Source organism: Candidatus Kinetoplastibacterium desouzaii TCC079E (assembly GCF_000340795.1).
GTDB classification, from domain to species: domain Bacteria; phylum Pseudomonadota; class Gammaproteobacteria; order Burkholderiales; family Burkholderiaceae_B; genus Kinetoplastidibacterium; species Kinetoplastidibacterium desouzai.
On sequence record NC_020294.1, the window covers coordinates 230,687 to 346,029 of the forward strand.

At 29.9% G+C, this 115,343-nt stretch carries 107 protein-coding genes, 6 tRNA genes and 3 rRNA genes (2 of these 116 running past the window's edge); 78 read left to right on the plus strand and 38 right to left on the minus strand.

Annotated features, from left to right (window positions below; genetic code table 11):
• From CDSE_RS01070 to rrf, 5 genes are all read left to right on the plus strand, one after another.
• Window positions 1–1,235, plus strand: a 16S ribosomal RNA gene (locus tag CDSE_RS01070) (it extends 296 nt beyond the left edge of the window).
• Window positions 1,236–1,365: 130 nt separating this feature from the next.
• Window positions 1,366–1,442 (plus strand) — tRNA-Ile (locus CDSE_RS01075).
• Window positions 1,443–1,470: 28 nt separating this feature from the next.
• Window positions 1,471–1,546 (plus strand) — tRNA-Ala (locus CDSE_RS01080).
• 233 nt (window positions 1,547–1,779) lie between these two features.
• Window positions 1,780–4,659, plus strand: a 23S ribosomal RNA gene (locus CDSE_RS01085).
• Between the two features lie 142 nt (window positions 4,660–4,801).
• Window positions 4,802–4,915: ribosomal RNA gene (gene rrf, locus CDSE_RS01090) — 5S ribosomal RNA — on the plus strand.
• Together the 16S, 23S and 5S rRNA genes with 2 tRNA genes alongside form the textbook arrangement of a ribosomal RNA operon.
• 70 nt (window positions 4,916–4,985) lie before the next feature.
• On the opposite strand, the gene rlmH is transcribed toward rrf, so the two are convergent.
• The 6 genes from rlmH to CDSE_RS01120 all read right to left on the minus strand — a co-directional run bounded on the left by rlmH (window position 4,986) and on the right by CDSE_RS01120 (window position 9,455).
• A complete protein-coding gene (gene rlmH / locus CDSE_RS01095; protein WP_015396166.1) occupies window positions 4,986–5,450 on the minus strand; it encodes a 23S rRNA (pseudouridine(1915)-N(3))-methyltransferase RlmH in 465 nt (154 codons plus the stop codon).
• A 12-nt stretch (window positions 5,451–5,462) separates the two neighbouring features.
• The gene (gene rsfS, locus CDSE_RS01100; RefSeq protein ID WP_015396167.1) at window positions 5,463–5,801 is read right to left on the minus strand and encodes a ribosome silencing factor; all 339 of its coding nucleotides are present in this window, start codon (window positions 5,799–5,801) and stop codon (window positions 5,463–5,465) included.
• 22 nt (window positions 5,802–5,823) lie between these two features.
• The gene (gene nadD, locus CDSE_RS01105; RefSeq protein WP_041186198.1) at window positions 5,824–6,411 is read right to left on the minus strand and encodes a nicotinate (nicotinamide) nucleotide adenylyltransferase; all 588 of its coding nucleotides are present in this window, start codon (window positions 6,409–6,411) and stop codon (window positions 5,824–5,826) included.
• Entirely contained in the window at window positions 6,408–7,310 is a 903-nt protein-coding gene (gene hemF, locus CDSE_RS01110; RefSeq protein WP_015396169.1) for an oxygen-dependent coproporphyrinogen oxidase, read from the minus strand. The genes nadD and hemF overlap by 4 nt, the downstream gene beginning before the upstream one ends.
• Before the next feature lie 40 nt (window positions 7,311–7,350).
• The gene (gene purD, locus CDSE_RS01115) at window positions 7,351–8,616 is read right to left on the minus strand and encodes a phosphoribosylamine--glycine ligase (protein ID WP_015396170.1); all 1,266 of its coding nucleotides are present in this window, start codon (window positions 8,614–8,616) and stop codon (window positions 7,351–7,353) included.
• Window positions 8,617–8,720: 104 nt separating this feature from the next.
• A complete protein-coding gene (locus tag CDSE_RS01120) occupies window positions 8,721–9,455 on the minus strand; it encodes a YebC/PmpR family DNA-binding transcriptional regulator (protein ID WP_015396171.1) in 735 nt (244 codons plus the stop codon).
• A gap of 292 nt (window positions 9,456–9,747) precedes the next feature.
• On the opposite strand from CDSE_RS01120, the gene CDSE_RS01125 reads away from it, so the two are divergent.
• From CDSE_RS01125 to ppa, 11 genes are all read left to right on the plus strand, one after another.
• Window positions 9,748–9,821 (plus strand) — tRNA-Met (locus CDSE_RS01125).
• Between the two features lie 192 nt (window positions 9,822–10,013).
• The gene (locus CDSE_RS01130; RefSeq protein WP_015396172.1) at window positions 10,014–11,285 is read left to right on the plus strand and encodes an aspartate carbamoyltransferase; all 1,272 of its coding nucleotides are present in this window, start codon (window positions 10,014–10,016) and stop codon (window positions 11,283–11,285) included.
• A gap of 120 nt (window positions 11,286–11,405) precedes the next feature.
• Entirely contained in the window at window positions 11,406–12,473 is a 1,068-nt protein-coding gene (gene recA / locus CDSE_RS01135) for a recombinase RecA (protein WP_015396173.1), read from the plus strand.
• Window positions 12,474–12,510: 37 nt separating this feature from the next.
• Window positions 12,511–12,951: a regulatory protein RecX gene (locus CDSE_RS01140; RefSeq protein ID WP_015396174.1), complete on the plus strand. Its 441-nt coding sequence runs from the start codon at window positions 12,511–12,513 to the stop codon at window positions 12,949–12,951.
• Between the two features lie 246 nt (window positions 12,952–13,197).
• Entirely contained in the window at window positions 13,198–14,358 is a 1,161-nt protein-coding gene (gene sucC / locus CDSE_RS01145) for an ADP-forming succinate--CoA ligase subunit beta (RefSeq protein WP_015396175.1), read from the plus strand.
• Window positions 14,359–14,379: 21 nt separating this feature from the next.
• Entirely contained in the window at window positions 14,380–15,261 is an 882-nt protein-coding gene (gene sucD / locus CDSE_RS01150; RefSeq protein ID WP_015396176.1) for a succinate--CoA ligase subunit alpha, read from the plus strand.
• 211 nt (window positions 15,262–15,472) lie between these two features.
• The gene (gene hemC, locus CDSE_RS01155; RefSeq protein WP_015396177.1) at window positions 15,473–16,399 is read left to right on the plus strand and encodes a hydroxymethylbilane synthase; all 927 of its coding nucleotides are present in this window, start codon (window positions 15,473–15,475) and stop codon (window positions 16,397–16,399) included.
• A gap of 35 nt (window positions 16,400–16,434) precedes the next feature.
• Window positions 16,435–17,229 (plus strand): uroporphyrinogen-III synthase, encoded by a 795-nt coding sequence (locus CDSE_RS03950; protein WP_015396178.1) that lies wholly within the window; start codon window positions 16,435–16,437, stop codon window positions 17,227–17,229.
• A gap of 35 nt (window positions 17,230–17,264) precedes the next feature.
• Window positions 17,265–18,257, plus strand: coding sequence for a uroporphyrinogen-III C-methyltransferase (locus CDSE_RS01165; protein ID WP_041186200.1), 993 nt, complete (start codon window positions 17,265–17,267; stop codon window positions 18,255–18,257).
• A 13-nt stretch (window positions 18,258–18,270) separates the two neighbouring features.
• On the plus strand, window positions 18,271–19,674 hold the full coding sequence (locus tag CDSE_RS01170; protein WP_015396180.1) for a heme biosynthesis protein HemY: 1,404 nt from the start codon (window positions 18,271–18,273) through the stop codon (window positions 19,672–19,674).
• A 27-nt stretch (window positions 19,675–19,701) separates the two neighbouring features.
• The gene (ppa, locus tag CDSE_RS01175; RefSeq protein WP_015396181.1) at window positions 19,702–20,235 is read left to right on the plus strand and encodes an inorganic diphosphatase; all 534 of its coding nucleotides are present in this window, start codon (window positions 19,702–19,704) and stop codon (window positions 20,233–20,235) included.
• 2 nt (window positions 20,236–20,237) lie between these two features.
• Here ppa and CDSE_RS01180 read toward each other — a convergent pair whose 3' ends face one another.
• A complete protein-coding gene (locus CDSE_RS01180; protein ID WP_015396182.1) occupies window positions 20,238–20,996 on the minus strand; it encodes a hypothetical protein in 759 nt (252 codons plus the stop codon).
• A 172-nt stretch (window positions 20,997–21,168) separates the two neighbouring features.
• On the opposite strand from CDSE_RS01180, the gene dusA reads away from it, so the two are divergent.
• The 13 genes from dusA to CDSE_RS01245 all read left to right on the plus strand — a co-directional run bounded on the left by dusA (window position 21,169) and on the right by CDSE_RS01245 (window position 33,590).
• The gene (gene dusA, locus CDSE_RS01185) at window positions 21,169–22,176 is read left to right on the plus strand and encodes a tRNA dihydrouridine(20/20a) synthase DusA (RefSeq protein ID WP_015396183.1); all 1,008 of its coding nucleotides are present in this window, start codon (window positions 21,169–21,171) and stop codon (window positions 22,174–22,176) included.
• 117 nt (window positions 22,177–22,293) lie between these two features.
• Window positions 22,294–23,364 (plus strand): chorismate synthase, encoded by a 1,071-nt coding sequence (gene aroC / locus CDSE_RS01190; protein ID WP_015396184.1) that lies wholly within the window; start codon window positions 22,294–22,296, stop codon window positions 23,362–23,364.
• A 75-nt stretch (window positions 23,365–23,439) separates the two neighbouring features.
• Window positions 23,440–24,843 carry a 3-isopropylmalate dehydratase large subunit gene (gene leuC / locus CDSE_RS01195; RefSeq protein ID WP_015396185.1) on the plus strand — a complete coding sequence of 468 codons (1,404 nt, stop codon included), beginning with the start codon at window positions 23,440–23,442 and terminating at the stop codon, window positions 24,841–24,843.
• An 11-nt stretch (window positions 24,844–24,854) separates the two neighbouring features.
• On the plus strand, window positions 24,855–25,496 hold the full coding sequence (leuD, locus tag CDSE_RS01200; protein ID WP_015396186.1) for a 3-isopropylmalate dehydratase small subunit: 642 nt from the start codon (window positions 24,855–24,857) through the stop codon (window positions 25,494–25,496).
• Window positions 25,497–25,538: 42 nt separating this feature from the next.
• Window positions 25,539–26,624, plus strand: coding sequence for a 3-isopropylmalate dehydrogenase (leuB, locus tag CDSE_RS01205; protein ID WP_015396187.1), 1,086 nt, complete (start codon window positions 25,539–25,541; stop codon window positions 26,622–26,624).
• Between the two features lie 41 nt (window positions 26,625–26,665).
• Window positions 26,666–27,793: an aspartate-semialdehyde dehydrogenase gene (gene asd / locus CDSE_RS01210; RefSeq protein ID WP_015396188.1), complete on the plus strand. Its 1,128-nt coding sequence runs from the start codon at window positions 26,666–26,668 to the stop codon at window positions 27,791–27,793.
• A 73-nt stretch (window positions 27,794–27,866) separates the two neighbouring features.
• Window positions 27,867–28,667 (plus strand): tRNA pseudouridine(38-40) synthase TruA, encoded by an 801-nt coding sequence (gene truA / locus CDSE_RS01215; RefSeq protein WP_015396189.1) that lies wholly within the window; start codon window positions 27,867–27,869, stop codon window positions 28,665–28,667.
• A 32-nt stretch (window positions 28,668–28,699) separates the two neighbouring features.
• Window positions 28,700–29,377: a phosphoribosylanthranilate isomerase gene (locus tag CDSE_RS01220; protein ID WP_015396190.1), complete on the plus strand. Its 678-nt coding sequence runs from the start codon at window positions 28,700–28,702 to the stop codon at window positions 29,375–29,377.
• 70 nt (window positions 29,378–29,447) lie between these two features.
• Window positions 29,448–29,524, plus strand: a tRNA-Val gene (locus tag CDSE_RS01225).
• Window positions 29,525–29,747: 223 nt separating this feature from the next.
• Window positions 29,748–31,679: a threonine--tRNA ligase gene (thrS, locus tag CDSE_RS01230; RefSeq protein ID WP_015396191.1), complete on the plus strand. Its 1,932-nt coding sequence runs from the start codon at window positions 29,748–29,750 to the stop codon at window positions 31,677–31,679.
• Between the two features lie 31 nt (window positions 31,680–31,710).
• Complete coding sequence (gene infC / locus CDSE_RS01235) at window positions 31,711–32,235, plus strand: translation initiation factor IF-3 (protein WP_015396192.1); 525 nt, start codon at window positions 31,711–31,713, stop codon at window positions 32,233–32,235.
• Between the two features lie 81 nt (window positions 32,236–32,316).
• The gene (gene gshB / locus CDSE_RS01240; protein ID WP_015396193.1) at window positions 32,317–33,282 is read left to right on the plus strand and encodes a glutathione synthase; all 966 of its coding nucleotides are present in this window, start codon (window positions 32,317–32,319) and stop codon (window positions 33,280–33,282) included.
• Between the two features lie 56 nt (window positions 33,283–33,338).
• Window positions 33,339–33,590 (plus strand): HPr family phosphocarrier protein, encoded by a 252-nt coding sequence (locus CDSE_RS01245; protein ID WP_015396194.1) that lies wholly within the window; start codon window positions 33,339–33,341, stop codon window positions 33,588–33,590.
• A 10-nt stretch (window positions 33,591–33,600) separates the two neighbouring features.
• Here CDSE_RS01245 and dut read toward each other — a convergent pair whose 3' ends face one another.
• From dut to CDSE_RS01270, 5 genes are read right to left on the minus strand one after another with little or no spacing between them, the layout of a single operon-like run.
• Window positions 33,601–34,110: a dUTP diphosphatase gene (gene dut, locus CDSE_RS01250; protein WP_015396195.1), complete on the minus strand. Its 510-nt coding sequence runs from the start codon at window positions 34,108–34,110 to the stop codon at window positions 33,601–33,603.
• A 30-nt stretch (window positions 34,111–34,140) separates the two neighbouring features.
• Window positions 34,141–35,334, minus strand: coding sequence for a bifunctional phosphopantothenoylcysteine decarboxylase/phosphopantothenate--cysteine ligase CoaBC (coaBC, locus tag CDSE_RS01255; RefSeq protein WP_015396196.1), 1,194 nt, complete (start codon window positions 35,332–35,334; stop codon window positions 34,141–34,143).
• 49 nt (window positions 35,335–35,383) lie between these two features.
• Window positions 35,384–35,884: a signal peptidase II gene (gene lspA / locus CDSE_RS01260; protein ID WP_015396197.1), complete on the minus strand. Its 501-nt coding sequence runs from the start codon at window positions 35,882–35,884 to the stop codon at window positions 35,384–35,386.
• A gap of 3 nt (window positions 35,885–35,887) precedes the next feature.
• Window positions 35,888–38,752, minus strand: a complete 2,865-nt coding sequence (gene ileS / locus CDSE_RS01265) for an isoleucine--tRNA ligase (protein WP_015396198.1) — start codon at window positions 38,750–38,752, stop codon at window positions 35,888–35,890.
• On the minus strand, window positions 38,742–39,692 hold the full coding sequence (locus tag CDSE_RS01270; RefSeq protein WP_015396199.1) for a bifunctional riboflavin kinase/FAD synthetase: 951 nt from the start codon (window positions 39,690–39,692) through the stop codon (window positions 38,742–38,744). The genes ileS and CDSE_RS01270 overlap by 11 nt, the downstream gene beginning before the upstream one ends.
• A gap of 68 nt (window positions 39,693–39,760) precedes the next feature.
• On the opposite strand from CDSE_RS01270, the gene purN reads away from it, so the two are divergent.
• The 3 genes from purN (at window position 39,761) to CDSE_RS01285 (ending at window position 44,078) form a co-directional block, all read left to right on the plus strand.
• The gene (gene purN, locus CDSE_RS01275) at window positions 39,761–40,435 is read left to right on the plus strand and encodes a phosphoribosylglycinamide formyltransferase (protein WP_015396200.1); all 675 of its coding nucleotides are present in this window, start codon (window positions 39,761–39,763) and stop codon (window positions 40,433–40,435) included.
• 218 nt (window positions 40,436–40,653) lie between these two features.
• A complete protein-coding gene (locus CDSE_RS01280; RefSeq protein WP_015396201.1) occupies window positions 40,654–41,844 on the plus strand; it encodes a DesA family fatty acid desaturase in 1,191 nt (396 codons plus the stop codon).
• A complete protein-coding gene (locus CDSE_RS01285) occupies window positions 41,841–44,078 on the plus strand; it encodes a UvrD-helicase domain-containing protein (protein WP_015396202.1) in 2,238 nt (745 codons plus the stop codon). The genes CDSE_RS01280 and CDSE_RS01285 overlap by 4 nt, the downstream gene beginning before the upstream one ends.
• A 4-nt stretch (window positions 44,079–44,082) precedes the next feature.
• On the opposite strand, the gene prmB is transcribed toward CDSE_RS01285, so the two are convergent.
• From prmB to dapC, 4 genes are read right to left on the minus strand one after another with little or no spacing between them, the layout of a single operon-like run.
• Window positions 44,083–44,979: a 50S ribosomal protein L3 N(5)-glutamine methyltransferase gene (gene prmB, locus CDSE_RS01290; protein ID WP_015396203.1), complete on the minus strand. Its 897-nt coding sequence runs from the start codon at window positions 44,977–44,979 to the stop codon at window positions 44,083–44,085.
• Between the two features lie 16 nt (window positions 44,980–44,995).
• Window positions 44,996–46,135 carry a succinyl-diaminopimelate desuccinylase gene (dapE, locus tag CDSE_RS01295; protein WP_015396204.1) on the minus strand — a complete coding sequence of 380 codons (1,140 nt, stop codon included), beginning with the start codon at window positions 46,133–46,135 and terminating at the stop codon, window positions 44,996–44,998.
• A complete protein-coding gene (gene dapD, locus CDSE_RS01300) occupies window positions 46,135–46,956 on the minus strand; it encodes a 2,3,4,5-tetrahydropyridine-2,6-dicarboxylate N-succinyltransferase (RefSeq protein WP_015396205.1) in 822 nt (273 codons plus the stop codon). The genes dapE and dapD overlap by 1 nt, the downstream gene beginning before the upstream one ends.
• A gap of 23 nt (window positions 46,957–46,979) precedes the next feature.
• Entirely contained in the window at window positions 46,980–48,179 is a 1,200-nt protein-coding gene (gene dapC, locus CDSE_RS01305; protein ID WP_015396206.1) for a succinyldiaminopimelate transaminase, read from the minus strand.
• Between the two features lie 40 nt (window positions 48,180–48,219).
• On the opposite strand from dapC, the gene CDSE_RS01310 reads away from it, so the two are divergent.
• From CDSE_RS01310 to lon, 6 genes are all read left to right on the plus strand, one after another.
• Window positions 48,220–48,304 (plus strand) — tRNA-Leu (locus CDSE_RS01310).
• A 457-nt stretch (window positions 48,305–48,761) separates the two neighbouring features.
• Complete coding sequence (locus tag CDSE_RS01315; protein ID WP_235043917.1) at window positions 48,762–48,968, plus strand: cold-shock protein; 207 nt, start codon at window positions 48,762–48,764, stop codon at window positions 48,966–48,968.
• Window positions 48,969–49,226: 258 nt separating this feature from the next.
• Entirely contained in the window at window positions 49,227–50,537 is a 1,311-nt protein-coding gene (gene tig, locus CDSE_RS01320; protein WP_015396208.1) for a trigger factor, read from the plus strand.
• The gene (clpP, locus tag CDSE_RS01325; RefSeq protein WP_015396209.1) at window positions 50,534–51,181 is read left to right on the plus strand and encodes an ATP-dependent Clp endopeptidase proteolytic subunit ClpP; all 648 of its coding nucleotides are present in this window, start codon (window positions 50,534–50,536) and stop codon (window positions 51,179–51,181) included. Before tig ends, clpP begins: the two co-directional genes overlap by 4 nt.
• Before the next feature lie 77 nt (window positions 51,182–51,258).
• Window positions 51,259–52,536, plus strand: a complete 1,278-nt coding sequence (clpX, locus tag CDSE_RS01330) for an ATP-dependent Clp protease ATP-binding subunit ClpX (RefSeq protein WP_015396210.1) — start codon at window positions 51,259–51,261, stop codon at window positions 52,534–52,536.
• 142 nt (window positions 52,537–52,678) lie between these two features.
• Window positions 52,679–55,099: an endopeptidase La gene (lon, locus tag CDSE_RS01335; RefSeq protein WP_015396211.1), complete on the plus strand. Its 2,421-nt coding sequence runs from the start codon at window positions 52,679–52,681 to the stop codon at window positions 55,097–55,099.
• A gap of 69 nt (window positions 55,100–55,168) precedes the next feature.
• Here the strand turns inward: lon and CDSE_RS01340 are convergent, their stop codons facing one another.
• A complete protein-coding gene (locus tag CDSE_RS01340) occupies window positions 55,169–56,374 on the minus strand; it encodes an amino acid aminotransferase (RefSeq protein ID WP_015396212.1) in 1,206 nt (401 codons plus the stop codon).
• A gap of 75 nt (window positions 56,375–56,449) precedes the next feature.
• On the opposite strand from CDSE_RS01340, the gene uvrB reads away from it, so the two are divergent.
• The 9 genes from uvrB to fdx all read left to right on the plus strand — a co-directional run bounded on the left by uvrB (window position 56,450) and on the right by fdx (window position 64,281).
• Complete coding sequence (gene uvrB, locus CDSE_RS01345; RefSeq protein WP_015396213.1) at window positions 56,450–58,468, plus strand: excinuclease ABC subunit UvrB; 2,019 nt, start codon at window positions 56,450–56,452, stop codon at window positions 58,466–58,468.
• 18 nt (window positions 58,469–58,486) lie between these two features.
• Window positions 58,487–58,978, plus strand: a complete 492-nt coding sequence (locus tag CDSE_RS01350) for a low molecular weight protein-tyrosine-phosphatase (protein ID WP_015396214.1) — start codon at window positions 58,487–58,489, stop codon at window positions 58,976–58,978.
• Between the two features lie 94 nt (window positions 58,979–59,072).
• Complete coding sequence (locus CDSE_RS01355) at window positions 59,073–59,573, plus strand: Rrf2 family transcriptional regulator (RefSeq protein ID WP_015396215.1); 501 nt, start codon at window positions 59,073–59,075, stop codon at window positions 59,571–59,573.
• Window positions 59,574–59,585: 12 nt separating this feature from the next.
• Window positions 59,586–60,809 (plus strand): IscS subfamily cysteine desulfurase, encoded by a 1,224-nt coding sequence (locus CDSE_RS01360; RefSeq protein WP_041186202.1) that lies wholly within the window; start codon window positions 59,586–59,588, stop codon window positions 60,807–60,809.
• A gap of 20 nt (window positions 60,810–60,829) precedes the next feature.
• On the plus strand, window positions 60,830–61,222 hold the full coding sequence (iscU, locus tag CDSE_RS01365; RefSeq protein WP_015396217.1) for a Fe-S cluster assembly scaffold IscU: 393 nt from the start codon (window positions 60,830–60,832) through the stop codon (window positions 61,220–61,222).
• A gap of 9 nt (window positions 61,223–61,231) precedes the next feature.
• Window positions 61,232–61,555, plus strand: coding sequence for a HesB/IscA family protein (locus tag CDSE_RS01370; RefSeq protein WP_041186203.1), 324 nt, complete (start codon window positions 61,232–61,234; stop codon window positions 61,553–61,555).
• A 2-nt stretch (window positions 61,556–61,557) separates the two neighbouring features.
• Window positions 61,558–62,076, plus strand: coding sequence for a Fe-S protein assembly co-chaperone HscB (hscB, locus tag CDSE_RS01375; protein WP_015396219.1), 519 nt, complete (start codon window positions 61,558–61,560; stop codon window positions 62,074–62,076).
• A gap of 22 nt (window positions 62,077–62,098) precedes the next feature.
• Entirely contained in the window at window positions 62,099–63,931 is a 1,833-nt protein-coding gene (gene hscA / locus CDSE_RS01380; protein ID WP_015396220.1) for a Fe-S protein assembly chaperone HscA, read from the plus strand.
• A gap of 14 nt (window positions 63,932–63,945) precedes the next feature.
• Entirely contained in the window at window positions 63,946–64,281 is a 336-nt protein-coding gene (gene fdx, locus CDSE_RS01385; protein ID WP_015396221.1) for an ISC system 2Fe-2S type ferredoxin, read from the plus strand.
• Window positions 64,282–64,318: 37 nt separating this feature from the next.
• Here fdx and lysS read toward each other — a convergent pair whose 3' ends face one another.
• The 3 genes from lysS to CDSE_RS01400 form a co-directional block, all read right to left on the minus strand.
• Window positions 64,319–65,839 (minus strand): lysine--tRNA ligase, encoded by a 1,521-nt coding sequence (gene lysS, locus CDSE_RS01390; RefSeq protein ID WP_015396222.1) that lies wholly within the window; start codon window positions 65,837–65,839, stop codon window positions 64,319–64,321.
• A 79-nt stretch (window positions 65,840–65,918) separates the two neighbouring features.
• Window positions 65,919–67,022, minus strand: a complete 1,104-nt coding sequence (gene prfB, locus CDSE_RS01395) for a peptide chain release factor 2 (RefSeq protein ID WP_015396223.1) — start codon at window positions 67,020–67,022, stop codon at window positions 65,919–65,921.
• Window positions 67,023–67,043: 21 nt separating this feature from the next.
• A complete protein-coding gene (locus CDSE_RS01400) occupies window positions 67,044–67,514 on the minus strand; it encodes a GatB/YqeY domain-containing protein (protein ID WP_015396224.1) in 471 nt (156 codons plus the stop codon).
• Between the two features lie 141 nt (window positions 67,515–67,655).
• Here CDSE_RS01400 and queE point away from each other — a divergent pair, with 141 nt between their 5' ends.
• From queE to CDSE_RS01420, 4 genes are read left to right on the plus strand one after another with little or no spacing between them, the layout of a single operon-like run.
• The gene (gene queE, locus CDSE_RS01405; RefSeq protein ID WP_015396225.1) at window positions 67,656–68,288 is read left to right on the plus strand and encodes a 7-carboxy-7-deazaguanine synthase; all 633 of its coding nucleotides are present in this window, start codon (window positions 67,656–67,658) and stop codon (window positions 68,286–68,288) included.
• Window positions 68,285–68,731, plus strand: a complete 447-nt coding sequence (locus CDSE_RS01410; RefSeq protein ID WP_015396226.1) for a 6-pyruvoyl trahydropterin synthase family protein — start codon at window positions 68,285–68,287, stop codon at window positions 68,729–68,731. The genes queE and CDSE_RS01410 overlap by 4 nt, the downstream gene beginning before the upstream one ends.
• A gap of 24 nt (window positions 68,732–68,755) precedes the next feature.
• Window positions 68,756–69,220, plus strand: coding sequence for a nucleoside deaminase (locus CDSE_RS01415; RefSeq protein ID WP_015396227.1), 465 nt, complete (start codon window positions 68,756–68,758; stop codon window positions 69,218–69,220).
• Between the two features lie 45 nt (window positions 69,221–69,265).
• Complete coding sequence (locus CDSE_RS01420) at window positions 69,266–69,847, plus strand: IMPACT family protein (protein ID WP_015396228.1); 582 nt, start codon at window positions 69,266–69,268, stop codon at window positions 69,845–69,847.
• A 25-nt stretch (window positions 69,848–69,872) separates the two neighbouring features.
• On the opposite strand, the gene trxA is transcribed toward CDSE_RS01420, so the two are convergent.
• Window positions 69,873–70,187: a thioredoxin gene (gene trxA / locus CDSE_RS01425; protein WP_015396229.1), complete on the minus strand. Its 315-nt coding sequence runs from the start codon at window positions 70,185–70,187 to the stop codon at window positions 69,873–69,875.
• A 166-nt stretch (window positions 70,188–70,353) separates the two neighbouring features.
• Between trxA and tsaD the strand changes: the two genes are divergently transcribed.
• Window positions 70,354–71,397 carry a tRNA (adenosine(37)-N6)-threonylcarbamoyltransferase complex transferase subunit TsaD gene (tsaD, locus tag CDSE_RS01430; RefSeq protein WP_015396230.1) on the plus strand — a complete coding sequence of 348 codons (1,044 nt, stop codon included), beginning with the start codon at window positions 70,354–70,356 and terminating at the stop codon, window positions 71,395–71,397.
• A gap of 2 nt (window positions 71,398–71,399) precedes the next feature.
• Here the strand turns inward: tsaD and plsY are convergent, their stop codons facing one another.
• The gene (plsY, locus tag CDSE_RS01435; protein WP_015396231.1) at window positions 71,400–72,026 is read right to left on the minus strand and encodes a glycerol-3-phosphate 1-O-acyltransferase PlsY; all 627 of its coding nucleotides are present in this window, start codon (window positions 72,024–72,026) and stop codon (window positions 71,400–71,402) included.
• Between the two features lie 68 nt (window positions 72,027–72,094).
• Between plsY and surE the strand changes: the two genes are divergently transcribed.
• From surE to CDSE_RS01460, 5 genes are all read left to right on the plus strand, one after another.
• A complete protein-coding gene (surE, locus tag CDSE_RS01440) occupies window positions 72,095–72,853 on the plus strand; it encodes a 5'/3'-nucleotidase SurE (RefSeq protein ID WP_015396232.1) in 759 nt (252 codons plus the stop codon).
• A 123-nt stretch (window positions 72,854–72,976) separates the two neighbouring features.
• Window positions 72,977–73,696, plus strand: a complete 720-nt coding sequence (locus CDSE_RS01445) for a peptidoglycan DD-metalloendopeptidase family protein (RefSeq protein ID WP_015396233.1) — start codon at window positions 72,977–72,979, stop codon at window positions 73,694–73,696.
• Window positions 73,693–74,472 (plus strand): 3'-5' exonuclease, encoded by a 780-nt coding sequence (locus tag CDSE_RS01450; protein ID WP_015396234.1) that lies wholly within the window; start codon window positions 73,693–73,695, stop codon window positions 74,470–74,472. Before CDSE_RS01445 ends, CDSE_RS01450 begins: the two co-directional genes overlap by 4 nt.
• A gap of 71 nt (window positions 74,473–74,543) precedes the next feature.
• Window positions 74,544–75,857 carry a 23S rRNA (uracil(1939)-C(5))-methyltransferase RlmD gene (gene rlmD, locus CDSE_RS01455; RefSeq protein WP_015396235.1) on the plus strand — a complete coding sequence of 438 codons (1,314 nt, stop codon included), beginning with the start codon at window positions 74,544–74,546 and terminating at the stop codon, window positions 75,855–75,857.
• A gap of 29 nt (window positions 75,858–75,886) precedes the next feature.
• Window positions 75,887–77,821 carry a peptidylprolyl isomerase gene (locus tag CDSE_RS01460; protein ID WP_015396236.1) on the plus strand — a complete coding sequence of 645 codons (1,935 nt, stop codon included), beginning with the start codon at window positions 75,887–75,889 and terminating at the stop codon, window positions 77,819–77,821.
• Here the strand turns inward: CDSE_RS01460 and rsmD are convergent.
• A complete protein-coding gene (rsmD, locus tag CDSE_RS01465) occupies window positions 77,808–78,380 on the minus strand; it encodes a 16S rRNA (guanine(966)-N(2))-methyltransferase RsmD (RefSeq protein ID WP_235043914.1) in 573 nt (190 codons plus the stop codon). The genes CDSE_RS01460 and rsmD overlap by 14 nt on opposite strands.
• A 1-nt stretch (window position 78,381) precedes the next feature.
• On the opposite strand from rsmD, the gene ftsY reads away from it, so the two are divergent.
• From ftsY to CDSE_RS01495, 6 genes are all read left to right on the plus strand, one after another.
• The gene (gene ftsY, locus CDSE_RS01470) at window positions 78,382–79,413 is read left to right on the plus strand and encodes a signal recognition particle-docking protein FtsY (RefSeq protein WP_015396238.1); all 1,032 of its coding nucleotides are present in this window, start codon (window positions 78,382–78,384) and stop codon (window positions 79,411–79,413) included.
• Between the two features lie 77 nt (window positions 79,414–79,490).
• Window positions 79,491–80,612, plus strand: coding sequence for a 3,4-dihydroxy-2-butanone-4-phosphate synthase (ribB, locus tag CDSE_RS01475; RefSeq protein WP_015396239.1), 1,122 nt, complete (start codon window positions 79,491–79,493; stop codon window positions 80,610–80,612).
• A 47-nt stretch (window positions 80,613–80,659) separates the two neighbouring features.
• Window positions 80,660–81,121, plus strand: a complete 462-nt coding sequence (gene ribH, locus CDSE_RS01480; RefSeq protein WP_015396240.1) for a 6,7-dimethyl-8-ribityllumazine synthase — start codon at window positions 80,660–80,662, stop codon at window positions 81,119–81,121.
• A 32-nt stretch (window positions 81,122–81,153) separates the two neighbouring features.
• Window positions 81,154–81,603: a transcription antitermination factor NusB gene (gene nusB / locus CDSE_RS01485; RefSeq protein ID WP_015396241.1), complete on the plus strand. Its 450-nt coding sequence runs from the start codon at window positions 81,154–81,156 to the stop codon at window positions 81,601–81,603.
• Between the two features lie 42 nt (window positions 81,604–81,645).
• Window positions 81,646–82,602 carry a thiamine-phosphate kinase gene (gene thiL / locus CDSE_RS01490; protein WP_015396242.1) on the plus strand — a complete coding sequence of 319 codons (957 nt, stop codon included), beginning with the start codon at window positions 81,646–81,648 and terminating at the stop codon, window positions 82,600–82,602.
• 28 nt (window positions 82,603–82,630) lie between these two features.
• Window positions 82,631–83,131, plus strand: a complete 501-nt coding sequence (locus CDSE_RS01495) for a phosphatidylglycerophosphatase A family protein (RefSeq protein WP_015396243.1) — start codon at window positions 82,631–82,633, stop codon at window positions 83,129–83,131.
• Here the strand turns inward: CDSE_RS01495 and pyrF are convergent.
• From pyrF to gmk, 4 genes are read right to left on the minus strand one after another with little or no spacing between them, the layout of a single operon-like run.
• Window positions 83,124–83,966, minus strand: a complete 843-nt coding sequence (pyrF, locus tag CDSE_RS01500; RefSeq protein WP_015396244.1) for an orotidine-5'-phosphate decarboxylase — start codon at window positions 83,964–83,966, stop codon at window positions 83,124–83,126. The two genes, CDSE_RS01495 and pyrF, sit on opposite strands and share 8 nt — an antisense overlap.
• A gap of 35 nt (window positions 83,967–84,001) precedes the next feature.
• Window positions 84,002–86,260 (minus strand): RelA/SpoT family protein, encoded by a 2,259-nt coding sequence (locus tag CDSE_RS01505; RefSeq protein WP_015396245.1) that lies wholly within the window; start codon window positions 86,258–86,260, stop codon window positions 84,002–84,004.
• 53 nt (window positions 86,261–86,313) lie between these two features.
• Window positions 86,314–86,517: a DNA-directed RNA polymerase subunit omega gene (gene rpoZ, locus CDSE_RS01510; protein WP_015396246.1), complete on the minus strand. Its 204-nt coding sequence runs from the start codon at window positions 86,515–86,517 to the stop codon at window positions 86,314–86,316.
• A gap of 26 nt (window positions 86,518–86,543) precedes the next feature.
• Window positions 86,544–87,191 (minus strand): guanylate kinase, encoded by a 648-nt coding sequence (gene gmk / locus CDSE_RS01515; protein WP_015396247.1) that lies wholly within the window; start codon window positions 87,189–87,191, stop codon window positions 86,544–86,546.
• Window positions 87,192–87,415: 224 nt separating this feature from the next.
• Between gmk and CDSE_RS01520 the strand changes: the two genes are divergently transcribed.
• Window positions 87,416–88,924 carry an AMP nucleosidase gene (locus CDSE_RS01520; protein WP_015396248.1) on the plus strand — a complete coding sequence of 503 codons (1,509 nt, stop codon included), beginning with the start codon at window positions 87,416–87,418 and terminating at the stop codon, window positions 88,922–88,924.
• Between the two features lie 6 nt (window positions 88,925–88,930).
• Here the strand turns inward: CDSE_RS01520 and CDSE_RS01525 are convergent.
• From CDSE_RS01525 to lpxK, 7 genes are all read right to left on the minus strand, one after another.
• Window positions 88,931–89,006, minus strand: a tRNA-Ala gene (locus CDSE_RS01525).
• A gap of 39 nt (window positions 89,007–89,045) precedes the next feature.
• The gene (gene xth / locus CDSE_RS01530) at window positions 89,046–89,825 is read right to left on the minus strand and encodes an exodeoxyribonuclease III (RefSeq protein ID WP_015396249.1); all 780 of its coding nucleotides are present in this window, start codon (window positions 89,823–89,825) and stop codon (window positions 89,046–89,048) included.
• A gap of 93 nt (window positions 89,826–89,918) precedes the next feature.
• Window positions 89,919–90,179, minus strand: coding sequence for a 30S ribosomal protein S20 (gene rpsT / locus CDSE_RS01535; protein ID WP_015396250.1), 261 nt, complete (start codon window positions 90,177–90,179; stop codon window positions 89,919–89,921).
• A gap of 168 nt (window positions 90,180–90,347) precedes the next feature.
• Window positions 90,348–91,931, minus strand: a complete 1,584-nt coding sequence (murJ, locus tag CDSE_RS01540) for a murein biosynthesis integral membrane protein MurJ (protein ID WP_015396251.1) — start codon at window positions 91,929–91,931, stop codon at window positions 90,348–90,350.
• An 80-nt stretch (window positions 91,932–92,011) separates the two neighbouring features.
• Entirely contained in the window at window positions 92,012–92,668 is a 657-nt protein-coding gene (gene adk / locus CDSE_RS01545; protein WP_015396252.1) for an adenylate kinase, read from the minus strand.
• 20 nt (window positions 92,669–92,688) lie between these two features.
• Window positions 92,689–93,306 carry a hypothetical protein gene (locus CDSE_RS01550; RefSeq protein ID WP_015396253.1) on the minus strand — a complete coding sequence of 206 codons (618 nt, stop codon included), beginning with the start codon at window positions 93,304–93,306 and terminating at the stop codon, window positions 92,689–92,691.
• A 327-nt stretch (window positions 93,307–93,633) separates the two neighbouring features.
• The gene (lpxK, locus tag CDSE_RS01555) at window positions 93,634–94,677 is read right to left on the minus strand and encodes a tetraacyldisaccharide 4'-kinase (RefSeq protein WP_015396254.1); all 1,044 of its coding nucleotides are present in this window, start codon (window positions 94,675–94,677) and stop codon (window positions 93,634–93,636) included.
• 346 nt (window positions 94,678–95,023) lie between these two features.
• Here lpxK and xseA point away from each other — a divergent pair, with 346 nt between their 5' ends.
• Together xseA and CDSE_RS01565 are read left to right on the plus strand one after the other, a co-directional pair.
• Window positions 95,024–96,385, plus strand: coding sequence for an exodeoxyribonuclease VII large subunit (gene xseA, locus CDSE_RS01560; RefSeq protein WP_015396255.1), 1,362 nt, complete (start codon window positions 95,024–95,026; stop codon window positions 96,383–96,385).
• A 43-nt stretch (window positions 96,386–96,428) separates the two neighbouring features.
• On the plus strand, window positions 96,429–97,004 hold the full coding sequence (locus tag CDSE_RS01565) for a superoxide dismutase (protein WP_015396256.1): 576 nt from the start codon (window positions 96,429–96,431) through the stop codon (window positions 97,002–97,004).
• Between the two features lie 186 nt (window positions 97,005–97,190).
• Here the strand turns inward: CDSE_RS01565 and CDSE_RS01570 are convergent, their stop codons facing one another.
• Window positions 97,191–97,436, minus strand: coding sequence for a cold-shock protein (locus CDSE_RS01570; RefSeq protein ID WP_015396257.1), 246 nt, complete (start codon window positions 97,434–97,436; stop codon window positions 97,191–97,193).
• 559 nt (window positions 97,437–97,995) lie between these two features.
• Between CDSE_RS01570 and rpmI the strand changes: the two genes are divergently transcribed.
• The 7 genes from rpmI (at window position 97,996) to CDSE_RS01605 (ending at window position 103,340) form a co-directional block, all read left to right on the plus strand.
• Window positions 97,996–98,193, plus strand: coding sequence for a 50S ribosomal protein L35 (rpmI, locus tag CDSE_RS01575; RefSeq protein ID WP_041186206.1), 198 nt, complete (start codon window positions 97,996–97,998; stop codon window positions 98,191–98,193).
• 24 nt (window positions 98,194–98,217) lie between these two features.
• Entirely contained in the window at window positions 98,218–98,571 is a 354-nt protein-coding gene (gene rplT, locus CDSE_RS01580) for a 50S ribosomal protein L20 (protein ID WP_015396259.1), read from the plus strand.
• A 65-nt stretch (window positions 98,572–98,636) separates the two neighbouring features.
• A complete protein-coding gene (gene pheS / locus CDSE_RS01585; RefSeq protein WP_041186207.1) occupies window positions 98,637–99,662 on the plus strand; it encodes a phenylalanine--tRNA ligase subunit alpha in 1,026 nt (341 codons plus the stop codon).
• Between the two features lie 15 nt (window positions 99,663–99,677).
• Window positions 99,678–102,101, plus strand: coding sequence for a phenylalanine--tRNA ligase subunit beta (gene pheT / locus CDSE_RS01590; protein WP_015396261.1), 2,424 nt, complete (start codon window positions 99,678–99,680; stop codon window positions 102,099–102,101).
• A gap of 28 nt (window positions 102,102–102,129) precedes the next feature.
• On the plus strand, window positions 102,130–102,420 hold the full coding sequence (locus CDSE_RS01595) for an integration host factor subunit alpha (protein ID WP_015396262.1): 291 nt from the start codon (window positions 102,130–102,132) through the stop codon (window positions 102,418–102,420).
• A 59-nt stretch (window positions 102,421–102,479) separates the two neighbouring features.
• Window positions 102,480–102,863 carry a MerR family transcriptional regulator gene (locus CDSE_RS01600; protein ID WP_015396263.1) on the plus strand — a complete coding sequence of 128 codons (384 nt, stop codon included), beginning with the start codon at window positions 102,480–102,482 and terminating at the stop codon, window positions 102,861–102,863.
• A gap of 264 nt (window positions 102,864–103,127) precedes the next feature.
• Window positions 103,128–103,340 carry a hypothetical protein gene (locus CDSE_RS01605; protein ID WP_041186209.1) on the plus strand — a complete coding sequence of 71 codons (213 nt, stop codon included), beginning with the start codon at window positions 103,128–103,130 and terminating at the stop codon, window positions 103,338–103,340.
• Between the two features lie 215 nt (window positions 103,341–103,555).
• On the opposite strand, the gene folD is transcribed toward CDSE_RS01605, so the two are convergent.
• The gene (gene folD, locus CDSE_RS01610) at window positions 103,556–104,410 is read right to left on the minus strand and encodes a bifunctional methylenetetrahydrofolate dehydrogenase/methenyltetrahydrofolate cyclohydrolase FolD (RefSeq protein ID WP_015396265.1); all 855 of its coding nucleotides are present in this window, start codon (window positions 104,408–104,410) and stop codon (window positions 103,556–103,558) included.
• A gap of 266 nt (window positions 104,411–104,676) precedes the next feature.
• On the opposite strand from folD, the gene aceE reads away from it, so the two are divergent.
• From aceE to CDSE_RS01635, 5 genes are read left to right on the plus strand one after another with little or no spacing between them, the layout of a single operon-like run.
• On the plus strand, window positions 104,677–107,388 hold the full coding sequence (gene aceE / locus CDSE_RS01615; protein ID WP_015396266.1) for a pyruvate dehydrogenase (acetyl-transferring), homodimeric type: 2,712 nt from the start codon (window positions 104,677–104,679) through the stop codon (window positions 107,386–107,388).
• A gap of 11 nt (window positions 107,389–107,399) precedes the next feature.
• The gene (locus CDSE_RS01620) at window positions 107,400–108,749 is read left to right on the plus strand and encodes a 2-oxo acid dehydrogenase subunit E2 (RefSeq protein WP_015396267.1); all 1,350 of its coding nucleotides are present in this window, start codon (window positions 107,400–107,402) and stop codon (window positions 108,747–108,749) included.
• Window positions 108,750–108,758: 9 nt separating this feature from the next.
• On the plus strand, window positions 108,759–110,462 hold the full coding sequence (gene lpdA, locus CDSE_RS01625; RefSeq protein ID WP_015396268.1) for a dihydrolipoyl dehydrogenase: 1,704 nt from the start codon (window positions 108,759–108,761) through the stop codon (window positions 110,460–110,462).
• 48 nt (window positions 110,463–110,510) lie between these two features.
• Window positions 110,511–111,686, plus strand: coding sequence for a mechanosensitive ion channel family protein (locus CDSE_RS01630; protein WP_015396269.1), 1,176 nt, complete (start codon window positions 110,511–110,513; stop codon window positions 111,684–111,686).
• 43 nt (window positions 111,687–111,729) lie between these two features.
• A complete protein-coding gene (locus tag CDSE_RS01635) occupies window positions 111,730–113,355 on the plus strand; it encodes an NAD+ synthase (RefSeq protein WP_015396270.1) in 1,626 nt (541 codons plus the stop codon).
• On the opposite strand, the gene recJ is transcribed toward CDSE_RS01635, so the two are convergent.
• Both recJ and CDSE_RS01645 read right to left on the minus strand, forming a co-directional pair.
• Entirely contained in the window at window positions 113,352–115,070 is a 1,719-nt protein-coding gene (recJ, locus tag CDSE_RS01640) for a single-stranded-DNA-specific exonuclease RecJ (RefSeq protein ID WP_015396271.1), read from the minus strand. The genes CDSE_RS01635 and recJ overlap by 4 nt on opposite strands.
• Window positions 115,049–115,343: the 3' end of a hypothetical protein gene (locus tag CDSE_RS01645; RefSeq protein ID WP_235043915.1), read on the minus strand. 539 nt of this gene lie beyond the right edge of the window; the window shows 295 of its 834 coding nt (coding positions 540–834); the start codon falls outside the window, past its right edge — the gene reads right to left on this strand; its stop codon occupies window positions 115,049–115,051. The genes recJ and CDSE_RS01645 overlap by 22 nt, the downstream gene beginning before the upstream one ends.

Genomic DNA, 115,343 nt, shown 5'->3' on the forward strand with positions numbered 1-115,343 from the left:
ACGACCAGCCACACTGGGACTGAGACACGGCCCAGACTCCTACGGGAGGCAGCAGTGGGGAATTTTGGACAATGGGGGAAACCCTGATCCAGCCATTCCGCGTGTGCGATGAAGGCCTTAGGGTTGTAAAGCACTTTTGGCAGGGAAGAAACAGCATTAGTTAATACCTAATGTGAATGACGGTACCTGCAGAATAAGCACCGGCTAACTACGTGCCAGCAGCCGCGGTAATACGTAGGGTGCAAGCGTTAATCGGAATTACTGGGCGTAAAGAGTGCGCAGGCGGTTCGGAAAGAAAGATGTGAAATCCCAGGGCTTAACCTTGGAACTGCATTTTTGACTACCGAACTAGAGTGTACCAGAGGGAGGTAGAATTCCGCATGTAGCAGTGAAATGCGTAGATATGCGGAGGAACACCAATGGCGAAGGCAGCCTCCTGGGGTAACACTGACGCTCATGCACGAAAGCGTGGGGAGCAAACAGGATTAGATACCCTGGTAGTCCACGCCCTAAACGATGTCAACTAGCTGTTGGGGTCTTCGGATCTTAGTAGCGCAGCTAACGCGTGAAGTTGACCGCCTGGGGAGTACGGTCGCAAGATTAAAACTCAAAGGAATTGACGGGGACCCGCACAAGCGGTGGATGATGTGGATTAATTCGATGCAACGCGAAAAACCTTACCTACCCTTGACATGTCTAGAATCCCGAAGAGATTTGGGAGTGCTTGCAAAAGAACTAGAACACAGGTGCTGCATGGCTGTCGTCAGCTCGTGTCGTGAGATGTTGGGTTAAGTCCCGCAACGAGCGCAACCCTTGTCATTAGTTGCTACGAAAGGGCACTCTAATGAGACTGCCGGTGACAAACCGGAGGAAGGTGGGGATGACGTCAAGTCCTCATGGCCCTTATGGGTAGGGCTTCACACGTCATACAATGGTCGGGACAGAGGGTTGCCAACCCGCGAGGGGGAGCTAATCCCACAAACCCGATCGTAGTCCGGATCGTAGTCTGCAACTCGACTACGTGAAGTCGGAATCGCTAGTAATCGCGGATCAGAATGTCGCGGTGAATACGTTCTCGGGTCTTGTACACACCGCCCGTCACACCATGGGAGTGGGTTTTACCAGAAGTAGTTAGCCTAACCGTAAGGAGGGCGATTACCACGGTAGGATTCATGACTGGGGTGAAGTCGTAACAAGGTAGCCGTATCGGAAGGTGCGGCTGGATCACCTCCTTTAAGAGCTAAAGCTATGTATTAAGTGCTCACAATTATCGGTTGTTATTTAGCTGAGATTGGTAGTAAACAGGATTTGCAACAGATTCTCCATTGTAATTTGTGCTTTAAGGTGCTAATTTAATATATGTATGGGTCTGTAGCTCAGCTGGTTAGAGCACCGTCTTGATAAGGCGGGGGTCGTTGGTTCAAGTCCAACCAGACCCACCATTTCTTTGAGCAAGACCTTTAATAAATTGGGGGTGTAGCTCAGTTGGGAGAGCGCCTGCTTTGCAAGCAGGAGGTCATCGGTTCGATCCCGTTCACCTCCACCAAAATCAAGTTAGAGTTTAATTTTTAGGCTTATTTTAAGCTTAAAAATTAAGCTTTATAAGCTAATTGTTCTTTAAAAATCTAGAAGAGACGCAACGAAATATTAACTATAGTTGTTTTTTGTAACTATAGTATTAGGGTTTTGATTGCATTATATTTTAAAGAGTAAAATCTTTGGAATACTTATGAACAGCACAAACATATGTCAATATTTTTATAGCCTTTAGTGTTATAGGATCAAGTGACTAAGTGCATATGGTGGATGCCTTGGCGATCACAGGCGATGAAGGACGTAGTATCCTGCGAAAAGCTGCGGGGAGCTGGAAAACAAGCTTCGATCCGCAGATGTCCGAATGGGGAAACCCACTCCTTATTGGAGTATCTCTGATTGAATACATAGATCAGTAGAAGCGAACCGGGTGAACTGAAACATCTAAGTAACTCGAGGAAAAGAAATCAACCGAGATTCCGAAAGTAGTGGCGAGCGAAATCGGATCAGCCTTTACGTTTTAGCGTTATTGATAGTCGAAAGAGATGGAAATCTCTGCCATAGTAGGTGATAGCCCTGTAGACGAAATCTTTGATGTGGAACTAAGCGTAAGAAAAGTAGGGCGGGACACGTGAAATCCTGTTTGAATATGGGGGGACCATCCTCCAAGGCTAAATACTCGTGATCGACCGATAGTGAACCAGTACCGTGAGGGAAAGGCGAAAAGAACCCCGGGAGGGGAGTGAAATAGATCCTGAAACCGTATGCATACAAACAGTAGGAGCGGATTTATTCCGTGACTGCGTACCTTTTGTATAATGGGTCAGCGACTTACATTCAGTGGCAAGCTTAACCAAATAGGGGAGGCGTAGCGAAAGCGAGTCCGAATAGGGCGACATAGTCGCTGGGTGTAGACCCGAAACCAGATGATCTATCCATGGCCAGGTTGAAGGCACGGTAACACGTGCTGGAGGACCGAACCCACTAATGTTGAAAAATTAGGGGATGAGCTGTGGATAGGGGTGAAAGGCCAAACAAATCTGGAAATAGCTGGTTCTCTCCGAAAACTATTTAGGTAGTGCCTCACGTATTACTGTATGGGGTAGAGCACTGTTATAGCTAGGGGGTCATGGCGACTTACCAAACTATGGCAAACTCCGAATACGTACAAGTACAGCGTGGGAGACAGAGCACCGGGTGCTAACGTCCGGACTCGAAAGGGAAACAACCCAGACCGCCAGCTAAGGTCCCAAATTATCGCTAAGTGGTAAACGAAGTGGGAAGGCATAGACAGTCAGGAGGTTGGCTTAGAAGCAGCCATCCTTTAAAGAAAGCGTAATAGCTCACTGATCGAGTCGTCCTGCGCGGAAGATGTAACGGGGCTAAGCGATAAACCGAAGCTGCGGGCGTGTTTTATACACGCGGTAGGAGAGCGTTCTGTAAGCCTGCGAAGGTGGCCTGTAAGGGCTGCTGGAGGTATCAGAAGTGCGAATGCTGACATGAGTAGCGATAAAGGAGGTGAAAAGCCTCCTCGCCGTAAGTCCAAGGTTTCCTGCGCAACGTTCATCGGCGCAGGGTGAGTCGGCCCCTAAGGCGAGGCAGAGATGCGTAGCTGATGGGAAGCTGGTTAATATTCCAGCACCATTGTACAGTGCGATGGGGGGACGAATTGTGGAAAATCATCAGGGTGTTGGAAATCCCTGTTGCTGCATTATAGAAGGTGATTAGGAAAATCCGGTCACATTATTCGAGGGTGCGGCACGAGCGAATATATTTCGTGAAGTGATTGGAAGTGGTTCCAAGAAAAGCCTCTAAGCTTCAGCTGTACAAGACCGTACCGCAAACCGACACAGGTGGACGGGATGAATATTCTAAGGCGCTTGAGAGAACTCAGGAGAAGGAACTCGGCAAATTGATACCGTAACTTCGGGAGAAGGTATGCCTCATTAGTGTGATGAGCTCGCGCTTATAGCATGAAGAGGCCGCAGATAATCGGTGGCTGCGACTGTTTATTAAAAACATAGCACTCTGCAAAGACGAAAGTCGACGTATAGGGTGTGACGCCTGCCCGGTGCCGGAAGGTTAAGTGATGGGGTGCAAGCTCTTGATCGAAGCCCCGGTAAACGGCGGCCGTAACTATAACGGTCCTAAGGTAGCGAAATTCCTTGTCGGGTAAGTTCCGACCTGCACGAATGGCGTAACGATGGCCACACTGTCTCCTCCTGAGACTCAGCGAAGTTGAAATGTTTGTGATGATGCAATCTACCCGCGGCTAGACGGAAAGACCCCATGAACCTTTACTGTAGCTTTGCATTGGATTGTGAATAATCTTGTGTAGGATAGGTGGGAGGCTTTGAAGCATGACTGCTAGGTTATGTGGAGCCATCCTTGAAATACCACCCTGGATTCTTTACGATTCTAACCTTGATCCGTTATCCGGATTTGGGACAGTGCATGGTGGGCAGTTTGACTGGGGCGGTCTCCTCCTAAAGAGTAACGGAGGAGTTCTAAGGTACGCTAGGTACGGTCGGAAATCGTGCTTTTAGTGCAATGGCATAAGCGTGCTTAACTGTGAGACTGACACGTCGAACAGATGCGAAAGCAGGACATAGTGATCCGGTGGTTCTGAATGGAAGGGCCATCGCTCAACGGATAAAAGGTACTCTGGGGATAACAGGCTGATACCGCCCAAGAGTTCATATCGACGGCGGTGTTTGGCACCTCGATGTCGGCTCATCTCATCCTGGGGCTGTAGTCGGTCCCAAGGGTATGGCTGTTCGCCATTTAAAGAGGTACGTGAGCTGGGTTTAAAACGTCGTGAGACAGTTTGGTCCCTATCTGCCGTGGGCGTTGGATACTTGACAGAGCCTGCTCCTAGTACGAGAGGACCGGAGTGGACGTACCTCTGGTGTACCGGTTGTCATGCCAATGGCATAGCCGGGTAGCTACGTACGGAAGAGATAACCGCTGAAGGCATCTAAGCGGGAAACTCGTCTGAAGATAAGGTATCCCGGGGACTAGATCCCCCTAAAGGGTCGTTCAAGACCAGGACGTTGATAGGTCGGATGTGTAAGTACAGTAATGTATTAAGCTAACCGATACTAATTGCCCGTGAGGCTTGATCCTATAACTCTACAGGTTATTAATCTGAGTGTATGTTATTAAGCTGTTCATGTTTTTAAGATTCTGAAAAGTATTTTTGAGTGTTTCTTCTATGATTATTTTATATTTGTTTATTTTATGATGATCAAATATAATACAGGTTATGCCTGATGACTATAGCAAGGTGGACCCACTCCTTCCCATCCCGAACAGGACAGTTAAACGCCTTTGCGCCGATGATATTAGACATCTCGTCTGTGAAAGTAGGTTATCGTCAGGCTCTTATATAATCCCCTACAGATTATTATTTGTAGGGGATTCTCTCTATATAAATCTATAAAAAATCAATATTATATTCTATGATATGGGTGTTTGTTAATTATACTCCAACATCTATATATTTGTTCAATTAGTAAAATTCTTACTATATGATGTGGAAATGTTAGAGATGATAGTTTTATCATTTTATGACATGTTTTTCTTATACTATCATCTAGTCCATCAGCACCACCTATAATAAAAGTTATAGGATATTCAGAAGATTTGATAATAAATTCTGTTAATTTTTGAGTGCTAAAATCTTCTCCATGTTCATCAAGAGCTATTATTAAAGAATTTTTTGGTATAGCTAAAGATATTTTTTTTGCTTCATTTAAAATTATTTTTTTTATATTTTGATTGCTTTTTCTATCTTCAGATTTAATTTCTTTTAGATCTATTTTGTAATTTTTTTGCAATCGTTTGGCGTAATCATGCCAAACGTTATCTACCCAAATTGGTATATTACTACCTACAGCTATAATAGTTATTTTCATAAATAATTTGTTTTATAAAACATCATTATTTTCCCAAATATTTTCTATATCATAAAAATCTCTAATATCTTTTTGCATGATATGAACTATTATATAGTTCATATCAACAATAACCCATTCTGCATTACTAATTCCTTCAATGTTTCTAGATGGTATAGAAGCAAAATCTTTTCTTATTTTAAATATTTTTTGTGCTATAGATCTAGCGTGTGTAGTAGACGTGGCTGTACTTATAATTATTTTGTCAAATATGGCTGTTAATCCTGAAGTATTTATTGTTTTTATATTTTGTGCTTTTGAATCATCTAATGTTTTAATAATTTTATTTTCTAATATGTTGATAATATTCATAATGTAATTGAAAAGAATTTATTTAATATATATTTTTTTGTTTTATGTATTCCAAAACATCTGGGTTTAAAAATCTATTTACAGGGATTGATTTTTTGATACATTCTCTTATATAAGAAGATGATACATGTATTTTCTTTAATGGTAATACATGTATATGTTTATTAGTTTTTTTAATTCGTTTAATAATTCTTTTGATAAGCAAAAAAGGATTATTATCTCTTTTTGCTATAGCTAAATCTACTTTTTTTATTATTTCTTTCCAATTATGCCAGCTATGAAAATTATTTATTTGATCAGATCCTAGTATTAATATGTACTTATTAGTATCTGATATGGCGTTTATTGTGTCTATTGTGTAACTATTATTATCATTTCTTTCTATTTCAATGTTGTTGATTTTTATATTTTCATAATCTTTAATGGCTAATGAAATCATATCAATTCTTTCAGAAGATGATGCATGTAATTTACCTTTTTGCCAAGGATTACCTGCAGGTATTAATTGTACTTCATCTAAGAATAGAAATTTTAAAGCAGTGATAGCTAAATTCACATGAGCAATGTGAATCGGGTCGAAGCTACCACCTAATAACCCGATTTTTTTCACAACCAATCTCTTGGCTGTAGATATTGGCTTAGTAAAGACTCTGGACTATTTTCAGAAGGTTTATAGTTAAATTTCCATTTTACTTCTGGTGGCATTGATAATAATATTGATTCACTTCTACCGCCTGATTGTAAACCAAAAGAAGTTCCTCTATCATATATTAGATTAAACTCTACATATCTACTTCTTCTATATAATTGAAATTCTTTTTCTAATTCTCCATATTTGACATTACAGCGTTTTTCTACTATTGGTATGTAGGCTTCTGTAAAAGAATTTCCTACAGATTGAGTTACAAGAAAAGATGAATCAAAATTTGGTTCGCTTAGGTCATCGAAAAAAATGCCGCCTATGCCTCTATGTTCGTTTCTATGTTTTATAAAAAAATAATTATCACACCATGTTTTATATTTTTGATAATAATCATTACCAAAAGGTTTGAGAGAATCAAAACATATTTTATGAAAATGTTTAGCATCATCTTCAAAAACATAGTATGGAGTTAGATCCATGCCGCCACCAAACCAAAAAACGTTATTTCCTTTTTGATTAAAGGTTCTAATTAATCTAACATTCATATGTGTTGTAGGAACATAAGGATTTCTAGGATGTATCACTAAAGATACACCCATTGCATTCCAAGGCATACCATTTACATCTGGTCTTTTGTTGCTTGCTGATGGAGGTAATTTTTCACCAGTAACACTGCTAAAAAGTACAGCTGCTCTTTCAAAAATATTGCCACCCTCTATTACTCGTGACAGTCCACCACCACCTTGGTTATGAGTCCATGAGTCAGATAAAAATTCTTTACCTTCTATTTTTTCCAGTATATTAACAATATTTTTTTGAAGATTGACAAAATAATTTTGTATTTCTATATCTGGATTTTTATTCATAAAATATTCCTTAATAAATTATTAATAACAAATTGATTGTTTATTTTAAAGATCTCCAACCTATATCAGATCTATATTGCATTCCATTAAAATGAATATTCGATATTGTTTTATATGCTTTTTCTCTTGCTATTCTTACTGAGTCTCCTAGCGTGGTTACACACAAAATTCTTCCACCGTCAGTTTTATATTTGCCGTCAGATATCTTTGTCGCAGCATGAAATACTACGCAATCTTCTTTTTCATTAGGTATTCCATTGATAGTATCATCAGTTATAGGGTTGTCTGGATAGTTATCAGCAGCCAGTACAACTCCTAAAGCAACTCTTCTATCCCATATTATCTCTGTTTTATCTAAAGTTCCATGTAAAGCATTATCAATAATTTCAACGAAATCACTTTTCATACGCATCATTATTGGTTGTGTTTCAGGGTCACCCAATCTACAATTGAACTCTAATGTTTTTATAGATCTTTCAGCATCACTTCCTGGTGATATCATTACGCCAGCATATAAAAACCCCATGAAAGGTATGCCATCTTTAGCCATTCCTTGTATTGTTGGTATAATAATTTCTTTCATTATTCTATTATGAAGATCTGGTGTAACTATACTTGCCGGTGAATATGCTCCCATTCCACCTGTATTTGGTCCATTATCACCATCTTTTAGTCTCTTATGATCTTGACTGGTAGCCAATGGCATTATATTTATTCCATCTGACATTACAATAAAAGAAGCTTCTTCTCCTGTTAGACATTCCTCTATAATGATTTTATCAAGTTTTTTTATGTCTAACATTTCTATTACTGCATCTTCAGCTTCTTTTATTGTAGAGGCAACTACTACTCCTTTGCCTGAAGCTAAGCCATCTGCTTTTATTACAATGGGGGCACCTTCTTTTCTTAAATATGATAAAGCTTCCTCTGTTTTAGAAAAAGTAGAGTATTTTGCAGTAGGTATTCCATGTCGAGACATAAAATCTTTAGCAAATTTTTTTGAACTTTCTAATCTAGCCGCAGATTTTGTCGGTCCAAATATTCTTAAATCTCTATTCTGAAATTTATCCACTATTCCTTCGGCTAATGGAGCTTCTGGTCCTACTATAGTTATATTGATATTTTCTTCTTCAGCAAAATTAGCTAATTCATCAATATTTGTTATAGGAATATTTTTTATATTATTAGAGTTAGATGTTCCTCCATTTCCTGGTGCTACATATACTTGGGTTATTTTGGTAGATTGAGCAAGTTTCCATGCAATTGCATGTTCGCGTCCACCAGAACCAATTACTAATATTTTCATTTTTAATTCACTTTATATGTATTATTTGACTGGTTATATGTCTTATTCTCTGATTGTTACTTTATTACTTAGAATATCAATTCTATACTAACTTTATTATAACGTTATATTTTTTCAACTAAAACGGCATTAGTATGTACAGATTGCACATCTTCTAGATTTTCTAGTTCTAAAAGAAGTTTATGCATTTTTAATGACTCTTCTGGATTTAGTTTAATGAAATTTATTGGTTTGATTACGATATCACTATTAAATTTTATTTCTGTTAATTCATTTTTAAATTTGTCATATAAATCAAAATAATCATTTACATGACATAGCACTTCTGTTGATTTGTTATCTGTTGTTTCTATTTCTTCTATATCAAATTGTAGAGCAATTTCCATTATTTTTTCTATTGAAGCATCCACAGGAAATACAAATTGTCCTAGTTTTTTAAATAAGAATGATACGGATCCATTTTGTCCAAGATTACCTCCATTTTTTGTAAAAACATGTCTTACTTCTGAAACTGTTTTTACTTTATTATCTGTCATTGTATATACGATTATTGCTGATCCATTTATACCGTAACCTTCATAATTTATTTCTTCATAGTTTACAGAATCAGATTCTTTTGATCCTCTATGTATTGCTCTATTTATATTATCTTTTGGTATATTGGCATCAGAAGCTTTTTCTAAAGCAGCTCTTAGTTGTGCATTAGATTCTGGATCAGGACCTCCATTCTTTGCTGATACTGTTATTTCTCTTATAATTTTTGTCCATAGTCGTCCTTTTTTTTCATCCTGACGATTCTTGCGATGTTGAATATTAGCCCATTTACTATGACCAGCCATAGAGCACCTGTGAAATAGTTTTCAATCAATATTTTTCAATTAATAAATAAAAAATATTTATGTGTTTTGAGTTTAAGGTTGTTTAATGTAAATACAATTTATCAAAAATAGTATATTATTTTTTTCCGTAAGTTATATATAAATAAATTAGTATTTGGAATAAAATGATTCTTTTAAATTAGATTTAATTTTACTAAAAAAACTATTTGTTGTAAAAAAATATAATCGTAAGAATAATATTTCATATTATACTTGTATATAATGTATTAGTATAATACAATTAAAAATCTGAAGCGGGGTGGAGCAGTCTGGAAGCTCGTCGGGCTCATAACCCGAAGGTCGTAGGTTCAAATCCTACCCCCGCAACCGTTTTATACAATGGTTTATTCTATTTTCAATAAAATGTATTGAGATATACATTTTCTGTTTATCACATTTATTTTCTCCGCTAATTTTAATATAAAATTATTTTATAATGGCACTATTAAGTGTTATATATATTTTTATATTTATATGTTTTGTTTCTAGTGTTTTAAATATAAGCGGAGTTGTGTTCAAATGTTTATTTCTCAGCAAGTTATGTTGCAAAAAATGATGGAAACCTTCGGTTTTACTCGAGATGTTTTAGCTTCTCATTTGGGTGTTCAGAAAAAGCATATTGATTCTTGGTTATTATCAGAGTCTGATTTAGGCTATGTTGTAATGCCTAATGTGATTGGTGTTTATATAGACAACTTTTTAAGGCAACATGAGATTGGTGTTAGTTCTTTTTCTTTGCGTGATCGTATTTCCTATAAAGGGAGTAATCATTTGCTTTCCGTGGAACAATTTAATAGAGACTCAATAGAAGATCTTTTTAATATTGTGGATATGATGATGCCAATTGCTCGTCGTCAAAAGATTTCTAGAGTTCTTGAAGGTGCTGTATTGGGTAATTTGTTCTTTGAGGCCAGCACACGAACTAGAGTAAGTTTTGGGGCTGCATTTTGTCGTTTAGGTGGATCTGTATGTGATACAACTGGTTTTACTTTTTCATCTATGGCAAAAGGAGAATCAATTTATGATACAAGTAGAGTGATTGGAGGTTATGTTGACATAATGGTAGTTAGACATCCTGATCGTGGTTCTGTAGCAGAATTTGCTAAAGCTACTAATGTCCCTGTTGTAAACGGTGGTGATGGACCTGGAGAACATCCTAGTCAAGCTTTATTGGATTTATATACTATAAAAAATGAGTTTAAAAGACTAGGAAAATCTTTGGATGGTTCATGTGTGTTGTTGGTTGGAGATTTAAAGTATGGAAGAACTGTTCATTCTTTAATAAAATTATTAGCTTTGTATAAGAATATAAAAATTTCTTTAGTATCTCCTAGAGGTTTGGAAATGCCAGAAGAAATTGTACATTACGCATCTAGGAATAACAATGTTATAGAGATCAAGTCTTCTGTAGAAGAAGGTTTACATGGAGCAGATGTTGTTTATGCTACTCGTGTTCAAAAAGAAAGGTTTAGTGAGATTGATGAATATAGGTATGAGCATAATTTTCAAATTAATTTGGATAAAATAAACTCTTGTTGTAGTAGTGATGCAGTTATAATGCATCCTTTGCCAAGAGATAGTCGTCCAGGTGCTAATGATTTAAGTGTGGATTTGAATAATGATAGTCGTTTAGCAATTTTTAGACAGGCTGATAATGGCATTCCAGTTAGAATGGCTATTTTTGCTACCTTGTTGGGTGTTGAGGATATGATTCAGAAATCATTGCGTGATGTGAAGTGGAGTAGGCCTATTTATATTAGCCCTAATGACTCTGTGTTTCATAATTTGTAAAGTTTTATTATTTGTTAATTATTTTAATAAAATAATAAGATTTCTAGTTTAATTGTTCTGTATGTTATAGATTGCGTATGTTATAGAATATATAAAATTAATGTGTTAATAGGATAAGTGATGAGTGATAAAAACAATAAAATTGATAAAACCGACAGAGAGAAGGCTTTATCAGCTGCAATTTCTCAGATTGAGAAACAATTTGGGAAAGGTTCAGTCATGCGTTATGGAGATAATGATGTTAGGAATGATATTCAAGTAATATCTACTGGTTCATTGGGTCTTGATATAGCATTAGGTGTTGGTGGTCTTCCAAGAGGTCGTGTAATAGAGATTTATGGTCCGGAGTCTTCTGGTAAAACAACACTTACATTACAAGTTATTGCAGAAATGCAAAAGAATGGAGGTGTATGTGCATTTATTGATGCCGAACATGCTTTAGATGTTCAGTATGCTTCTCGTCTAGGTATAGTATTACCAGATTTATTAATTTCTCAGCCTGACACAGGAGAACAAGCATTAGAAATAGCAGATGCTTTGGTGCGTTCAGGTTCTGTTGATTTGATTGTTATTGACTCTGTAGCTGCTTTAGTGCCTAAGGCTGAAATAGAAGGAGATATGGGTGATTCTTTACCAGGGTTGCAGGCAAGATTAATGAGTCAGGCTCTTAGAAAATTGACATCTACAATAAAGAAAACTAATTGTATGATTATATTCATTAACCAAATTAGAATGAAGATAGGTGTAATGTTTGGTAGTCCTGAAACTACTACAGGTGGTAATGCTTTAAAATTTTATGCTTCTGTCCGTCTTGATATAAGACGTATAGGGTCCATAAAAAAAGGAGATGAGGTAGTAGGAAGTGAGACCAGAGTTAAGGTAGTTAAAAATAAAGTAGCTCCACCTTTTAAGCAAGCTGAATTTGACATAATGTATGGTTCTGGTATATCAAGAGAGGGAGAAATAATTGATTTGGGTGTTTTAAGTGGAGCGATTGAAAAATCAGGTTCGTGGTATAGTTATAAGGGTAATAAGATAGGACAAGGTAAAGATAATGTTCGTGAATTTTTGCGTAACAATCAAGAAATCTTTCAAGAGATAGAAAAAAATATTAGAGATACTTTTGTTCCTGCTAAAAATTCTACTGTTCTTTTTGAAAATGAATCAGTAGGAGAATATGTTGACTAAATTGGTTATTAAGAACTAAAAACAAAGAGAAATTTATTTGAGTAAATCATTATTTGCTGTTGCTTTAAGGCTTTTATCTAGAAAAAATTATTCTAGCAAAGAGCTTTCTGAGAAATTATTACTTTTTTGCAAAAATAAAGAAGAAATCAAAAGTGTTATTGAATCTCTAAAAGAAAAAAAAATAATTTCTGATAATTTGTTTTCTGATCGTTTAGTGGAAAAACTTTTATTAAACTATGGTAGTAAGTTTATTGAAAGAAAATTATATTCTTGTGGAATAGATCCAGATATTATAAATAGTTATATGTTTTCTATTAGACAAACTGATTTTGAGAGAGCTGTTTTGTTATGTGATAGAAAATTTAAGAATCATTTATCTGATGATAAATTATATAGTAAAAAAGCTAGGTTTTTAACTTCTCATGGTTTTCCTAGTGATGTTGTTTATAAGATTTTGAGATTTGATATGGATGATTAGTAAACCTTTTATCATATTGTGTTTGTTTTTTTTAAGAAATTAGGAATGTTATAGGTATATATTTATTGTATAATTGTCAATTGTAGTTCTTAATATTTTATCTTTATTTGGTTGTCATAATATTTGTAAGTATTTAGAACTATTGTTTTTGTTAATGTTTTTTTAAATTTCAGCAGTGTTTGCTATCTATTGTCGTTATGTTTAGCATCAGTGTTTTTTTATTCAATAAGTTCAGACAGGTAATACATGAAGATTCACGAGTATCAAGGTAAAGAATTGCTTAGGCAGTTTAATGTAACTGTACCACGTGGTATTCCAGCTTTTTCTGTTGATGAGGCGGTATCTGCGGCTGAGAAATTAGGCGGTCCAGTTTGGGTTGTTAAAGCTCAAATACATGCAGGAGGTAGAGGAAAGGGAGGTGGTGTTAAACTAGCTCGTTCTTTAGATGAAGTAAGGAAATTATCATCAGAGATATTAGGGATGCAACTTGTAACTCATCAAACAGGGCCTATTGGTCAGAAGGTACGTCGTTTGTTGATTGAAGAAGGGGCAGATATAAAAAAAGAGTATTATTTTGGCATAGTTACTGATAGGGGAACACAAAAAATTTGCGTTATGGCTTCTAGTGAAGGTGGAATGGATATAGAGGAAGTTGCCGCAAAAAGCCCAGAAAAAATATTAAAGGTTTTTGTTGATCCGTCAATTGGTCTTACTGAGATTGATGCCAGTAATTTAGCTAAAGGTATAGGAATTCCTGCTACCTCTATTAAGAAAGCTTCTTCTGAATTTATAAAGTTATATAAGGCTTATTGGGATACTGATGCTTCATTGGTAGAGGTTAATCCAATGATTTTAACTGGTGATGGTAATATTATTTCCTTAGATGCTAAATTTAATTTTGACTCTAATGCTCTTTTTCGCCATCCTGATATTGTTGCATATCGAGATTTGGATGAGGAAGATCCAGCTGAGGTTGAGGCTAGTAAGTTTGATTTGGCATACATTCAATTAGACGGTAATATAGGTTGTTTGGTTAATGGTGCAGGATTGGCTATGGCAACTATGGATACTATTAAGTTATTTGGTGGTGAGCCAGCTAATTTCCTTGATGTGGGTGGTGGAGCTACAGCATCGAAAGTTACAGAAGCTTTTAAAATAATGCTAAAAAACAAAGAAGTGAAAGCTATTTTAGTAAATATTTTTGGTGGCATTATGAGATGTGATGTTATAGCTGAAGGTGTAATTTTAGCCTGTAAAGCTGTTGATCTTAAAGTGCCTTTAGTAGTTCGGATGAAAGGAACTAATGAGGAATTAGGTAAAAAAATGTTGTCCGAATCAGGGTTGCCAATTATAAGTGCTGATACAATGGCTGAAGCTGCTACTAAGGTTGTTGCTGCCGTTAAATAAGAATTGCAAAGGGATTCATAAATGTCAATTTTGATAAATAAAGATACTAAAGTCATAACTCAAGGTATTACAGGTAAAACTGGTCAGTTTCATACTCGTATGTGTAGAGATTATGCTAATGGGAAGGCTGCTTTTGTAGCAGGTGTTAATCCTAAAAAAGCTGGAGAAGATTTTGAAGGCATCCCAATATTTTCATCTGTAAAAGATGCTAAGAAAAATACTGGTGCTACTGTTTCTGTTATTTATGTCCCTCCTGCTGGTGCAGCTTCTGCTATATTAGAGGCTGTTGATGCTGAGCTGGATTTGGTGATTTGTATTACAGAAGGTATTCCTGTAAAGGACATGTTGGAAGTTAAAAATAAAATGCTTGCTAAAAACAGCAAAACTTTGCTTCTTGGTCCTAATTGTCCTGGTTTAATTACTCCTGATGAAATAAAAATAGGTATTATGCCTGGACATATACATCGTAAGGGACGTATTGGAATAGTTAGTAGATCAGGCACCTTAACATATGAAGCTGTTGGTCAAGTAACAGAGCTTGGTTTAGGTCAATCAGGAGCTGTTGGTATTGGTGGTGATCCAATAAATGGATTAAAGCATATAGATATCTTGAAGTTGTTTAATGATGATAAAGATACTGATGCTGTAATAATGATTGGGGAAATAGGTGGTCCGGATGAGGTTAATGCTGCATTATGGGCTAAAGACCACATGAAAAAACCTGTTGTTGGTTTTATTGCTGGAGTTACAGCTCCTGCTGGTAAACGTATGGGACATGCTGGAGCATTGATTTCAGGTGGGGCAGACACTGCTGATGCAAAACTAGAGATTATGGAAAGTTGTGGCATACGTACTACTAGGGATCCTTCTGAGATGGGTAAACTTTTGAAATCTGTGCTTTAATTTCTATGGCTAAAACTTAGTGTAAACTAGTTTTAGCCTGATTGGTATTTTTGCTTGAAGGTTTTTCTATGAATAAAACAAAATTTCATTGTCCTAAAAAAATCCGTTGTACTCGTTCTTTACTTGGAGGGCTTCTAATTTTAGGAGTTATTGGTATAACTGTTAAAATTTTTTTGACTGTCTTCTGTAAGTAGATTATAAATTATAGATTATGATACCTAGAAAATTGGTTATAGCAACAAGAGCAAGTAGTCTTGCTGTTAAACAATCTGAGTATGTTCGTGAAAGGCTTTTAAATATTTATCCCGATTTAATAATAAACATATTGACTGTTGTTACGAAAGGGGATCGTATTCTTGACAGGGCTCTTTCTAAAGTTGGAGGTAAAGGTCTTTTTGTCAAAGAAATAGAGTTAGCTATAAGAAGTGGTCAAGCTGACTTTGCTGTTCACTCTATGAAAGATATTCCAGCTGAAACAGATGATGATTTGGATGTTTGTTCTATTTTAGAGAGAGAAAATCCAAGTGATGTTTTCGTTTCTAATAATTTTAAATCTATAGAAGATCTTAATCATAATTGTATAATTGGTACGTCGAGTTTACGCAGAGAAGCTCAAATAAAATCTTTTTCTTCAAATCTTGTTGTGCAATCTTTAAGAGGTAATATTAATACTCGTTTAGATAAGTTAGATGCTGGTCATTATGATGCTATTATTTTGGCAGCTGCAGGATTAAAGAGGTTGAATCTTGATAGTAGGATAAGACAATATATTGATTATGATATTGTTTTGCCAGCAGTTGCACAAGGGGCTTTAGGCTTGCAAATTATGAAACATAGAGATGATCTGCGTATTTTGTTGTCTCATTTATCTTGTAGGAATACTACAATATGTGTTTCTGCAGAGAGAGCAGTTCTGAGGATCTTGGGAGGTTCATGTCAAATTCCTATAGCATCTAATGCTAAAATAGTAGCTGATAAGATTTTTTTAAGATCTTTAGTATCTTCTGTTGATGGTAAACATATTGTTAGAGCTGAAGGTAGCGCATGTCTAAGTGAAGCAATTTCCTTAGGTGAGAATCTGGCAGAACAATTATTATTAAAAGGGGCTGATAAAATACTGTCATCATTTGTTAAATAAATTGAGTTATTTGTTTTTTATTTATAAAGTTTTTTATGAGTTTCCCCCAAACTGTTGTTCTTACAAGACCAGAAAATTATTCTTTATATAACAAGTTAAAAAACATTGGAATAGATGTTTATAGTATGCCGTTGTTGTTAGTTGAACCAATAAAATCATCTGACATCAAAATGCCCAATAATTATGATTTTGTTGTTTTTGTTAGTGGTAATGCTATTAAATTTTACTTAAAGAAAATTTATAATAACATTGGTATGTTTTCCTGGCCTTCTTCCACTTTTGTAGCTACAGTTGGACCATCTTCTGCTAAGACTTTTAGATGTTCTAAGTATTTATATAATAAAGAAAATATTGTTATGTTATATCCAGATCAGGCTGATTCTACTTATGATTCTGAGTCTTTATATTGTTTTCTAAATAATAAATTTTTTTTAAGCGGTAGGCGTTTTCTTATTGTTAGAGGTTTGAGTGGTCGCAATTGGTTAATAGAAAAATTAAGAGAAAATAATTTTGTTGATGTATGTCATGTTTACAATAGGAAAAGTGTTTTTTTGTCGAGTGTTTATTTGAACTTAATTCATAAATGGATTAAACAGAAAAAAAATATTGTTTGGGTTTTTACAAGCCAAGAAATTGTTTCTTCATTTTTTAGTAATTTGAAATCTATCGATTGTATTGATTGGTTAACTAATTGTTTTTTTTTGGTTACACATAAAAAAATTATGAGTGCATTGAGTAGTCAATTGTTAAGCATAAAAGTTTATACTCAAAATATAAGAATATGTGATCCTATCGAAGATTCTATTCTTGATATGCTTGCTAATAATTAGTTTTAACAACCTAAAAGGCTAGTAAGATATAAAATATGCGTTACTTCAAATTGTTTTTACATATTACAAAGATGTTATTTGTGTCCGCTATATTATTCTTTGGATATAAATATATAAATTATTTATCTTCCTTTGAAAATAAGGTTTTACAAAGATTAGAATTAATAGAGTCAAGAAATAAAATTGTTAATACTAACTTAAACAAATTATCTAATGATTATAATAATATTGAACAACGATATAGTTCAATATTTAAAATGATGAGTTCATCAGAAAAGGACTTCATTATTAATGATATTGATAATTTATTGAATATAGCTAATCAATGTTTGTTAGTTACAAGAGATGTTAATAGATCTATTATCTTACTTGAAAGAGCTCTTTTTTGTTTGAATAGTTTTTCTTCTGATGCTCGTAGTGTTTTGTTGAGGGATAGCATTTGTAAGAATATTGAAAATTTACAAAACATAAAAGTCATAGACAATCATAGATATCTAGATTATATAGACAGATTATATGAATTTTGTCATGGTTATGAAACTGCTCATGCTGATATCAAATCAAGTTCTCTTTCTTATGGTAATATTTCCAACATTGAAATAAATGATGTTGATACTAATATAGCTTATAATCAAGTCAAGAATTTTTACAATATTTTTATTCAAAATTTATGTAAGTTTCATCGTTACGTTTTTCAAGGTTTTAGTAAGTTGATTACTATAGATAAAGTAAATGATGGATTATTATCAGATAATCATTTTTTGATTTATATGCTTCAACAACAATTATGTACTGCTAGATTTGCGCTTGTAACTTTTCAGCCTGATTTGTGGGATTCTAGTGTTAAATTTATACAAGATATATTTAACAATTATTTTGATAAAGAAGATTATTCTGTAAGAGATTATATAAAACTATCTTCTCTATTGAACGGTGCAGTTTTTGATAAAAACATGTTTGATATTTCAGACAGTTTATCTTATATGAAGGATTTTCGGTCTGTAATTTCTGAAGAAAACATTAACTAGGAATATTTTAAATATGCGTTACTATTTTCGTGTATTTCTTATAGCTTTTTTTGCTATTATTACTGCAATTTTTTTACAAAAGTACGACAAACATTCTATATTGTTTATAGTAGATTCTTGGCGAATAAAAATGTCTGTTGCTACTGCTGTATTTGTTCTTTTAGTTTTATTCTTTATTTTGCTTTTTATATTTAAATTTATATTATTTTTATGCTCTCTAAGTACTAGAATTACTAATTGGATTCATCGTTTAAAATCAAAAAAATATGATAAACAGTTAAATAAAGGGTTGATATTCTTTCTAGAGGATAAACATAAGGAATCTAATCAGATATTTTCTAAATTAGGTTCTAATTTATTTGATAATAAAGATAAGCTTTTATCTTTTTTGTTTTATTCAAAATCTAGTTTTCTTATTGGTGATTATGATAAGTGCTTAGAGAATTTGGATTATGCATTACTTTATATTAATGATAATCCTGTATTTATAGAGGCTATTCTTATTATTAAAACCAAAGCCTTGTTAGCTAAAAATCTTCCAAATGAGGCATCAGTTGTTTTATTGGATCTTAATAAATTAGTTGGAGAGAATGATTTAAATGCTTTACATATTTCTTTAAATATAGAAATTGCATTGAAAAACAATAAAAAGGTTATAGAAATTGCTAGATTTTTATTAAATGCTAATTATTTAACTGCTGCTTATCTTACTGAAATAATCGATGAAGTTGGTTCGCAGTTGATAAAAGATAATGTAAATAATCATGATTTATGCCATGATTTGTGGAAATTCTTTAAACCTCAGGAACGATTGCTTTCTAAAATTTCTTTAGCTTTTTCTAATTTTCTTATTTCTTTACATGATTATGAAGAGGCGGATAAAATATTATATAAATCTATGCAGAATTCTTTGCAGGTAGAGTTATTACATCAATATGTTAATAGTTGTGATTATCAACACATTCCATTAAAAATTAAGAAAATGGAAATGTTGTTAGAAAGAAATAAAGAAAATACTGATTTGCTTAACTCATTAGGGATATTATGTTTGAGATATAAGTTATGGGGGCAGGCGGAGTTTTATTTCTTAAAGAGTATTAATATTAAAAATACTTCTTATATTAATTTATTAATTGGTAATTTGTATTATCATCTATCTAGAATAGAAGAAGCTATTGAGTATTGGAACAAAGCTATTGAGGTCTGTGGCTATAGGGTTTCTTTTATGGAACAAGAATTCTCGAGACATTCGGAAAACATGAACATTAAAGATAGTGATTTAATGTTCAAAGAAAATAATCTAACCAAGATTTTTCAAGAGGAATATTTTGATAGTGCACCATTCCCTGATTATGTCTTTGATGATACTTTAGAACAAGTTGAGTTAGATTCAAAAAATGAAAACAAAAATCAATGAAAATTTTTATAGGTGATTGAAATTATTATGAGTTTAAATGGTGTTGATTCAGGTATAAATAATCCAGAAGAATTTAATGTTGTTATAGAAATTTCTATGAATTCTATGCCTATTAAATACGAAGTTGATAAAGATACCGGGGTTGTTTTTGTCGATCGATTTGTTATGACTTCTATGAATTATCCATGTAATTATGGCTATGTTCCTAGAACTTTATCTAGCGATGGAGATCCTTCAGATGTTTTGGTTATTACTCCATTTCCAGTTCAAATTGGTACCGTTATTAAATGTAGAGCTATAGGTATATTGGAAATGGAAGATGAATCCGGTTTGGATGCTAAAATACTTTCTTTACCTTTAACTAAGATTTATCCTGCTTATAAAAACATACTATCTTATAAAGATTTGCCAGTTGAAGATTTAAATCGCATTAAACATTTTTTTGAGCATTATAAAGATTTAGAAGATGGCAAATGGGTAAAAGTCTTAGGTTGGAAAGGTGTTAGCGATGCTCACAATGAATTAATTAATGCTTTAGATTTATATAAACGGAGTAAATAGAATTATTTTCTTATTACATCTAAGTAAACTGGATATAAACTACTGTAAAAAAAAGAATCTTTTATAATTTGTGCTGTAAAACTTACAATAAAGTAATCCAGTTTATTTAAAAATGTTTGATATGTAAAAATAGTTAATATTTCTATTAGAATATAGATTGACGACCATAATAATATATATACAAGAAAAGCCTTTTTGTTAGACCATACTAATATTGATGATAAAATCATAGATTTTAATAAATTATTTTTGTATAAAACAGCAATTGAGGTAGAGAAAATTAGCAAAACACCAAATATTAATATAGAAATAGTTGTTGTCATTATTGGTATTATTAGATAATTTGCAAAATTGTTTATTGATTCTTGATTTAATCCAATAGATTTTATTTCTCCAATAAAATTATTGATTTCTTTTGATAAAGTTATTGTTGACAATATAGTTATTGTCAAGCAAATGCCCATATAGAGCAATCCAATTTTTATTCCTTTTTTTATAGAATATACGTTAATAGTTTGCTTTATATAGTTTATATCATTATTTGCTATCGATTGTCCGCATACTATCCCTATAAAACAAAATAATGGCGTTAATATTATTTTAAGAATAATTCCTATTGTTAATAATTTTAATGAAAGTATAGTAAATATATTTATAATTAAGCTAAATTTTATAAAAACAGTTGGATTCTTTCTAAAGATTTCTAATCCTTTCTTTATCCAGTGAAGTCCACTTATAGCTGGTATTTTTTGTGTTGTCATTTTTTTGTTTTAATTGGTAAATTTATTGGTATTTTTATATGTGTTTACTATCTAAAACTTTAATGTATGATAAGTCAATCAATAGTCGATGATTTTAACATGTTTGCAGTAAACTATATTAAAGATTACTGTTAATAAATAGGAAATAATAATCCATAATTTAAATTATAAAATGTCTACTAATCATTATCAAAAAAATTTATGGAAATTTTGTGTTGCTCCCATGTTGGGAGTAACAGATCGTCATTGTCTTTTTTTTTATAGTTTATTATCTTCAAATGTACGTTTATATACTGAAATGATAGTAACTTCTACTATTATTAATAATCTTGATAATGTACATAAGTATCTATATTTTGATAAAAAAATTAACAATCATATTGCATTACAACTTGGAGGGAATAATCCAGTTGATTTAGCAAAATCTGCTGTTTTAGGAGAAAAGTTTGGATATAATGAAATTAATCTAAATTGTGGATGTCCATCTGATAGGGTATTAAGTGGAGCTTTTGGGGCTTCTTTAATGTTAGATCCAATGTTGGTTGCAAGTTGCGTTAAGTCTATCAAAGAAAGTGTTTCTATACCGATATCTATAAAGCATAGACTTGGTTTAAATAATAACTCTTCCTATTCATTTGTTCGTGATTTTGTTGGTATGGTACATGAAGCTGGGTGCGAAATTTTCATAGTGCATGCTCGTAATGCTATGCTAGGCAAGATGTCTCCAAAAAAGAATCGAAGTATACCTCCTTTAAATTATGAGTATGTTTATCAATTAAAAAAAGATTTTCCTAATGCTATTTTTATTTTAAATGGTGGCCTTTCTGATATTCCTTCCATTGAAATTGTTTTAAAGGAATTAGATGGAGTAATGCTAGGAAGAAAAGTAATGAACAACCCTTTATTTATATCTGACTTGTCAGGTTTTTTATGGCCTAATTCATATATGTGTAATGTGGATCATTGTATTAAAGCAATGGTGGATTATGCAAAAAAAGAGGTGTACGATAATAATACTCCTTTATGGTTTGTTTTAAAGCCAATGTTAAATATGTTTAATGGCCATTATTGTGCTAAGAAATGGCGTAAGAACATTGCGGATCAAGTTGTTATTAATAAAGGTGACCCGGATATGATTTGGGTAGTTTGGGAAGAGTTTAAAAAAACCATTAAGAAGTAAAACTTTTCCTTAATTTGTTCTTTGAATGTTAATTCATATAATTTATTATCATGGTGTGTTAAAATACAGGTTTTATAAATTTTTTATCATTTAAACTTAATTTATGTGGCTTTATATATGGCTGGTAATTCTTTAGGTAAATTTTTTTGTGTTACTAATTTTGGTGAGTCTCATGGGCCAGCAATTGGTTGTATAGTAGACGGATGTCCTCCAGGAATGGATTTGGATAAAAATGATATCCAAATCGAGTTAAATAGAAGAAAACCAGGTACTTCTCGTCACGTTACACAACGGCAAGAGAAAGATGAAGTGGAAATATTGTCTGGGATTTATGAAGGAAAAACTACTGGAGCTCCTATTGCTTTGCTTATTCGTAATATCGATGCTCGTAGTCACGACTATTCAAATATATCTGAGTCATTCCGTCCAGGGCATGCTGATTATTCTTATTGGTATAAGTATGGAATTAGAGATCCTAGAGGAGGAGGAAGGTCATCAGCTCGTTTGACAGCTCCTACTGTTGCTGCTGGTGCTATAGCTAAGAAATGGCTTAGCCAATATTCTAATATTAAAATTAGAGCCTATATGAGTCAGCTTGGTAATATTGCTATTCCTTTTGTTTCGTGGGATTTTATTGAAGAAAATGCTTTTTTCTCTCCTAATATGCTTATTGTTTCTCAGTTAGAAACTTACATGGATGATTTAAGACGTTCTGGAGATTCAATAGGTGCACGTATTGAAGTTCAAGCTGATAATGTTCCTTGTGGTCTTGGTGAGCCAATATATGATAGATTAGATGCTGATATTGCTCATGTTATGATGGGTTTAAATGCAGTAAAAGGAGTCTCTATTGGGGCTGGGTTTGATTCTATCACTCAATTAGGTTCTGAGCATGGTGATGAAATTTCTCCTAATGGTTTTAGAAGCAATAATTCTGGAGGCGTGTTGGGTGGTATATCTACTGGTCAATCTATTTGTGTTTCTTTAGCTATTAAACCAACTTCAAGTATAAGAGTAGAAAGAAATTCTGTTAATCAAAAAAATGAGGCTGTTGTCGTTCAAACTTTTGGTAGACATGATCCTTGTGTTGGTATTAGAGCTGTTCCTGTTGCTGAATCTATGTTGGCTATAGTTATTATGGATCATGTTCTAAGGCATAGAGGTCAATGTGGTGAAATTAATAAGTAGTAGTTATTGTATTTATGATTGGGTGTCTACTTTTGTTTAGTAGATTAATTTTAAATCTATTTTAAAGAGTTTCTTATGGCAAAAACACTATATGACAAACTTTGGGAGGCTCATGTTGTACGTCAGGAATCAGATGGAACATGTTTGATTTATATAGATCGTCATTTGCTTCATGAGGTAACCAGTCCTCAAGCTTTTGAGGGTTTGTCTTTGGCTAATCGCAAGCCATGGCGTATAGGTGCTAATTTGGCAGTAGCTGATCATAATGTTCCTACGTTAAATAGGTTAAATGGCATTGATGATCCTATATCTAAACTTCAAGTTGATACTCTTGATTCTAATTGTTCTAGATATGGAATTCAAGAGTTTCGTATGGATGATATTAGACAAGGTATCGTTCATGTTGTAGGACCTGAGCAAGGTGCTACTTTACCTGGAATGACTGTAGTTTGTGGTGACTCACATACAAGTACACATGGTGCTATAGGGGCTTTATCATTTGGAATAGGTACTTCTGAAGTTGAGCATGTTCTTGCTACTCAAACATTATTAATGAAAAAAAGCAAGAATATGTTAATAAATGTAGAAGGATCTTTATCTTTAGGATGTACAGCTAAAGATATTGTTTTGCATATTATCGGTCAGCTTGGAACTGCAGGTGGTACTGGTTATGCTATAGAGTTTGCAGGAAGTACTATTCGTGATCTTTCAGTAGAATCTAGAATGACAATATGTAATATGGCAATAGAAGCTGGAGCTAGATCTGGACTCGTTGCTGTTGATGATAAAACTATAGAATATTTCAATGGTAAACCTTTTGCTCCTAAGGGTGATGTATGGAACAAAGCAAAAGAATATTGGCGTACTCTTCATAGTGATAGTGGTGCTGTTTTTGATAAGATTGTGAATATTAGAACTTCTGATATACAACCTCAAGTTACTTGGGGAACTTCTCCAGAAATGGTTTTACCTATTACATCCTGTGTTCCTGATCCTTCAAAAGAAGTAGATTCTGTTAAACGCAATAGTATAGAAACAGCTTTGTCTTATATGGGTTTAAAGCCTAATACTCCTTTGACAGACATTTCTTTGGATAAAATATTTATTGGTTCTTGTACTAATTCTAGAATTGAAGATTTGCGTGATGCTGCTAAAATTTTAAAAGGTAAACATATTGCCTCTAATATAATTCAAGCAATGGTTGTTCCTGGCTCAGGATTAGTAAAACAACAAGCTGAGGAAGAAGGTCTTGATCGAATATTTATTGAAGCTGGATATGAATGGAGAGAACCAGGTTGTTCTATGTGTTTGGCTATGAATGCAGATAGATTAGAGCCTAAAGAAAGATGTGCTTCTACATCAAACCGTAATTTTGAAGGTCGTCAAGGTCAGGGTGGAAGAACTCATTTGGTTAGTCCTGCAATGGCAGCAGCAGCTTCTATAGCTGGCCATTTTGTAGATATTAGAGATTTTAATTGAGTGATTTAAATATGCAGCCATTTACTATTCATGAAGGTTTAGTTGTTCCATTAGATAGAGAAAATGTTGACACAGATCTTATAATACCTAAGCAATTTCTTAAATCTATTAAGAAAACTGGGTTTGGTCCAAATTTGTTTGACGAATTACGATATTTGGATCATGGTGAACCAGGTGTTGATAATAGCAAGAGACCTATAAATCCTAATTTTGTTCTTAATCAGAAAAGATATGCAGGAGCTTCTATTTTATTGGCTCGTAAAAATTTTGGATGTGGTTCTAGTAGAGAACATGCTCCTTGGGCTTTGACTCAGTATGGTTTTAGATCTATTATAGCCCCATCTTTTGCTGATATATTTTTTAATAATAGTTTCAAAAATGGTTTGTTGCCTATAGTATTGTCTGATGCTAACATTTCAAAATTATTTGATGTTGTTCAAGAGAAACCTGGATATAAAATTACAATTGATCTATACAAGCAAAAAATTACTACGGATGATAATTTTGTTATAGAGTTTGAAATTGAGTCATTTAGAAAGCATTGTCTGTTGAATGGTTTTGATGATATTAGTTTAACATTACAACATTCTGATCAAATAAAAAAATTTGAAGCTGAACGTTTAAATAGTAATCCTTGGTTAGAATCGATATAAATTTATTGGTTTTTTTTATAATTAGATTTGTTAGGTAAATAAATGGCTAATATTATTGCTGTTTTGGCTGGAGATGGTATAGGTCCAGAGATTGTAGATCAAGCTGTCAGGGTTATAGAATCTTTGTGTTTAGATATAAAGATAGAATATGCTTTGGTTGGTGGGGCTGCTTTTGATAAGTTCGGTCACCCTTTGCCTCAAGAAACTCTTGATTTAGCAAAAAGATCTGACGCAATATTGTTTGGAGCTGTTGGTGATTGGAAGTATGATTCATTGCCTAGAGAATTGCGTCCAGAGCAGTCTATTTTAGGATTGCGTAAGTCATTGGGGTTGTTTGCTAATTTACGTCCAGCTTTTTTATATAATGAACTTATAAATTCATCTTCTTTAAAGCCAGAAGTTGTGTCTGGTTTAGATTTATTAATAGTTAGAGAATTGACAGGTGATGTTTATTTTGGACAACCTCGTGGTGTTAGAACTTCTATAGATGGGAATTTTATAGGAGAAAAAGAAGGGTTTGATACTATGCGTTATTCTGAGACAGAAGTTACAAGAATAGCTCATGTTGCGTTTCAATCTGCTCAAAAACGACGTAAAAAGCTTTGTAGTGTTGATAAAGCAAATGTTCTTGAAACATCACAATTTTGGAGAGATATTGTTTTAAAGGTCTCGAAAGATTATAGAGATGTTTCTTTAACTCACATGTATATAGATAATGCAGCAATGCAGTTAATCAAAGACCCTTGTCAATTTGATGTTGTAGTTACGGGGAATCTGTTTGGTGATATTTTATCAGATGAAGCTGCTATGTTGACTGGTTCTATTGGCATGTTACCTTCGGCCTCTTTGAACGCTAATAATCAAGGTTTATATGAACCAAGTCATGGTTCTGCTCCAGATATAGCAGGTAAAAACATTGCTAATCCTTTAGCTACCATTTTGTCAGCATCAATGTTATTAAGATATTCATTGAATATGCCTAAAGAGGCAGATAGAATAAATTTGGCAGTAAAAAATGTATTATCTAAAGGTTTTCGTACTTCAGATATTTTTGCAAAAGGAAACATTAAAGTTACTACATCTGAAATGGGTGATGAAGTTTTAAAAGAACTTGCTAGTCAAAAGTAATTTTATTGTTTGTTCAAACTAATTTCTAAGTGAAGTGAAATATGATTCAGTCAGTTGGTTTGGTTGGATGGAGAGGGATGGTTGGCTCTGTCTTGATGAAGAGAATGCGCGAAGAGAATGATTTTTCTTTTATAAATCCTGTTTTTTTTTCTACTAGTAATATTGGCGGACTAGCTCCAGATTGGGCAGATGGGGCAGATAAATTAAAAGATTCTTATGATATTAAAGAATTGAAAAAATTGCCTATTATTCTGACAGCGCAAGGTGGAGATTATACTACAGAAGTTCATTCTCAACTTAGGAAAGAAGGTTGGGATGGTATATGGATAGATGCAGCTAGTTCTTTAAGAATGAAAGATGATTCTATCATTGTTCTAGATCCAGTTAATCGTTCAGTTATAGATGCTGCTTTGAATAAAGGAGTTCGTGATTTTATAGGTGGTAATTGTACAGTTAGCTGTATGTTGATGGGTTTGGCTGGGTTATTTAATGCTGATTTAGTGGAATGGGCCACATCTATGACGTATCAAGCAGCTTCTGGTGGAGGTGCTCAGCATATGCGTGAGCTTTTAACTCAGTTTGGGTTAATAAATAGTTCTATTAAAAATCTTTTGGATGATCCATCTTCTGCTATCCTTGATATAGATAGAGGGGTGTTAAATCTCCAAAAAGATTCAAACATGCCTAAGCAGCACTTTGGTGTGCCTTTAGCGGGAAGTTTAATTCCATGGATTGATAAAGATTTAGGTAATGGAATGTCTCGTGAAGAATGGAAAGCTGAAGCAGAAACAAATAAGATTCTTGGTCGAAAAAAAGAAGACAATAACCTTGTTAATATAGATGGTATATGTGTTAGGATAGGTGCTATGAGATGCCATAGTCAAGCTATAACTATTAAATTAAAGAAAGATATACCAATAAATGAGATAGAGGATATTATTAAGTCTGGTACTAATTGGGCTAAAGTTATACCTAATAATAAAGAAGATAGTGTTGATAGGTTAACTCCTATTGCAGTCACTGGTACTTTAGATATTCCTGTTGGCCGCTTGCGTAAAATGTCAATGGGTCCTAAATATTTGAGTGCTTTTACTGTTGGTGATCAATTATTATGGGGCGCTGCTGAACCTTTGCGTCGTATGCTAAGAATAGCACTAGGTGAAGCATAATTCTGACAATTAGAAGGATATTGTTAACTATTAGATTTACAGTATCCTTCTATCAACCTTTATGTTTTTTTCAATGAAAAGAATTGCTATAGGATTATCCTATAATGGTGTTTTTTTTAATGGATGGCAATCTCAATTAGATGTTGATTCTGTGCAAGACTCTCTAGAAAAAGCAATATTAAGATTTACAGCTAATAATAAAAGAATTAGAGTTACATGTGCAGGTCGTACAGATAAAGGAGTACATGCAACTTTGCAGGTTGTGCATTTTGACACTGATGTTAATAGAAAAATGTCTTCTTGGGTGAGAGGTATAAATACTTTTCTACCATCAAGTGTTTCTGTTCATTGGGCAAAAGAAGTAACTGAAGATTTTCATGCTCGTTTTAGTGCTATTTCTAGAACATATACTTATGTTTTGTATTGTGGAAGAATCAGACCTTCTATATATAAAGATTTAGTAGGTTGGTGTATTTATGATCTTAATTTAGAAAATATGTTAATGGCTTCAGAATATTTAATTGGTTTACATGATTTTAGTAGTTTTCGTGCGTCTGGATGCCAATCAAATAATCCTGTGAGATTTGTTCACTATATAGAAATTAAAAGAAATGGTCATTTTATATTTTTTAAAATAAAAGCAAATGCTTTTTTATATCATATGGTTCGTAACATAATTGGTTCTTTGATCGAAGTAGGTAAGTCTATTAAAAGTGTATATTGGATAAAAGAATTGTTGGAATCTAAAAATAGATCTTTGAGTGCTCCAACTTTTTCTCCTTCTGGTTTATACTTGTCGTATATTTCTTATCCAGATAAATTTAATTTGTTTCAACATACGAATGATGAAGATATTGCTATTCCATTTTTATAAGATTTTTATTTGATTTTAGATAATTTATTTATATGACTTACAGGCATACTAGAATAAAAGTTTGTGGTTTTACTAAAGAGGAAGATGTTATTTCTGCTATTGATTGTGGTGTTAATGCAATTGGGATAGTTTTTTACAAAAATAGTAAACGTTCTATTTCTATAAATCAAGCAATATCTATAAAGAAAGAAATTCCTCCTTTTGTTGATTTGGTTGCTTTATTTGTCAATCCTTCTAGATTAGAAGTGAATAAAGTACAGGATGCAATTTCTCCAGATTTGATTCAATTTCATGGTGATGAAAGTCCAGATTTTTGTTCAAGTTTTAATCAAAAGTTTTTAAAAGCTTTTAGAGTAGGAGCTCCAGATTTAAAGAATTCAGATAATTTAAAAAATGCTTGTTTAAATTATTATAATGCTCATGGTTGGTTGTTTGATAGTTATAGTAGTGGATATGGAGGGAGTGGTATTTCTTTTGATCATAAATTATTAAAACCACTATTTGAAAGCACTCAAAAAAAACGCATTATATTATCAGGAGGTATTAACGAAGATAATATAATTAGTATATTAAGTAAAATACAACCATACTCAATAGATGTAAGTAGTGGTGTTGAAATTTCTCCTGGAGTAAAATCTTCAGAAAAAATATTTAGATTAATTAATTTAATCAGAATGTCAGAAAAATGTATGCCTATTAGCACAATATAAACATTATATTTTCTTAAAAGATAATTTTTGTTTGCGAGTTTGTTAAATACATTATAAAATTAACAATTATAGGCGGTTAGCTCAGATGGTTAGAGCGCTACGTTGACATCGTAGAGGTCGTTGGTTCGATCCCAATACCGCCTACCATATATAAATATAATAATATGATTATGGTTTCTTGTTTTTTGTAAGATGTATGCATATCCTTGTTAATCTATAGTAGTAGATTTCTGTAAATTCTATATAATTATCTTTGTTGATAATTTTTTCTTTTAAGTCCAGTTAGTAACTTATATTTAGAAAGTATTTTATTTATATATAAATATATTTGTATTTATATATTTTGATTTTATGATTTAAGGAATGTTTAATGATATTAGTGACATTGCCAGATGGCTTGCAACTTAGATATGATCAGGCAGTTAATATTTCTACAGTTGTCACGGATATTGGTTTGAATAGCATAGCTGTTGCAGGATCTATAAGTTTTAATGGTGTGGATTTTAAATTAGTTGATTTGAGTTTCCAAATAATTAAAAATGCAACAGTTAAAATTATCACTATAAAAGAAAGTGAAGGTTTGGAAATAATTCGTCATTCTACAGCACATTTACTAGCCTATGCTATTAAAGAATTATTTCCAGAAGCAAAAATTGCTATAGGTCCAGTTATTGATAATGGTTTTTATTATGATATTAGTTGTAAACACTCTATAACTTTAGATGATCTAAATATTATAGAAAAGAAAATGCATGAATTATCATTGAAAAATGAATTAATTATAAGAGAATCTTCTAGTAGAAATAATGCATTAAATTTTTTTAAAGAAATAGGTGAAAGCTATAAAGTAGAAATAATTTCTCAAATACCAGAATCTGATGATCTCTCATTGTATAGAGAGGGTAATTTTGTTGATTTATGTAAAGGTCCTCATGTTCCTTCTAATGGTTTTTTAAAATATTTTAAATTATTAAAAATATCTGGAGCATATTGGCGAGGAGATAGCAATAATGAAATGTTACAAAGGATATATGGTACAGCCTGGGCTACTAAAGATCAGTTAAATAGTTATTTAAAAATGCTAGAAGAGGCAGCAAAAAGAGACCACAGGAAAATATCTAAAGATTTAGATTTATTTCATATTCAAGAAGAAGGGCCTGGATTAATTTTTTGGCACCCAAAAGGTTGGATTATATGGCAACAAATAGAAAATTATATGAGGAATGTGTATGTTAATAATGGTTATAAGGAAATTAAGAGTCCTCAATTATTAGATATATCTTTGTGGAAAAAAACAGGTCATTGGGATAATTATCGTGAGAATATGTTCATTACTCATTCAGAGAATCGTGATTATGCTCTAAAACCTATGAATTGCCCAGGACATATACAGGTTTTTAATTCAAGTTTACGTTCATATAAAGAACTACCTATAAGATATGGTGAGTTTGGACAGTGCCATCGCAATGAAACATCTGGTTCTTTACATGGTCTTATGAGATTGCGAGGATTTACTCAAGATGATGGTCATATATTTTGTGCTGAAGAACATTTAGAGAAAGAATGTATTTGTTTTACAAAATTACTGCAAAAAGTATATAATGATTTTGGTTTTAAAGATATTACATATAGAGTATCTACTCGACCTAAGAAGAGGATAGGTAGTGATGATTTATGGGATCAGGCCGAGAATGCTTTAATTAATAGTCTTAGTCAAATGGGTTGTGAATTTGATATTAGTGCAGGAGAAGGTGCTTTTTACGGTCCTAAGATAGAATATGTTTTAAAAGATGCAATAGGAAGAAATTGGCAATGTGGCACTATTCAGGTTGATTTTTCTATGCCTGTAAGATTAAAAGCTGAATATGTAGATGCACATGATCAAAGGTGTAATCCAGTAATGCTTCATAGAGCTATTCTAGGTTCTATAGAGCGTTTTGTAGGTGTTTTGATTGAGCATCATGCTGGTTCTATGCCTCTTTGGTTAGCTCCAGTACAGATTGTAATTTGTTGCATTTCTGAACAGTATGCAGATTATGCTAATATTGTTATGCGAGATTTAAGAAAAAATGGTTTTCGTGTTGAGGTTGATTTGAGGAATGAAAAAATTAATCGTAAAATTCGAGAACATTCTTTGCAGAAAGTACCATATATTTTAGTTGTTGGTGAGAAAGAAAAAAATGATGCTACTTTATCAATACGTACTAGAGGATCTAAAAATTCTTTTATTATGAATAGTAATGAATTTATAAAACTTCTAACTGATGATATATGTACACTTAATCATAGTTTTTCTAGTTAATTTTCTTTTTAATTTTTGAGGAGTTGTTAATATCGCTACCGAAAAGACTAGTCGTATAAATGGTGAAATCCGTGTTCCTGAAATACGTTTGATAGGTATTGATGGTGAACAGTTGGGAATAAAGAAGATTGCTGAGGCTTTGCAATTATCAGAAGATCTTGGTATTGATCTTGTTGAGATAGCTCCTAATGCGATTCCTCCTGTTTGTCGTTTGATGGATTATGGTAAATTTAAATATAAAGAACAAAAAAGATTAGCTGAAGCTAAGTCTAAACAAAAGACAATTCAAGTAAAGGAAATTAAGTTTCGGCCATCTACAGATGATGGAGATTATAATGTTAAATTAAGAAATTTACGTAGGTTTTTAGAAGAAGGTGATAAGGCTAAGGTTTCTTTACGTTTTCGTGGAAGAGAAATGGCTCATCAAGAAATAGGTATGGTTCTTCTAGAAAGAATACGCTCTGATTTAGTCGATTATGCTCTTGTAGAGTCAATGCCTAAATTAGAGGGTAGACAGATGGTTATGATGTTAGCACCAAAGAAAAAAACTGTGTAAATAGTTATTTAAAAACGCTACATTCTTACTTAATTAATAGCTTGCGTAATTGTTTTACGCAAGCATTTGTTTGATAATTTTATGCATGTATTATTTATAATAGATCCAATAGAAACTCTTTTTGCTTATAAAGATACTTCTGTGGATATAATGATTACTTTAATTGAAAGAAATAATGTAATTAGTATAGCCAATCAAAAAGATTTATTTATTGAAGATGGTAAGGTAAAGGTTAAATCTCAAAGAATTTATTTACAAACAAATATTAATTTACATAAAAATGAATGGTTTTATACAAACTCTTCTTCAAATATAGAGGAAATTAGTTTGTTTGATGTTGTGTTGGTTAGGAAAGATCCTCCATTTGACATGGAGTATCTTTATATGACTCATATACTTGAATATGCAAAAAAAAGTGGTGTTAATATTATAAATAACCCAGCGTCAATTCGTAATTATCCTGAGAAATTATCAATTTTGAATTTTCCCGAACTTATAGCTCCGACTATAGTTTCTAGTAGTATTTTTGAATTACAAAAATTCTGTTGTAAACATCAAGATGTGATTGTGAAACCGTTAGATGGTATGGGTGGAACTGGTATATTTAGACTGAAGAATAATGACTATAATTTAAATGTTATTTTAGAAACAGTTACAAATAATAATAGTTCTACAGTTATGGTGCAAAAATACATTCCAGAAATATTAAATGGAGATAAAAGGGTAATCTTAATAAATAACAAGATCGTTCCTTTTTGTTTAGCTAGAATTCCAAAAGAAGGAGAGACAAGGGGCAATTTAGCAGTAGGAGGAAGAGGTGTTGCTCAGACTCTTTCTAAAAATGATATAAGAATAGCAGAAATAGTTAGTGATTTTTTTATTGATAAAGGCCTTGCCATAATAGGTTTGGATATTATAGGAGATTATTTAACTGAAATCAATATAACTAGTCCTACTTGTTTTGTAGAGATTAAAAAACAAACTCAATTTAATGTATCAGGAATGTTTGTTGACTATTTAGAAACATTGTTATTAAATAAAACTTAAAGAGTTTTTTATATTTTATAACATTATGATTAATCAAATAATTTTTCTTCTTTTATATGATTTTAGCTAAAAATGTAATTCTTAATAAAGAATGTGGTTTGAATGCTGTTGAGTCATCTAAACTTACTAAAATTGCAGGTAAATTTAGATGTGAGATTTTTATATCATGTGATGCTAGACGAGTCAATGCGAAAAGTATTATGGGTATAATGATGTTGGCCGCAGGAAAAGGTAAACTTATTAAAATAGAAGCATCTGGTATAGATGCTGAAGAGGCTATAAATTCTTTAGAATGCTTTTTTTCTTAGATTTGTATTTTTATTTTCCTGTTGAACCAAAACCACTATTCCCTCTTGGATTATTTTCTGAAAAATTTTCTACCAGATCAAATATAGGCTTGATTATTGGTAGAAATATCATTTGTGCTATTCTTTCTCCTGGGTTAATAAAAATGGACATGTTAGAATCTTTATGATTTCTATTCCATGCGCTGATGAAAATAGTACCTGAATAATCTGCGTCAATTACTCCAGCAGTATTTCCAAGTATTAGTCCTTTTTTATGCCCAAGTCCAGATCTTGGTAGTATGATTGCCATCATGTTAGATTTATTCATATGTATAGCTATACCAGTTGATATTAATGCAGGTATAGCTCCTGGTTTTATCTCAATTGTTTCTTCTACACAAGCATATAAATCAATACCTGCAGCAAGTTCGCTTTGATATTTAGGTAGTTCGCCATTTTTTTTTAAGAAATCATTAGTGATTTTAATCTCAATTTTTGGTGATAACAATTTGTCAATTAAATTTTCTGATTCATGTTTCATATTTATATTAATGTAGTTTGTTTTGAGTGTCTATTGTTTAAGTTTTTTGGATATCTCTTTCATTACCTGTCTAGCAGCTTCTATTTTATTAGAATTAGGCAAATCTAAAATTTCTGACGAGTCTATTAACATAAGTTTTGCCTTGTCAGAATTCATTACGTCAGTTGCAATATTAGCTATGATAAGATCAATATTTTTTTGAATAAGTTTTTTATATGCATAATCTTTTAGGTTTTCAGTTTCAGCTGCAAAACCAACGCAGAATGGTTTGTTTTTAATTTTAGCTACTTCATATAAAATATCAGGATTGTAATCTAAAATTATTTTCGGAATATTATTAGTATTATTTTTTTTGATTTTATTGTTTTGGTAGTTTAATACCTTCCAATCTGAAACAGCAGCGACTGATATAAAAACATCTATATCAGCTATATTTCTCATAACAGATTGATACATATCAACAGCTGTTACAACATTATAAGTTTTAATGTTTGTTGGAATTTTTAAATTTGTTGGTCCAGTTACAAGAGTGACATCTGCACCAAATTCATAAGCTGCTTTTGCTATAGAATAACCCATTTTACCAGATGATTTATTACTTATGAATCGTATTGGGTCTATTGGTTCTATAGTAGGTCCTGCTGTTATAAGTATTTTTTTGTTTTTTAATAGTTTGGGTTGGAAGAATGATATTATTTCATCTGATATTTCTTCTATTTCTGCCAGTTTTCCATATCCAATTTCTCCACAGGCTTGTTTGCCGTATGAAGGCCCAATGATTTTAATGTTATCAAGTATTAATTGTTTAATATTACGTTGTGTGCTGGGATTATTCCACATTTCTTTATTCATTGCTGGTGCAATGAATAGTTGACAATTTCTTGCTAAACACATAGTGGATAAGAAATCATCAGCTATTCCATTTGATATTTTTGCTATAAAATTTGCAGTTGATGGAACTATAATTATTAAGTCTGCTTTTCTGGTTAAATTTATATGATTTATTCCATTATCGGAAATGTTCCATGACTCATCATCAATGACATCTTTACCAGAAAGAGTTTCCATAGTAGTCTTGGTAATAAAATTTTTAGATGACTTAGTCATTACGATAGTTACTATCGCTTCTTTTTCTATTAAGATTTTAATTAAATCTGCTACTTTGTAACAAGCAATACTACCTGTCATTCCTATAATGATATTTTTTTTATAAAGATCAGACATTTTTATAATTGAATACCTCAACCCATTTTTAATATTAATAAATATAAAGCTATCTTTTTTTGTTCACTACTTCAGATAAAATAAGTAAAATCGTACCAAAGCTTATATAAACATCAGCAAAGTTAAACGCAGGGAAGAAAAAATCATTGTAATAGAACAATAAAAAGTCTATTACATACCCATTAATAATCCTATCTATCATATTGCCTATAGTACCAGCCAAAATAGTAGTTAAAGAAAGAAATAGTATTATATTTGTTGCTTGTTTATATATGAACTGTTTTAGTATTACCAAGCAAACAAAACAGCCTATAACTATAAAAAAATATCTTTCCCAACCATTCTGATTAGATAATATACTAAAAGCTGCTCCCCAATTGTATATAATAGTTAGATCAAAGAATGAGTATATATTTATTCTTTCTGCGTATTTTATTGTTTGATCTAAATATGATTTAGTATATTGATCTACAATAATTAGAATAAATGCTATAAACAAACAATATTTTCTAAGATAATTACCTCTAGGGTTATATAATTTTTTTACCATAAGTTAAGCTTTACTGCGATTTTCACCATTTTTAAATAAATTTTCTATACATCTTTTACAAATATTTTCATATTCATTATATGTACATAGATCATCTCTCCAATGCCAACAACGCTGACATTTTTTATTATTAGATGACTTAACAATTACTTCTGTTTCTTGAGTCTTGGAATCGAAAATTGTGCATTTTGAAACAATAAGAACGAAATGCAAATCATTTTTTATGCTATCTAATATTTTTCTATCATGATTATTTGCATATATTTCTACTTCTGCTTGTAGAGATGATCCTATTTCATTATTTTTTCTTGTTTCTTCTAATTTTTTTTGAGTTAAATCCTTAATTGTTCTTATTTGGAGCCATTTTTCACATAAATAATTATCTGATTCTAATGTTTTTATTTCATGAAATAATTCTGTAAAAATAGTTTTTTTAAAAGAATTTTCTTTCAAGTCAATATTATTTGAATTTAACAATTCACGCCATGCTTCTTCTGCTGTAAATGATAAAATAGGTGCTATTATTTTTAATAAAGTTTGTGTGATCTCTAACAAAGCTGTTTGAGCTGATCTTCTAGCTAAGCTGTTAATAGCTGTGGTGTACAAACGATCTTTTAAAATATCTAAATAGAAAGCTCCTAAATCTTCTGAGCAAAATTTTTGTATTTTTGATATAGCTTTATGGAATTCATATTTTTCATAATAAACTCTAATTTCTTTTTGAAAATTATTAGTCATTATTAATGCATATTTATCGATTTCAAAAAGATTAGAATAGTCAACATGATTATTAAGATTAAAGTCACTTATATTAGATAATAGAAATCTTATTGTATTTCGTATACGTCGATAACTTTCTACAACTCTATCAAGTATTTCTTTAGAAATTGATAATTCTCCAGAATAGTCAGTGTTAGCAACCCAAAGCCTTAGTATCTCTGCTCCTAGTGAATCACATATTTTCTGAGGAGAAATTACATTGCCTAAAGATTTGCTCATCTTTTTACCTTCTCCATCTACTACAAAACCATGGGTTAATAGTGATTTATAAGGAGCTTTACCATAAAGCATACAACTAGTAAGTAAAGATGAATGAAACCATCCTCTATGCTGATCAGATCCTTCTAAATATAAATCAACTGGCCAAGATAGTTCGTTTAAATGAGTGCCATTTATATCTTTTGATTTTCCACCAATAACTGTTGCATGTGTCGATCCTGAATCGAACCATACATCTAATGTATCACTATTTTTTTCATAGAATTTTGATTCTTCTTCTGTTAGGAAATCATTAACAGTTATATTTTGCCATTCTTCAATACCACCTTTTTCTATTCTATTAGCTATTAATTCCATAAAATATATGGTATTTGGATGTAGTTCTTTAGTTTCTTTATGCAGAAAGAATGGCATTGGTACACCCCATTGTCTTTGACGTGATAAAGTCCAATCAGGTCTGTTAGATATCATTGATTTTAATCTATCTTTTCCCCAAGAAGGATAAAAGATTGTTTCATCTATGCTTGATAAAGCAGTTTCTCTAACGGTTGTATTATTTTCTGATTTTATGTCCATGCCAGCAAACCATTGGTAAGCTGTTCTTAAAATTATCGGAGTTTTATGTCTCCAACAGTGCATATAACTATGGTTATAAGATTCCGATTTTAATAAATTATTAACGCTTAGTAATATTTCAATAATATTTTTATTTGCTTCCCAAATAGACAATCCTTTGAATAGTGGTACACAATCTAAGAAATAACCTTCTTCGTTAATTAAATTTAGAATCTCTGAATCATGGAAGCCATTTTCTTTAAAAGTATTAAAATCCTCAATTCCATGAGCAGGAGCTGAATGAACAACACCAGTACCTGATTCTAAAGTAACATAGTCAGCCAGTAGAACTGGAGTTTTACGATTGTAGAAATTATTTAATTCTGCCAAGGGATGAAGAAACACTTGGTTTTTAAGATTTTTCCCTTGAGTCGTAGATAAGATGTTTCCATTTAGATTTGTCTCTTTTAAAAAACTCGAGACTCTATCTTTAGCTATTATTATCATAGCTTGAGATGCTACTTTGGAATTGGTGCAAACTAAAGCATACTCTATCTCTGGATGTATATTAATGCATTGATTAGAAGGTATCGTCCATGGTGTAGTGGTCCAAATAACTATTGACCCTTTTTCTATACCACTAACGTTAAAAATATTTTCTAATTCTATTTTATTTATAAAGTTAAATGACACATATATAGCTGTATCATTTTTATCGTAATATTCTATTTCAGCATCTGCTAATGTTGATTTACAATCAAAACACCAATTTACAGGTTTCAATCCTCTAAAAACAAATCCATGTTCAATAATTCTTTTTAAAACACGTATTTCATTGGCTTCATTTTTAAAATCCATAGTTAGATAAGGATTATTCCAATTAGCAATAATTCCTAGACGTTTAAATCCTTGTTTTTGATTCTCAATTTGAATCTTAGCATAAGATCTGGATTTATTTTGAAGCTCTCTTGTGGAAAGATTTTTTCCATATTTTTTTTCTATCTGTATTTCTATAGGCATACCATGGCAATCCCATCCAGGGATATAGTTTGCATCATACCCTGACATAGTTTTGCTTTTTATTATTATGTCTTTTAGAATTTTATTAACAGAATGTCCCAAGTGAATGCTTCCATTAGCATATGGTGGACCATCATGCAGAGTAAATTTAGGTCTTCCTTCACAAGACTTTCTTATGATTTCATATATGTGATTTTCTTCCCATTCTTTAATCCAAAGTGGTTCTCTTTGAGGTAAGTTAGCACGCATTGGGAATGAGGTATCTAGTAAATTCAGTGTATTTTTATAGTCCATGGGTATTAAAGTAAGAACGTGCGTTTTTTATGTCAGTAGAAATTGCATGTATTAGTGATTCTATGTCAGGAAACTTCTCTTCATTGCGTAATTTTTTTATAAATTCAATATGTATAAGTTTACCATATGCTGTTATATTAACATCAATGAGAGATATTTCTAACAATAATATACCATTTTTTTCTAGAGTTTCTCTTGTTCCTAGACTAGCTACTCCAGGTATTTTTTTATTTTCTAGTCCATATACATATACTAGATATACTCCTTTGCTTAGAGCATAATTCTGTGGAACACTTATGTTCATAGTTGGGTAACCTAGTTTTCTGCCTATTTTATTACCATGAATTACATGTCCTGTTATACCAAAATTCCTGCCTAAAAGGCTATTTGCTAAAGTGATATTAGATAATTTTAAAGCCTCTCGTATTTGTGAGCTAGATATTCGATTATTGTGATTATCTATGACTCTTTTTATTGTTTGAACTTCAAAATTATATTTTAGAGATGCTTTTTGCAATGTTTCTAAATTACCTTGACGTTTATATCCAAATTGAAAGTTTTCTCCAATGAGTAAGTATTTAACATTTAGATTTCTTACTAAGAATTCTTCAATGAATGTATTAGCTGTTATTTGTGATATTTCACTATTAAATTTAGATATAAATATTTGATCGATAGAATATTTTGATATATTTTCAATTTTGTCTCTTGTTTTGTAAATTCGTGTTGGTAAGTTTTGTAATAAATTATTGTTTTTTTGAAAAAACTCACGTGAATGAGGATGGAAGGTCAACACAGAAGGTGTTATTCTTCTAGCTGTTGCTTCCTCTACGAGTTTTGTTAATATTTTTTGATGCCCTATATGTACGCCATCGAAATTACCAATTGTAAGAGCGCATGATTGCTTCAAGGGATTGTTTATGTTTTTGTAAATATGCAATTTTTGTTTCCAAATAAAAACTAATGAATATATTTTAATAACTTTATTAATTCGGAGAACATATTATTTTGAAAAATCATCATAAAAATTGTCGCTTTGTTATATTAATTTCAGGTCGTGGTAGCAATATGCAAAAAATAGTAGAGTCATCTATATATGGAAAATGGCCAGCAACTATTTGTGCTGTTATATCTAATGATCCTAGTTCTCTAGGTTTACAATGGGCTAAAGACAGAAATATTCCTACGGATTCATTAGATCATAAGAATTATGCAAATAGAGACCTTTTTGATCAAGCACTTAAGAAAAAAATAGACGAATATTTTCCTGATTATGTTTTATTAGCTGGTTTTATGCGTATTCTATCAAAAGATTTTGTTGATCATTATAAACATAGGTTAATAAATATACATCCTTCTTTGCTACCATCTTTTCCAGGATTGAATACTCATTATAAAGCAATTGAAAAGGGTGTTAAAATTCATGGTTGCACTATTCATTTTGTGAATTCAGAATTAGACGATGGTCCTATAATAATACAGGGTTGTTTATCAGTTAAATCTAATGATGATTCTGCTAGTTTAGCAGAAAGAGTTTTAAAGATAGAGCATAAGATTTTTCCATTAGTTTGTAAATGGTTGTCTCTTGGTAAGATTGTAATTAATCAAGAAAATAAAGTGGAAGTTAAAGGAGAAAATAATTTGTTATTTTATGATGATGTTGATCATATGCAATTATTCTGAAAAACACAGTTGTTTATTTGCAACTAAGAATATTTTGAGTTAGAACTAACTTGTGAGATTTTTTGATTGGTTTTTAATGCAATTATATATTATAGGTACCTATAATATATTTCATATTTATTGCTTTTATTGCGTGAAATATGAATCTTTTTAATTTTTTCTTATGTATAGGGTATATCATAAGTAACTTCTCTATATATTTTTATAAGTAACCAAATATGGATAAAATTATTTCTTTTATAACTGGTGGTTTCACACAAGCTTCGTCTTTGCAGATTTTCTTATTTACTCTTTTGGTAACTCACATCACTATACTCGGGGTTACAATTTTTCTTCATAGAAGTCAAGCTCATAGAGCTTTAGATTTACATCCTTTTGTTATGCATTTTTTTCGTTTTTGGTTATGGATGACAACCGGCATGGTAACAAAGGAGTGGGTTGCTATACATCGTAAGCATCATGCTAAATGTGAGAGAGAAGGCGATCCTCATTCTCCTATGATTTTTGGAATATGGAAAGTTTTTTTTGGTGGAGCTGAGCTTTATCGTGAGGAAGCTGCTAATCAAGAAACATTATTAAGATTTGGTAAAGGGACGCCTGATGATTGGTTAGAGCAAAATCTTTATTCAAAACATAGTAGTTTGGGAATAATGATTACTCTAGTCATAGATATAGCTCTTTTTGGTATTGTAGGACTAACAGTTTGGGCTATTCAGATGGCTTGGATACCTTTTTGGGCTGCTGGTGTTGTTAATGGGGCAGGTCATTATTGGGGTTATCGAAATTATAATAGTCCAGATACTAGCACTAATTTGTTTCCTATAGGCTTGATAATAGGAGGAGAGGAGTTGCATAACAATCACCATGCTTTTGCTACTTCAGCAAAGTTTTCTTCTACTTGGTATGAATTTGATTTGGGATGGTGTTATATAAGATTATTATCATTTTTAGGTTTGGCTAAAATAAAAAAAATAGCCCCTAGACTTATTTTGAGTGATTCTAATAGAAATATTGATCTGATAACATTAAATGGGATTATTACTCATAGATATGAAATAATGGCAAGATATGCTGATATTATTAAGAAAGTTATGAACCATGAATTAAAAACACTTAGAAATTCTCATGATTGTTATATTAGATTAAAAAAAGTAAATGCTGACTTATATAAGCATGAATCAATAATTAATCCAGAAAAATTAGCAGAAGTTGATAAGGCAATATCTAGTAGCAAGTCTTTATCAATTCTTATAGAAATGCGTCGTGACCTTGCTCATGTTTGGGATAGTTCTAATCTTACTAGTGAGCAACTTCTTTCTTACTTAAAAACTTGGTGTAAACGAGCACAAATGAGTGGCATTTGTGATTTAGAGAAGTTTGCATTTAGCCTAAAACGTTATGTCGTATGAATTTAAATGATTTAAATGCAGAGCAGGAGAAAGCTGTAACTACTGGGTCTTCTCATACTTTGGTTTTAGCTGGAGCTGGAAGTGGTAAAACCAAAGTTCTTTCTTCTAGAATGGCTTGGTTACTTAACACAAAACAGGCTACTACTTATGATATTTTGGCTGTTACTTTTACCAATAAAGCAGCAAAAGAAATGATATCTAGGGTATCTAGCATGTTAACTACAGACATAAAAGGATTATGGATAGGAACTTTTCATGGTTTATGCCATAAAATGCTTAGAATTCATTGGAGAGAATCTAATTTGTTGCAGTCATTTCAGATAATAGATATGTCTGATCAGTTGTCTTTAATAAAACGTATTATAAAATCTAATGATGTTAATGAATCTAAGAATCAAGCAAGAGATTTGCAAAAATTTATAAATTATCACAAAGAGTATGGTATTAGATCATCTAAGGTAGAGGTCTATGATTCTTATAGTAAAAAATTAACAGAACTTTATCAAGAGTATGAGATTCAATGTTCTCGTGAGGGTCTTGTTGATTTTTCTGAGTTATTGTTAAAGTCTTATGAGCTTTTGAAATCAGATGATAATATTAGAAATTATTATCAAGATAGATTTCGCTTTATTTTAGTTGATGAGTTTCAAGATACTAATAATCTACAATATGAATGGTTGCGTTTATTAATAGGAAAGTCAACATCAGTGTTTGCAGTAGGAGATGATGATCAATCTATTTATGCATTTAGAGGTGCTAATGTAGGTAATATATCTTTATTTGATAAATATTATGCTAAAGGCAATATAATTAGATTAGAGCAAAATTATCGTTCTTTAGGTCACATATTAGGAGCAGCTAATTCTTTAATTAAGAATAATACTGGGCGTTTAGGTAAAAAATTATGGACTCAGAGTGGTGATGGCGATAAAGTTTCTGTTGTAGAAACATTTAATGATTCTATGGAATCTCAATGGGTAGTTGATGAGATCAAAAAACTTGTTAAAAATAACAAGGTTAATCCAGATGAAATAGCTATTTTGTATAGAAGTAATGCTCAATCAAGAGTATTAGAGCATGCTTTTTTCTCAAGAGGAGTTTCTTATAAGGTTTATGGTGGTCTTAGATTTTTTGAACGACAAGAAATAAAACATGCTTTGGCTTATTTACGTCTTATTGTTAATAGTAATGATAATAATTCATGGATAAGAGTAGTAAATTTCCCAATTCGAGGTATAGGTCCTCGCACTTTAGATTCTCTTTGGGCTATATCAAGAGAGTATGATGTCAGTTTATACGATGCAGTTAAGTACTATCAAGGGAAAAGCAGAGCTAATTTAGTTGCTTTTAATAATATAATTAACTCACTAAAAGAATTATCAAATAAACTTACTTTGTCTAGTCTTGTTGAATATCTTTTAGATTTTACTGGTATTAATTCTTATTATCAAAATAGCAAAGAAGAATCAGATAAGGATCGTTTAGAGAATTTAAAAGAATTAGTTACTGCGGCAATGGTTTTTTCCACTGAAGATGGTTATATTGATATTCCTGCTTCTTCTTTATTAAATTCTTCTTTACAAGATAGTAATGTTTTTATAGAAGAAAAAATGACTCCTTTGTTATCTTTTTTATCTCATGCTTCTTTGGAAGCTGGGGATGGTCAAATAGATGACAATCAACCATCTGTTCAGTTAATGACAGTTCATGCTGCCAAAGGACTTGAATTCAGGGTGGTTTTTATTACTGGGGTTGAGGAGGGTCTATTTCCTCATGAAAATAGTGTTGTCGATTCTTCTAGTGTTGAAGAAGAAAGACGTTTGATGTATGTTGCTATTACTAGAGCTAAAGAGAAATTATATATTACGATGGCTAATAGTAGAATGTTAAGGGGTCAGACAAGATATTCTTCTAGGTCTCGTTTTATTCAAGAAATAGATAATGACCACATAAATTTTATAAAGAAGCAAAACATTAATAATGTAAATGTTATTAATAAGAAGTATGTTTATACAGATACGTTAAGAGCTAATAGCAATAATTTTAAATCAGTTGCAAGTGAAGTTAGTGTTAATAATAATAAATTTTATATTGGGCAACATGTAAGACATAAGAGTTTTGGTGATGGTGTTATAGTTAAGTTAATAGGTAGCGGAGATGATTGTCAGGCACAAATAAACTTTACTAACTCAGGAGTCAAGACCATAATGCTTCGTATCGCAAAATTTGAATAATTAGTTATAGATCTTCTTTCCTTAGAAGAAGGACACTTTTCTCAGTATTTGTTGTTGTTAACCAAGTTGGTTTGAGATTTGGGAATGATCTTTGAAAATTTTCGTATTCATTTCCTATCTCTAGAATTAATAAACCTTCCTTGTTTAAATAGAATGCTGCTTTTTCTATAATTTTTCTTATAATATCCATTCCGTCAATTCCTCCATCTAATGCTGTTTTAGGCTCATGAGTGTATTCAATAGGTAGTGATTGCATAGATTTATTGTTTACATATGGAGGATTACATAAGATTATATCATATGGATATTCTTTAATATCTTCAAAAACATTACTGTTTTTTGTAGTGATTATATCTTCTAATGCATAGTTGAAAATGTTTTTTTTCGCTACATTTAAGGCCTCGTTTGAAACGTCAGTTGCCATTATTTTTGCATTAGGAAAGCTAAAAGATGCCATTATGGCTAAACATCCAGAACCAGTACATAAATCTAATATGTTTCTTACAGATTTAGGATTTTTTATCCATGGGTTTAAATCTTTTATTAATAGTTCAGATATAAATGATCGTGGAATTATTACTCTCTCATCTACATAAAATTTATATCCCTGCAACCAAGCTTCATTGGTTAAATATCCTATCGGAATACGTTTTTTAATTCTTTTATTAATTAAATTTATAATATTATTACGTTCTTCAAAGGTAACTGAGGCATCCATAAAAAGATCTATTATATCGTTTGATGGAATGTTTATTGCATAGGAAACTAAATATATAGCTTCATCGAAAGAGTTATCATTTCCATGCCCAAAGAACAAATTTTCTTTATTAAAATTACTTATGGCATATCTAATTAGATCTCTTACTGATCTAAGTTCATTGAAATTGTTATTTGTAAACATTGATTCTTTGATTTTTCTAAATTAATAATTTAGCTAATGTTTTTTTATATATGTTTTTTAACATATCAAGATCTGAAATTTTAACATGTTCATTAACTTTGTGTATTGTAGCATTACAAGGACCAAATTCTATTATTTCTTTACTGATTTTAGTTATAAATCTACCATCTGATGTTCCTCCTGAAGTAGACATATTACCTATTATGCCAAGTTCTTCATATATTGATTCAGATATTGCTTTGGTTAATTTACCACTTTTTGTTAAGAATGGATTTCCATTTAATAACCAATTGATATTATATTTTAAATGATGTTTATCCAATATAGAGTTTATTCTTTTTTGTAAAAGTTCTGGAGTGCTTTCAGTTGAGAATCTAAAGTTAAACTCTATATTTATTTCTCCTGGGATTATATTAGTGGCTCCGTTACCTGCATGTATATTGGAAATTTGGAATGTGGTTTTAGGAAAATATTCATTACCGTTGTCCCAATTTGTATTAGTTATTTCTAATAAAGCAGGGGCAATAGAGTGTATAGGATTATTAGCCAGGTGAGGATAAGCCACATGACCTTGTATTCCTTTTACAGTAAGATTCCCAGATAAAGATCCGCGACGTCCATTTTTATAGGTATCTCCTAATATTTTTTCTGATGTTGGTTCTCCTACTATACAATAATCAAGAAATATATTTTTCTTTTCAAGAAATTCACAAATGAGTTTAGTTCCATCGTTAGCTGGACCTTCTTCATCGGAGGTTATTATTAGTGCTATTGATCCATTGTGATCGGGATTGTCTTTTATGAATTCTATAATTGCAACTAGAAAAGCAGCTATAGATCCTTTCATATCAGCTGTTCCTCTACCATAGAGAAAACCATTATCTTCCGTAGGAGTAAAAGGATCCGTTGCCCATTCACTAATATTTCCTGTTGGGACAACATCAGTGTGTCCTGCAAAAGCAAATAATGGGGGGCTTAAGCCCCTAATAGCCCATAAGTTAGTTACTCCATTTTTACAAATAACTTCAAATTTAAAATTAAGTTTTTTTAAAATTTCAATTATTAATGATTGGCATCCAGCATCATTAGGAGTAATAGATTTAAGTTTAACTAATTCTTTTGTTATTTGTAATGTTGATAGATCATTTTTTTTCATTATGATCTCAATAAATCATTTATACTTGTTTTAGCTCTTGTTTTAGCGTCAACTCTTTTAACAATAACAGCACAAGCTAGGCTATATGTACCGTCAGAAGAAGGAATTGACCCAGGAACGACTACTGAGCCTGATGGGATTCTTCCATATGTAACTTTATTAGTAGATCTATCTAATATCTTTGTGCTTTGAGATAGGAAGACACCCATTGCTAAAACAGAATTTTCTTCTACCACTACTCCTTCTACTACTTCTGATCTTGCTCCTATAAAGCAATTATCTTCTATAATTGTTGGATTAGCTTGCAATGGTTCTAGAACACCACCTATTCCCACTCCGCCAGATAAATGTACATTTTTTCCTATTTGAGCACATGATCCAACAGTTGCCCATGTATCAACCATTGTTCCTTCACCTATATATGCTCCTATATTAACGTAAGAGGGCATAAGTACCACATTGTTTCCTATGAATGCTCCTTTTCTAGCTATTGCATTAGGAACAACTCTATATCCTCCATTTTTAAATTGGTTATCATCAAACTCGTTAAACTTTAAAGGTACTTTATCGTAAAATATTAATGGAGATTTACCAATTGTTTGATTTTCTTTAATTCTAAAAGATAGTAAAACAGCTTTCTTTATCCATTGGTGTGTGATCCACTCACCATCTATTTTTTCTGCTACTCTAATAGAGCCAGAGTCTAATAAATTTATAACCTTTTCAATGGTTTCTTTAACTTCTTTTGATACGCTAGAAGGTGAAATATTATTTCTATTTTCCCAGGAATCTTCTATTTTGTGTTGTATATCTAAGTTCATGTTATTTCTTTATTTAAGATTAGTTAATAATTGTTTTTTATAAATTCAGCAATTTTGTTAGCAGCTTCAGTACATTCTTTTAAAGACGAAACTAATGCTATTCTTATCATATTATCTCCAGGATTTATGCCCATGGATTTACGCGCTAGAAAACTTCCAGGAAGAACTGTTATTAAAGTATCCTCGAATAACTTGCGTGTGAATTCTTCATCTGAAACAGGAGTTTTTGCCCATAAATAAAAAGATGCTTGAGGTTTATCTATATGCATTACCTTTTTAAGTATAGGAAACACACTTTCTATTTTATCATTATACAATTTACGATTTTCTTGTACATGTTTTTCATCCGACCATGCTGCTATGCTAGCTGCTGTTACCAAAGGACTCATAGCGCTTCCGTTGTAAGTCCTATAAAGAAGAAATTTGTTAATTATTTTAGCATCGCCAGCTACAAAGCCAGATCTTAATCCTGGCACATTTGATCTTTTGGATAAACTTGAAAATACAACTAAATTATTATAGTCCGTTAAATTTAGTAAATTTGCTGCTTCTAGTGCTCCTAGAGGAGGGTGTGATTCATCATAATATATTTCTGAATAACATTCATCTGAGGCTATTACAAAGTTGTATTTATTAGACAGATCAAAAATTTCTTTCCACTCTTGTAGGTTTAGTACATTTCCTGCAGGATTTCCTGGTGAGCATACATATAACAATTGGGTTTTATTCCATACTTGTTCTGGGACATCGTTCCATTTATAAGAAAAATTATTTTTTTGGTCTAAATTTACATAATAAGGTTCAGCTCCAGCTAATAGAGAAGCTCCTTCATAAATTTGATAAAAAGGATTAGGGCAAATAACAACAGGATTAATTATAGAATTATTTATAACAATTTGTGCAAAAGAAAATAATGCTTCTCTTGAGCCAATGACAGGTAATATTTCGCTATCAGGATTAACTTTAGTTTTGTTATATCGTTTTTCTATCCAATTAGCTATAGTTTCTCTTAATTTTTGATCTCCTTTTGTGGTAGGGTAATTTGATATACCAGATATATTATTAACAATTGCATTTTTAATTGTGTCTGGAGCTGGGTGTTTTGGTTCTCCAATTGATAGATTTATTGGTATGTGTTTGTTGTTTTTATTGTCAATATTAGATAGCAAAACACGAAGTTTTTCGAATGGATATGGATTTAATTTATTTAATTTTAGATTCATAGTTTTTTTTGTGAGCAAAATGATATAATATACACATGTTGCGAAGGTGGCGAAATTGGTAGACGCACCAGGTTTAGGTCCTGGCGCCGAAAGGTGTATGGGTTCGAGTCCCCTCCTTCGCACCATTAAGCGATTTGTTTGTCTTAATTCTTTATTGTAAACATAATTTATTTTATCGTACAGCTTATATTTATTAGTTTTTTTATAAAGATAATTTCTGTATAATGATTGATAGATTTTGAGCTTATGTAATCTGAATTTATCATTTTGCTTTGAGAAATTATTTAAAGATTACATAGACTTTCAGGTCGTTTTTATTTTTTATTTTTTATTTTTTTTGGCTTTTAGTTATTATGTTAACATTCTGTTTTTTTATCTAAGTTTAGTTAATTGTTGTTTTATAGATACTAAATTTTAAGTATAGAAAATTTCAGTTTTTGTTAACACACGATCTCGTCTCAGGTGTTGAGATTTATCGTTCAGTACTTTGTGTCTTTTGGGCTATAGTTATTGTTCTATTATTCTCTCCTTGGTTGGTTGTGTATCGGCTATATGCCTATATCTCAAGGGAAATGCAATATGTTGGAAACTGGTGTTGTTAAGTGGTTTAATACTGAAAAGGGATATGGTTTTATTTCACCTGAGTCTGGTGGAAAAGATCTTTTTGTACATTTTTCAGAAATTCAAGGTACAGGTTTTAAGTCACTTGAGGAAAATCAGAGAGTAAGTTTTGTTGTAACTACAGGTCCAAAAGGTCTACAAGCTACAAAAATTCAAATTCTGCAATAGTTTTTGTCTTTTATAAGAACCACTCTTTAATTTAAGGGAGTGGTTTTTTATTTTTTATTTATGTTTTTGTAAAATATTGGTGAAAATTATTTTCATCATACAAAAAGAATAATTTAATACATTATCAGGTCTTGATTAGCAAGATTATTTTTTAAATATAAAGTTCTTGTTTAGTCTAGTCTTATTAAAATGATGGTATTTGGTTTTGAGGTTTGTAAAATATTATTTTTTTAACTATTATTTAGATAGGTTTCTTACATGCATCCTGTTATTGAATCTCTTACTGGTGTAAAGCGCCGTGCTGTTCTAAAAGTGTCTGTTTCAGATGTTGACAATGAACTTAATAAAGAACTATTAAATTTATCTCGAACTACTAAAATATCTGGTTTTAGACCTGGTAAGGCTCCTCTAGATATTGTAAAACGTACATATGGAGCTAATGTTCGTCAAGATGTTATTAGTCGTCTAATAGGTGGTTCATTTGAGAAACTTTTAAAGGAAAATGATTTATCTATAGTGGGTTTTCCTAGTATTACTCCAGAAAAGATTGAAGATAATCAATTTTTATCATTTGTAGCTGATTTTGAGGTTTATCCAAATATTTCTATTCCTGATTTTAGTTCTTTGAATATTAAAAAATACACAAGTAGTATTACTGATGATGATGTAAATAAAACATTAGATTTTCTGAGAAAACAAAAAGCTAGATTTGAGAAAAAAGATAATTATTGTGCATCTAATGGAGATAAGGTTACTCTTAAATTTATTGGTACTATAGATGGAGAACCATTTAACGGTGGTAGCTCAGATTCATTTTCTTTTGTTTTGGGTAATAATCAATTGTTATCTGATTTTGAGAATGCTGTTATTGGTATGAAATCAGGAGATAAAAAGATATTTAACCTTACATTCCCAGAGAATTATCATGATAATAAGGTTGCTGGTAAAACAGCAGAATTTTCTATAGAGATAATAGAAGTTCTAGAGAGTATTTTGCCAGATTTAAATGACGATTTTGCTAAATTATTTAGTAATGAAGATGGTTTTAATTTAGATAAATTAAAACTCAGTGTTCAATCAAGTATAGAAAGAGAAGTTGATATTCGTTTAAAAAATCGTAATAAAAGTAGTGTTATGAATGTTCTGTTAGAGAACATAGAATTTGAAGTGCCAGAATCATTAGTTAGTGCTGAGGTTCAAAATAGATTGAACATTTTGGGGCAGAAATTAAAGTCTCAGGGTAAAAATATAGAGGATTTAAAAGATTTATCATATGATAAGATTTCGGAAGAATCAGCTAAAATGGTAAGATTTGGTCTTCTTATTTCAGATATAGCAAAGAAGAATAATCTTTATGCCAATGATGAACAAATATTTAATTATGTGAATGATTTTGCTAAAAATTATGAAAATCAAGAGCAGTTTATTAATAATTTCTTATCAGACAAGAATAAAAAGTCAGAAATTGAAGCCTTAGTTATTGAGAACAACGTGGTTGATCATGTATTGAGTTTAGCGGATGTTACTGAAGAAAATATAAGTTTTGAAACTTTGATGGGATTAGAATGATCAATAAGAGAGTATTTACAGACTATAGCAATTATTACAATAATAATAATTATAATATATCTTCTGGATATGTGCCTATGGTTGTTGAAAGTTCGGGTAGAGGAGAAAGAGCTTATGATATATATTCTAGATTATTAAAAGAAAGAATTATTTTTTTAGTTGGTCCTATTGATGACAATATTGCTAATTTAGTCGTTGCTCAAATGCTTTTCCTGGAATCTGAAGATCCCAATAAAGATATTAATATATATATTAATTCTCCAGGTGGTTCTATATATGCTGGAATGGCTATTTTTGATACTATGATGTTTGTAAAGCCAGATGTGTCTACTATATGTATAGGACTAGCTGCTAGCATGGGAGCCTTTTTGTTATCTGCTGGTAAGAAGGGTAAGCGTTTTAGTTTACCTAATTCTTCAATAATGATACATCAGCCATCTGGAGGAGCTAATGGTCAGGCTACTGACATACAGATTCACGCTAAAGAAATTCTAAGACTTAAAAATAGATTAAATTTTATTATGTCAGAAAATACAGGTAAAAGCATAGAAGAAATATCTGAAGATACAGATCGTGATAACTTTATGTCTGCTGAAGAGGCTTTGTCTTATGGGTTAATAGATATGGTTGTGGCTTCTCGTTGAGTCTCATCTTAGTTTGTTTGTTTTTGTAAATAAAAACATTTTTAAAATTTTAATAAAACTCTTAGAGATATATTCTTATGTCAGGAAATAATAATTCATATAATTCAGATAATGAGTTTTGTTCTTTTTGTGGTAGAAATAAAAGAGAAGTTGGCAGGCTTTTGTTAGGGCCATCTTCGTTATTTATTTGTAATGAATGTGTAGATGAATGTAGTAAACTTATATTAGAAGATCATGGTAATTATAATAAATCTTCAGAATCAAAAGAATTTTTTAAGAATATTTCCACTCCAAGTAAGATTAAAGAATTTTTAGATAGTTATATTATAGGTCAAGAAGTTCCTAAACGTATTTTATCTGTTGCTGTATATAATCACTATAAACGTCTTGCTTATTCTTTTGAAAATGATAATAAAGATGATATTGAATTAGTAAAAAGTAATGTTTTATTAATAGGACCTACTGGATCTGGGAAGACTTTATTAGGGCAGGTTTTGTCTCGTTTTTTAGATGTTCCTTTTGTAATTGCTGATGCTACTACATTAACAGAAGCTGGTTATGTTGGAGATGATGTAGAAAATATCTTGCATAAATTACTTCAAAGTTGTGATTTTAATATAGAAAAAGCTGAGAGAGGTATTGTTTTTATTGACGAAATAGATAAAATATCTCGCAAATCAGAAAATGTTTCTATTACTAGAGATGTTTCTGGAGAGGGTGTTCAACAGGCTTTATTGAAAATTATTGAGGGTACAACAGCATCTGTTCCTGCTAAAGGTGGTAGAAAGAATCCTAACCAAGATTTTATACATATTAATACAAGTAATATATTATTTATAGTAGGTGGTGCTTTTGATGGTATTAAAAAGATTATTCTAGATAGAAAAGATAAATCGAGAATTGGTTTTCATGTGTCTATTTTTGATCATGATATTAAATCAAGTAATTGTTTATTTGAGGATATCGAGCCAGATGATCTTATAAAATTTGGTTTGATACCAGAGCTTGTAGGTAGATTGCCTATCATATCTTCATTAAAAGATTTAGATGAAAATGATTTGGTAAGAGTTTTAAAAGAACCAAAAAATGCTTTAATAAAGCAATACCAGAAAATATTTTCTATGGATGGTGTTGATCTTGAATTTACAGATAAATCGCTAATTGCTATTGCTAGAAAGTCTTTAGAACGTAAAACTGGTGCTCGTGGGTTGAGATCTGTTATTGAAAATGTTTTATTTGATACAATGTACAGTATTCCAGATAATCATAATGTATCTAAAGTTATTGTGGACACTATAGAAGCCTCTGATGAGGTAAAGGTCATTGTTTTAGATAAAGATAACGATAGTAGATAGTTATATAATATTGTAGTATAAATCTAGTAGACGGAAATTTCTTTTTATAATGATATTGAATTGTTAATTATTGATACCAAATAGTATCTATCTTCTTAGATATTATTTTAACGATTATTCCTATTAAATAGAGGATTTGCTTATGTCTGCAAGCCAGACTGTTCTTTCTGAATCAGTTTATTTACCTTTGTTACCGCTTAGAGATGTGGTTGTTTTTCCTTATATGACCATTCCCTTATTTGTTGGTAGATCTCGCTCTATCCGTGCTCTTGAGATAGCAATGGAAAGTGATAAAAATGTTGTCCTTGTTGCTCAGAAATCAGCTGGTAAAGATGATCCTAATTCTAGCGATTTATACGATGTTGGTTGTGTAGCAAATGTTTTACAGATGTTAAAATTACCAGATGGAACTGTGAAAGTTCTAGTTGAAGGTGTAAGAAGAGTTATCATTAATTCTGTAGAGGAAACTGATACACATTTTATGTGTAACATAAATTATATAGAGAATGCTTGCAGTGCTTCTAATATTGAAATTGAAGCTTTAAGACGTGCTCTTATGGATCAGTTTGATCAATATATAAAACTCAATAAAAAAATTCCAGCAGAAATCATAACTTCAATATCAGAAATAAGTGATATTTATCGTTTTGTCGATACTCTTTCATCTCATCTTCCTATTAAACTAGAATACAAACAACGTATTTTAGAAATGAGCTCATTAATTGAGAGGATAGAATTCTTATTGTCCCAAATAGATAATGAGATTGAAATTCTACAAGTAGAAAAGAAAATCAAAACTCGCATCAAAAAACAAATGGAAAAAAGCCAAAAGGATTATTATCTTAATGAGCAATTTAAAGCCATTCAAAAAGAGCTTGGTGAGGGAGATGATATTTCTGGTTTGGAAGAACTAGAAAAAAAGATTATTTCTAGTCATATATCTAAAGAAGCACGTAAGAAAGTAGAAGCAGAATTTTCTAAATTAAAAATGATGTCCCCAATGTCAGCAGAGGCAAATGTAGTAAGAAATTATATTGAGACTGTTGTTAATTTACCTTGGAAAAAGAAGAGTAAAATAAATCTTGACATAAGGCATGCTGAAAATTCTTTAGATTGTGATCATTACGGTTTAGATAAGGTAAAAGAGCGTATTTTAGAATATTTAGCTGTTCAAAAAAGGGTTCATAAAATAAAGGCTCCTATTTTGTGTTTAGTAGGTCCTCCAGGTGTAGGGAAAACTTCATTAGGTCAATCTATAGCTAAAGCAACTAATCGCAAATTTGTTAGAATGGCTTTAGGAGGAGTAAGAGATGAAGCCGAGATTAGAGGTCACCGTCGTACTTACATAGGATCTATGCCAGGTAAAATATTACAAAGTTTATCTAAGTCTGGTGTTCGTAATCCTTTATTTTTACTTGATGAAATTGATAAGATAGGTATGGATTTTAGAGGAGATCCGGCTTCAGCTTTGTTGGAAGTTTTAGATCCAGAGCAAAATAATACTTTTCAAGATCACTATATTGAGATAGATTTTGATCTTTCAGATGTTATGTTTGTTGCTACAAGTAATACAATGAATATACCACCTGCTTTATTAGATCGTATGGAGGTTATAAATTTATCTGGATATACTGAATATGAAAAATTATATATAGCTAAGAATCATTTAATTCCTAAGCTTTTTAAAAGCAATGGTTTATCTCTAGAAGAGTTGGAAATAAAAGATTCTGCTTTAACAGACATAATACGTTACTATACTAGAGAAGCTGGTGTTAGATCATTAGAAAGGGAAATTAGTAAAATTTGTAGAAAGATAGTTAAATTATTTTTACAACAAGAAGAAAGTGGTAGTTATTCTAAATCTATTTTAGTAGTTAATTCTGAGAATTTAGATAAATATCTTGGAGTTCGTCGTTATGATTTTGGTTTAACGCAAAAAGAGAATAGAATAGGACAAGTTACTGGATTAGCTTGGACACAAGTTGGTGGTGATTTGTTAACCATTGAAGTTGTTGATTTATATGGCAAAGGTGGTATATTACGTACTGGTTCTTTAGGTGATGTTATGAAAGAATCTGTAGATACTGCACGTACTGTAGTTAAAGCTAGATTAGGTTCTCTGGGGCTTTCTGAAGATTTTTTTGATAAAAGAGATATACACGTACATTTTCCTGAAGGGGCTACTCCCAAAGATGGTCCATCAGCTGGTATAGCAATAGTGACTGCTATGGCTTCTTCTCTATCTAATATTCCTGTAAGATCAGATGTTGCTATGACAGGAGAGATCACTTTACGTGGAGAAGTCCTAGCTATAGGTGGATTAAAAGAAAAATTATTAGCTGCTCATTCTGGTGGAGTTAAAGTTGTTATTATTCCAGAAGATAATGTTAGAGATTTAACTGATATTCCAGATATTGTGAAAGAAAATCTTGAAATAGTTCCAGTTAGATGGATAGATAAAGTTCTGGATATTGCTTTGGAAAAAAAACCCAGAGCGTTATCAAAAATAAAATCATCTAAAAGAATCAATGACTCTAAAGATGGAATTAGCTTGAAACATTAATTTATTTATTCAGTCTTTAATTATTAGTGTTATAAATACTAATTTATAAAGACTGAATATTTTAATATTTTAGCTATTTAAAACTTTTGCAATGCTCGAAGCAACTATATCAATATTATTATTGTTGAGTGCGGCAACACATATTCTTCCGCTAGAAACTGCATATACAGCAAATTTGTTTCTTAAATCATCAACTTGTTTTGTTGTGAGTCCTGAATAAGAAAACATTCCTTTTTGATTAAGTACGAAATTAAAATCTTGTTTAGCCCCATGTTCTTTAATTTTATTTACTAATTGTTTTCTCATGCTTTTTATTCTGGTGCGCATGTCAGATAATTCTGTTTCCCATAATTGAAATAATTCACTTGAGTTAAGTATTGAGCTTACAATAGTAGCTCCGTGGGTTGGGGGATTAGAATATATGGTTCTAATTATTCTCTTAATTTGGCTTAATACATTAGATGTTTCATTCTTATTGTTGGTTATAATTGTAAGAGCTCCTACTCTTTCTCCATACAGAGAGAAAGATTTCGAAAAAGAAGAACTAATAAAGCAGTTAATACCCATTGTAGCAAACATTCTTACTACGTTTGAATCGGTCTCTAAATCTTCTCCAAATCCTTGATATGCAATATCAAGAAATGGAATTAGATTTCGAGCTTGGATTGTTTTAGCAATTTCTTCCCATTGATGTGTAGTTGGATCTACTCCAGTTGGATTATGACAACATGCATGTAGTACTACTATTGTGTTATCTTTAGCATTTCTTAATGTTTCTAGCATTTCTTCGAATGCTATTCCACGGGTAAGAGGGTTATAATAAGGATAGTATTCAACTTCAAATTCAGCTCTTTCAAAAAGTGCTTTGTGGTTTTCCCAGCTTGGATTGCTAATAAGAACTTTTGAATTAGGAAACAATTGTTTAAGAAAATCAGCACCAATTTTAAGAGCTCCTGTTCCTCCAAGTGTTTGTACTGTTAGTGCTCTGTCTTCTTCTATGATGCTAGAGTTTTGTCCTAGTAGTAAATTCATTGCCCCTTTATTGTAAGAGGCTATACCATCTATTGGTAAGTATCCTTTAGGAGTAGATTTTTCAATATGTGATAGTTCTGATTTGTATACTGCTTTCATCAGAGGTATTTTACCATTATCATCATAGTATACACCAACACCAAGATTAACTTTCCCTGGTCTGTTATCAGAGTTAAATTGCTCATTAAGACCGAGTATTGGGTCGCGAGGAGCCAATTGGACAGATTGAAATATATCATTCATAATTTAAAATCACTAAAAAATATTAATAGATGCCAATTAAATACCTAAAAAGTATTTCACCATATAGAGTTTAGCATGACATTTTCCGAATTTGTAAGTTTCTCCAATAGTCCTTTTAATATTTCTCAACCTTACCCGCCAGCTGGTGACCAGCCAGAAGCTATTGATAGTTTGTTAAGAGGTGTATATGAAGGATCTAAATATCAAACCCTTTTAGGAGTTACTGGGTCGGGTAAAACATATACCATGGCTAATATTATAGCTCGTTCAGGTAAACAATCTCTTATTTTAGCACCTAATAAAACATTAGCTGCTCAGTTGTATGCAGAAATGAGAGATTTTTTTCCAAATAATGCAGTAGAATATTTCGTTTCTTATTATGATTACTATCAACCAGAAGCGTATGTTCCTTCACGTAATATGTTTATTGAGAAAGATGCTCAAATTAATTCACATATAGAACAAATGCGTTTGTCAGCTACTAAAAGCTTATTAGAAAGGAAAGATACAATAATAGTTAGTACTGTTTCATGTATTTATGGTATTGGAGATGTATCTTGTTATAATTCTATTGCTTTAACATTAAGGATTGGTAATTTTTTATTAAGAAATAGTATTTTTGAGCAGCTTGTTTTAATGCAATATAAAAGAAATGATTTAGATTTTAGTAGAGGTTCTTTCAGGGTAAGAGGTGAATATATTGATGTTTTTCCAGCGGAGAATTTTGATCTTGCTCTAAGAATAGGATTATTTGATGATAGGATAGAGTCTCTGGAAATTTTTGATCCATTAACTGGTGCTATTGTTGATAGAATATCACGATTCTCTGTTTACCCTGTTACTCACTATGCAGTTCCAAGATCTAAAGTAGAACAGGCTATAGAGTCAATCAAAGAAGAATTGTCTCAACAATTGGTTGTTTTAGCAAGAGAAAATAAACAATTAGAGTTACAGCGTTTGGAACAGCGTACTTTGTTTGATTTGGAAATGTTGCAAGAAACTGGTTTTTGTAAAGGTATAGAGAATTATAGTAGGCATTTGAGTGGAGGTATGCCTGGAGAACCACCTAGTACATTAATCGATTATTTACCTGAAGATTCATTAATTTTTATTGATGAAAGTCATGTTACTCTTGGTCAAATATCAGGAATGTACCATGGAGATAGATCTCGCAAAGAGAATCTAGTTATGTATGGTTTTCGTCTACCTTCTGCTTTAGATAATAGACCTTTGAAATTTTGTGAATTTGAAAAAAGAGTTAGGCAGTGTATTTTTATTTCGGCAACTCCTTCTGATTATGAGATAACTCATTCTAAATATATTGTTGAGCAGTTAGTGAGACCAACAGGATTGGTTGACCCTGAAGTAGAAATAAGGCCAGCTAAAACACAAGTTGATGATTTATTGTTTCAGATAAAGGAACGAATTTCAAAGAAAGAAAGAGTTTTAGTAACTACCTTAACTAAACGCATGTCAGAGAATCTAACTGATTTCTTAAATGATAATGGGATAAAAGTTAGATATTTGCATTCTGATATAGATACAGTTGAACGAGCAGATATATTAAGAGATTTACGTTTGGGTGTTTTTGATGTTTTGGTGGGAATAAATTTATTAAGAGAGGGTTTGGATATTCCTGAGGTTTCACTAGTGGCCATATTAGATGCTGATAAGGAAGGATTTCTAAGATCTGAACGTAGTTTAATTCAAACTATAGGTAGGGCAGCAAGACATTTAAATGGTCATGCGATTCTTTATGCTGATATTGTTACTAAATCTATGAAAAAAGCTATTGATGAAACTTCTAGAAGGAGAGAAAAACAATTAAGTTTTAATAGGATTAATGGTATTGAACCTAAAGGTATAAAGAAAGAAATTCGTTATTTAATAGATGGTCTTATAAATAATAATACTATAAAACCAAGTATTAATTATGATAAGAGTTTATTTAAAAATGAAAAAAAATTATCTAAAGAAATAAAAAGATTAGAGAAGCTTATGGTTAATTATGCTAATAAATTGGAGTTTGAAAAGGCTTCTTCTACTAGAGATTCTTTAAATGAATTAAAAAAAATGTTTCTTTTTAATTCTTAATATAGAACAGAGGTGTCTATGTCGATAAAAATATTATTTGTTTGTATGGGAAATATTTGCAGATCTCCAACTGCAGAAGTTATTTTTAACGCTATTTTAATAAAAAAAGGTTTCAGTAATCAAATTTCTACTGACTCTGCTGGAACACATGCTTTTAATATTGGTAGAAATCCAGATATTAGAGCCATAGAAGAGGCAAAGAATAGAGGTTATGATATGTCTTCTCATAAATCTCGTCAAATTAATCATGATGATTTTATAAACTTTGATTTGATTATTGGAATGGATTTTGAAAATATGAGTTTCTTACGGAAAAAATGTCCTTTTAAAGAACTTTATAAATTAAGTTTACTAATGAGATACTCTAGTCAATATAATTTAGATGTAGTTCCTGATCCTTATTATGATGAACTAGATGGATTTAGTAAGGTGTTTGATTATATTGAAGATGCTTGTCAAGGGTTATTTGAATTTGTATATAAAAATTACTCTAGTAAATTAGTAACTTGATGATTACATATTATTTTTTAACATAATTTCCTATTAAATTAGTAGGGAATTATGTTAATATAATAATATAAATATATTGAAGTGGAGAAGGCAAGTGCGACTAACAACTAGAAGTCGATTCGCTGTGACGGCTATGCTTGAATTGGCTATTAGTCAAAAAGGTGTAGTAAGTTTAAGTGTTATTAGTGAGCGTCATAATCTTTCAGTTTCTTATTTAGAACAATTATTTTTAAAGTTAAGAAAGAGATCTTTGGTTAGTGGTGTGCGTGGTCCTAGTGGTGGGTATTATCTTTTAAAACCTGCAGATCAGATAACTATAGCAGACATTATTTCTGCTGTAGATGAGGTTTTAGATGCTACGAATTGTAAAGGGAATATAAATTGTAATAAAAATATAAATGGCAAACCTGTCAAATGTATAACACATGATTTATGGTCTTCATTTAATTATAAAATGTTTGAGTATTTAAATTCAATTTCTTTACAGAATTTATTAGATTGCAATAATAAAGTTTTTCAAAATAAAAAATCTAATTTATCTAACTATGTTAAAAATAGTTTAAGTACTGTAGATGATATTGTCTTCATAAGATAAGGATATAAATGTATGTTAGGTAAATTAGATCAAGTTTATATGGATTATTCAGCAACTACTCCTGTAGATCCAAGAGTTGTGGATAAAATGGTTTTGTGGTTATATGAAAATCCTGGTAATCCAGCTTCTCGTAGTCATGCTTTTGGATGGAAAGCTGAAGAAGCAGTAGAAAACGCTAGAAAAGAAGTTGCAAAGCTTGTTAATGCTGATTATCGTGAGATTATTTGGACATCTGGTGCTACAGAGTCCAATAATTTAGCGATTAAAGGGGCTGCTAATTTTTACTCTCAAAAAGGGAAGCATATTATCACAGTTAAAACTGAGCATAAGGCAGTTTTAGATACTTGTCGTGAGTTAGAGCGCAAGGGATTTGAGGTAACATATTTAGATGTAAGAGAAGATGGGTTACTAGATATAGATCTTTTAAAATCAGCGATGAGGAATGATACTGTTTTAGTAACAGTTATGATGGTAAATAATGAAATAGGTGTTATTCAGGATATTGAATCTATAGGAAATTTATGTAGATCAAAAGGAGTAATTTTTCATGTTGATGCAGCTCAGGCAACTGGAAAAGTTGAAATTAACTTAGAAAATTTATCTGTTGATCTTATGTCATTCTCTGCTCATAAGACTTATGGCCCTAAAGGGATAGGTGCACTTTACGTTCGTAGAAAACCCAGAGTAAGAATTGAAGCTCAGATGCATGGAGGAGGTCATGAAAGAGGTCTTAGATCTGGAACATTGGCTACTCATCAAATTGTTGGTATGGGTGAGGCATTTCGTATAGCTGGTGAAGAGTTTTTGCAGGAAAATGAACGTATAAAAATGTTAAGAGATAGATTGTGGAAAGGTATATCAAATATAGAAGAAATATACATTAATGGTAGTACTGAACATAGAGTTTCTCATAATTTAAATGTAAGTTTTAATTATGTTGAGGGTGAATCTTTGATGATGGCTTTGAATAAATTGGCTGTTTCTAGTGGTTCTGCTTGTACATCAGCTAGTTTAGAGCCTTCTTATGTTTTAAGAGCTCTTGGTCGTAGCGATGAGTTGGCTCATAGTTCTATACGTTTTACATTAGGTAGATTTTCTACTATCGAAGAAGTTGATTATACTATTAATTTATTGATAGATAAGGTTAGTAAATTAAGAGAATTATCACCTTTATGGGAAATGTCAAAAGATAATATTGATCTTAATACTTTTCAGTGGTCTAACAATAATCATTAAAATATAAATAAAGGGAATTTATGGCTTATAGTTCTAAGGTTTTGGATCATTATGAGAATCCTCGTAATGTTGGTTCATTGGATAAAACTGATTCTTCTGTTGGTACTGGTATGGTAGGAGCGCCAGCTTGTGGTGATGTAATGAAATTACAAATTAAAGTTAATGATGATGGTTTTATAGAGGATGCAAAGTTTAAGACATATGGTTGTGGATCTGCTATTGCTTCAAGTTCTTTAGTGACTGAGTGGGTAAAAGGGAAATCTATAGATCAAGCTTTGAGTATACGTAATGTTGATATAGCTGAAGAACTTGCTTTACCTCCTGTAAAAATACACTGTTCTATTCTTGCTGAAGATGCAATCAAATCAGCTATTGAAGATTATAGAATAAAAAATAAAAATAATACTATTTAGGATAAAGTTGTGTCTGTGAATCTTACTGAAAAAGCGGCGTTAAGAGTATCTGAATTTTTAGATAAGCGGAAAGCAGGTATAGGATTGAGAATTAGAATTAAGACTACTGGTTGTTCAGGGTTGTCTTATAAGCTTGAGTATGCTGATGCTTTTGATAAAAACAATGTTATGTTTGAGAGTTTTGGTGTAAAAGTTTTTATAGATAAGAATGATTTGATTTATTTAGATGGTACTAAAATTGATTATGTGAAAGAAGGTTTAAAAGAAGGTTTTAAATTTATTAATCCTAATGAAAAAGCTAAGTGTGGCTGTGGCGAGTCTTTTACAGTATAAAAATGATAAACTATTCTAATTATTTTAAGTTGTTTGGTTTGGATTTTGCTTTTGAGATAGAAGAAGAAAAACTTGATAAGGCTTGGAGAAAAATATCTAATTTTGTTCATCCTGATAGACATAGAATCTCAAGTTCAATGGATCAAATGGCAGCCATTAAATTATCTTCTTTTGTTAATAATGCTTATTCTATATTAAGCAATCCAATAAAAAGAGCACAGTATATTTGCGAGTATAATGGTATTAATTTTAATAATAATATAGATATTAGTAAAGACTTTCTTTCTAAACAATTAGAATGGAGGGAATCATTAGAGTTGATATTTAATCAGAAAGATTTGAGCATTTTAAATGAGTTTATAAGTAGTCTTTCTAAAGAAATGAGAGAGCGTTTTGAAATATTGTGTGAATTGCTAGATAATAATATTGATTATAAAAAAGCCAGCTTAATTATTAAAGAACTTATGTTTATTGATAAAATAATGCAAGAAGCTATTTCTTATAAAAAAATTAATTTTTAAATGCTTTAGGAAAATTTTATAGATGACATTACTACAAATATCTGAGCCTGAGGAAGAAACTATTTTATCAAATAGAAGAATAGCAATTGGTATAGATTTGGGAACAACAAACTCTTTAGTCTCATTTATTAATGAATTAGGTGAACCAGAAATTATTTGTGATGATAATGGTAATTCATTATTTCCTTCAATTGTGAGTTATAGAAATGATAATTCAGTTCTTATGGCTTATGACGCTATAGAGTTCTTAGGTGACTTAAATACTATTTCTTCATTTAAAAGATTTATTGGTAAGACATTTAAAGATATAAATGTTGATGATATACCTTATGAGTTTGTTAACAATGATAATTTTTTAAAAATAAAAACTGTGGCTGGAGATATAACTCCAGTTGAGATTTCTGCTCATATGATCTTATTCTTGAAAAGATTAGCAGAAAAGAAATTAAAAAAAGAAATTAATGATGTTGTTATAACCGTTCCAGCTTATTTTAATGAAAGTCAACGTCAATCAACCTGTGATGCTGCAAATTTAGCTGGTTTAAATATTCTACGTTTATTAAATGAACCTACTTCTGCCGCTATTGCTTATGGTTTAGAGAATACTGCTGAAGGTGTTCATATAGTATTTGATTTAGGAGGTGGAACTTTTGATGTTTCTATTCTTAAAATAAATGCTGGATTATTTGAAGTGATAGCAACATCAGGTGATACCTCTTTAGGAGGTAATGATTTTGACAGAGTTATAGTAGATTATATTTGTAATTCATTCATAGATGAGATAATTTCTTTAGAAGATAGATTAAAACTATTTCATAGAGCTAAAGAAATACGTGAATATTTATCTGATAATGATAGTTATATTTTTTCTATAGAATTAGATAATGGACGGATAGTAGAAGGTTTTATTACAAGAGATATTTTTGAGAATTTATCTAATAAATTATTAGAAAGAATAAAAACTTGTCTTAATAAAGCAATGCTAGACTCAAGGTTAGAAATACGAGATATATTTGATATTGTTATGGTTGGTGGTGCAACTAGAATGCCTGTCATTAGAAAGTTAGTTAATAACTTCTTTGCTAAAGAACCATTATGTAGTATAGATCCTGATAAAGTAGTAGCAATAGGAGCTTCGTTTCAAGCTGATCGCTTAGTAAATAATCTTGATAATGATTGGTTATTGTTAGATGTTACTCCTTTATCATTAGGAATTGAGACTATGGGAGGTTTTTTTGAAAAAATTATATTTCGTAATACAAAAATTCCAACAATAGCAAAACAGGAATTTACAACCATAAAAGATTTTCAGAAAGCAATTAGTATTCATGTTCTTCAAGGAGAAAGTAATTTAGCCTCAGAATGTAGATCTCTTTCTTATTTTGAACTTAATGATATTCCATTAATGAAAGCTGGTATTCCTCGCATTGAAGTCCTTTTCCAAATAGATGCTGATGGTTTATTAAAAGTATTTGCGAAAGATATTAATACGAATATAGAAGCTAGTGTTATTGTAAAACCATCTAATGGTTTGACTAGTGATATTATTAAAAATATGATATATCAATATAACTGTAATCAGAATGTTGAGAATTCTAAACGCAAATTATCAGAGGCTAAGTTGTATTTACAAAAACTAATAGAAACAGTTAAAGATGCAATAGATAAAGATAAAGATTTATTGAGCACTCAAGAATTAGAAAAGATAAATATTCTTCTTTTGAAAGCTAACAAAAATATAGATAGTAGTGATATAAGTTTGATAAAAAAAATTACAAATGAATTGTCCAAATCAACAGAAGATTTTGCTATCTTAAGAATGAATAATGCAATAAAAAAACTTTTTTATAATTAATATTATGTATAACTATGCCTAAAATAACAGTACTTCCTCACACAGAAATTTGTCCTAATGGAAAGATTATAAAAGATGCTCCTGAAGGATTATCTATATGTAAAATATTATTAGCTAATAATATAGCTATTGAACATGCTTGCGAACTTGTTTGTGCTTGTACAACATGTCATATTATTGTAAAAGAAGGATATGATTCTTTAAATGATATTGATGATATGGAAGAAGATATGTTAGATAAAGCCTGGGGTCTATCACATAATTCTCGTTTGTCTTGTCAATCAATACTTGGTAGTGTTGATTTGGTAATTGAAATACCCAAATATACCATAAATCATGCAAAGGAATAAGATAGTGCTAGATATTTTATATGCTAGCACTATTTTTTTATTCTGGTCTCATATGAGGAAATAGAATAATATCTCTTATATTAGATTTATTTGTTAGTATCATTAATAATCTATCTATTCCTATTCCACATCCTCCAGTTGGAGGCATGCCGTATTCCAATGATTTCACATAATCCAAATCAAAGAAAAGATTTTCTTCATCTGGTGAAATATTTTTCTTATTAACTTGATCGGATAGCCTTTTAAATTGTTCTTCTGGATCATTTAATTCAGAGAATCCATTGGCAATTTCGCGTCCAGCAATAAAAAGTTCAAATCTTTCTGCTATTTCTGGTTCTTGGTCTTTTGTTCTTGCTAAAGGAGATGTTTCTTTAGGATAATTTATTATGTATGTTGGATTCCATATTTTTTCTTCAGTTGTTTCTTCAAATAAATAAAGTTGTAGTTGTCCTATAGATGAATCTTTGATGTTTTCTAATTTTAATTTATTGTTTATTTTTATAACTTCATTACATAAGAAATTATGATCATTAAGTTTGCTTTTATCATATATGTGATTATATTTGCAAATGGCATCACACATATCTAATTGCTCAAATTTTTTTGAGAAATCTAAATATTGATTTTGAAATGGTATAATGTCTTTTTTATGAGTTATAGATACTGTTTCTTTTATAAGTTTTTCTGTAAATGTCATTAACCAATTATAATCAGTATAAGCAGCGTAAAACTCCATCATTGTAAATTCAGGATTATGTTTTGGGCTAACTCCCTCATTTCTAAAGTTACGATTTAATTCAAAAACTCTTTCAAATCCACCAACTATTAATCTTTTTAAATATAACTCCGGGGCTATTCTTAGATACATATCCATATTTAAAGCATTATGGTGAGTAACAAATGGTTTTGCTGCTGCTCCTCCTGGTATTGGATGTAACATCGGAGTTTCAACTTCCATAAAATTTGAATCAGACATATAATTTCTAATATAACTAATTATTTTACTTCTTGTTTGAAAGGTATCTCTTGTTTCTTTAGACATTATAATATCAAGATATCTTTGTCGATATTTTATATTATGATCAGAAATTCCATGAAATTTATCAGGAAGAGGTCTTATGGATTTTGATAGAAGATTTATTGATGATGCGTATATTGATAGTTCTTCTTTATTGGTTTTAAAAATAGTACCTTCTATTGCAACTATATCACCTATATCAAATTGTTTGAAATTATCATACATAATAACATCTAGCTTTTTTTTATCTAAATATACTTGTATTCTATCTGTATCATCTTGTATGTTTATAAAACTAGCTGAACCCATAATTCTTTTTAACATTACTCTACCAGCTATTCTTACAAAACTATTGTGAGTTTTTAATTCTTCTTTACTTAATTTATTATATTTCTTAATTAAATCTATATTTTTATCAGTAGGAATAAAATTATTTGGATAATTAAATCCTTTTTCTCTGGTTTTTTGTAGTTTTACTCTTCTTTCTTCTGTGATTTTATTATCTATATTTTCAAAAGTGTTACAGGAATTTTTATTCATAATTTTATAAATGTTTTGTTTTATAGGATTTATTTTTGTGCTAAGAAATATGATCAAGATAGAATCTTATTCTATATTTTTATATGCCTTGTTTGAGACTGTTGTTAATAAAAATATCTAAGTCTCCATCTAATACTTTTTGTGTGTTAGATACTTCAATATTTGTTCTAAGATCTTTGATCCTACTCTGATCTAATACATAAGATCTTATTTGATGTCCCCATCCGACATCAGTTTTAGAATCTTCTAATATTTGTTGTTCATTTAAGCGATTTCTTTTTTCTAAATCGTATAACTTTGATTTTAATATTTGTAAAGCTTCTGCTTTATTTCTATGTTGAGATCTATCACTTTGACATTGTACCACTATTCCTGTTGGTTGATGTGTAATCCTAACCGCAGAGTCTGTTTTGTTTATATGTTGTCCACCAGCTCCACTAGCTCTATATGTATCAATTCTTAAGTCTGAAGGATTTATTTCTATTTCAAATGATTCATCTATTTCGGGATAAACGAATATACTTGCAAATGATGTATGTCTACCATTAGAAGAATCAAAGGGGCTTTTTCTTACTAATCTATGTATACCTGTTTCTGTACGTAAATACCCAAATGCGTAATTTCCAATAATTTTTAAGGTTGCTGATTTTATTCCAGCAACATCACCTATTGATTCTTCTATTAATTCAGTTTGAAATCCTTTTTTTTCTGAGTATTTTACATACTGTCTTAATAACATAGAAGCCCAATCTTGAGCTTCTGTTCCACCTGCTCCAGCCTGAATATCTAAGAAACAATTTAGAGGATCAGTTTCATTATGAAACATTCTTTTGAATTCTAAAGTTTCAATTTTTTCTTTAATGAAATTTGTATTTTCGTTTAAATTTTTTATAGTTTTATGATCTTCATCATTTTGCGCTAGATAAAATATTTCTATTGAATCTTGAATTTCTTCATATATGCTATCAATATCATGTAATATTTCTTCTATAGTTCTTTTTTCTTTGCTAATTAGTTGAGCATTATGTGGATTATCCCATAAATGTGGATCTTCTAATTCTGAATCAATAATTTTCAATCTTTCAATTTTTTTATCATATTCAAGATACCTCCGAAGATCAATTATTCTTGTTAAGAGATCTTTAAGATTAACTAATATATTATTTTGACCTTCTATATTCATAATTTTTTATATATTCTAAAATTAATTATTTTTGATGTTTAAACGTTTGTGAACTTCTTGTGAAATAAAAGACATATCAGCTCTACCAAAAAAATTCTTTTTTAATTCTTTTAAAATCTTTCCAATTAATGATTTATCCATAACATCTGTTTTAATAGATAATATAGTCTTGTCTATTGCTTCTAATATTTCTTCAATTGATGCTTGGTTAGGTAATAATTCTTTTAGAATTATAATTTCTTCTCTTTCTTGTTCAGCTTTTTCTTGTCTGTTGGCTGCTTCGAATGCTTTAATCGATTCTAGTCTTTGTTTAATTTGTGTTTGTATTATAGAGATAATTTCTACGTCACTTAAATCTGCTTGTTTGTTTATTTCTTTTTCCTTTATTGATGCTAATAATAGTCTTAATGTGCTTAAACGTATTGTTTGTTTTTGTTTCAATGCTTCTTTTATGTAAGAAGTTATATTGTTCTTAATATTACTTGAGTCCATATGTTTTATAGAAAATTTAATTATAATTACTAATATAAAGTTGTTTGTTATAAATTCTATAGTATATTACATTCTTTTTAAGGTAAATTTAATTAATTTAATTGACCTTCATATAATAATTTTATTATAAAATATACAGATATGTCTTATTCAGTAAAAGAAATTTTTAAAAGTTTACAGGGTGAAGGTTTTCATACTGGTCGTGTTGCCATTTTTTGTAGATTTTCTGGTTGTAATTTATGGAACGGAAAAGAATATAGTAAGTCTAGTGCGTTGTGTAAATTTTGTGATACAGATTTTGTTGGCACAGATGGTATTAATGGTGGGAAATTTAAGAGTGCAGATTCATTAGCGCAAAAAATTTTAGAAGAGTGGGGTGATGGTAGAGATAATCGTTATGTTATATTAACAGGTGGAGAACCTTTGCTTCAGGTAGATATTTTCTTAATAGAAGCTTTGCATAAAATTAATTTTACTGTTGCAATTGAAACTAACGGTACCATTGTACCTCCTAATGGAATAGATTGGGTATGTGTTAGCCCTAAAGGTTCAAGTAATATAATTTTAAAAGAAGGTAATGAACTTAAATTAGTTTATCCTCAATTAGAAATTGATCCTTCAATTTTTTTAAGATGGAATTTTCAGTATTTCTTTTTGCAGCCTTTGGATGATTATAATGTTAAGTTTAATACTAAATTAACTGTTGATTATTGTATAAATAATCCTAAATGGCGTTTGAGTCTCCAAACGCATAAATACATAGGAATTCCATGATTTCAATTACTAGAAAATTAGAGTTTGACGCTGGTCATAGAATCCCTAATCATAAAGGGGAATGTAAAAATATACATGGTCATAGGTATTTATTAGAAATAACTTTGGAGGGTGATTTATCAGAATATAGAGATAAATCTGACGATGGTATGGTTATGGACTTTTCAGATATAAAAAAAATAGCTATAAAGAATCTTGTATCAATTTGGGATCATTCATTTTTTAGTTTTTATAAAGATAAACAAATATTAGATTTTTTGAATAGTTTACCAAATCATAAAACTGTAGTTTTAGATAAAATCCCCACAGTAGAAAATCTTGCATTAATCGCCTATAACACTTTATTTCCTTTTTATAATAAAATTTATAATAAAAATCTTGTTTTAAAAAAAATATGTATTTATGAAACTCCTAATTGTTGGGCTGAGTACACCTGTAATTAATTATTAAATAAATTCTGATTGATAATGAGTTTTGATACTTTTATGCTAAAACTAGCTTTAGAGGAAGCTAAGAATGCTTATAATATAGATGAAGTTCCTGTAGGAGCAGTTGTAGTTGATAGGTTTGGTGATGTTATTGGATATGGATATAATCGAACTATAGTTGACTGTGATCCTACAGCTCATGCAGAGATAGTAGCAATTAGATCAGCATCTAAGAGTAGTAATAATCATAGGCTGTTTGGTGCCAATATTTATGTTACATTGGAACCATGTTTAATGTGTCTGGGTGCTATTTTTCATTCTCGTATAGAGAATGTTATTTATGGAGCAAAGGATAAAAAATTTGGTTTTTCTGAAAATATTTTTAATATTTCAGATTTAAAAAAAATTAATCACCATGCTAATGTCTCTCAGTCTAAAGATAATATTGTGTTTGAATGTGGGAATATATTAAGTATGTTCTTTGAAGGAAAACGTAATAAATAATCAGGTTAAAGATGAGTTTTTTATATATTTAAAAATGTTTTATTCATGAGAACATTGAAAGAGTTTTGTAGATATGAATTCACTATTAAGAATAGTATATTTATATCTTATGCATTGCATGTTAGTAATGTTCAAGAAATAGAAGAGTTTTTTGACAATAAAACATCTAAGACTGCAACACATAATTGTTGGGCATTTAAGATTGGAGGATTATGTCGATTCAATGATGATAATGAACCTAGTGGCACTGCTGGTAAATCTATTTTACAAGCTATAGAGTTATGTAATATTGATCAAGTAGCTGTATTAGTTTCACGTTGGTTTGGTGGTATCAAGTTAGGGGCTGGTGTTTTAACTCGTGTATATAGAACTTGTGCTTCTAATTGTATTAATTCAGGTGTTTTTGTTGAATTAATAGATTTCATTTATTTAAAATGTAAGTTGGAAATTTCGTTTTTATCTTTATTAAGGGATAGGTTAAAGAGAAACGAGTTATACATATATTCAGAGAAATTTGAAGGTAACAGTGTATTTCTTATGTTAAAAGTACCCAATGAAAAGATTAGTTTAACAAAAAAAATAGTAAACGATATTACTAGGGGTGGTGTATATTGGTATGATATCTAGTAACATCGTTAAATTACATTTGAATTTATTTGTAACTATTAATAAGTTCGTCTAGTTTTTGAATAGATAATGACCCTGGTTTAGAGTAAACAATTTCTTGTTGTTTGTATATTACAATAGTTGGTATTGATTTAATTTTTAATGATGATGCTAGTTCTGGTTCCATATCTATATTTATTTTTGCAAAAACAATATCTTTATTCTTATTTGCAGCTTCTTCAAAAATTGGAGCAAAGTTACGGCAAGGTCCACACCATGGAGCCCAGAAATCTATAATTACAATTTCATTTTCTTTTGTAATTGAATCAAAAGTGTTTTTATCTAGTTCTATTAAATTCATATCTTTCTCATTTTAATATTGTTTATTAATATATAATTTTATGTAAGAATTCCTTCGTTATTATAAGTTATTTATAATTTTTTATGGTGGTAAATGAAAATTTATTTTTATGTGCGTATAATTTTACTACCATAAGTTAATACATGTAACTAATTGAGATTTATTAATGATTTTTCTTGGATTTGAAACATCTTGTGATGATACTAGTGTATCTTTATATTGTACTAATAGAGGTATTATTGCTAATTTAGTGAATAATCAATTTAATATTCATAATCATTATGGTGGGGTTGTACCAGAACTTGCTTCACGTGATCATTTGAATAAAATTTCTGATTTAACTAAAAGAGTTTTTGAAGACAGTGGTCTGAGTTTATCTGATATAGATGCCATAGCATATACATTAGGACCTGGTTTAAATGGATCTTTGTTAATAGGTAGTACTTTTGCTCAATCTCTTGCTTGGTCTATGGATTTGCCAGCTATACCAATACATCATTTGGAAGGGCATTTATTATCACCTCTTATTTTTCAGAAAAAGTTTAATTTCCCATTTATTGCTTTATTAGTTTCAGGCGGTCATACTCAGTTAATTGTAGTTAAAGAGATTGGTAGTTATAATATAATTGCTGATACATTAGATGATGCAGCAGGAGAGGCTTTTGATAAGACTGCAAAATTAATGGGATTGGAATATTGTAATGGACTTGAAATATCTAGACTGGCAATGTTAGGTGATCATACTATTTTTAATTTGCCAAAACCTATGTTTAATAGTGATAGTTTAGACTTTAGTTTTAGTGGTTTGAAAACTTCAGTTATGCTGAAAATCAAAGAATTAAAAGCACACAATAAGTTTGATAATTTAACAAAATGTCATATGTCATCTTCTATTCAGAAATCTATTATTGATATTCTTGTTCGTAAAAGTTATTTAGCTATAAAAAAGACAGGGATAACTAATTTAGTTGTTGCTGGAGGAGTTAGTGCCAATAATTTATTACGATCTAGAATGTCTGAGATGATAGAATCTGTTTCGGGAGATATTTATTTCCCACCAATAAATTTGTGTACAGATAATGCGGCTATGATTGCTTTTGCTGCATCTTTAAGAGTGCAGCATAATTTAATAGATTTAAAGAATTTAAAATATAATTTATCAACCAAAGCTCGATGGGACTTAAGATCCGTAAATGATATTTATATTTAGTATCAAATACTTATCTTATCTTCTACTTTTTTTAGTAGATTGTAAATATTATTTTTGTGACGACACACTATTATTATAGATATAATTACAAGAGAAATAAAAATAGATTTTTCCACATAAGTGAAATTTTTATTAAAAGCTAGGTAATATACAGGAGTAATTGTAACAGTTATTATTGATGCTAATGATGAATATCCAGATATTTTAGCTGATATTATCCATGTTATAATTGCTGTTATGGCTAGACATGGATTTATGTTTAGAAGAACACCTAAAAATGTTGCTACTCCTTTACCTCCTATAAATTTTGTAAATATTGGGTATATATGTCCTAATATAACAGCAATAGATATTATTCCTAATACTGAAGTTGAATTATCTTCAATAAACATTCTTGTTATTTGTAATGAAATATAACCTTTGGATATATCTGCAATAAGTGTTAGTGCTGCTGATGTTTTATTGGCAATTCTTAGCATATTGGTAGTACCAGGGTTATTTGATCCAAATTTCCTTGGGTCTTTTGTTTTCATAACCTTGCTAATTAGTATAGCTGATGGTATTGATCCTATTAAGTAAGAAATTAATATTAATAATAAGTAATTTATATTTAAAAAATTTATATGCATTTTATTTCTCCATTATAGTATTAATTTGTTTTTCATTATTTAAGTAGTTTAATTTATTTGGGGTTGTAATGCGTGTTCTTTTATCTAATGATGATGGATATACTGCTAAAGGCTTGAGAATATTGGCAGAATCTTTAAAAAAAATAGTAGATTTACAAGTTGTTGTTCCTGAGTCTAATTGTAGTGGAGTATCAAATTCTTTAACTCTTAACAGACCTTTGAATGTTAATGTTGATTGTAATGGTTTTTTTATAGTAAACGGAACTCCAACTGACTGTGTTCATTTATCATTAACTGGTTTATTGGATAAGAAGCCAAATATAGTAATTGCTGGTATAAATAATGGTGCTAATATGGGTAATGATATACTATATTCAGGGACTGTTGCAGCTGCAAGAGAAGCTTGTGTGTTTGGTATTCCATCTATGGCATTTTCATTGACAGGTAAGGGTTGGGAACATATAGATACAGCAGTGAAATTTGCCATTGTTTTAATAAAGAACTATATAAAAAATCCTATTAATGGTAAATTCTTGCTAAATATAAATATTCCTAATGTTCCTTCGAGTCAAATAAACGGAATTGTGATTACAAAATTGGGTAAGAGAGATCATTCTAAGGACTTAATTAGAGCTTCTAATCCTTATGGGGAAACAGTTTACTGGATTGGAGCTGTAGGATCTCCGATTGAGTGTATTGAGGGAACTGATTTTTATGTAACGTCTAGAAATTTTATATCTGTTACTCCTCTTCTTACTGGTGTAGATTCATCTGTTGTAGATGATAAGTCTATTTTTAACGAGTGGCTTTCTAATATTAAAATTTGAAATGCTTTTGTATTCTATTTTGCTGATTTATAATGTTTATTGATTTTATCATTATAAGTTATGTTGAAATATCTATACTAAATTTTACTAATTGTAATAAATATTCTTTTAATAGTTTGGGAAATGTTTAGAATCATTGTTTTTATTTCTTTTTTCTTATCTTTACCTTTCTTTTTATCTGGTTGTGTGAATCAAGATAAAAGAATAGCTAGAATTATAGAAGTATCTTTAGTCTCTTCTAGAGACATTTCTTTTTCTAATATTTACATAGTTGAGTATGGGGATAGTTTATTTAAAATTGCTAAACAACATGGCGTTTCATTAGATTCAATAAAAAATATTAATAATATTGTAGGTTCAAATATTAGAGAGGGTGAAGTAATATACATACCATCATTAAATTATAGTAATCCAATTAGAACAAATCGAATAAAACCCATAAAGAAAGACTCAAAGAATTTAGATAAGAGAATTGTTAACAAGATATCATGGTCATGGCCTTATGATGGTTGTATTTTAGAAAATTTTAGTGTTTATAATAGAGGTATAGATATTTCTGGAAATTTTGGAGATTATGTTAGAGCTGCGGCTGATGGGACAGTAGCATATAGCGGAAATGGAGTTAAGGGTTTGGGTAATTTGTTGATTATTAGTCATGATGATGGTTTTATAACTGCTTATGCTCACAACAGCAAATTGTTAGTCAGTGTTGGTGATACTGTAAAAGAAAATATGAATATAGCTAAGATTGGTAATAGTGGTACTGATTCTTGTAAATTGCATTTTGAAATTAGAAAGAATGGTTCTCCTATAGATCCATTAATATATCTTCCATTGAAATGAAAAACATATTAGTTTTTGATATTGAAACAATTCCAGATATTGATGGTTTGAAGAAAATAAGAAATTTTGATGATGGGCTTTCTGAATCAGAAATTTTTAATATGATTAGATTGGAACGTTTAGAAAAATTTGGTCATGACTTTTTACCATTGCATCTACATAAAATTATAGCTATTAGTTGTTTGTTTAGATATAAAAATGATTTAAAAATTAAAACATTAGGTAATATTTATGATAATGAAGAGAAAATTATATCATTATTTTTTAAAATCATAGATAGATATAACTCACAAATAGTCACTTGGAATGGATCTGGTTTTGACTTGCCTGTTATACATTATCGTAGTTTAATACACGGGATTTCTTCTGCTAGATATTGGGATACTGGTCATCATAATAAAGATGCCAAATTTAATAATTATATAAATCGATATCATAATAAGCATTTAGATCTTATGGATGTTTTAGCTAAATATAATGCTAGATCTAATGTGCCTATGGATGAAATAGCAAAGCTATGTGGTTTCCCAGGTAAAATAGGTATGGATGGTAGTATGGTTTGGGATTATTGGTGTAATGGTCAGGTAGATACTATTCGTGCATATTGCGAAACAGATGTTGTAAATACTTGGTTGCTATATTGTAGGTTTTTAATGTTAAAAGAAGATATAGATTTATTATCTTATAATAGAGAACTTATCTTATTAAGGGAAGAAATATCTAATCTTAGAGGAGAACATTGGGCAAATTTTATTAATTCTTGGGATACAATTTGAATGTTATTGTTTATCAGTAGTAGTTGTTTTATTTACATTTTATATTAAATATTAGTTTTGGAATTCATAAAGTGAGTGATATTTTAGAAGTAGAATCTATGGATTTAGAAGCTAGAGGAATATCACATAATAATGGCAAGGTAGTCTTTATTAATGGTGCTTTAACTGGTGAGAAGGTTGTAGTTGATATATTAAAATCAAAAAAATCTTATGATGTAGCAAAAGTAAGGGATATTTTAGTTAAATCTATATATAGAGTAGATCCTCCTTGTAAGTATTTTGGAGTTTGTGGTGCTTGTAGTATGCAACATCTTGATTATAAGACACAAATTGCTATAAAACAGCGTGTATTAGAGGATAGTATTTTACATATAGGAAAAACGAGACCTGATTTTATTTCTTATTCTATTCACGGTTATATATTGAAATATAGATATAGAGCAAGGTTTTCTATTAAATTTTTAATAGAAAACTATTCTGTTTTTATTGGTTTTAATGAACTGAATAGTAATAATATTGCTGACATCAATTCATGTTTAGTGTTACATGACAAGATAAGTGAATTAATAGTATTTTTGCGTGAACTAATTTCTAGTTTATCTATTGTTAGTAACGTGTTAAATATAGAAGTGTCTATGGGTGATAATTTGATTGTCCATTTGATTATTAGCTATTTAGGAGTTTTGAGTAATAATGATAAGATTTTATTGCAATTTTTTGAAAAGAAACATAATGTTAAATGGTGGTTGCGACAAAATTCTTCTCATGCTATTTGTCAATTGAATGAAACTAATGAAGTTGAATTATATTATTCGATACCTGAATTTAATTTGTTAATCAATTATCATCCTAGTGATTTCACACAAGTTAATCATGATATTAATAGGATTATGATTTCAAAAGTTGTTTCTTTGTTAGATGTTAAACCATTTGATAAAGTTCTAGATTTATTTTGTGGCTTAGGGAATTTCACTTTGCCCTTAGCAAGGGTATCTTCTAAGGTGTTAGGAGTTGATGTAAACCATTTATTAATTTCTAGAGCCTGTAAGATGTCTGTGTATTTTAAGTTAAATAATGTGGTTAGTTTTATGACTGCTAATTTATTTAATATAAATGTGAGTTGGTTTCTTAGAATAGGTTTTTTTGATCTTGTCGTTTTAGATCCTCCTAGGGATGGAGCATTTGCTGTATCTAAGGCTTTGTCATTGCTTCCTAAAAAACAATCACCAAGGAGAATTATATATGTATCTTGTAATCCGGCTACTCTTGCTAGAGATGTTAATGTTTTAGTATCAAATGGTAAATATACTATTAGGAGTTCAGGTATTATAAATATGTTTTCTCATACTAGTCATATTGAGTCGATAACAGTATTAGAATTATAATTTTAAATTGATATAAATTATTGGATATTATGTTTGATTTTTTTAGAGATAAATCTCGTTGGATAGTAATAATAATAACAATTTTAATTGTTCCTGCTATTTTCTTTTCTGGTGTGTACAATTACAATCAAACTTACAATAGTAAAAAGATTGCATCTTTAGGTAATAAAATTATTACTCTTGATGATTTTGAGAAAGCGTATTCTAGATTTATAGAAAGACTAATCATAGATGCTGGTGATCATATAGATGTGTCTTTATTTGATACCATTGATATGAGAAAACGTTTTTTAGAAGAGTTGATTAATTCCAATTTATTAAAATTAGCAGTTAATGATTTAGATATATCAGTATCAGACTCATCTCTACGTGAATATATATATTCTTTAGATTTGAGTGATGGCAATAATTTTTCCAAAGATAGTTATTTGAAAATTTTACATAATAATGGTTTGACACCAGAAAAATTTGAGAAAACTCAAAGGGAATCTCTTGCATGTAGGAAATTAATGAATTCTATTACATCTTCACCAATTGTTTCTAAAAAAATTTTGGATAGATATATTGATTATTTTTTACAAAATAGAGAAATTCGTTATATTAAATATAAATTAGGTGATTATAAAAGTTTAGTTTCTATAAATGAAGAAGATATGCTTCTTTGGTATAAAGATAATAAAAAATTATTAGAAATTCCTTTTAATTTAGATATAGATTATTTAGTATTAGATCAAGATAGTATTTTAGTAAATGAAGAAATAACAGACAATGATATAAATAATTTTTATTCTAAGAATAGTTTAATCTATGGTGAAAAACGTTCTTTTGATTGTATTTTTATAAATTTTGATGATAGTGACAATAAAAATATTAAGGATATTAAAAGGAGTAGAGCTTATAAAATATTTGAAACATTAATTAGTAATCCTGATAAATTTACTCTTTTTTTAAAAGAATTTAGTGATCCTAAAATAATTGATAAAAAGAATGATTTTATGTGGAGTAAAGAAGATATAGAAAATTCTTATGGTTCTTTTTTTGCAGATAGTGTTTTTAATTTAGATAAGAATCAAATATCTGATGTCATAGAAAGTGATGAAGGATTATATATAATTAAGGTCACAAAAATCAGTCATGAAAATATTCCTGATAAAAACTCTATAAAGGGGAATATGAAAGAAATGATTTTAAATCAGAAAAAAAATTTATATTTTGCTGATTTGTTATCTAAAATTAGATCTTCTGTTTATGAAGAAAATAAAGATTTAGCTTTTATGGCAGAGGAGTTTAAGTTAAAGATTCATTCTTTAAGAGGTTTAACACAGGACGGAAAAATATTAGATAATAATAATAAAGAAAGTTTGAATAGTTTTATTATAAATAATAACCTATTAAAAGTATTGTTTGATAGTAAATCTTTAATAGATAGAAAATATTCTAATATTCTTCAAATATCACCATCTATTTTTTTAATTATAAAAATAGTAAATGTCCATGATACTTATGTTCCAGAATATAACAAGGTGAGAGGTATTGTAAATAATTATGTTGTTCAGGATAAATCTAAAGATTTATTATTAAAGAAAGGTAATGAAGCTTTAGATGCTCTAAAAAACAAAAGAGATAGTATTTTATTAAAAGATTTTTCTAAGCCAATTAAAATATCTTTTAATGAATCAAATAGTGATTTACCTAAAGAGTTAATTGATTTGGTGATGAAAATGCAATTCTCAGATTTACCTTCGTATTTAGGTGCTCTTATAGACTCTAATTTTTTTATAGTTTCTTTAGATAAAATAGAAAGATTACCTAATTATATTTCACTTTATCAAGATACTAAGAATCTATTGCTTGAGAAGGCTGGTAAATCTGAATGGTTGTCTTTTATAAGATCATTACATGATCAATATAACTTAAAATTATTTGATAACGTTAATGATATTATAAATGTTACAATAGATTGATATTATTATCTTTATATACTGATAAACTGAAGTTTACTAGCCCAGCTTTTCCATTTCGAATAGCATGAAGGAAAGATGGTGTTTTTACTATTGAATCTGATTCAATATATACTAAGCAACCATCTTTTAGTATATTTGGGAGATAATGCCATATTTTTTCAAAATGTTCATATTTAAAAGGAGGATCTAATAATACTAGATCGAAATTTTGTTTCCTTTTTGAACAAAGAAAATCGATGGAATCTCCTTGATATATGCTGATATTATTTATGTTAATATTTTTGCATATAGTTTTAATAAAATTTACTGCTAATTTATTTTTCTCTACCATTTGTATAAATTTCACTCCTCTGGATGCTGCTTCAAATCCAAGTGATCCACTTCCAGCAAATAGATCAAGAATATGTTTGTTGGTAAAATTATGATTCCATTGATTGCTTATCCAATTAAATAGTGTTTCTTTGACTCGATTTGAAGTTGGTCGTAGTCCTTGAGCGTTTGGGAATTTAATTTTAGTATTTTTATATATTCCTGAAATAATATGAACAGAGTTATTCATCATGATAAATTTTTTTAAGCATAGAATTAATAATATTAAGAATACTGAATGTAATGAAGATAATACATTAAAAACTAATGATAAAATATTGGAAGAAGATAATATTTCCAGTATAAAAGAAATTGATAAATCATCATCGTTATTCAAGTCACTAAAAAAAAGTTTTTCTTATACAAGTGATAGTTTAAATAGATTATTCAAACGTTCTAAAATAGATGATAGTATGTTTGAGGAATTAGAAAATATTCTTATTATGGCAGATGTTGGTTTTGATGTTTCTGTTAAGCTTTTGTCATTATTAAGAGATAAAGTTAAAAAAGATAAAATAACTAATCCTAGTGATCTAAAGAAAGAGTTACGTATAATACTGACAGATCATTTGAGATCATTAGAAGGTAATTTTGTTATTAATTGTAAGCCTACCATTATTTTAGTTGTAGGGGTTAATGGTGTTGGTAAAACTACTTCTATTGGGAAATTAGCATCTTATTTTAAGTTAAATGGTTCTAAAGTTTTACTTATTGCTGCAGATACTTTTAGGGCAGCTGCTATAGAACAGTTAACAAAATGGGGTAATATAAATGATATTATGGTTTTTTCTAAGGATGTAAAGGATCCATCTTCTGTTGTCTTTGAAGGAGTCAATTTTGGGAAATCAAAAGGTTTTGATGTCATAATAGTAGATACTGCTGGCAGATTACCATCAAATGATAATTTGATGAACGAGCTTGTTAAAATTAAAAGAGTTATTTCAAAGATTAACGATAGTGATGATCAGGAAACTATTTTAATAGTTGATGGTAATCTTGGACAGAATACTATAAATCAAATATCATCTTTTGATAATGCTTTGAAGTTATCTGGTTTGTTTATTACAAAAATGGATGGAACTGCTAAAGGTGGGGTTTTAGCTGCTATTGCATCCAATAAAAATAGAAATATTCCTGTATATTGGGTTGGCATAGGAGAAAAAAAAGATGATATATTGCCTTTTGTTGCTAAAAATTTTGCTGAAGCTATGTTAGATGGATGATTTTTTGTATTATGTTTTCTACTATCAACCTTGAATAAGGTTAATAGCTTTATTAATTTATTATTTCTTTAAATCTTATGTTAAAAGTACCTAGTAAGAATTTATATAATTATAGTCAGATATCACCTGTTGAGGAAATTATTTCTGAATTACGTTCTGGTAGAATAGTTATATTGGTGGATGATGAGAATAGAGAAAATGAAGGTGATTTATTAATAGCCGCTGATTTTGTTACTTCTGAATCTATAAATTTTATGGTTACCTATGGTCGTGGTTTAGTCTGTTTGACTTTAACAGATAAATATTGTGATAGACTTGGTTTAAATATGATGACTAGTAACAATGGATCTCGTTATGGTACTAATTTTACGCAATCTATTGAGGCGACTGAAGGAATTAGCACAGGAATATCTACTGCAGATAGATCTCATACAATTAAAGTAGCCATCTCTCCTAATGCAAAGTCATCAGATGTAGTTCAACCTGGGCATATTTTTCCTGTTCGTGCTGTTTCTGGGGGGGTATTAGTTAGGCCTGGTCATACTGAAGCTGGTTGTGATCTCACTGCAATTGCTGGCTTAACCCCTGCTGCAGTTATATGTGAAGTATTGAATGAAGATGGAACAATGTCTAGATTGCCAGATTTGATAAGTTTTGCTAATAAGCATAGCTTAAAGATTGGTAGTATTGTTAGTTTAATAAAATATAGAATAGAAAAAGAAAGAATTATTAATAGATTTAATTGTTTTGATATAAATACTATTTTTGGTAGTTTTAAAGCTTTCTTTTATATAGACAATATAAATTCTTCAGTTCATACTGCTTTAATCTATGGTGATATTGGTGAAATTGAGGATGTTTTAGTATATATTGGTAATTCGTTATCTATTTCTATATTAGATGTTTTAAATTTCACTCATAATTCAAATGATTTTAGTATTAATAATTTATTGAAGAAGATTTCTGATAATTTGTCAGGTGTTCTGGTATTGTTGAATTGTAACTTATCTAATAATAATTTTATCGATTATGTGAATGATTTTCAAAAAATAAATAAATCTATCATTGATGATTTAAGTATGTTGGATTATGGAATTGCTGCTCAAATAATACGTGATATTGGTGTAAAAAACATAAAATCATTTGAAGGTGATAAAAGGATATTAAATATAGAAGAGTTTGGTTTTGTTGTAAAATAACTTTATATTTAATAATATTAAATTCTAATTTTGAAAAGTATATTTTTATGAGTATTTATAGATTTGATCCTAATCTAGATGGACGTAATCTTAATATTGGAATAGTATTATCTCGTTTTAACGAGGATATTGGTAAAATAGAATTAGATTATTGTTTGGATGAATTGTCTTGTTTAGGTGTTTCTGAGTCAGATATTATTTTGGTAACTGTTCCTGGAGCTTTAGAAATAGGAACAACTCTAATGCACATGATTGAGAATTACGAGTTAAATGCTTTGATTGCACTTGGTGCTGTTATTAGAGGAGAAACGTTTCATTTTGATATAGTAAGTAATGAAATGGCAGCTTCTATTGCTAAATTATCATTAGAAACTGGTGTTCCTATAGCTAATGGTGTATTAACAGTTGATTCTTATGAACAAGCTATAAGTCGTGCTCCTATTAAGGGACGTGATTGTGCTGATGTTGCTGTAGAAATGTCTAATTTATTTATTAAACTTAAATCATAGTTTAATAATGAAGTTTATAAAGGTTCTAAAAAATGTGCAAATTACAACGTAAAATGACATCGAGAAGAAGATCTCGTGAATTTGCCTTGCAAGGTATATATTCTTGGTTATTAACAGGATATGATATAAGCCACATTTTTAGTGATATGGTTTCTCATTTGAGAGAAATGGAAGATTTTAAAGAAGCTGATATTGAATGGTTTAATGTATTAATTTATGGTGTATTGCAAAATCATGATAATTTAATAAAAAAGATATTACCCTATTTAGATAGACCATTGAAATCAATATCACCAATAGAACATGCCATTTTACTTATTGGAAGTTTTGAGTTAATAGAACATTTAGAGATTCCTTATAAAGTCAGTATTAATGAGTCAGTAGAATTAGCTAAATCTTTTGGTGGAACTGATGGTTTTAAGTTTATAAATGGTGTGCTTGATAAATTAGCTAATAGTGTTAGAAATACAGAAATAAAGTAAATAATTATATTTAATTTAATATTTTTCAGTTTATAAAAACATATGTCAGAATTCGACATTATTAAAAAATATTTTTCTAGACCTGTTAAGCAAGATATGTTAGGGGTAGGGGATGACTGTGCGCTTTTTTCTGCTGCTAATGGTTTCGATATTGCTGTTAGTAAAGATTTGCTAATTGAAGATATTCATTTTTTTCATGATGTTGATCCTATATCTTTGGGTCATAAATCTTTAACAGTTAGTTTATCAGATTTAGCAGCCATGGGGGCTTCTCCATTAGCTTGTTTGCTTGGTATTGCTATGCCAGTAGCAAATGAAAAGTGGTTAGCAAAATTTTCAGAAGGTTTTTATAATTTATCTAATTGTGTTGGTTGTCCATTAATAGGTGGAGATACAGTTAGAAGTCAGCAAGGTATAATTATTAGTATCACTGTCCTGGGTCAAGTTCCTTTTGGTCAGGCTATTCGTCGGGATGGAGCGCAAATAGATGATGAAATTTGGGTATCTGGTGATTTGGGTAGTGCGGATATAGCTTGTCGTATTATTTCTAGCAAAATTGAAAATAATAAATTCTTATTGTCAAGAACTATAAACTCATTAGAATGGCCAAATGCAAGACTAAATCTTGGTCATTCTTTAAGAGGAGTTGCTAATTCTGCAATTGATATATCTGATGGTTTGATACAGGATCTTACTCATATACTTAATGCTAGTAATTTAGGTGCTTTTGTTTATTATGATAATTTACCATTTGATAATTTTTTATTAGATAGTCTTTCGAAAGATGATATAAAAAAATCTATATTAAATGGAGGGGATGTTTACGAGTTATGTTTTACTGCCCCTAAATGTCAACACAATAATATAATTAATATTTCTAAAGAACTTAATATTAAATTAAGTCTTATAGGTGGAATTGTTTCGAAAAGAGGTCTTGATATCATTTATAATGATGGTTCTATATTAGATAACATACCTTCTGGTTTTAGTCATTTCTAGTTTTTCTAATTTATAATAGTGAGATTTAATGCAGTATCGTCGTGATGTATATTTTCCTAATTTTTCTTGGATTTGCAAAAAACCTGTACGGTTTTTGGCTTTTGGTTGTGGTAGTGGTTTAATAAGACCAGCTTCTGGAACATGGGGTACTTTATTTGCTTGGTTATTATGGCATTTTTTTCTAAAGAATTTTAATGATATAGCTGTAGTTAGTTTTCTTGTGTCTGGTTTTATATATGGTTGTTTTGCATGCAATTATATGGAAATAGAACTAAATACACATGACCATGTTGGTATAGTTTGGGATGAGATTATTGCTTTCATATTAATTTTATGGGTATTTGATTCTTCCTTTTTGATACAAGGCATATCTTTTGTGTTTTTTAGATTTTTTGATATAATAAAACCTCCACCTATAGGATATATAGATAGAGTTTTTAAAAATGGTTTCGGTGTAATGTTGGATGATATTTTAGCTGCAATATATACTATAATGCTAGTTTTATTAATAACCAATTATATTAAATAATTTTACAAAATTTATTATTAATAATATTATTAATTGAGTCTCTTAGAGATTTTGCAGCAAAAGAGGCTGATTCCTTCCAGTTATCATTATTTGAGGCATATAAGATTGATCTGGAAGAATTGATTATAATGCCATTACCTTTTTGGTTTATGCTTGATAATACAGTTGATTTAATATCTCCTCCTTGGAATCCAATCCCAGGTATTAGTATTGGCATTCTTTCTCCTATAATTTTACGAACTATAGATAATTCTTTTGGGTAAGTTGCTCCAACAACTAATCCGAATTGATTATTTTTATTCCATTCTTTTGATACTAATTTTGCTATATATTCGTATAGTAGTAAACCATTATTTAATTGTAAAAACTGTAAATCTGATCCACTGGGATTAGATGTTCTACATAAAACTATTATTCCTTTATCTTTCCATTCCATATATGGGATTATTGAGTCAAATCCTAAAAATGGATTTACAGTTAAAGCATCAACTTTGTATCTCTCAAAAGCTTCTATAGCATAATTTTCTGCTGTGCTCCCAATGTCACCTCTTTTAGAATCTAAAACAATTGGAAGATTTGGATATTTATTTTTTATATAAGAGCATAATTCTTCTAATTGTTCTTCAGCTCTATTAGCTGAGAAATATGCTATTTGAGGTTTGAAACTGCACGCATATTCAGCAGTTGCATCTACTATGCCTATGCAAAAATCTAATATAGAATTCTTTTTGTGTCTGAGTTCATGAGGAAATAGGTTGGGATTAGGATCTAACCCTATTTGCAATAAAGATTTTGTTTCTTCGAATGATTTTTCAAGTTTATCTATAAATTTCATAAATCAATATATATCCTATAATTCATTTATTAAAATTAATTCTTATAACTATTGATATAATTATTTTGATTTTTTTCTCTAATTATTATTTTTTTTACCTTTGGAATGCATCTTATTGATTTAATTATTTTAGCAAGATGGTCTCTGCTTTTTACTTGTAATGTCATCTGCAATGAGGCAGTTGATTCGGAATCATTATACATATTAACTTGAATAATATTTGATTTTGCTTTTGTAATTTCAGAAACTAGTTTGTTTAATATTCCAATATCATTGTTAATTATTACACTTATATTTGCTTTCAAATGATCAGATGTTTTTGTATCCCATGATGCATTAATCCATTTTTCATTTGCATTATTTCTTTGAGTTATAGCTTTCTTGCAGTTGAATGTATGAACTATAATTCCTTGTCCTGGTCTAATTCCTGCTATGATTATATCACCTGGTAGAGGATTACAACAAGAGGCTAAATTTACTGAAGTGCCTTCTTTCCCGCTAATAATTATATTTGAATTTTGTATCAACATAATATCATTTATTGCTAATGCAGTGGATGATATTATTTCATTATCCGATAATATTTGTTGTGCTACTATATTAGGAGTTTTTTTTCCTAATCCAATATCTGCTAATAATTCATTAAGTGATTTATTATTGTTATTAATAATAATTTTTTCCCAGATTTTACTATTTTTATCTGGGATACCAACTCCGCATTTTTGTAAAAATCGATTTAGTAATTTTTCTCCGAATTTTATCGAGTCTTTAAATTTTATTGTATGTAAATAATGTCTTATTTCTGAAAGAGCTTTTCCTGATTTAACATGTTTAATCCATTGAATATTTGGAGAGGAATTATTATCTGTAATAATTTCAATCTTGTCTCCGCTATTTAGTTTTGTATATAAAGATATATATTCACCATGAATTTTTGCTGATATTGCTTTATTACCTATTTCTGTGCTTATCGCATAAGCAAAGTCTATAGTTATAGCTCCTTTAGGTAGAGATATTATCTTTCCTTTAGGAGTAAGTACATATACATCATCAGGGAAAAGATCTGTTTTTATATATTCTAGGAAATCTATATAATTAACAGTTTTATTATTTATATCTAATAAAGATTGAAATCTCTTTTGAGAGGATATTAGAGATTCTTTTTTATTGTTTTTATATGTTATCCAACGATTAGCTACACCATTTTCAGCTATATTATTCATTTCTATAGTACATATTCGAAATTTTATAGTAGTTCCGTAAGGCCCTATTAGAGTTGTATGTAATGATTGGTATCCATTGAATTTGGGAATTGATATATAATCCTTAAATTTTCCTGGGATGGGTTTATATAGTTGATGTATAGCTCCTAGAGCTAGATAACATTCTGATGTTTTTTTAACAATTAATGTTACATTATATATATTAATTATTTCTGAGAATATTTTTTTTTGTTCCAGCATTTTTGAATATATTCCAAATGTTGTTTTTTCATTATCATATTTAATTGTGGTTTTTATTCTTGATAAGAAAAGAGCATTAGATATATCTTTATTTATTCTATCAATTAATTCACGTTTATTTTCTTTAGATGAATTTATTGCTCTATTAATAATTTTATATCTATTCGGATAAATAGATATAAAGCACAAATTTTGCAATTCTTTAAAAATTATATTTAAACCAAGTCTGTTAGCTATAGGTGCATATATATCAATAGTTTCTCTGGAAATTCTTTTTCTTTTTTGAGAGTTAAGAGCATTTAATGTTCTCATGTTATGGAGTCTATCAGCAAGTTTTATTAGAATTACTCTAATGTCTTTTGCTGTTGCCAATAGCATTTTACGTAAACTAGCTACTTGTTGTTCTATTTTTGTTTCGAACTCTAATCTGTCTATCTTTGATAAACCATCCACTAATTTTGCAACTTCTGATCCAAATTTTTCTTCAAGTTCTTTTTTTGAAATCCCTTCATCTTCTATAACATCATGAAGTAGAGCAGCTGATATAGCTTCTGAGTCTAATTTCCAATTAGCGCATATTTCTGCTACTGCTATTGGATGAGAAATATAAGGTTCTCCACTATCACGTTTTTTATGATAGTGTGCCTTATATGCAAATAAAAAAGCTTTAATTACTAAATCATAGTCCTTTTTTGTAAGGTGCTGATGAATTTTATCTAGAATATTTAAGAATCTTTTTTCTTTTATTAATTTTAATTGATCATAAATATTAGATTCACTGCTATTTTCAGTATGTCTGAATAAAATTGCCTGGTTTAAAATATGTAGCATATAATTTTAGAACATACTAAGTTTTATTAAATCTTAATTATAAACAATAGATTTTATCCAGGTACTTTAAGAAGCATTTCAATTCCAGAAAGTCCTTTGCCTATTTCACGTAAAGCTAGTACAGTTGGTTTATCTTTAGAATCAATTTTAGGCATATGACCCTGTGCAAGTTCTCTTGCACGATATGCCGCTGCTAAAGTTAAATCAAATCTATTATTAATATTCTTTAAACAATCTTCTACTGTAATGCGTGCCATTTTATCCTAATTATAAAAGTTGATAGTTATTTATATATGCTATCATTTATATCATTGTTTGTAACTCCTAATTTTGTAAATAATTCTAGATTCTTAATAGCTTGTGTTTTATATCTTAGTTTTGTTGCTTTAATAATATGTCTTAAATCGCTTAAGGCCTTATCAAAGTCTTTGTTGATTACTAAATATTCGCAATCTTTAGCATATTTTACTTCTTTATATGCAGCTAAAAGTCTTTTGTTAATAGTTTCTTGAGTATCTTGAGCTCTTTGGATCATTCTTTTTCTTATTTCTTCAAATGATGGAGGAAGTATGAATATTCTAATGGAGTCTGGATATTGTAATTTTATTTGTTGTGATCCTTGCCAGTCTATTTCTGTAATTACATCTTGACCTGTTTCTAGTTTTTTATCTATAAAATATTTAGATGTTCCATAAAAGTTTCCATGAACTTCAGCATGTTCTAAGAAAACATTATCATTGCACATTTTTTTAAATTCATCTATTGTTATAAAATGGTATTCTTGTCCATTTTTTTCGCTAGAGCGAGGTTTTCTAGTTGTATGGGATATTGATATTGATATTGAAGAATCACTATTTAACAGTGCCTTTATTAAACTAGATTTACCAGTTCCGCTTGGTGCTGTTATTATAAATAAGTTACCATAATTCATATATATACTTTTAAGAAAGATTAAATTATTAATTTAACATGTTGGTTATTAGGTTATTATACTTTTAATTTGATTAAATTATTTCTAATGTTGTTATATTTGAGTTTGTGAACAATATAGTGTTATGGTGTTTATTAGTATTATTAAATTATATATTCTAATGTTATATAATAATAGTTGCTTTGTGTTGTGGTCATCCACTAATTAAATCTAGGTAAATATGTATGGATTCAATTTTTATCCCTAAAATGGAAAAGAAGAATTTTAGAAAACCTCAACCTCTTCCATTTATTCCTTTTGCAAAAGCTGATAAAGCAGTTGATTATTTAATAGAAATATATGATAGAAATACAGAATTTTTACGCTCTTCTTTTAAGAAAGAATTGTTTGACGGACAAGATCTTAATGTAAGAATCAGGGCCTATTATCCAGCGATAAGAATTTCAGTATCTAATCATGACATGATAGATTCCAGATTTTCCTATGGTCATGTTGCAGAGCCTGGAGTTTATCAGACTACTATTACAAGACCGAAGCTTTTTAAATCGTATTTAATAGATCAAATAAATCAATTAATTAAAAACCATAATGTTGAAATATGGATAGGTGAATCTGATTCTCCGATTCCTATACACTTTGCTTTTACTGATTCTTCTAATGCCAATATTAAATTTCAAGAAGGTAGTATCACAAATAAATTACTTAGAGATATATTTGATGTTCCTGATTTATCAGTTACTGATGATGCTATAGTGAATGGCACATGGAAAGTAAAGAAAGAAGAATCAAAACCATTAGCCCCATTTACAGCAGCGCGAATAGATTATTCATTACAAAGATTGCAGCATTACACAGCAACATCTCCAGAACATTTTCAGAATTATATTCTTTTTACAAATTATCAGTTTTATGTAGATGAATTTTGTGGAATGGCTAAAAAATTAGTAGATAGTGGTAGTGCTGGTTATACTGCATTAGTTGAGCCAGGAAATAAAATTATTACAAAAAATGATAATGATTTAAAAGACAATGGTTTCAAAATGCCTCAAATGCCAGCATATCATTTGGTGAGAGAAAATCATTCTGGTATAACTTTAGTAAATATAGGGGTAGGTCCATCAAATGCAAAAACTATAACAGACCATATTGCTGTTTTAAGACCTCATGTTTGGCTTATGCTTGGTCATTGTGCAGGATTAAGAGATTCTCAACGTTTAGGAGATTATGTCTTAGCTCATGGATATGTTAGAGATGACCACGTTCTTGATATAGATTTACCAATATGGGTTCCAGTTCCTGCTTTAGCTGAAGTGCAAGTTGCTTTAGAAAATGCTGTCGAAAAAGTTTCAGGTTTAAGTGGTTGGGAATTAAAACACATTATGCGAACAGGAACAGTTGTAACAATAGATAATCGTAATTGGGAATTACACGATCAGACAGAATTGGTAAAACGTTTCTCTCAATCACGTGCTATTGCTTTAGATATGGAATCAGGGACAATAGCAGCCAATGGTTTTAGGTTCCGTGTTCCATATGGAACTTTACTATGTGTGTCAGATAAACCATTGCATGGTGAATTAAAATTACCAGGTATGGCTAATGATTTTTATAGAACGCAAGTTAATAAACATTTAGAAATAGGTATTAAAGCATTAGAAATGCTTCGTGAAATGCCATCAGAGAGGTTACATTCTAGAAAATTAAGAACATTTATGGAAACAGCATTCCAATAGATTAAATGGTGGAGCGGAGGAGGATCGAACTCCCGGCCTTCGCATTGCGAACGCGACGCTCTACCATTTGAGCTACCGCCCCACTAAGATATGTAGTTAGTGATTTATTATATATATTAAATTAATTAATTTCTAGATTTATTAATACTGGTGTATGGTCTGAAGGTTGTTTATTTTTTCTTGGGGTTTTGTCGATAAAACACGATTTGCATAAATTTACAATAGATTTTGACGCTAATATATGGTCTATTCTAAGGCCTTTATTTTTTATAAAACTTAAATTTCTATAGTCCCACCAGCTAAATAAGCTAGAAGGTTGTTTAAATTCTCTAAATAGGTCATATAATCCTATATTAATTAATTCTTTAAAAAAAGACCTCTCTTCGTCAGATACAAGTATAGTATTTTTCCAAATATTTGGATCATGTACATCTGCATCTGTTGGTGCGATATTATAGTCACCTAAAAGAATTAAATTAGGATATTTTAATAATTCTTCAACAAGAAATTCATTCAGTTTATTAAACCATTGTCTTTTATATATAAACTTGTTACTTTCTAATGATTGACCATTTGGGCAATATATGCATATGATTCTAATAGATATATTATTCTTTATTGTTATTGATATTACTCTCTTTTGTTCATTGTCGTAATCTTTTAGGCCATAAGAAACTTCCAATGCTTCATATTTACTTATTATAGCAACTCCATTATATGATTTTTGTCCATAGAAATAGGATTTATATCCTACTTCTTCAAATGCATCATAGGGGAATTTATCGTCTGGAGTTTTTGTTTCCTGTAAACATAATATATCAATATTATTGATTAACAACCAATTAATGATTTGAGGTAATCTAAGTCTTAATGAGTTTACGTTCCAGGTGGCTATATTCATATTTTTAGGAATTTTATAATAAAAACAAACCTATAGAAAATTACTATTAATAGTATTTCTACAGGTTTGTTTTTACTGATCTAGTATTTGTAACTACATGTTTTTGATTGCGTTAGACAATCTACTTTTATGACGTGCAGCTTTATTTTTATGAATAATTCCTTTGTCAGCGATTCTATCTATAGTGCTAATAGTTTTTTGAAAAGTTTCTTTTGCTAAAACTTTATCTGTACTTTTAACAGCATGGATTACTTTTTTTATAGCAGTACGCAACATAGAGCGTAAGCTAGAATTATGTTTATTACGTTCCACAGATTGTCTAGAACGTTTGCGAGCTTGTGCTGTGTTTGCCATCTTAACCTAACTAAATAAAAATTATTTGATTGTAAATTTTCTAAAAATTACTTTTATATCAAGATTCGTTATAAGATAATTATATTAATAATTATACCCATAATAATAGTACCAATACTAAGCTATAAAGTCTATTCTAAACTATTTGTATTTGTGAGTATAGTTTTTCTATTTTATATAAGTAACTTTTATAAAATCTTTTAATCTCATACCGAATAAAAATAATAAAAAGGTATATAATAACATACCTAATGATATTATAGCTATAAATAGAATGAATCTGAATATAAAATTTGTTTGTAATCCTATCCAATCTATTCTACTATCACAATAATTAAATAATAAAGATATTACAAGTGATGCAGGTATTAATCTTAATAGAAAAACTCCCCATTTGTTTTCATAATAATTAAATACTTTAGTATTAATAAGTATTATCAGCATAATAATAGAATTAACTAAAGCTCCTATACTAAGACTTAGAGCTAGACCTACATGTTTATATATTGGCACGGTTATTAAATTTAGAATTTGTGATATTAAGAGTACAAATAAAGATATTTTTGCTGGTGTTAGTGTATTTTGTGTAGAGTAAAAGGCAGAAGACAACAACTTAGAAGACATCATGCCTACTAAACCTATTGAATAAGCCATGACAGCATATTTTGTTTTGTGGACATCTATTTCATTAAATTGACCATAATGAAATAGTGTTGTTACTAAACCAGTTGGTAATGTTGCCATGCAAATAGCCGAAGGAACAGCAAATATGATTACTATTTTTAATCCATTATTTAGTAATTTATTATATTGTATGTAATTTTTATTAGAAAATGATTTTGAGAGCTCAGGTAACATTACAGTACTTAATGCCATTCCTAATAAAGATATCGGAAGTTCTGTAATTCTATCTGAAAATGCTAACCATGTTAAACTTCCATTTTCTAACCATGTTGCAATATTAGTATTAATTAAAATTGATATTTGTGAAGCAGACATTCCTATTATCGCAGGTATCATTTTTGTTATTGTTTTTTTTACATTTATATCATTCCAGGCAACAATAAAATTTGTAGATAATTTAGGTGCTAGTCCAATCTTTATAATAGCTACCCATTGTATAGATAATTGTATAATTCCACCAGTTATTACTCCTATTGATAAAGCAAAAATAGGTTTTTCTAGATATTGAGAAAATAGTACACATGAAATAATCATTGAAATATTTAGAATTGCGGGAGTAAATGCTGGTATAGAAAATATTTTCCATGTATTTAATATATTAGAGGCAAGTGATGTAAAAGAGATTAATATTACATAAGGAAACATTATTCTTGTCATGGTTACGGTATATGCAAACTGTTTTGAATTCTTTGTTTGGTCGCATATTCCACTAGCTATTGTTTTTATTATTAATGGAGATGTAATAATACCTATAGTTGTTATTATTATTACACTTACTAGCAATATTATAGTGATCTTATTTATTAAGTCTTTTGTAGCTGTGTATTTAATAGAGTCTTTATTACGTACACTATTTATTATAGGGATGAATGCTTGAGAAAATGCTCCTTCAGCAAATATTTTTCTTAATGCATTGGGCACTCTAAAAGCAATCCAAAAAGAATCGCTGATGTAGTTAGCGCCTATCGTTCTGGCTATAAAAATATCACGTGCTAAACCAGTAATTTTAGACAGTAAAGTAAAAAAACTTACGGTTAGTATAGAATATAATATCCCTTTTTTCCTCATAATTTTTTACAATTTTATATTAATTGCTTTTATGACCAATGGTGTGAAAAAGATCACATACCATTGGTTGCTTCTTGATTCTAGTTTTTCATAGATTCTAAAATCTTTTCTTTAATTTCTTCTACAGATCCCAATCCTAATACTTTTCTATATTTTGGGGCAATTGACGGCTCTTGTTTTGACCAATAATAGTAATAGTCAACTAAAGGTTTAGTTTGTTCTTTGTATATTTTCAAACGTTTACGCACTGTTTCTTCATGATCATCCTCTCGTTGAATTAAGGTTTCTCCTGTTACATCATCTATATTCTCAATCTTAGGAGGGTTGAATTTAATATGATAACTACGTCCACTAGCAATATGTATTCGTCTACCACTCATTCTTTCTATAATGTTTTTTTCTGGAACATCTATTTCTATAATAAAATCAAGATGTATATTAGCATTTTTTAGAGCATCTGCTTGAGGTATTGTTCTAGGAAAACCATCAAGTAAATATCCATTCTGGCAATCTTTATAACCTAATCTAGCATTTACCAATTTAAGTATTATATCATCAGGTACCAATTTGCCATGATCCATTATTTCTTTTACTGCTGAGCCTAAAGATGTTCCTTCTCTTATGGCGGTTCTTAGCATATCACCAGTTGAAATTTGAGGTATATTGAAATATTTAGTCAATAATGATGCTTGGGTGCCTTTGCCGGCTCCTGGAGGTCCGAGCAATATTAGACGCATGAGTACTCCTAAGGAAAATATTAATATTGAAAGTTTTTATTAAAAAAGATACGTACAAGATACGAGATATTTATCATATTAATTCCAAATAACTTTTTTATTTTTTGAATGCCGTTTAATATACTTGATCCTATAGAAAGTATTTTGTTGCTAAAGATAATTTTTATATTATAAGCTTTCTTTAAAGATTTCTTGGAATCCAAATTATTAAATTTTAATTTTGGAAATTTTTGTAAACTCGATGAATGATCTACAACTATATTTTTGTAAAAATAATTAATTAATTTATTTTTCAAGTCGTATTGTTTTTTTATTTTTAAACAATATGGTATTTTGTTATTTAATAAATTAAGAATATTTATAATATTATTTATTAGTTCTTCTTTGTTTGTAAACGTAGATGTTTCATAGTTATTAGAGTATTTGTTAAGTGATAATATCAATGTTTGATAATCATTATTATAAGCTGTAAATATTTCTCTACTGTTATTTTTTACAAGATGTGATATTTTACATATCAAGAGAGGTGTCCTTTTTACTGCTTTCATTATCATTTGTGATTTAATAATATTTGTTAACGGTTCTTCAGATGAATTAATTGAGAATAATTTAGATAGAATTATAATAACAAAACTCACTTTTTTTTTCAATAAATTTATATTATTTATATATTACTTTTAAAAAATTTAGCTTTTTATGAATGGTTTTCATATAAGTTTTATTTGTAATATGCATTTTATTAAATTGAGTTTGTACGTTAGTTATTTCTTACAGTTCTAATAATTTAATTTATTATTGATACCATAAAGCACTGGAAGTGCATCTAATTATTCTAATTTTTTTATAAAATTATTATTTATCTAATATTTTCTATAAATAAATGCTGGAATAATAATTTTTCCATAAATATAATAGCTATATTATATATAATTAAATGCATTATTAACATCTCTTTTGAATTTAACTTATATGTTATTATGAAATTTGCTTATGAAGTCAGATAAATAATAATAAAACACATCATTTGATATTTGAGCTTCAACTTTTATTTCCCATAATCTTGAATCTTCAATCCCAGCATATTTTATAGCATCTTTTGATGTCATTAATATGATATCCGCAAATATTTGTGAAAAATTAGACTTTTCTATTTTGCTATGGTCATTCAGTTTTATATACGAACTAGGGTAGATATTATGTTGATTTAATGTTTCCATAAATCGTTCGTGGTTTCCTATTCCAGCTATAGCTACAATTTTTTTAAATTTATTGTTGTTTGCAAAATATTTTAAAGGTTTAACTATTTGGGGGTTTGTAAGATTATAGGCATTAGATGGTTTCAAAAACATATTTAGTTCAAAAGGTTTTTTGTTGTTTATGTTTATTGATTTATTATAAATATAATGTGGTACATTATTAATAATAGCATGAACAGTATTTAATCTATTTAACGTTTCTCTTAATGGCCCAGATGGAATAACTCTGCCGTTACCATATTTCCTATCATCTTGTACTATTATTTCAAAATCTCTTTCTAGAGCTATATGTTGCAAACCATCATCACATATTAGTACGTTTAGTGTATTGTCATAAAGCATCAAAGCTTTAGCTGCTTTTATTCTATTAGGATGAACAGAAATAGGAACACCAGTTTCTCTATTTATTAAAGCTGGTTCATCTCCAAAGATTTTTGCCGAAACTTTATTGTGTTCTACAATGGCATCTTTTCCTATTTTCACTCCATATCCTCTACTAATTACTCCAGGTTTCCATCCTAATGATTTTAGTTTATTGACAATTGATATTACTAGAGGAGTTTTACCTGTTCCTCCTATATATATATTTCCGACGATTATAGTTGGAATATTTGGTCTATATTTTTTTATAATTCCGTAATCATAGATCTTCTTTTTTATGAAATTTGTGGTGATTACTATATATGAAAATGGATACAGGATATTACTTAAAAGACCTTTCTTATTCCATTGATTTTGTATGAAATATTTCATTGTAGCAACATTAATATTATTTAAACATATTATATTACTAATTCTATATTAGTGTGTTTTATATTGGTGTATTGTTTATAGAAGTAATTTTGTATATGTATAAAATTTATATCCACAGAAATTGTGGATAATTCTGTGTGTAACTTTTGAGATTGATGATGATGATTGGTCTAATAGTAGATTGTATAATCTTTATACATATTCACGTGGATTTATGTTAAAGATTATATTTATCAGTATGTTGCTACGATTAATGTTGTTTTAATCTCTTTTAATGAAGAAATTCTTCTTAAAATAATTGATTTATATATGTTTTGTTGTCTTGTGGATATTTGCGTGTTTAGATATGAAAAATTCTTTTTTTGAATTCGATTCTTCTGTTAAAGAAATTTGGACTGTTGCTGATTTAAATAGATTTATTGGAAGTTTATTAGATAGAGAAGTTTCTTATGTGCTTGTAAAAGGTGAAATATCTAATTTTATTATAGCTACATCAGGTCATTGGTATTTCACATTAAAAGATAGTCATGCTTCTGTAAAGGTTGTAATGTTTAAAGGACAAACTTCTTCTATAGGTTTTATTCCTAAAGATGGAGATAAAGTTGAGCTTTACGCAAAAGCATCATTGTATATACCTAGAGGAGATTATCAATTACAAGCTAGTAGAATGAGAATTTCAGGTGTTGGAAATTTGCATGAAATATATTTATTGATAAAAAAACGTTTATTTGAAGAGGGATTATTCGATTCATGTCGTAAACGTTCAGTTAACAAAAATCCTAGTGCTATTGGAGTAATAACATCATTAAAAGCAGCGGCTTTAAATGATGTTATTTCTTCTTTTAAGAGAAGAGCTCCATATGTTAATTTAATTATATATCCATCACCTGTGCAGGGTGAAGATGCTCCTATTAAACTTATAGAACAATTAAATATAGCTAATAGAAGAAAAGAAGTTGATACTATATTAATAGTTAGAGGTGGTGGCAGTTTAGAAGATCTTTGGGCATTTAATGATGAGTATTTAGCTAGAGCAATTGGTAATAGTAAGATACCTATAATAAGCGGTGTAGGCCATGATATAGATTTTACAATAGTAGATTTTGTTGCTGACTTACGAGCTCCAACGCCAACTGCTGCTGCTGAACTAGCAAGCAATTCTCAGTTAGATATGTTGAATATTTTGCAATTATATTGTAATCGCATGCATAAAGTTCAAATGAAGACTATTCAAACGTATCAACAAAGACTAGATAAATTATCATTTCGTATTTCATCTCCATTAAATACATTATATAGCAAGAAAGATAAGGTTTTGTATCTTTTTAAATTATTATTATCCTTTGTTAAGGAATCACAGTCTAGTTCTTTGCAAAGAGTAAATTTATTAAAAAAATCTTTAATATATAAACTACCTAATATTAGTTATTATGATGATCTTGTGAGATCTTTATATTCTAGATTACAAAGATCTAGTAAATTATTAGTTGTTTCTAAAGATAGTTATCTATCTTCTTTGGTTTCTAGGTTAAATTTGCTAAATCACGATAATATATTATTAAGAGGTTATGCTTTAGTTGTAGATAAAGATGGTAAAATAGTAAAAAGTTCTGAGGCTTTAACTAATAGACAGGAGCTTGAGATTCAATTCTATGAAGATAAATTAGATGTTTTAGTAAATTTCAAAGACAAAAACACAAGTCAATGATATTTTTATTTTTAAATTTATATAGTTAGGAGTTTTATAATATATGAGTTATACATTGCCAAAGTTGCAATATAGCATGGATTCCCTGAGCCCTTATATTTCAAAAGAAACATTGGAGTTTCATTATGGGAAACATCATCAAACTTATGTCAATAATCTTAATAATTTAATATCACAGAGTGAATTGAGTAATTTGCCTCTAGAAGAAATTGTTAAGAAATCTTCTGGTGGTGTTTTTAACAATGCAGCTCAAATATGGAATCACAATTTTTATTGGTTGAGTCTTTCTCCAAATAGTTCAGGAAAACCAATTGGTAAGATTGCTAGAGCTATTGATGATCAATGGGGAAGTTTTGATTCTTTTAAAGACGAATTTAATAAATTTGCTCTTGGTAATTTTGGATCAGGGTGGACTTGGTTAGTAAAAAAACCAGATGGTTCTTTAGGTATAGTAAATACAAGCAATGCTGGAACTATATTGACAACTGAGGATAAGGCTCTCCTTACTTGTGATGTGTGGGAGCACGCTTATTATATTGATTATAGAAATGTTAGGGCAAAATATTTGGAAAATTATTGGCCTATAGTAAATTGGGAGTTTGTTGATAGTAATTTTTAATTTAATTCTGAATTGTATTATTTATTAACAAGTAATAATCTTTAACAAAGAGGTTAGTTGACTATAGTTTAGTAAAGTCTATCTAGCCTCTTTGTTATTAAGGAAATATCTTAATCATCCTAGTTTTTCAGATTCTAAGAATATGATTAATATTAGATGATATGTAAAAATAATTAATAAAAAGTTTTAAGGTTTTGTTATATTAAGTGCTTGTTTTCCTTTTGGTCCTTGAATAACCTCAAATGAGACTTTTTGTCCTTCTTTAAGAGTTCTAAAACCATCCATTTGGATAGAAGAAAAGTGTGCAAATATTTCCTCTCCACCGTTATCTGGAGTAATAAACCCAAATCCCTTTGCGTCATTAAACCACTTAACTGTTCCAGTTAATTTAACTTTGTAATCGTTACTAAATGTTTCGTTTGTACTAGACATGCATACAGCCTCTTTAAATCACATGCTTGTAGATAAATGTTATTTTTAATGAAAAAAATAATCATAAAACTATTCTTTGCATTGAATAATTAGATGTTAATTTTCTCAATAGTTCCATAATGCTATGTTTCCCTTTGTTTAGTCAAGTAAGCTTTTCAATACTTTTATAAATTTATGATAATAATTAGGTATTTTTTGCACAAAATACACATAAGATGATTTTTAGTATTTTATTGTTCATGATGTGAATATAGTTTTTAAATAATAGATACTAAAACTGAGCAATTAATTAAGCTAAGAAAGCTGGAGAAATTGATGTTGTAAAATTATATGTAAATTTTAATCGCAAATATAAACATAATTATATTAATTTTTAATTACTAGTCGACAAATTGATGAGAAAAACACTACAATTATAGATATTGATTTATTGTCTCTTTTTATAGGACAGTTTTAGTCAATTAATAGAAGTGATTATTTGGTTACAAGTTGCATTTAAAATACATTTTAGATGACACCATTTTTTCACATAAAACAACATATTTAGGATGTATATAGTATGCCCAAAATGAAAACAAAGAGAGGCGCAGCAAAGCGTTTTCAGTTTCGTAGTGATGGCTCTATTAAGCGTGCTCATGCTTTTAAAAGACATATTCTTACGAAGAAGAATACCAAATCAAAACGACAATTACGTGGCTCTACTGTAGTTCATAGCTCTGATATGAACTTAGTAAAAGCTATGATGCCTTATGCTTAATAATAACAATAACGGAGAATAATTATGCCTCGCGTAAAACGTGGAGTTACGGCTCATGCACGACATAAAAAAATTATAGATTCAGCCAAAGGCTATTTGGGACGTCGTGGTAATGTTTTTAGAATTGCAAAGCAAGCTGTTATGCGAGCAGGTCAGTATGCTTATCGTGATCGTAGAAATAAGAAAAGAACTTTTCGTGCTTTGTGGATTGCCCGTATAAATGCTGCTGTACGTGAACATGGATTGAGTTATAGTGTATTTATATCTGGTCTTAGAAAATCAATGATTGAGATTGATCGTAAGATTTTATCTGATATGGCTATTCGTGATAAAGATGGATTTGCATTTATTGTCCAGAAAGTTAAAGAACAGCTATAGTTATTTTTTTTACACGGATATAAATGTTTTATTTTATCCGTGTTTTTTTTATGCTTTTGAGAAAGATGACTTATTCATTAGATGATGTTATAAAAGAGGCGGAGTTGGAATTTAAAAATGCTAAAGATTCAGCTTCTTTAGAGAATTCCAAGGCTCGTTTTCTAGGAAAAAATGGTCTTATTACTACTTTTTTTAAACAACTTGCTTCTTTAAGTATAGATGACAAGCGGCAACAAGGCATTATTTTTAATAATGCAAAGAAAAGAATAGAGCAAATGTTAGTTGAGAAAAGAGAATATTTGCAGAAAATGGAACTTGATGCACGTAACTCGAATGAATTAATAGATGTAACATTACCCGGACGAGGTAAAATGATTGGTTCTATTCATCCTATAATGAGAACTCAAGAAAGGATAGAGAAGATTTTTCGTTCTATAGGGTTTAAGGTTATAGATGGCCCTGAAATAGAAACAGACTGGAATAATTTTACAGCTCTAAATAGTCCATTAGGACATCCAGCTAGATCTATGCAAGATACTTTTTATTTGGATTTTAAAGATCATAAAAATGATTTACCTCTTTTATTAAGAACACATACAAGTCCAATGCAAGTTCGTTATGCAACGAATAATAAACCACCGATAAAAATTATAGCTCCTGGTAAGACTTATAGAGTAGATAGTGATGCAACTCATTCTCCCATGTTTCATCAAATAGAGGGATTATGGATATCAGAGGAAGTTTCTTTTGCTGACTTGAAGGGTATATACACAAATTTTTTAAAATGTTTTTTTGAAAATGATAATTTATCATTACGTTTTAGACCTTCTTTTTTTCCATTTACAGAACCTTCAGCAGAAATAGATATGATGTTTAATGATGGTCCTAATCGAGGTAAATGGTTGGAAATTTCTGGAGCTGGTCAAGTACATCCAAATGTAATTAAGAACTTTGGATTGGATCCAGAAAAATATATGGGTTTTGCATTTGGTTCCGGTTTAGAACGTTTGACTATGCTGCGTTATGGAATTAGTGACCTAAGATATTTTTATGAGAATGATTTACGTTTTTTACAGCAAATTAGATATTAAAGTTGGTTATTTATAATGCAATTTCCTGAGTCTTGGTTGTTTTCTATGATTGATAAAGACATTAAATCTGAGGATCTATCAGACATGCTTACCATGTCTGGATTAGAGGTTGAAGATTTATCAAGCTTTGTTAATTATTCCCACGAAAATATTTTAATTGTTAAAGTGATAGATATTATATTTGAAGATTGTTCTAATTCTATAAGTATATGTTTATTAGATGATGGGTCCGGTGATGTAAATAAATGGGGAGTTTATTCTGGTATAGGTATAAAGATTGATAGTAAGGTTGCTTTATGTAGGGGCCTTATTATTCCAAGTGTTTTAGATAAGAATGTTGTAGATAGTTTAAAACAAAAACAATTTATTGGAGAGGTTTGTTTATTATCCTCTTTAGATAGAATTGATAATCTTAAAAAAATTATTGACAGTGGTATAGATTTTAAATTAGGTGATTATTTTTATAAAAATTTTAATTTAGGTGAAAAAATTTTTAATATAAAATTGACTCCTAATAGATCAGATTGTTTATCCATTTTAGGTATTGCTCGTGAAGTTTCTGCTTTGACAGGTGCTGTTATTAGGCATCCACAATATGATCTTATAACTCCTAATATATCTGATGTTATATCACCAAGAATAATTTCTGATGATTTATGTGGTCGTTACTCTGGTAGAGTTATACGTAATTTAAATACAAATGTTGAAACTCCTAATTGGATAAAGGAACGTTTAATTAAATCTGGTCAAAATTGTGTTTCTGTATTAATAGACATATCAAATTACGTCATGTTAGAAATTGGTGTTCCTTCGCATATATACGATCTTGATGAAATAGAAGGTGATTTAGTAGTTAGGAAATCCAAGAAGAATGAAAAGATCACTATATTGAATGGTAATGAATTGCATTTAGATAGTGGTATAGGTGTTATTAGTGATGATAATGATATTTTGTGTTTAGCTGGAGTGATGGGAGCTAAAAAAGCTTCTGTAAAAAATACTACAAGAAATATTTATGTTGAATCTGCTTTCTGGAAACCGGGTTTAATTTCTGGAGTGGCTAGGAAGTATAAGATAAACTCAGAAGCTGCTCATCGTTTTGAAAGAGGAGTTGATTATCTTGCAAATATAGATTGTCTTGAGAAGATTACTAGTTTGATAAAAAATATTTGTGGTGGTGATGTTGGTCCTATTGATGATGTTATTGTTGATTTACCAAAAGAAAAAATAGTCTCTATGAGATTGGATAGGTGCTGCCGTGTTTCAGGTGTAAATATAGATAAAAATATTGTTTGTGAGATTTTTAATAAATTAGGTATGTCTTTTAATGAACAAAATGATATTTTTTATGTTAATTCGCCTTCTTATCGTTTTGACATAAATATAGAAGAAGATTTAATAGAAGAAATTATTAGAATTTATGGTTTTGATAATATCCCATCATTACCACCAGCAACTGAAGCAAAAATGATATGTTTATCAGAAACAAATCTAGATAGACACGATTTTAGTAAACTTATGGTTTGTCGTGATTATCAAGAGGTTATTAATTATAGTTTTGTTCCTTCAGATTGGGAAGAAAATTATTCTGATAATCATGATGTTATAAAGATAACAAATCCTATTGCTAATCATATGTCTGTAATGAGATCAAGTTTGATACCTGGACTTGTAAAAAATGTTACCTATAATGCTAATAGACAATGTACTCGTATAAGATTATTTGAGATTGGTCGTGTTTTTAGAAAAGATTATAATGTTTTAGAAGATGAAAGTAATGTTGCTAATATTAGTCAACCAACTTACTTGTCAGGTATAGCATGGGGTAGTTTAGTAGAAGATCAATGGTCAGAACAACCACGTTTGATCGATTTTTATGATGTTAAATGTGATGTTGAGTCTTTGTTTGGTAAAAGGATATCTTGTTTGCGTTTCTATCCAGATATTCATAAGGCTTTACAAAAAGGCAAATGTGCAAGTATTACTCTTGATGGAAATCATATAGGATTTATAGGTGTTTTGAATTCTGCTTTAACTTTAGAAGCCGGTTTGATGTCTCCTCCTGTGGTTTTTGAATTAGATATGAAGTATTTAACTCAAATAAAGCTACCCAAAACAGAAATTATATCAAAACAGCCTTTTATTATAAGAGATATATCAATATGGATTAAGAAAAATATAGAGTTCCAGATTATTAGTGATATCATACTTGATACTATTAGTTCAAATAATGAGCTTTCTATAGTAAAGGATTTTAAATTGTTTGATATTTGGATTCCTAATAAAGGAAGTGAATATTTTGATTTGGGAGAGAAAAGTATAGCTTTAAGATTCTATTTGCAAGATAATATTACTTTAGATGAAGATAGAGCTTCATATTGTATGGATATTATTGTTAATAATCTTTCTAGAGAAGTTAATGCTCGAAGGCGTGTTTAGTTTTTAAATTTGCATTTGTTTTATTATTATGAATTCTAATACGGTTACTAAATCAGAATTAATTGATTTAATTTTTGAACGAGTAGGATTAAGTAAAAAAGAATCAAAGATTATTGTTAATGCTTTTTTTGAAGAAATTTCTAATTCTTTAGAAAGTGGGGAAGAGGTTAAGTTTTCTGGTTTTGGGGCTTTTAATTTAATTGATAAAAAGAAAAGGCCAGGAAGAAATCCCAAAACTGGTGAGTCTATTCCTATTTCAGCTCGGCGAGTAGTAGCTTTTCGTCCTAGTAGAGTATTGAAAAGAAATATAAATATGTAAATTTTTGTTTTTTAAGATTTTTAAATTTTTATAGCTTTTACTTTGTTTGGGATTACTAGATGAGAACAAAAGAATTATTACCTGCAGTTCCAATAAAAAAAATCTTTGATATCAATGAAGTTGTAGATTTATGTGATGTTAAACCACATATTATTAGATACTGGGAAAGAGAATTTATAAGAACAAAGTTTGGTGAAAGAGTAAAAAATCGTAGATATTATAAACATAGTGAAGTTATGCTTTTAAGAAAGATTCGTTATTTGTTATATGAAAAAGGATTAACTATTAATGGAGTTCATAGCATCTTAAATAACTTTAAAGATTTAGATTTTTTTAATTCTAATGATTTTATTAATTTTAAAGGTAATGATCTTATCAAGATTAGAGAAAAATTGCAGTCTACTATAAATTTGTTTAATAAAGTTCTTAATCGCAATTGTTAAGTTAAAAATTTATTTAGATTTTTATGAGTTTTTTATTAATTTATATTTGTTGTTTTAATTTTGATAATTATTGAATCTGTATAATAAAGACTAAAGAACCATAGGTTATAAGTTATTACTTTTAGCGTATTTTATTACATAATTTATAACATATATTCTTTTGAGTTTAGCAATTAATTTTGTGATTTTAATATATTGATTCTAACTTAATAAATAAATTTTATAAAATGTATAAATTTATTGTATTAATGAGGTATGTTTTTTATGCAGTTTTGTGATCAAGAAATTTTAATAGATGTATCAACTGCTGCTGTTGATACTGGTGGTTATGGTGTGTTTCTAACTGTTACTTCGGAAGGAGGAACGGAAGTGGATAATGTTTTTTCTTATCTTGGAGATTGTTCATCTTTGTTTGAAGCTAGAAATTTAGCAGAAATATTTGCAAAAAAATGGATAGATGAGAACATATTTCCATAAATTATGGATGTCTATTTTTTAAAATAATGATTATTATTGGTATAGAAAAATCTCTATTTCTAATACCAATAAATATAAAGAAATACATAATATTGAATTGATTTTAAATCATAAAATAATTGTTTTCACCACTATATGATTTAGTATAGAGTTTTATATATTTGAATGTCATATATTTTTTTATAGCAAATTAAAGTAAGATGTTTTTGATAGTATTAAATTTTAATTTTATTCTCTGCTGATTTTACTGTATTTGCTAATAACATTGCTATTGTCATAGGTCCAACACCTCCTGGTACTGGAGTGATTGCTCCAGCTATACCTTGTACTGAGTCAAAATTTATATCCCCACATATTTTGTTTTGATTGTCTCTATTAATACCTACATCTATTAAGATAGCTCCTTTTTTTATCATTGTTCCATCTACTATATTAGGTTTTCCTGTTGCTACTATTAATATATCTGCTCTTTGAGTATGCTCCTTAAGATTCTTAGTTTTAGAGTTACATATTGTTACAGTAGCTCCTGCTTGTAACAATATCATAGCTATAGGTTTGCCAACTATATTGCTAGCACCGACTATTACAGCTTCTGAGCCTCTTATATTGATATTTTCACTTTCTAGTAATTTTATGATTCCATAAGGAGTGCAAGGAAGAAACATTGGTTTACCAGTCATTAATAATCCAGCATTTATTACATGAAAACCATCTACATCTTTTTTAGGGTCTATAGCTTCTATTATTTTAGAAGTATCTATATGTGAAGGTAAAGGCAATTGTACTAATATGCCATTAATTTTTTCATCTACATTTAGTCTATGAATGTTTTTAATTAATTCATTCTCACTTATGTCATGAGAATAAGCTTCTTCTATAGAGGAAATACCTACTTCATTACATGCTTTAACTTTATTTCTAACATATATTTGTGAGGCTTGATTATTACCTACGATGATTACAGCTAGTCCAGGAGTTATATTTTTGTCAATTAATTGATTTACTTTATTCTTTAAATCTTCACGTATTTTTGCTGATAGTTTTAGTCCATTGATAATTTTAGTTTTCATTCTTAACCTTTTTAATAATAAATATAGTTAGTAAAAAATTTAGAAGAGCATTGATATTTGATAAATATATTTTTTATTTCTAATTAAGTATTTTGATATTAAGATTTATTCTATAATTATACAGTTTAAAATACTATTGTTAATTGTTAATATATACTGAGATTTTGTAATTAACAATTATTCTAATTAAAGATATTATTTTTTGATTTATATAAATCAGATGATTACTCTATATATTACCTTGGAAAGAACAGGAGAAATGTTATATGACATCTTTTAATCACAGAGCTGATAATTTAGAAGAAGTATATGAAGATGATGATAATCAGGAAAAACAAGAATGGTTAGATTCACTAAGAGCTGTTTTTCATACTAAGGGTTCAGAACAAGTTTCTTTTTTGTTGAAAAATTTGGTAGAAGATGCTAGGCGTTTAGGAGTAGAAGTTCCTTTTTCTTTAAATACTGATTATGTAAATACTATTCCATTGTCGTTACAATCTATTCATCCAGGAAATTTAAAAATAGAGTCTAGAATTAATGCTTATGTACGTTGGAATGCAATGGCAATGGTTGTAAAGGCCAATATTCATAATCCTGAAGATGGTGGTGGTTTAGGAGGACATATATCAACATTTGCTTCTTTAGCTACTATGATAGGATGTGGTTATAATCATTTTTGGAAAGCTGATAATAATACTGGAGGTGATTTAATATATTTTCAAGGTCATGCTTCTCCAGGGATGTATAGTCGTGCTTATTTGGAAGGTTTTTTATCAGAGGAACAATTAGATAATTTTCGTCAAGAAGTTGATGGTAATGGACTTCCTTCTTATCCACATCCTCGTTTGATGCCATCATTTTGGCAGTTCCCAACGGTTTCTGTTGGTCTTGGTCCTATAATGGCTATTTATCAAGCAAGATTCTTAAAATATCTACATGCTAGGGGTATAGCTGATACTAGTAATAGAAAAGTATGGGTTTTTTGTGGTGATGGAGAAATGGATGAACCTGAGTCTTTAGGTGCTATTTCTCTTGCTTCAAGAGAGGGGCTAGATAATTTAATTTTTGTTGTAAATTGTAATTTACAGCGTTTGGATGGTCCTGTTAGGGGTAATGGTAAGATTATTCAAGAACTAGAAAGAATATTCCGTGGATCAGGATGGAATGTTATTAAGTTGATTTGGGGTGGATATTGGGACTCTTTGTTGTCTAATGATAAAGATGGAATCCTAAAACGCATAATGGAAGAAACAGTTGATGGAGAATATCAGGCTTATAAAGCTAATGATGGTAAGTTTGTCAGAGAAAATTTCTTTGCAAAGCATCCTAAATTATTAGAAGCTGTTTCAAATATGAGTGATAGTGCTATTTGGCGTTTAAATAGAGGTGGTCATGATCCTAATAAGGTTTATGCTGCTTTTGAAGCTGCAAGTAAGCATTCAGGTCAACCCAGTGTTATTTTAGCAAAAACTATTAAAGGTTATGGTTTAGGATATTTTAGTCAATCTAAAAATGCTACTCATCAGCATAAGAAATTAGATATTGATTCTATTAGGGAATTTAGGGATCGTTTTGGAATACCTATACCAGATGATCAATTAAATGATATTCCTTATTTTAAACCTCCGGAAGATTCTCCAGAGATGAAGTATTTGCATGAACGTCGTAAATCTTTAGGGGGGTATTTACCAAGAAGACGTCAAAAATCTGATGAGAAATTTGAAATTCCATCATTAGAAATTTTTAGGCCAGTTTTAGAACCAACTTCAAGTGGAAGAGAAATTTCCACTACTCAAGCATTTGTTCGTATTTTGAATCAAATATTGCGTGATAAATATCTTGGGCCTAGAGTTGTTCCTATCTTAGCAGATGAATCTAGAACATTTGGTATGGAAGGGTTGTTTAGACAAATAGGTATTTATGCTCCAGGTGGACAGAAATATATACCAGTTGATAAAGATCAGGTGATGTATTATAGAGAAACTGTTGATGGTCAGTTGCTACAAGAGGGAATTAATGAAGCAGGTGCTATTAGTTCTTGGATAGCAGCTGGAACTTCTTATTCTACTAATAATAAAATAATGATACCTTTTTATATTTATTATTCCATGTTTGGGTTTCAACGTGTTTGTGATTTAGCATGGGCTGCTGCTGATATGAAAGCAAGAGGATTTTTATTGGGTGGAACATCAGGACGTACAACCTTAAATGGAGAAGGATTACAACATGAAGATGGACATAGTCATTTAATAGCGGCTACTATTCCAAGTTGTATTTCATATGATCCAGCTTTTGCTCATGAATTAGCAGTTATTATTCATAATGGTTTAAAGAGAATGATTGAGAACCAGGAGGATGTTTATTATTACATTACAGTTATGAATGAGAATTATTCTCATCCTGGTTTAATTGAAGGTGATGAAGAAGGTATTATTAAAGGGATCTATAAATTAAAATCAACTTCTGCTGATTTGCCAAATAGAGTTCAATTATTAGGTTCTGGTACTATTTTAAGAGAAGTAATTGCAGCTCAAGAAATGCTTGAATCTGATTGGAAAATAGCATCTGATGTTTGGAGTGTTACAAGTTTTAATGAATTACGTCGTGATGGACTGGAAGCAGAACGTTTTAATTTATTAAATCCAACTAGTCAACCTAAAGTTCCTTATGTGACACAGATGCTTTCTATGACAGAAGGACCAATATTATCTTCAACTGATTATATGAAATCTTATGCAGACCAAATAAGAGCATTTATTCCTAAGGGTAGAGATTATCGTGTGCTTGGTACAGATGGGTTTGGTAGATCTGATTTTAGATTTAAATTACGAGATTATTTTGAAATAGATCGTAGATTTATAGTATTAGGAGTTTTAAGAACTTTGGCTGATTTAGGTAAGGTTCCTCAAGATTTGCCTTTAATAGCAATTGATAAATATAAAATTATTTCAGATAAAACTAATCCTCATCATGTATAGGATGATAAAATATGAGTGAAGTTATAGAATTTAATATGCCATCAGTTGGTGATTCAAAGGAATTTCAGGTTATAGAAGTTATGGTTTCTATAGGTGATGATGTTTCTTTAGAACAGGGTATTATTACAGTGGAATCAGATAAATCATCCATGGAGGTTCCATCTCCTTGTGATGGTATAATTAAATCCATTAATGTCAAGGTTGGTGATAAGATATCAGAAAATTATTTTTTAGTATCCATAGAAAAGAAAGATAATAAGGAGATGGAGAAGAAAGATAATAATAAGAAGATTGATAATGATTTTAAGAAACAGAATGAGGTAAGAACAAATCAAATTATTAATAATGATGTTTTATTAGTAGGAAATGAGAAAACATCAACTAATTTGTTAAAAGATAATGAGATTAGTGTTTCAGAGGTTCTTGGAAAGGAAATAGGTATTTCTTCTAATAATCATTTTTCCTATGCTTCTCCATCTGTTAGAAAATTTGCTAGAGAATTGGGTGTTAATATTTCTTTGGTAAATGGTACCGGTAAAAAAGGAAGAATTACTTTCGATGATATTAATTCATTTGTAAAAAATAATTTAAATAATCCTTCTGTAACTAGTGGTGCTGAGTTATTTAATTTGCCTCCTTTACCAAAGATTGATTTTTCTAAATATGGAGAAATAGAACGAAAAGCATTAGGCAGAATAAAAAAAATATCAGGTTCAAATCTACACCGTAATTGGATGATGATACCTCATGTAACAAACAATGATGAGATTGATATAACTGATTTAGAAGATTTTAGAAATAGAATTAATCAAAACAATTCTTTGATGGAAGGAAAAGCTAAAATAACTATTTTATCATTTTTAGTAAAAGCTATAGGTTGTTGTTTACAGAAGTTTCCTGATTTTTGTTCTTCATTAGAAAATGATAATTTAATTATTAAACATTATTATAATATAGGTATTGCTGTAGATACTAATTATGGTTTAATGGTTCCTGTTTTACAGAATATTGATAAAAAAGGTGTTTTAGAGATTGCTTGTGAGATAAAACATTTATCACAAAAGGCCCGTGAAGGAAAACTGTTATCTAATGAAATGAAAGGTGGATGTTTTTCTATTTCTTCTCTAGGAGGAATAGGTGGGGTATCTTTTACTCCCATAATAAATGCTCCTGAGGTAGCAATATTAGGTGTTTCTAAATCTTCTTTAAAACCAGTTTGGGACGGAAAACAATTCATACCAAGATTAATAATGCCTATATCACTTTCTTATGATCATAGGGTTATCGATGGTGCTATGGCAGCAAATTTTAATAAGTATTTGAGTAGTATTATGAATGATTTTCGCCTTATTTCTTTATAGTTGATTGATATGAATAATATATATAGTGTAGTTGTTCCAAATATTGGTGATGTGAAGAAAGCTAAGGTTATTGATATTCTAGTCTCTATAGGTGATTTTGTAGAAAAAGATCAAGGTTTAATTACTTTAGAATCTGATAAATCAGTTATTGAAATACCTTCAGATGTATCTGGTAAAATATTGAATATTAATATTAATATTGGTGATGAAATATCTTCAGGTGTGGCTATATTGGAAATGGATATTAAAGATCAAATGGTTTCTAATGATGCAGATAAAATGGTTCCTAATGATGCTAAAATAGAGTGTCAAGTAGTAGTTATAGGTTCTGGTCCTGGTGGATATTCTGCAGCTTTTCGAGCTGCAGATTTGGGCTTAGATACTGTATTAATAGAAAAACATTCCTCTTTAGGTGGTGTTTGTCTAAATGTTGGCTGTATTCCAACTAAATCATTACTTTATCATACATCTATAATAGATCGTGTAAAGAAATCATCATGTTTTGGAATAAGTTATAAAGAGGATCCTGAAATAAATTTAGATGTTTTGCGTAAAGCTAATAAATCTATAGTTTCTAAATTGACTAATGGTTTAAGTAGCATGGCAAAATTACGCAAGGTTAAAGTTATTAAAGGAGTAGCTAATTTTATAGATAAAAACAATATTTCTGTTAAGTCTGATAATAGCGATTTAGAACAAATAATTCATTTTGAGAATGCTATTGTAGCGACAGGTAGTCATTCTGTAAAATTGCCATTTCTTCCAGATGATAAGAGAATAGTTGACTCTACTGGAGCATTGGAATTACCAACAATACCTAAAAAAATGTTAATAATAGGTGGTGGTATCATAAGTTTAGAAATGGGTACTATATATTCATCTTTAGGGGCTAATATAGATATAGTTGAATTGTCTGATGGTCTTGTATCTGGAGCTGATCGTGACTTGATTCAAATGTGGCATAAAAATAACGAACAGCGTTTTAATAATATCATGCTGGAAACTAGAGTTGTTAGTGCTGAATCTAGAAATGATGGGATTTATGTTAATTTTGAAGGTAAAAACTCTCCCAATATACCTCAAAATTATGATTTGATTTTGCAAGCTGTTGGTCGTAAACCTAATATAAAAAACTTAGGATTAGAGAAAATTGGTGTTCTTATTAGTGATGATGGTTTTATCGCAGTTGATAAGCAAATGAGAACTAATGTTGCTAATATTTTTGCTATTGGTGATGTAAATGGAAATCCAATGTTGGCACATAAGGCTGTTCATGAAGCTCATGTAGCATCTGAAGTTATATCGGGCAAAAAAACTTTCTTTGATGCTTTAGTTATTCCTTCTGTAGCATATACTAATCCAGAAATAGCTTGGGTTGGAATAACTGAGGATGAAGCTAGGGATAAAAACATTAAGATAAAAAAAGGTATATTTCCTTGGTTAGCATCTGGTAAGGCTATAGCAACAGATAGTGAAAATGGTTTTACCAAACTTTTATTTGATCTAGATTCTAAAAGAATTATTGGTGGTGGTATTGTTGGATCACATGCTGGTGATTTAATTAGTGAGATTGCTCTTGCTATAGAGATGGGTGCAGATATGGTTGATATATCAAAAACTATTCATCCTCATCCTACATTGTCTGAGTCAATAGGAATGTCATCGGAAGCTGCTATTGGAATATGTACAGACTTACCGCCTAATTTATTATAGATTAGTAAGTATTTTTTGAGAAATTGATTTATATTTTGGAATCTTGGAATGAGTTTTAATGAGATAATTAAAATATTTGATTTTTATATCCTTAAATTAAGCTGGATTCAAACTATTTCTAGTGTCGCTATCTTAATATTATTTTCTTTCTTAGTCCAATGGTTAATTACTCGTCTGTTTGTATTAATAACAGATAGAGTGATTATCTTAAGTAGTTATGGAGAATGGCATTCTGAATTATCAAGACGTAATATATATAGAAATATACTTCATGCAGTACCTTTTTTTGTAATATCAGAAGGTATTAAATTAGTTCCTAATATTGGTAATTTTGCTGAATATATATCTAGGATTACTAGTGCTATTATATGGATTCATGTGTTTTCTGCTTTAGTTGGATCTTTAAGTGTAGTGCAACATATGTATTCTGCTAATGCAAGATCTATTAAAGTATACATACAAGTATGTAAATTAGTATTGGTTGCAATAGGTATTATTTTGGTGTTGTCAGTATTAATAGACCGTTCTCCTTTATGGATGATTTCTGGTTTAGGTGCTTTATCTGCTGTTTTATTATTAGTTTTTAAAGATACTCTTTTATCACTAGTCGCAAGTACTCAATTAACAACAAATGATATGTTGCGCATAGGAGATTGGATTGAGATGCCTCAATCTAATGCCGATGGTTATGTTAGAGATATTGCTTTACATACAGTTAAAATTCAGAATTGGGATAATACTGTTGTTACAGTGCCAACTTATAAGTTATTTTCAGAGAGTTATCGTAATTATAGACAGATGTTTGAGTCTGGTGGGAGACGTATCAAACGTACTATTCTTTTGGATGTTACTAGTTTAAGAACTTTGAATGAATTTGAAATTAATGATTTAAGCAAAATAGATTTTTTGAATATTATTCCAAATTTTTCTAAAGTTCTTGTTAATCATACTATGAATATTTCTATTTTTCGTTTTTATGCTATTTCCTTTTTAAGGAATCATAAAGAATTGCGACAAGATATGCCTATGCTGGTTAGAATGATGGAGCAAAAGTCAGATGGTATTCCTATGGAAATATATTGTTTCACTGCTTTAACTGCTTGGGTTGAGCATGAGAGAATACAATCTGAGATTTTTGATCATTTTATTTCCGTTCTATCTAGTTTTAAGCTACGTTTGTATCAAAGACCATCAGGTCCTGGTTTTGTGGAAATACTGAATTAGTATTATAAATAAATTATCAGTTTATAATATTGGGTTTTATATAATGAATAATGTTAGAATTGCTATAGCGCAAATAAATTCTGTTGTTGGTGATATTGAAGGTAATTTTAATAAAATATTGGATTATATTAAAATATCCAATGATAATAAAGTTGATTTGTTAGTAACTCCAGAACTTGTTACGACTGGATATCCTCCATGTGATTTATTATTGAGGTCATCTTTTATAGATGAGCATAGTAAATATCTTAATTATTTAAATAATATTTTATTAGACTTTGATAATTTGTTCGTTTTGATAGGTCATATTCATTATGAGTCAGGATTGTTATACAATGCTGCTTCATTATTGCATAATGGTAATATTCTTGGTACTTATTGTAAGTATCAATTACCAAATTACTCTGTTTTTGATGAAAAAAGATATTTCACAAGTCAAAAAAAACCTTTTGTTTTTAGTATTAAAAATAAAGTTTTTGGTGTCATGATTTGTGAGGATTTATGGCAAGAAAGTTCTTTAGAATTATATAAAGAGTTAGAAATTGAAACTCTTATTACATTAAATGCTTCTCCTTTTTATATTGGAAAGGATCATGAAAGGTACTTAGTTAGTTCTAGAATGGCATCATATTTAGATTGTATGGTTGTTTATGCTAACGCTGTAGGAGGTCAGGACGAATTGATATTTGATGGAGGCTCATTTATTATTGACTCCATTGGCAACTATAATAAAAGATTTTCTTTTTGGAAAGAAGATTTTAGCTATTTCGATATACCAAACTTCAAAAATTCAAGTGTTAATATAATTAATGATAATTCTGATATAGAATCTATTGAATCACAGGTATGGAATGCACTAGTTCTTTCTTTGAGAAATTATGTTACAAAAAATTCTTTTCCAGGAGTTTTAATAGGATTGTCTGGCGGAATTGATTCAGCTTTAGCTCTTGTGATTGCTGTAGATGCTTTGGGTTCTAGTAATGTGCAAGCAGTTATGATGCCAACTTGTTATACATCTGATATTTCTATTCAAGATGCTTCATTATTGGCAGATGTATTGAATGTAGAATATACTTCTATAAATATTAATGAATTGCTTTATTTATATAATAATATAATTAGTTCTAAAATGGAATATTCTGATTTAGCTAAAGAAAATATACAAGCTAGGATACGTGCTAATTTGTTAATGGCTATTTCTAATACTAATGGGAAACTAGTTATAACTACAGGTAACAAATCAGAATTGGCAACAGGTTATTGTACATTATATGGTGATATGGTAGGTGGATTTGCTTTGTTGAAAGATGTATATAAAACTATGGTTTACAAATTAGCTAAATGGCGTAATAATCAGAATCATATAATTCCAGAAAGAGTTATTCTTAGAGCACCAACAGCTGAACTGAGATTTGATCAAAATGATCAGGATGTTTTACCACCTTATGATGTTTTAGACGAAATTTTATATTTATATATAGAGCAAAATTTAACATTTCAACAAATTGTTTCTTATGGACATGATATAGAAGTAGTTAGAAGAGTATTAAAATTATTACGTTTAAGTGAGTATAAGAGGGGGCAGTCATCAATAGGTCCTAAGATTACAAGTTGTTCATTTGGAAGTGAGTGGAGATACCCAATAACTAATAAATTTTTAGATAATTAATTATTTTTATTTGGGATAATAAGCTGTATAACTAATTGTAGATTGCTAGCTCCATTCCATACATTAATGTCAAGTTTATAAACTGCTTTTATATGTTTATAATTTACTTCTTTATGATCAAAGCATATTGCATCAAAAATTTTGTTGTTTCTTTTTATGGATAATTTTAGATGTTTATCATTTATTAGTTTCTGAGATATAACCTCAAAATTATCTATAAAAACAGGTTCTTCAAATCCAGATCCCCATACTTGTTTTTTTAATAAATTAGCTGTTTCTACGTTAGCAAATTCTATTTCAAGTGATCCATCATTTTCTATAATTGCTTCAGGTTGATTGTTTTTTGTTAGATTTTTTACTATTTCTTCAAAAGCAAAAGTAAATTTCTGAAAATTATTTTTGTTAATTGTTAGACCAACAGCCATTGCGTGACCACCAAATTGTTTAATAACCCCAGGATAATTTTTTGATATTAAATCAAGAATATCTTTTATGTTAATGCCGTTAACGCTTCTTCCAGAGCCTTTGAGTTCTAAATCGTTTGAAGGAGCAAATGCTATTGATGGTTTCCAGTATTTTTCTTTTAATTTAGAAGATACTAATCCAACTATCCCATGATTCCAATTATCATTAGCAAGACAAATACTGTATTTAAGATCTGACCTATAAGTATTTATTTCTTTAATAGCTTGAAGGTTAGTTTTTTCTTGAATGTTTTTACGTTCATTGTTTATTTCATTTAGTTTGTTGGCTATTTTCATAGCTTCATTATAATCATTTGTGATTAAACAATGTATTCCTAGACTCATATCAGATAATCTACCAGCAGCATTAATTTTTGGTGCTATTGAAAACCCTAGATCTGAGGTGGTTGCATTTTCTATATTTTTATTAGATATTCTAAATAGAGCTTTAATACCTGGATGTGTATTATTTAATCTTATTCGTTTTAAACCTTGTGTAACTAGTAATCTATTGTTTTTATCTAATTTAACTAGATCAGCTATAGTTCCTAAGGCAACCAAATCTACTAATTCATTTAATTTAGGAGCAGTATCCTTATTATAAGTACCATTATTGCGCATTTCTGATCTTAAATGAATCATTAAATAAAAAATTACTCCTACTCCTGATAAATTTTTAGAAGGGAAATTACATCCTTGGTTATTAGGATTTATTATTGCTAAAGCATTAGGTAGTATTTTACCTGGTAAGTGATGATCTGTTATTATGACGTCAATTCCAATTTTTTTTGCGTACTCAACTCCTTCTACACTTGCTATTCCATTATCAACTGTAATTATAATATCTGGTTTGGTATTTGATTTTTCACATGCTTGTTTTATAATCTCAGGTGTCAATCCATAATTATTATTAAACCTGTTCGGAACAATAAAATCGACATTCCCCCCCATAGATCTCAGACCTCTTATTCCTACAGCACAAGCTGTAGCACCATCACAATCATAATCAGCTACTATTAAAATTCTTTTATTATTAATAATTGAGTTGGCCAGAAATTTACTTGCTTTTTCTATTTGATTAAGCTTTATAGGATTTAATAGACTTATCCATTCATAATGAATATCAATTAGTTGTTCTATCCCTCTAGATGATAATAATCTAGATAATAAAGGATGTATGCCATTTTCTATTAATTTTTGACTATGTTGTTGTTCTATATTTCTAGTTTTTAATTTAAATAAGCAGTCCATTTGTTTTTATTAAAGATATTAAAATATTTTAACCAATTTTTATTTTTTTTTATGACCAGTTCTAGACAACAATCATTTCCTAAAAGGATTAAATTAATATTAAATTTTGGCAAATTATCAGAATTTGAAAGTTCTTTAAAAATATTATCTAGTGATTTGAAGTTATCAATCCACATATTGTAGTTATTCTTATTATAAGATTCATGTAAATTCATAAATAGAATATCTGGTTTTATTTTATTTATATTCCATGGTTTTGCTCCGCCATAGAGC

Excerpts from the sequence above, each read along its gene's own strand:
- rlmH (WP_015396166.1), bottom strand. The coding sequence starts at position 5,450 with ATGAAAATAACTATTATAGCTGTAGGTAGTAATATACCAATTTGGGTA.
- rsfS (WP_015396167.1), bottom strand. The coding sequence starts at position 5,801 with ATGAATATTATCAACATATTAGAAAATAAAATTATTAAAACATTAGAT.
- hemF (WP_015396169.1), bottom strand. The coding sequence starts at position 7,310 with ATGAATAAAAATCCAGATATAGAAATACAAAATTATTTTGTCAATCTT.
- purD (WP_015396170.1), bottom strand. The coding sequence starts at position 8,616 with ATGAAAATATTAGTAATTGGTTCTGGTGGACGCGAACATGCAATTGCA.
- CDSE_RS01120 (WP_015396171.1), bottom strand. The coding sequence starts at position 9,455 with ATGGCTGGTCATAGTAAATGGGCTAATATTCAACATCGCAAGAATCGT.
- CDSE_RS01130 (WP_015396172.1), top strand. The coding sequence starts at position 10,014 with ATGTTTATTTCTCAGCAAGTTATGTTGCAAAAAATGATGGAAACCTTC.
- recA (WP_015396173.1), top strand. The coding sequence starts at position 11,406 with ATGAGTGATAAAAACAATAAAATTGATAAAACCGACAGAGAGAAGGCT.
- sucC (WP_015396175.1), top strand. The coding sequence starts at position 13,198 with ATGAAGATTCACGAGTATCAAGGTAAAGAATTGCTTAGGCAGTTTAAT.
- sucD (WP_015396176.1), top strand. The coding sequence starts at position 14,380 with ATGTCAATTTTGATAAATAAAGATACTAAAGTCATAACTCAAGGTATT.
- hemC (WP_015396177.1), top strand. The coding sequence starts at position 15,473 with ATGATACCTAGAAAATTGGTTATAGCAACAAGAGCAAGTAGTCTTGCT.
- CDSE_RS03950 (WP_015396178.1), top strand. The coding sequence starts at position 16,435 with ATGAGTTTCCCCCAAACTGTTGTTCTTACAAGACCAGAAAATTATTCT.
- CDSE_RS01165 (WP_041186200.1), top strand. The coding sequence starts at position 17,265 with ATGCGTTACTTCAAATTGTTTTTACATATTACAAAGATGTTATTTGTG.
- CDSE_RS01170 (WP_015396180.1), top strand. The coding sequence starts at position 18,271 with ATGCGTTACTATTTTCGTGTATTTCTTATAGCTTTTTTTGCTATTATT.
- ppa (WP_015396181.1), top strand. The coding sequence starts at position 19,702 with ATGAGTTTAAATGGTGTTGATTCAGGTATAAATAATCCAGAAGAATTT.
- CDSE_RS01180 (WP_015396182.1), bottom strand. The coding sequence starts at position 20,996 with ATGACAACACAAAAAATACCAGCTATAAGTGGACTTCACTGGATAAAG.
- dusA (WP_015396183.1), top strand. The coding sequence starts at position 21,169 with ATGTCTACTAATCATTATCAAAAAAATTTATGGAAATTTTGTGTTGCT.
- aroC (WP_015396184.1), top strand. The coding sequence starts at position 22,294 with ATGGCTGGTAATTCTTTAGGTAAATTTTTTTGTGTTACTAATTTTGGT.
- leuC (WP_015396185.1), top strand. The coding sequence starts at position 23,440 with ATGGCAAAAACACTATATGACAAACTTTGGGAGGCTCATGTTGTACGT.
- leuD (WP_015396186.1), top strand. The coding sequence starts at position 24,855 with ATGCAGCCATTTACTATTCATGAAGGTTTAGTTGTTCCATTAGATAGA.
- leuB (WP_015396187.1), top strand. The coding sequence starts at position 25,539 with ATGGCTAATATTATTGCTGTTTTGGCTGGAGATGGTATAGGTCCAGAG.
- asd (WP_015396188.1), top strand. The coding sequence starts at position 26,666 with ATGATTCAGTCAGTTGGTTTGGTTGGATGGAGAGGGATGGTTGGCTCT.
- truA (WP_015396189.1), top strand. The coding sequence starts at position 27,867 with ATGAAAAGAATTGCTATAGGATTATCCTATAATGGTGTTTTTTTTAAT.
- CDSE_RS01220 (WP_015396190.1), top strand. The coding sequence starts at position 28,700 with ATGACTTACAGGCATACTAGAATAAAAGTTTGTGGTTTTACTAAAGAG.
- thrS (WP_015396191.1), top strand. The coding sequence starts at position 29,748 with ATGATATTAGTGACATTGCCAGATGGCTTGCAACTTAGATATGATCAG.
- gshB (WP_015396193.1), top strand. The coding sequence starts at position 32,317 with ATGCATGTATTATTTATAATAGATCCAATAGAAACTCTTTTTGCTTAT.
- CDSE_RS01245 (WP_015396194.1), top strand. The coding sequence starts at position 33,339 with ATGATTTTAGCTAAAAATGTAATTCTTAATAAAGAATGTGGTTTGAAT.
- dut (WP_015396195.1), bottom strand. The coding sequence starts at position 34,110 with ATGAAACATGAATCAGAAAATTTAATTGACAAATTGTTATCACCAAAA.
- coaBC (WP_015396196.1), bottom strand. The coding sequence starts at position 35,334 with ATGTCTGATCTTTATAAAAAAAATATCATTATAGGAATGACAGGTAGT.
- lspA (WP_015396197.1), bottom strand. The coding sequence starts at position 35,884 with ATGGTAAAAAAATTATATAACCCTAGAGGTAATTATCTTAGAAAATAT.
- ileS (WP_015396198.1), bottom strand. The coding sequence starts at position 38,752 with ATGGACTATAAAAATACACTGAATTTACTAGATACCTCATTCCCAATG.
- CDSE_RS01280 (WP_015396201.1), top strand. The coding sequence starts at position 40,654 with ATGGATAAAATTATTTCTTTTATAACTGGTGGTTTCACACAAGCTTCG.
- CDSE_RS01285 (WP_015396202.1), top strand. The coding sequence starts at position 41,841 with ATGAATTTAAATGATTTAAATGCAGAGCAGGAGAAAGCTGTAACTACT.
- prmB (WP_015396203.1), bottom strand. The coding sequence starts at position 44,979 with ATGTTTACAAATAACAATTTCAATGAACTTAGATCAGTAAGAGATCTA.
- dapE (WP_015396204.1), bottom strand. The coding sequence starts at position 46,135 with ATGAAAAAAAATGATCTATCAACATTACAAATAACAAAAGAATTAGTT.
- dapD (WP_015396205.1), bottom strand. The coding sequence starts at position 46,956 with ATGAACTTAGATATACAACACAAAATAGAAGATTCCTGGGAAAATAGA.
- dapC (WP_015396206.1), bottom strand. The coding sequence starts at position 48,179 with ATGAATCTAAAATTAAATAAATTAAATCCATATCCATTCGAAAAACTT.
- tig (WP_015396208.1), top strand. The coding sequence starts at position 49,227 with ATGCATCCTGTTATTGAATCTCTTACTGGTGTAAAGCGCCGTGCTGTT.
- clpP (WP_015396209.1), top strand. The coding sequence starts at position 50,534 with ATGATCAATAAGAGAGTATTTACAGACTATAGCAATTATTACAATAAT.
- clpX (WP_015396210.1), top strand. The coding sequence starts at position 51,259 with ATGTCAGGAAATAATAATTCATATAATTCAGATAATGAGTTTTGTTCT.
- lon (WP_015396211.1), top strand. The coding sequence starts at position 52,679 with ATGTCTGCAAGCCAGACTGTTCTTTCTGAATCAGTTTATTTACCTTTG.
- CDSE_RS01340 (WP_015396212.1), bottom strand. The coding sequence starts at position 56,374 with ATGAATGATATATTTCAATCTGTCCAATTGGCTCCTCGCGACCCAATA.
- uvrB (WP_015396213.1), top strand. The coding sequence starts at position 56,450 with ATGACATTTTCCGAATTTGTAAGTTTCTCCAATAGTCCTTTTAATATT.
- CDSE_RS01350 (WP_015396214.1), top strand. The coding sequence starts at position 58,487 with ATGTCGATAAAAATATTATTTGTTTGTATGGGAAATATTTGCAGATCT.
- CDSE_RS01360 (WP_041186202.1), top strand. The coding sequence starts at position 59,586 with ATGTTAGGTAAATTAGATCAAGTTTATATGGATTATTCAGCAACTACT.
- iscU (WP_015396217.1), top strand. The coding sequence starts at position 60,830 with ATGGCTTATAGTTCTAAGGTTTTGGATCATTATGAGAATCCTCGTAAT.
- hscB (WP_015396219.1), top strand. The coding sequence starts at position 61,558 with ATGATAAACTATTCTAATTATTTTAAGTTGTTTGGTTTGGATTTTGCT.
- hscA (WP_015396220.1), top strand. The coding sequence starts at position 62,099 with ATGACATTACTACAAATATCTGAGCCTGAGGAAGAAACTATTTTATCA.
- fdx (WP_015396221.1), top strand. The coding sequence starts at position 63,946 with ATGCCTAAAATAACAGTACTTCCTCACACAGAAATTTGTCCTAATGGA.
- lysS (WP_015396222.1), bottom strand. The coding sequence starts at position 65,839 with ATGAATAAAAATTCCTGTAACACTTTTGAAAATATAGATAATAAAATC.
- prfB (WP_015396223.1), bottom strand. The coding sequence starts at position 67,022 with ATGAATATAGAAGGTCAAAATAATATATTAGTTAATCTTAAAGATCTC.
- CDSE_RS01400 (WP_015396224.1), bottom strand. The coding sequence starts at position 67,514 with ATGGACTCAAGTAATATTAAGAACAATATAACTTCTTACATAAAAGAA.
- queE (WP_015396225.1), top strand. The coding sequence starts at position 67,656 with ATGTCTTATTCAGTAAAAGAAATTTTTAAAAGTTTACAGGGTGAAGGT.
- CDSE_RS01410 (WP_015396226.1), top strand. The coding sequence starts at position 68,285 with ATGATTTCAATTACTAGAAAATTAGAGTTTGACGCTGGTCATAGAATC.
- CDSE_RS01415 (WP_015396227.1), top strand. The coding sequence starts at position 68,756 with ATGAGTTTTGATACTTTTATGCTAAAACTAGCTTTAGAGGAAGCTAAG.
- CDSE_RS01420 (WP_015396228.1), top strand. The coding sequence starts at position 69,266 with ATGAGAACATTGAAAGAGTTTTGTAGATATGAATTCACTATTAAGAAT.
- trxA (WP_015396229.1), bottom strand. The coding sequence starts at position 70,187 with ATGAATTTAATAGAACTAGATAAAAACACTTTTGATTCAATTACAAAA.
- tsaD (WP_015396230.1), top strand. The coding sequence starts at position 70,354 with ATGATTTTTCTTGGATTTGAAACATCTTGTGATGATACTAGTGTATCT.
- plsY (WP_015396231.1), bottom strand. The coding sequence starts at position 72,026 with ATGCATATAAATTTTTTAAATATAAATTACTTATTATTAATATTAATT.
- surE (WP_015396232.1), top strand. The coding sequence starts at position 72,095 with ATGCGTGTTCTTTTATCTAATGATGATGGATATACTGCTAAAGGCTTG.
- CDSE_RS01445 (WP_015396233.1), top strand. The coding sequence starts at position 72,977 with ATGTTTAGAATCATTGTTTTTATTTCTTTTTTCTTATCTTTACCTTTC.
- CDSE_RS01450 (WP_015396234.1), top strand. The coding sequence starts at position 73,693 with ATGAAAAACATATTAGTTTTTGATATTGAAACAATTCCAGATATTGAT.
- CDSE_RS01460 (WP_015396236.1), top strand. The coding sequence starts at position 75,887 with ATGTTTGATTTTTTTAGAGATAAATCTCGTTGGATAGTAATAATAATA.
- rsmD (WP_235043914.1), bottom strand. The coding sequence starts at position 78,380 with ATGAATAACTCTGTTCATATTATTTCAGGAATATATAAAAATACTAAA.
- ftsY (WP_015396238.1), top strand. The coding sequence starts at position 78,382 with ATGATAAATTTTTTTAAGCATAGAATTAATAATATTAAGAATACTGAA.
- ribB (WP_015396239.1), top strand. The coding sequence starts at position 79,491 with ATGTTAAAAGTACCTAGTAAGAATTTATATAATTATAGTCAGATATCA.
- ribH (WP_015396240.1), top strand. The coding sequence starts at position 80,660 with ATGAGTATTTATAGATTTGATCCTAATCTAGATGGACGTAATCTTAAT.
- nusB (WP_015396241.1), top strand. The coding sequence starts at position 81,154 with ATGTGCAAATTACAACGTAAAATGACATCGAGAAGAAGATCTCGTGAA.
- thiL (WP_015396242.1), top strand. The coding sequence starts at position 81,646 with ATGTCAGAATTCGACATTATTAAAAAATATTTTTCTAGACCTGTTAAG.
- CDSE_RS01495 (WP_015396243.1), top strand. The coding sequence starts at position 82,631 with ATGCAGTATCGTCGTGATGTATATTTTCCTAATTTTTCTTGGATTTGC.
- pyrF (WP_015396244.1), bottom strand. The coding sequence starts at position 83,966 with ATGAAATTTATAGATAAACTTGAAAAATCATTCGAAGAAACAAAATCT.
- CDSE_RS01505 (WP_015396245.1), bottom strand. The coding sequence starts at position 86,260 with ATGCTACATATTTTAAACCAGGCAATTTTATTCAGACATACTGAAAAT.
- rpoZ (WP_015396246.1), bottom strand. The coding sequence starts at position 86,517 with ATGGCACGCATTACAGTAGAAGATTGTTTAAAGAATATTAATAATAGA.
- gmk (WP_015396247.1), bottom strand. The coding sequence starts at position 87,191 with ATGAATTATGGTAACTTATTTATAATAACAGCACCAAGCGGAACTGGT.
- CDSE_RS01520 (WP_015396248.1), top strand. The coding sequence starts at position 87,416 with ATGGATTCAATTTTTATCCCTAAAATGGAAAAGAAGAATTTTAGAAAA.
- xth (WP_015396249.1), bottom strand. The coding sequence starts at position 89,825 with ATGAATATAGCCACCTGGAACGTAAACTCATTAAGACTTAGATTACCT.
- rpsT (WP_015396250.1), bottom strand. The coding sequence starts at position 90,179 with ATGGCAAACACAGCACAAGCTCGCAAACGTTCTAGACAATCTGTGGAA.
- murJ (WP_015396251.1), bottom strand. The coding sequence starts at position 91,931 with ATGAGGAAAAAAGGGATATTATATTCTATACTAACCGTAAGTTTTTTT.
- adk (WP_015396252.1), bottom strand. The coding sequence starts at position 92,668 with ATGCGTCTAATATTGCTCGGACCTCCAGGAGCCGGCAAAGGCACCCAA.
- lpxK (WP_015396254.1), bottom strand. The coding sequence starts at position 94,677 with ATGAAATATTTCATACAAAATCAATGGAATAAGAAAGGTCTTTTAAGT.
- xseA (WP_015396255.1), top strand. The coding sequence starts at position 95,024 with ATGAAAAATTCTTTTTTTGAATTCGATTCTTCTGTTAAAGAAATTTGG.
- CDSE_RS01565 (WP_015396256.1), top strand. The coding sequence starts at position 96,429 with ATGAGTTATACATTGCCAAAGTTGCAATATAGCATGGATTCCCTGAGC.
- CDSE_RS01570 (WP_015396257.1), bottom strand. The coding sequence starts at position 97,436 with ATGTCTAGTACAAACGAAACATTTAGTAACGATTACAAAGTTAAATTA.
- rpmI (WP_041186206.1), top strand. The coding sequence starts at position 97,996 with ATGCCCAAAATGAAAACAAAGAGAGGCGCAGCAAAGCGTTTTCAGTTT.
- rplT (WP_015396259.1), top strand. The coding sequence starts at position 98,218 with ATGCCTCGCGTAAAACGTGGAGTTACGGCTCATGCACGACATAAAAAA.
- pheS (WP_041186207.1), top strand. The coding sequence starts at position 98,637 with ATGACTTATTCATTAGATGATGTTATAAAAGAGGCGGAGTTGGAATTT.
- pheT (WP_015396261.1), top strand. The coding sequence starts at position 99,678 with ATGCAATTTCCTGAGTCTTGGTTGTTTTCTATGATTGATAAAGACATT.
- CDSE_RS01595 (WP_015396262.1), top strand. The coding sequence starts at position 102,130 with ATGAATTCTAATACGGTTACTAAATCAGAATTAATTGATTTAATTTTT.
- CDSE_RS01600 (WP_015396263.1), top strand. The coding sequence starts at position 102,480 with ATGAGAACAAAAGAATTATTACCTGCAGTTCCAATAAAAAAAATCTTT.
- CDSE_RS01605 (WP_041186209.1), top strand. The coding sequence starts at position 103,128 with ATGCAGTTTTGTGATCAAGAAATTTTAATAGATGTATCAACTGCTGCT.
- folD (WP_015396265.1), bottom strand. The coding sequence starts at position 104,410 with ATGAAAACTAAAATTATCAATGGACTAAAACTATCAGCAAAAATACGT.
- aceE (WP_015396266.1), top strand. The coding sequence starts at position 104,677 with ATGACATCTTTTAATCACAGAGCTGATAATTTAGAAGAAGTATATGAA.
- CDSE_RS01620 (WP_015396267.1), top strand. The coding sequence starts at position 107,400 with ATGAGTGAAGTTATAGAATTTAATATGCCATCAGTTGGTGATTCAAAG.
- lpdA (WP_015396268.1), top strand. The coding sequence starts at position 108,759 with ATGAATAATATATATAGTGTAGTTGTTCCAAATATTGGTGATGTGAAG.
- CDSE_RS01630 (WP_015396269.1), top strand. The coding sequence starts at position 110,511 with ATGAGTTTTAATGAGATAATTAAAATATTTGATTTTTATATCCTTAAA.
- CDSE_RS01635 (WP_015396270.1), top strand. The coding sequence starts at position 111,730 with ATGAATAATGTTAGAATTGCTATAGCGCAAATAAATTCTGTTGTTGGT.
- recJ (WP_015396271.1), bottom strand. The coding sequence starts at position 115,070 with ATGGACTGCTTATTTAAATTAAAAACTAGAAATATAGAACAACAACAT.